Here is a 90,696-nt window from a genome sequence, read left to right as displayed (position 1 = left end):
ATCTCGGCGTCGTTCTCAACCCGGACATCGGCAGCGACGCGGTTCCGCTCGGGCAGGATGCCTGGATCGCGGTGCTGCCCGCCGCTCACCCGCTCGCGCGGCACCGCCAGGTGACGCTCGACCGCCTCGCTTCCGAGCCCTTCGTGCTCGCGACCGGAGGGTGCCACCTCCATGCCGGGGCGCTGATGCGCACGGCCGGCCTCTCGCTCGCCGATATCCGCATCGAGGTCCGGGACTGGGCCAGCGCCGTCGCGCTGGTGCGGGAGGGCACCGGCGTCAGCATCGTCCCGGAATCGACGCTGCCCGAGAACCGGAAGGGTCTGAAGGCCGTCGCATTGGCGCCGGCGATCTCGCGGCGTTTCGGGCTCCTGGCGCCAACCGCCCGGAGCCCGTCGCGCGCCGCGGCGCTGTTTCTCGACCTGGCCCGTCAGGCGTGAGAGACGGCCCCTGAGGCTCCATCCTTCTTCTGCGGCCGGATCCGGTACCAGCCGACATAGAGCGCCGGCAGGAAGAACAGCGTGAGGAAGGTCGCCGCGATGATGCCTCCGATCATCGCATAGGCCATCGGCCCCCAGAACACCTCGCGGGCGATCGGCACCATGCCGAGGCTCGCGGCCGCGGCGGTGAGCAGGATCGGGCGCATGCGGTGGCACGTCGCCTCCACCACCGCGTCCCACGGGCTCATCCCCTCGGCCTCGAACTCGTCGATCTGGGTGACGAGGATCACGGCGTTGCGGATGATGATGCCGATCAGCGCCAGGATGCCGAGGATCGCCACGAAGCCCATCGGTGCGCCCGACGGCAGCAGCGCCGCGACGACGCCGATCAGGCCCAGCGGCGCCACGCTCGACACGAGGAAGAGCTTCTGGATGCTCTGGAGCTGCACCATCAGGAAGAACGCCATCACCAGAAGCATCACCGGCACGACCGCGGCGATCGGGCCCTGGCCCTTGGCGCTCTCCTCCACCGCGCCGCCGGTCGCGAGATCGTAGCCGTCGGGAAGCTCCGAGCGGAACTGCGCCATGGCGGGCGCGAGGGCCGTCACGATGGTCGCCGGCTGGGTCGCGTCGGTGATGGCGGTGCGGACCGTGATGGTCGGCATCCGGTCCCGGCGCCAGACGATCGGCTGCTCGAGGTCGTAGTGGATCTTCGCGAAGGCGAGCAGCGGCACCGTCGCGCCGCCGGCGGTCGGCACCTGCAGGCTCTGGAGCGTGTCGACGGAACGGCGCTCCGGCCCCTGCGCCCGGCCGATCACGTCGACGAGGTAGATCGCGTCGCGGACCTGGGTGATCGTGGTGCCGCCGACCACGCCGTTGAGGATGCCGGCGATGTCCTGCGAGGTCACGCCGAGCTGGCGCGCCTTGTCCTGCAGGATCTCGACCCGCAGCACCTTGCCGGGCTCGTTCCAGTCGAAGGTCGGCAGGCCGACATGCGGGTTCTGCGCCACCACGTTGGCGAGCTTGAGGGCTTGGGCCCGCACCACCTGCAGGTCGGGACCGCTGATCCGGTACTGGATCGGCCGGCCGACCGGGGGGCCGAGATCGAGAGGATGGACGAACACGTCGGTGCCGACGAAGTCGCGGCGCGCGAGCGCATCGAGGCGCGCCATGGTGCGGTCGCGAGCCTCCAGCGACACCGTCTCGATCACGATCTGACCGAAGAACGCGTTCTGGAGCTGCTGGTCGAGGGGCAGGTAGAAGCGGATCGCGCCCTGGCCGACATAGGAGCTCCAGCGCTTGATCTCGGGATCGCCCTTCAGCGCCTCCTCGAACCGGTCCATCTGCGCCTTCGTCTCGGCGATGCTGGCATTCTGCGGCAGCGTCAGGTCGACCAGCACCTCGGGCCGGTCGGAGGACGGGAAGAATTGCTGCTGCACGTGGCCCATGCCGACGATCGCCGCTGCGAGCATGCCGATGCAGACCGCGACCGTGACCCAGCGGAAGCGCATCGCCGGCAGCAGCAGGGCCCGGAAAGCACCGAGCAGGCGGCTGGGCTTGTCGTGATGGCCCCTCATGGTCTTCGGCAGGATCTTCACGCCGATCAGCGGCGCGAACAGCACCGCCACCACCCAGGAGACGAGGAGCGATGCCGCGATCACCACGAACAGCGAGTAGGTGTACTCGCCCGCCGCCGAGCCGTTGAAGCCGATCGGCAGGAAGCCCGCCACGGTGACGAGCGTGCCGGTGAGCATCGGGAAGGCGGTCGACGTATAGGCGAAGGTCGCGGCCTTGTGCAGGCTGTCGCCGGCCTCGAGCCGCGCCACCATCATCTCGACCGTGATCATCGCGTCGTCGACGAGGAGGCCGAGCGCGATGATGAGGGCGCCGAGCGAGATGCGCTGCAGCGTGACTCCCATCACCTCCATGATGACGAACACGATGGCGAGAACGAGCGGGATCGAGAACGAGACGACGAGGCCGGCCCGCACCCCGAGGCTCAGGAACGACACGACGAGGACGATCACCACCGCCTCGACGAGGGCCTTGGTGAAGCCGCCGACCGCCTCCTCGACGATGCGGGGCTGGTCCGAGACGAGATGGATGCCCACCCCCACCGGCAGCTCGGCCTCGACCTGGCGCATCCGCGTCTTCAAGGCCTCGCCGAAGTCCAGCAGGTTGCCGCTCGCCTGCATGGCGATGGCGAGCCCGATCGCCGGCTGGCCGTTGTAGCGGAACAGCGCCTGGGGCGGGTCGGCGTAGCCGCGCTCGATCTCGGCCACGTCCGAGAGACGGAAGAAGCGGTCGTTGACCCGCAGGTTGATCGCCTTCAGGCTGTTCTCGTCGGTGAACTGGCCGCTCACGCGCACCGAGACACGCTCCGGCCCGGCCTGGATCACGCCGGAGGGGGCCACCGCGTTCTGCGCCTGCAGGGTCTTGATCACCGATTGCAGGTCGACGCCGAGGCCGGCAAGCTTGCGGATCGAGAAGTCGAGGGAGATGACCTCATCCTGGGCGCCGATGATCTGCGTCTTGCCGATGCTCGGCACCTTGATGATCCGGGTGCGCACCATCTCGACGTAGTCGCGCAGCTGGCGCATCGAGAGCCCATCGGCCGTGAAGGCGTAGACGTTGCCGAACACGTCGCCGAACTCGTCGTTGAAGAACGGGCCCTGCATCCCTTGCGGGAACGTGCCCTTGATGTCGCCCAGCCGCTTGCGCACCTGGTAGAACAGCCACGGGATCGTCTTCGGCGGGGTCGTGTCGCGCAGGTTGACGAACACCGTCGCCTGGCCGGGCGTGGTGTAGCTCTTGGTGTAGTCCACCGCGTTGATCTGCTGCAGCTCCTTCTCGATTCGGTCGGTGACCTGGTCGAGGGTGTCGGCGATGGTGGCGCCGGGCCAGACCGCCTGCACCACCATGGTCTTGATCGCGAAGGCCGGGTCCTCCTCGCGGCCGAGCTTGCGGTAGGACATCGCGCCGGCGACGATCGCCACCGCCATCAGGAACCAGACGAAGGAGCGGTGCGACAGCGCCCATTCGGAGAGGTTGAACGACTTCATCGGGCGCGGCCTCGCGCTGAGCAAGTTCGGGGTGCGGGCCGTCGGGCCGCGCGCGGAAAAGATCGGGGAGCGGTCAGAAGCCGGAGGCGACGAGGCGCACCGCCTGGCCCTCGGCCAGGCTGTGGACGCCTGCCACCACCACGGTCTCGCCGGCCTTGAGGCCGCCGCTCAGCGTCACGGCGCTCTCGTCGCCCGCGGCGGTGCCGTCGCGCGGGAGGATCGTGACGTCGCGGCGGGAGACCGTCTTGCCGTCGGGCGCCACCACCCAGACGCTGGTGCGGTTCTCCGCCTGCAGCAGGGCCGTCGCCGGCAGGGTGATGCGCGGAGGGGTGGCGCGTTCGAGCGCGACCGTGATCGTGGTGCCGAGGCGGAAGGCCTCGGGCGGATCGACCAGGGTCATGCGCACCCGGCGGGTCCGGGTCGCCGGGTCGGCCAGCGGCCCGATCTCCCGCACCCGGCCCTTCGCCGTGATGGTCGGGGCAGCCTGCAGCGTCACGGTGAACTCGGTGCCGGCCTTGATGCCGGCCATCAGCCCGTCCGGGATGTCGACGACCGCCTCGCGGATGTCGGGGCGGGCGAGCGTCACCACGGCCTGGCCGGCGCTCACCACCTGGCCGATCTCGGCGTTCCAGGCCGTCACCACCCCGTCGACATCGGCCTTCAGGGTGGCGTAGCCGAGCTCGTCGGTCGCCTTCTGGAGGGCGGCCTTTCCTTGAGCGAGGCGCGCCGCCGCCGTGTCGCGGCTCGCCACCGCGGCGTCGAGGGCGGCCTGCGTGACGTTGCCGCCCTCGAACAGGGTGCGCTGGCGCGCCTCGACGGCGCCCGCATTGGCGAGCTGCGCCTCGGCGTCGGTGACGTCGGCCCGGGCCCGGGTGACGGCGAATTGCAGCACGGTGGGGTCGAGGGCGGCGAGCCGCGCGCCCTTCGGCACGAGGTCGCCGACATAGACGTCGCGGGCGACCATCCGGCCCGGCACCCGGAAACCCCCTTGCGTCTGGTAGCGCGGCTCGACCGTGCCGGCGAAGGGGCCGAAGATCTCGGCGGTGCGGACCTCGACGGCCGTGGTGAGAACCGGGCGCACCGGGGGCGGGGCCTCTGCCTCCTTCGCCTGGCAGCCGGCCAGGACGAGGAGGCCGAAGAGCGCAGGCATGCGGGTGGTGGCGAGTCTCATCGGGCGTCCTCCCCGATCACCGCGACCTTCTGGCCCGGACGCAGGAGCTGGATGCCGGCGGTGACCACCCGCTCGCCCGGCGCGATCCCGTTCGACAGCACGATGGCCGAGCCGGCATAGCGCTCGATCGCGACGGTCTTGGGCGCGACGGTGTGGCTCGCCGGATCGACCACCCAGACCGCCGGCTTGTCCTGCCAGCGAAACAGCGCGCTCCACGGCAGGCTCACCGATGGCCGGGCGCGGAAGCGGCCGAGGCCCACCACCGCGGCGCCGAGCGACATTTCCGGCGGCACCTTGGAGAGCCCGATCTTCACCCGCACGCCGCCGGAGGACGGATCCACCGCCGGCGAGATCTCCCGGACCGTGCCGGTGGTGCGCACCCGCGGATCCGACAGGAGGGCGATCTCGACGGTCTTGCCTTCAGGCGGCTCGGCGAGCAGCGTCTCGGAGACGATGAACACCGCGTCCCGGGGCCCGTCCTGGGCCAGGGTGAACACGGTCTGGCCCGACTGCACGACCTGGCCGGCCTCGGCGTTGCGCGCCGTGATGATGCCGTCGACCCCGGTCTTCAGCTCGGTATAGGAGAATTGCTCGCGGGCATTGCCGAGGGCGGCCTTGGCCGATTCGACCGAGGCCTGGGTGGTGCGCAGGGTCTGCTCGGCCTGGTCGTAGGCGGTGCGGGTGGTGTAGCCGCTGCGCATCAGCGATTGCTGGCGCTCGAAGGTCACCTTCGCCTGGGTCAGCAGGGCCTCGGCCGAGGCGAGCGCGGCTTGCGCGGTGTCGACGTTGACCTGCTGCTCCTGCGGCTCGAGCCGGGCCAGCACCTGGTCGGCGGTGACGTGCTCGCCGACCTCGACCAGACGCTCCTGGATCTTGCCGCTGACCCGGAACGCGATGTTGCTCAGGAACTTGGCCTGGATGTCGCCGGTCAGCACGACCTGCTCGGCGACCGGTGCGAGCGCGGCGGTGACCACCCGGACCTCCGCCAGGGAGGTCTTCCGCATCTCGTCCTTGGCCGGGAAGGGCGCCTCGGCGAGCGCCGGGCTCGCGAGAAGCAGGGCGGCCAGGCCGACGGCGGCGCCCCGCGGGATCGGAGTAGGTCTCATGATGGTCGCGCGCACCGATGCAGCCTGACGTACCGGTAACGTACAGGGGAAACGAGTTGGGGCAACGTGAAGGAGCGGCCGCGAGGGGGCGGATGCGGCCGCTCCTTCCAGATGCGGGGCGCTCTCCTTCGGGAGAGTGCTCCGCATCTGTGGCGACGCACCGGCATTGCGCCGGGGCGAACCGGGAAAGGGATGCCGCGTCAGAGCTGATCCGGCGCGGAGAGGCAGGTGGCGCAGGGCACCGCCGGGCGGGTCCAGGCCAGCAGGCCGGCCCAGCCGGCGAGCGCGAAGAGCAGGAGCGCGACCGCTGAGAGCGGCACCCGTCGCGGCAGCAGCGGGCAGGCAGCTTCCACTGGCGGCGCGTGCAGCACGAGGCCGTTCGGCAGCCGGGTGAACCCGGGCCGGCGCGGCGCGGTTGCGGGGGACGGACACATCACCGTGCGGGCCATGGCGCGCTCCTTGAAGGCGATGCCCGCTTCGTACTAATAACTGACCAGACAGTCAATAAGGTGCGCGATGGCGGATGCGGACAAGGATGCGGGCAAGGTAGCGGGTGCGGGACCGCGCCGGCGTCGCAAGGAGGAGCGGCCCGGCGAGATCGTGGAGGCGGCCTTCGAGGAATTTGCGCGCGCGGGCTTCGCCGCGACGAAGCTCGACGACGTGGCAGCCCGCGCCGGGATCACCAAGGGCACGATCTACCTGTACTTCCCGAGCAAGGAGGACCTGTTCCTCGCGACGGTGCGGGAGATGAACCGGCCGGCGGCGGAGAACCTCGCGGCGCTCACCGCGGCCCCGCAGGGCTCCGCAATGGCGATCCTGCGCAGCCATTTTGCTTTCGTGTACAAGCACATGGTCGAGGACCGGCGCGCCCGCGAGATCCTGCGGATGCTCTTGGCCGAGGTGAGCCGCTTTCCCGACCTCGCCGACCGCTGGCGCGCCGAGGTGATCGGCCCGGCCGTGGACAACCTGCGGCAGGTGGTGCGCTACGGGATCGAGCGGGGCGAGTTCCGCCCCTCGGCCGCGGAGGAGTTTCCCCACCTGCTCTTCGCCCCCGTCATCATGGCCTGCACCTGGCGGCTGATGTTCGGTGACGGCCATGCCCTCGACGGCGCACCGTATCTGGAGGGGCACCTCGACCTGATCGAGCGGGGGCTGGCGCGGGGAGAGGGGCGTGGGGGGTCTGACCCCCGCATACACGTGACGGCACAAGGTGCGGGTTCCTCCTCTCCCCGCGGGCGGGGAGAGGGCTGCTGACTCCTTGTCGTGTCAGCAGCGAGCCCGCAGCGAACCGCAGCTTCGCCGCGACGGTGAGGGGTCTTTCCGGAGGAGCCTCACGCGTCGAGACCCTTGCCCTCGCTCCGGCTTCGCCTCCGCGTGCCGTGTCCCCTGGACAGGGGTGGGATCTTCGATCCCCCGGCCCCCTCCCCGCGAGAAGTCGGGCTTGCCCGGCTTTCTCCGTCGCTTGCAGATCCCGCGCTTGCAGATCCCGGGCAAGCCCGGGATCTGTCGGGGGGAGGAGGAGTTCGCCTCTTCTTTCTCCGAACAGCCCTGCGCGGGCAGGGTGACGCGATGACGGCGCAGCCGCGCCTCACTCCGCCGCCGTCGCCATCGCGGCCTCCGGGCTGCGGAACCGCGCGAGCAACGCCGCCTCCTCCGCCTGCACCGCCGCGAGGTTCTTCGCCTTTACCGGACCGTAGCCGCGGATGCGCTGGGGCAGGCCGGCGAGGCCGACCGCGGCGGCGTGGTTCGCCGGCGTGAGATCGCGGGAGATCTCGGCCATCCGGGCCTCGAAGTCCCGCACGAGGCGCCGTTCCTCGCGCCGCTCCTGGGTGTAGCCGAACGGGTCGAAGGCGGTGCCGCGCAAGGGTTTCATGCGGGCCAGCACGCCGAAGGCCTTCATCATCCAGGGCCCGAAGGTCATCTTGCGCGGCCGGCCGGTCGCCGGATCGCGGCGGGCCAGCAGCGGCGGCGCGAGGTGGAACTCGTAGCGAAGATTCTCGCCCTCGAAGGTGCGTGCCACCTGCGCCTGGAAGCTGCCGTCGGTGTAGAGCCGGGCGACCTCGTACTCGTCCTTGTAGGCCATCAGCCGGAAGAGCGAGCGGGCGGCGGCCTCGGTCAGGGCCGACTGGCCGGGCACGATCGCCGCCTCCCGGGCCCGCAGGGCCGCCACGGCACCCGCGTAGCGCGCCGCGTAAGCCGCATCCTGGTAGGCGGTGAGGAAGGCGACGCGCTTGGCGATCACGCCGTCGAGATCCGGCGCCAGGTCCGGGGCGGGCACTTCGACCGACCGCATCGTCTCAGGGGAGGCCGCGGCGCGGCGGCCCCAGGCGAAGGCGGCGAGGTTCATCGCCACCGCCTCGCGGTTGAGTTCGATCGCCTTCAGGAGGGAGGCCTGCGAGAGCGGGACGCGCCCGCGCTGCCAGGCATAGCCCAGCATGAACATGTTGGCGGCGAGCGCATTGCCGAGCACCGAGACCGTGACGCTCGTGGCATCGGTGAAGTCGGCGCTCTCCGCCCCGGCGGCCTCCCGGATCGCCCGCTTGATCCGCTCCGCCGGGAGGGAGAAGTCGGGCCGGCGGGTGAACTCGCCCGGCATCACCTCGGCGGTGTTGACGACGAGATGGGTGCGGCCCTTCGAGATGGCGGACAGCACCTTGCGGTTGCCGCTGACCACGAGGTCGCAGCCGAGGACCAGGTCGGCTGCACCGGCCCCGACCCGGATGGCATGGATGTCCTCCTGGCGATTGGCCAGGCGCACGTGGCTGAACACCGCGCCGCCCTTCTGGGCCAGGCCGGCCATGTCGATCATGCCGAGGCCCTTGCCCTCGAGATGCGCTGCCATGCCGAGGATCGCCCCGATCGTCACCACCCCGGTGCCGCCGACGCCGGTGACGATCAGGTTGTAGGTGCCGGCAATCTCCGGGATCGCGGGCTCGGGCAGGCCGGAATCCGGCGCCTCGTCGCCCGCCGTCGCCGGGATTCCGACCGGCCTGCTGCGGGGCTTGGCGCCGTGCACCGTCACGAAGGACGGGCAAAACCCCTTCACGCAGGAAAAGTCCTTGTTGCAGCCCGACTGGTCGATGCGGCGCTTGCGGCCGAACTCGGTCTCGACCGGCTGCACCGCGACGCAGTTCGACTGCACCGAGCAATCGCCGCAGCCCTCGCAGACCAGCTCGTTGATGATCACCCTTTTGTCCGGATCGGGGTAGGCGTTGCGCTTGCGCCGCCGACGCTTCTCGGAGGCGCAGGTCTGGTCGTAGATCATCACCGAGACGCCCGGCACGGTGGCCAGCTCGCGCTGCACCGCGTCCAGCTCGTCGCGGTGGTGGATCGTGAGGCCGTGCGGCCAGCTCGCGGTCGACGGGTACTTGTTCGGCTCGTCGGTGACGAGGGCGATGCGCTCGACGCCCTCGGCCCGCACCTGCGCGGCGATGCGGTCGACGGTGAGCCCGCCCTCGTGCGGCTGGCCGCCGGTCATCGCGACGGCGTCGTTGAACAGGATCTTGTAGGTGATGGTGGTGCCGGTATCGACCGCCCAGCGGAGCGCCAGCGAGCCCGAATGGTTGTAGGTGCCGTCGCCGAGATTCTGGAAGACGTGGCCGCGCTTCGAGAAGGCGTTTTCGCCGATCCAGTTCGCGCCCTCGCCACCCATCTGGGTGAAGCCGTCGGTGCTGCGATCCATCCACTGCGCCATGTAGTGGCAGCCGATGCCCGCATAGGCCCGCATGCCCTCCGGCACCTTGGTCGAGGAATTGTGCGGGCAGCCGGCGCAGAAATGCGGGATCCGGGCCGCGATGTCGGCGGTCGCGGCGAGGCGCTCCTGCGCGCCTTTCAGCCGGGCGACGCGGCCCGCGAGGTCGTCGTTGCGGTGGTAGCGCAGCAGGCGCTCACCCAGAGCCACCGCGATGTCGTTGGGATCGAGCGCGCCCTTCACGGGGAAGAGCCAGTTCCCCGCCTCGTCGCGCTTGCCGATGCAGACCGGCTGGTGGCTTGAGCCGTACAGCTCCTCGCGCAGCTGCACCTCGATCAGCGAGCGCTTCTCCTCCACCACCATGACGAGGTCGAGGCCGTCGGCGAAGGCGGCCAGCTCGCGCCGCGACAAAGGCCAGGGGCAGGCGACCTTGTAGAGCCGCAGCCCCATGTCGTTGGCCTTGACCTCGTCGAGGCCGAGGTCGTCCATCGCCTGGCGCACGTCGAGATAGGACTTGCCGACGGTGATGATTCCGATCTTCGGCTGGCGCCCGCCCGAGAGAACGAGGCGGTTGAGGTTGTTGGCGCGCACGAAGGCCAGCATCGCGTCGCGCTTGAAGTCCTGGAGGCGGGCCTCCTGCTCCAGGATGCCGTCCGGCGTGCGGATGTTGAGCCCGCCCGGCGGCATGAGAAAATCGTCGGGGAGCACGATCTTCACCCGGTCGAGGCGCGCATCGACGCTCGCGGTCGATTCGATGTTCTCCTTCACGCACTTGAAGGCGACCCAGGTGCCGCAATAGCGGCTCATCGCGTAGCCGTAGAGGCCGTAATCGAGGATCTCCTGCACCCCGGCCGGGTTCAGGATCGGGCTCATCACGTCGACGAAGTGGAACTCCGACTGGTGCGCGACGGTGGAGGATTCCGCCGTGTGGTCGTCGCCCATCAGCGCCAGCACGCCGCCATGGCGCGAGGTGCCGGCCATGTTGGCGTGGCGAAAGACGTCGCCGGAGCGGTCGACGCCCGGCCCCTTGCCGTACCAGAGGCCGAACACGCCGTCGTAGCGGCCCTCGCCCCGCATCTCGGCCTGCTGCGCCCCCCAGATCGCGGTGGCGGCCAATTCCTCGTTGAGGCCGGGCTGGAACACGATGCCGGCCTGATCCAGGACCGTCTTGGCCCGCACCAGGTTCTGGTCGAGCCCGCCGATCGGCGAGCCGCGATAGCCGGAGACGAAGCCCGCGGTGTTGAGCCCCGCCGCCCGGTCGCGGGCCTGCTGCATCAGGAGCATCCGGATCACCGCCTGGGTGCCGGTGACGAAGACCTGGTCGCGGGAGAGGTCGTACTTGTCGTCGAGGCTGACCGACCGAAGGGACGGGGAGGTCTTCTCTGGGCCCATCGCGTGTTCCTCCTCCTCGCGCGGTGGGGGCCGGTTCCTCCGGCCTCTCGGGACCACGCCGATTACGTCAGGAAGGCTGACATTTCCGGCCGGCCCCGTCAACGCGGCCTGGAGGCATTCCAGGCAGCCCCGCCTTGCCGGGTCCCTGGTTTCGCGGCATCACCGCTCACCCAAGCGGGCATCCCGCCCGCCCGCACCGGATGGCCTCGCGATGATCCGCCCCGATATCCTCGCCGCGATCGGCGGCACGCCCTTGATCCGCCTCAAGCGCGCCTCGGAGGAGACCGGCTGCACCATCCTGGGCAAGGCCGAGTTCATGAATCCGGGCCAGTCGGTGAAGGACCGCGCCGCCCTGTTCATGGTCGAGGCCGCGGAGCGCGCCGGCACCCTGCGGCCGGGCGGAACCATCGTGGAGGGCACGGCGGGCAATACCGGCATCGGGCTCGCGATGGTCGGCGCGGCGCGGGGCTACCGCACCGTGATCGTGATCCCGGAGACCCAGTCGGCGGAGAAGAAGCAAGCCCTTCGGCTGGCCGGGGCCGACCTCGTCGAGGTGCCGGCGGTGCCGTTTTCCAACCCGAACAACTACGTGAAGGTGGCGCGCCGCCTCGCCGAGCGCCTGGCCACCACCGAGCCCGGCGGCGCCTTCTTCGCCGATCAGTTCGACAACCCGGCGAACCGCGAGGCCCATATCGCCACGACCGGCCCGGAGATCTGGGAGGCGACCGGGGGAAGGATCGACGGCTTCATCTGCGCCGCCGGCACCGGCGGCACGCTGGCCGGCACGGCCGCCGCGCTCCGCGCCCGCAACCCGGGGGTGACGATCGGGCTCGCCGATCCCGACGGCTCAGGCCTCCACCCCTTCTACGCCACCGGCGAGCTCAAGGCCTCGGGCAACTCGATCACCGAGGGCATCGGCCAGGGCCGGATCACCGGCAACCTCGAAGGCTTCCGGCCGGACATCTCCTACGCCATCCCCGACACGGAGGCGCTGCCGCTGGTCTTCGGGCTCCTGGAGGAGGAGGGCCTGTGCCTCGGCGGCTCGTCGGGCATCAACGTCGCGGGGGCGATCCGGCTCGCCCGCCATCTCGGTCCCGGCCATACCATCGTGACGATCCTGTGCGATTACGGCACCCGCTACGCCTCGAAGCTGTTCGACCCCGGCTTCCTGCGCGCCCGCGACCTGCCGGTGCCGCATTGGCTCGAGAGCCCGCGGGTGATCGATCCGGGGCTGGTCGCGTAGACGCCACGCGAAAATTTTCCTGGCCTTTCACCGCTCAAGATTCCGGGCGGGTGTAACCGAGATGAGACGGCGAGGAGCGGGCGCCGTCGTCATCCCTCGGCGCCGGATCGGTGCCCGCCGCCGCCCTGCATGCCGGTTTCGACGGCCCGTGGGGTGATCAGGCCGGGACTTGAGCCCGACTGATCCTGGGTGCCCGGCCACACAGAATTCCATAACGCGGCCCGGCCGCCGTCGAATGCCGGGCCTGGGCGCCATTCCTCAGGCGACAACTCCGGTTCGTCCATCGGGCCAGGACTGTATTGCCTGCCTATCTCCATGATGTGCCGCAAGCACAGGCCGGCGCGGATCCCTGTCGATCGCCTCATTAACGACTTGTTAACCCTGATTGCTCAGCATTTCCCAGTCGCAAGAACAAATACGCCCGGGGGCCCTCGTCACCAGGAGGAATGCAGCATGGCGCCAGCGACCACCCTCGCGGAGGCCGAGCGCAAGCTCGTCATCGAGACGCTCATCCGTTGCCGCGGCAACCGCACCCACGCCGCCAAGATGCTCGGCATCTCGGTCCGCACGGTGCGCAACCGGATCGCGGAATACAGGAGGATCGGTGTCTGCCTGCCGATCTACCGCGACGTCGTGTGGTCCGACTGGCCGGAAGGGGAATTCTCGCTGGAGGAGGCCGGGATGATGGGCGGGCCGGTGGAGGGGACGGCCTGACGGGCGCGGCCGCGGCCAAGTCGACTTGAACCCCGATCGCATCTCGGCCGCGTCGGTCCAGGCTGCCGCAGTGGCGGCCTGCGACCGACCAGGGCCGTCCGGGGAACCCGCGCCACTTCTTTTCCCCGGACAGCCCTGTGGCGCGAGAGGGAGGAAACCTGAGCCTCACACCGACAGCCAGCGCCGCACCTGGGCCTCGACCATGCCGGAGCGCGGCCCGGCCTCGACCACCTGGCCGCGATCCATCACCGCGTACGTGTCGCACAGGTCGCGGGCCCACTCGAAATACTGCTCGACCAGCACGATCGCCATGTCGCCCTTGCCCCGCAGGTAGTCGATCGCCCGGCCGATATCCTTGATGATCGAGGGCTGGATGCCCTCGGTCGGCTCGTCGAGGACGAGGACGCGGGGGCGGGTCACCAGGGCACGGCCGATGGCGAGCTGCTGCTGTTGGCCGCCCGAGAGGTCGCCGCCGCGCCGGCCCAGCATGTCCTTGAGGACCGGGAAGAGGTCGTAGATCTCGGCTGGCACGTAGCGGTCGGCGCGCTTCAACGGCGCGAAGCCGGTCTCCAGGTTCTCCTTGACGGTCAGCAGCGGGAAGATCTCGCGGCCCTGCGGCACGAAGGCGATGCCCTGGCGGGCGCGGTCGTAGGGGGCGAGGCGGCTGATGTCGCGCCCGTCGAGCTTGACCGCGCCCTTCGACACCGGCTGCTGGCCGACGATGGCGCGCATCAAGGAGGTCTTGCCGACGCCGTTGCGGCCGAGCACCGCGGTCACCTTGCCCGCTTCGGCCTGGAGCGAGACGCCGCGCAGGGCCTGCGCCGCGCCGTAATGGAGATCGATGGTCTCGACGGAGAGCATGTCAGACAAGAATCCTCAGCGGCCGAGATAGACCTCGACCACCCGCGGGTCGGCCGAGACGGAATCGATCGAGCCCTCGGCCAGCACCGCGCCCTCGTGCAGGCAGGTGACGCGGCACTGGAGGGCCCGCACGAAGTGCATGTCGTGCTCGACCACGATCACCGCGTGGTCCCGGGCGATGCGGCGCAGCAGCGTCGCCGTCGCCTCGGTCTCGGCGTCGGTCATGCCGGCGACCGGCTCGTCGACGAGGAGGAGCTTGGGGTCCTGGGCGAGCAGCATGCCGATCTCGAGCCACTGCTTCTGGCCGTGCGAGAGGTCGGCCGCCGGACGCGCCCGGTGGGCGATCAGCCCCACGGTCTCCAGGATGGCGTCGATCTGCGTCCGCTCGACCCGGTTGCGCCAGCCGAACAGCGAGGCGGTCGCGGCGCGCGGGCCCTTCAATGCCAGCAGGATGTTGTCGGCGACGGACTGGCTCTCGAACACCGTCGGCTTCTGGAACTTGCGGCCGATGCCGAGCTCGGCGATCGCCGCCTCGTCCATGCGGGTGAGGTCGTGCACGCCGTCGTAGATCACCTGGCCGGTATCGGGCCGGGTCTTGCCGGTGATGCAATCCATCATCGTGGTCTTGCCGGCGCCGTTCGGACCGATGATCGCCCGCATCTCGCCGGGCATCAGGGTCAGGGACAGGCCGCGCAGGGCCCGGTAGCCGTCGAACGTGACCTTGATGTCGTCGACGTAGAGCAGGGCCTGGGTAAGGCGCTTCTCGTGAACCGGGTCGGAGACGGGCAGGGCGATCGCCGCGCTCATGATCCGCGGCCCTCCTCGGCGAGTGCGGGGGGAATGTCGCCCGGCTTCGGGCCGGGCAGGCGCGCTTTCGCGCGGCGGGAGCCGAGCCGCTCGGTCAGGGTGCCGAGGATGCCCTTGGGCAGGAACAGGGTGATGACGACGAAGAGGGCGCCCAGCGCGAACAGCCAGGCATCCGGCATCGCGCCGGTCAGCAGGGTCTTGGCGTAGTTGACCAGCACCGCGCCGAGCGCCGCGCCGACGAGGGTGCCGCGGCCGCCGACCGCGACCCAGATCACCGCCTCGATCGAGTTGGCGGGGGCGAACTCGGACGGGTTGATGATGCCGACCTGCGGCACGTAGAGGGCGCCGGCGACGCCCGCCATCATGGCGGAGACCGTGAAGGCCAGGACCTTGTAGTGCGCCGTGCGGTAGCCGAGGAAGCGGGTGCGCGATTCCGCGTCGCGGATCGCGATCAGGACCTTGCCGAAGGCCGAGGTCGTCATGAAGCGGGCGACGAGGTAGGCGAGCCCGAGAGCCACGGCCGTCAGGACGAACAGGACCACGCGGGTGCCTTGCGCCTGCACGTTGAAGCCGAGGATGTCCTTGAAGTCGGTGAGCCCGTTATTGCCCCCTAATCCCATGTCGTTGCGGAAGAAGGCGAGCATCAGCGCGAAGGTCATCGCCTGGGTGATGATCGACAGGTAGACGCCGGTCACCCGCGAGCGGAAGGCGAGCCAGCCGAACACGAAGGCGAGGAGGCCGGGCACCAGCAGAACCATCACGGCCGCGACCGGAAAGAGATCGAAGCCGTGCCAGTACCAGGGCAGCGACTTGTAGTTCAGGAACACCATGAAGTCGGGCAGGACGGGATTGCCGTAGACGCCCCGCGGCCCGATCTGGCGCATCAGGTACATGCCCATCGCGTAGCCGCCGAGCGCGAAGAACGCGCCGTGGCCGAGCGAGAGGATGCCGCAATAGCCCCAGACGAGGTCGAGGCTGAGCGCCAGGATCGCGTAGGCGAGGTACTTGCCCATCAGCGAGACGGCGTAGGTCGGCACGTGGAGGCTTGAGCCCGGCGCGGTGAGGAGGTTGAGGGCCGGCACGACGATGCAGGCCGCCGCGATCACCCCGAGGAAGATCCAGCCGGGCTTGTCGATGCGGGAGAGCAGCATGGTCAGGCCTCCACCGCCCGGCCCTTGAGCGCGAACAGGCCGCGCGGCCGCTTCTGGATGAACAGGATGATGAACACGAGGAGCAGGATCTTTCCGAGGACCGCGCCCGCATAGGGCTCGAGGAACTTGTTGGCGACGCCGAGCGTCAGCGCGGCGACCAGCGTGCCCCAGAGATTGCCGACGCCGCCGAAGACCACGACTAGGAACGAGTCGATGATGTAGCCCTGGCCGAGATTGGGCGAGACGTTGTCGATCTGCGACAGCGCCACCCCGGCGACGCCGGCGATGCCCGACCCGAGGCCGAACGTGAAGGCGTCGATCCAGGGCGTGCGGATGCCCATGGCGGCGGCCATGCGGCGGTTCTGGGTGACGGCGCGGGTCTTCAGGCCGAACGAGGTCGCCTTCAGGATCAGGTTGAGGGCGACGAACACCGCCATCGCGAAGACCACGATCCACAGCCGGCCCCAGGTGATCGACAGGCCGAACAGGTCGAAGGCGCCCGACATGTAGGACGGCGCGCCGACCTCGCGGTTGGTCGGCCCGAAGGCCGAGCGCACCGCCTGCTGCAGGATCAGGCTGATGCCCCAGGTGGCCAGCAGCGTCTCGAGCGGCCGTCCGTAGAGGTGGCGGATGACGCTGCGCTCGATCAGGATGCCGACGGCGCCGGCGGTGAGGAAGGCGAGCGGGATCGCGATCGGCAGCGACCAGTCGAACAGGCCGGGGGCCTTCTGGCGGATCAGCTCCTGCACCAGGTAGGTGGTGTAGGCGCCGAGCATCACCATCTCGCCATGGGCCATGTTGATGATGCCCATCACCCCGAAGGTGATGGCAAGGCCGATCGCCGCGAGCAGCAGCACCGAGCCGAGGGAGATTCCGTACCAGGCGTTCTGCACGTTCGCCATCAGGGCCTGACGGGTCTCGATGCCTGAGACGCCGCGGGCGGCGGCGTCGCGCACGCTCTGGGACGCGTCGCCCGACAGGCCGCGCAGGATGGCGAGCGCCTCCGAGTCGCCGCGGGCCTGGATGGTGTCGATGGCCGACAGGCGCTCGATCTCGGGGGCGCCGGATTTCGCCAGCAGTGCCGCGGCGCGGGCCTCCTGGAGGCTGCGCTTCACGCCTGCATCGGTCTCGCGGGCGAGGGCCGCGTCGAGGGCCGGCAGCGCCGCGGCGTCGCGGGCCTTGAACACCGCGTCGGCGGCGATGCGGCGGGTGGCGGGATCGGGCGCCAGCAGGTTCAGGGTGCCGAGCGCCGCGTCGATCGCGCGCCGCACCCGGTTGTTGACCCGCACGGGCTTGAGGCCGTCGGGCGCGATGGCGGCGCCGGTGCGGGCGTCGGCGAGCGTCGCCCCGTCCTTGATCGCCAGCGCCTTGTCGTCCGGGCGGTAGAGCAGGCGGTTGTCCGTGAGCGCCCGGAGCACCGGCCCGGCCTTGGGGTCGCCGCTCGTGGCGAGGCCTGCGATGCCGGCCTCGATGTCGGAATAGCTGTCGCTGGCAAGGCGGGCATAGGCGGCGTCGGGCCCGGCCTGCGCGGCGGCCGGGAGCGACCAGGCGGCGCAGCAGAGCGCGAGGAGAAGGACGAGGCAGCGGCGCATTCAGGCTTGTCCGGGGAAAGGTGCCAACATTCCCCTTCCCCCGTGTGGGAGAGGGGTCAGGGGATCGAAGATCCCGCGTGAGGGTGGAGACGGTGCCGCAGATAAACTGAACCGCTCCGCTGCCAGCACAAATGGTTGAGCTTTACTGCGGAACCGTCGACGCCCTCACGTGCGATCTTCGATCGCCACGGCCCCTCTCCCGCCTGGGAGAGGGGCGATTGTGCTATGCGCTCACGCGCCGCCGCACTTCTTCGTCTTGGTGTTGTAGTTGCCGCAATTGAGCTTGACCCAGTCGGCCTCGAGGTCCTTCGAGCCGTCGAGCTGCTTCGACCAGGCCTCGCCGGGGATCAGGCCGTCGGTCTTCCACACCACGTCGAACTGCCCGTTGTCCTTGATCTCGCCGATGAAGACGGGCTTGGTGATGTGGTGGTTGGCCAGCATTTCCGAGGTGCCGCCGGTCAGGTTGTCTTGCTTGATGCCCGGCAGCGCCGCGATCACCTTGTCGGGATCGGTGGTTCCGGCCTTCTCGACCGCCTTCACCCACATGTTGAAGCCGATATAGTGGGCCTCCATCGGGTCGTTGGTGACGCGCTTCGGGTTCTTGGTGTAGGCGTGCCACTTCTCGATGAACGCCTTGTTCGCCGGCGTGTCGATCGACATGAAGTAGTTCCACGCCGCCAGGTGGCCGAGCAGCGGCTTGGTGTCGATGCCGGCCAGTTCCTCCTCGCCGACCGAGAAGGCGACGACCGGGATGTCGGTCGCCTTGATGCCCTGGTTCGCCAGCTCCTTGTAGAACGGCACGTTGGCGTCGCCGTTGACCGTCGAGACCACCGCGGTCTTCTTGCCGGCCGAGCCGAAGTTCTTGATCGCGGCGACCCGGGTCTGCCAATCGGACTGACCGAACGGGGTGTAGTTGATCGAGATGTCCTCGGGCTTGACGCCCTTGGCCTTCAGGTAGGCCTCGAGGATCTTGTTGGTGGTGCGCGGATAGACGTAGTCCGTGCCCTCGAGCACCCAGCGTTCGACCTTCTCCTCCTTCATCAGGTAGTCGACGGCCGGGATCGCCTGCTGGTTCGGCGCGGCGCCGGTGTAGAACACGTTGCGCTCGCTCTCCTCGCCCTCGTACTGGACGGGGTAGAACAGGATCGAGTTCAGCTCCTTGAACACCGGCAGCACGGACTTGCGCGACACGCTGGTCCAGCAGCCGAACACCGCCGAGACCTTGTCCTTGGCGATCAGCTCGCGCGCCTTCTCGGCGAAGAGCGGCCAGTTCGAGGCCGGATCGACCACCACCGCCTCGAGCTTCTTGCCGAGGATGCCGCCCTTCTTATTCTGCTCCTCGATGAGCATCAGCATGACGTCTTTGAGCGTCGTCTCGGAGATCGCCATCGTGCCCGAGAGCGAGTGCAGGATGCCGACCTTGATGGTCTCCTGCGCCGAGGCGACCGTCGTCGCCAGCGTGCCGAGCGCCAACCCGCCCGCGACCGCGGCGCGCGAGAGCCAACCCTTCCACGTCATGGTGTTCTTCTCCCTGGGCCGATGCGGCCGCCCCCCGTTCCGCAAAGCCCGTGCCAAGGAGGTTTCCGAAAAGGTTCCCGCGGAATCGGGCTCAAATACTGGGCATCGGCGAGCTTCCGGCGCCATTTGCCCGATTTTTGCCGGCGTTGCTGCCCGTCCGGGCGTCATTCTGCCTAAGCCTGCGCCAAGGCTACGCTTGAGATGCGTCTGCCCTAGGTGTTCGTTCCAGCCGGCATCGTCGCCGGCCGGGGAGAGCCGCGGTGATCGAGGACCTGTGGTACAAGAACGCGGTGATCTACTGCCTCTCGGTCGGCTCCTTCATGGATGCCAACGGCGACGGCATCGGCGATTTCGAGGGGCTGGAGCGCCGCCTCGATTATCTCCTCGGCCTCGGCGTCACGGCGATCTGGCTGCACCCGTTCCAGCCCTCGCCCGGGCGCGACCACGGCTACGACGTGGCCGACTATTACGGCGTCGACCCGCGCTACGGCACGCTCGGCGACTTCGTCGCCTTCACGCATGCCGCGAAGCAAAGAGGCATGCGGGTGCTGATCGACCTCGTGGTCAACCACACCTCCGACCAGCATCCCTGGTTCCAGGCCGCCCGGCGGGACCCCGACGCCCGCACCCGCGACTGGTACGTCTGGTCGAAGACCAAGCCGCCGCATGCCGACCAGGGCATGGTCTTTCCGGGCGTGCAGAAGAGCACCTGGAGCTACGACAAGGAAGCGAAGGCCTGGTACTTCCACCGCTTCTACGACTTCCAGCCCGACCTCAACACCGCCAACCCCCACGTCCAGGCCGAGATCCTGAAGATCATGGGGTTCTGGATCCAGCTCGGCGTGTCGGGCTTCCGGATGGACGCGGTGCCGTTCGTGATCGCCGAGAAGGGGCCTGAGGTCTCGGGCGAGCCGCGCGAGCAGTTCGAGCTGCTGCGGCTCTTCCGCGAGTTCCTGCAATGGCGCCAGGGCGACGCGATCATCCTGGCCGAGGCCAACGTGCTGCCGCGCCAGGACCTCGACTATTTCGGCGACGACGCCGACCGCATGCACATGATGTTCAACTTCCAGGTCAACCAGGCTTTGTTCTACGCCTTGGCCTCGGCCGATGCGCGCCCGCTGGTGAAGGCGCTGCAGAAGACCTGGAACCGGCCGCCTTCGAGCCAGTGGGCGATCTTCCTGCGCAACCACGACGAGCTGGATCTCGGCCGCCTGACCGAGAAGCAGCGCCAGACAGTGTTCCAGGCCTTCGGGCCCGAGCCCGAGATGCAGCTCTACGACCGCGGCATCCGCCGGCGCCTCGCGCCCATGCTCGGCGGCGACCGGCGCCGGATCGAGCTCGCCTACAGCCTGATGTTCACCCTGCCGGGCACGCCGGTCCTGCGCTACGGCGACGAGATCGGCATGGGCGACGACCTCTCGCTGCCGGAGCGCGACTGCGCCCGCACGCCGATGCAGTGGTCGCACGAGCCCCATGGCGGCTTCACGCTGAACGACAGCCCGGACTCGCCGCCGATCCACGAGGGCGCTTACGCCTTTTCCCACGTCAACGCGGCGGCGCAGCGCTGCGCGCCGGAATCGCTCCTCAACTGGATGGAGCGGGTCATCCGCATGCGCAAGGAGGTGCCGGAGATCGGCTGGGGCGACTTCACCGCCCTCGAGACCGGCGACGCGAGCGTGCTCGCCCTGCGGTACGACTGGCGCAACAATTCGGTCCTCTGCCTCCACAACCTCGCGGCCGAGCCGAAGGAGGTCACCTTCGCCACCGGCCTCGACGGCGACGGCCGCAACCTGATCGACCTCCTCACCGGCCAGCGCAGCCTCGCCAATGACAACGGGAGCCACTGCGTGCTGATGGAGGGCTACGGCTATCGCTGGTACCGGGTCGGAGGTCTCGATTACCTGCTGCGGCGGAGCGAGATCTGAGGGCGCGCCTCGGCGCGTCGACAGGCCGGGGCCGGGGCCGGGGCCGGGGCCGGGGCCGGATGGTCGAGGCGCCGGTCAGGCGGTTGGCTGTCGGTGCAACGGACGGGCGCTCCTTCGCCGCCCATCCCCTCCGTCACCGCGCGAGGGCGTCGAACCACGCCTTCCACTGGGGCAACGACCGGGCGAAGGTGCCGCGATGGGTCGTGTCGCCGGTCGAGACCGCCTCGACCTGCGTGTTGCCGATCGCCCGCTGGTAGGTCGCTGCCAGCTGTCCCAGGCCGGGGGTGATCGCCTCGTCGGTCTCACCGTAGAAGTTGCGCACCGGGGTGCGGATCACCCAGCGATAGGCCTGCGTCTGCGCCACCAGGCGGCCATAGGCGGAGGCGGCGAAAAAGTGCGGATCGAAATAGTCGGGCCGGATCAGGGCGTGCAGGTCGGTCGGAATCCGGGCGAGGTCCGTGGCCGTCCGCTCGTAGGCGGCCTTGGCGAGGTCGTAGACGTCGTCCTTGATGACCGAGCGGGCGAGGCCCGGGACGCCGTAATAGTTCTCGAAGGCGAAGGCCGAGAGGATGAACAGGCTGTTCACCCAGGCCGCGTCGATCTTGCGCGGGAAGTTCAGGTAGCCGTTGAGCGGCACGAAGACGTCCACCGGCGCGCTCGCGGTGGCCGCCGCGGCGACCGGGATCCCGGTCGCCTCGAGCCGCTCCAGCATCGCCATCGTGACGAAGCCGCCCTGCGACCAGCCGGCCAGGAAAAGCCCGGTCGGGCGCCGCTTCAGGTCGGCGAGCACCGCCTTGCCTGCCGTCAGCATGTCCACCGTGGCCTGCTGATGGCTGGCCTTGACCATGTAGCCCTCTGGCTCGGTGGAGGTGCCGAGGCCGAAATAGTCGGCGCCGATCAAGGCGTAGCCCTGGCCGGCGAACTGGGCGATCATCGCTTGCGTCTCGTGCGACTGTTCGGGGAAGGAGGGCACGTCCTCTTTCCCGTAGACGGTGCCGTGCTGGTAGGAGACCAGCGGCAGGGCGGCCGCGGCGTTGTCGGGCAGGGCGATCAGGCCGCTCGCCACCGTGGGCCTGTTGCCCCGCTCCGGGATCACCGACGGATAGGTCACCCGATAGAGGCGGACCGCGTTGCGGGCGGGGCTGTAGCTTACGGGGAGGCCGCTGAAACCCGGCATCTCCGTGACGAGGATGCGATTCAGGCGGTCGATGTCCCAGCGCGCGAGGAACTCGTATCGGATGCCGGTCGCGACCTCGACGGGCTTCGTTTCCTCCGCCGCGACCTTCCTCTCCCAGAGGATTGTCAGTCCGAGGAAGGCAGCGAGGACCGCAACCATACGATGGAGTTTTGGCATCATTGTTTCCTGCGCAGGCAAGATCGCATCTGACGAGCGGCAGCCGGAGAATGCACCGCTTCCCTTAAGAAAGGCGTAGTAAGGGCGGTCCGTGGCCGGGATCCGAAGCGGGGATCGCCCGTCGGCCCCCCTTCCGCCGTCGGCGGCCGAAGGACGCCGGCGGACCGATTGCCGCCCGCCGCCTTGCGTTCCGGCGCCTGCGGGATTATCTAGCTTCGTAACAGTTCTGTTCGTGGCCGGTGAGGCTGCGGTGCGGGAGTGGGTCCCCCCGGGGCCCGCTCTTTTTTATTGCCGCAAGCCTCCCCGGGCGCGAGCCGAACGCCAAATTGCCTCCCCTCCAAGGGCCCCTCTCGCGGGGACCGCGCCGCGGCACAGACACCCATGACCGACGCCCCAGACCAACACCCGGCCGAGAAGCGCCTCATCACCGAGACCGGCATTGCCGCTCGCGTGGCGCAGATCATCGAGCCCGCGATCGAGGGCCTCGGCTTCCGCCTCGTGCGGGTGAAGGTCTCGAGCCAGAACGGCTGCACGGTGCAGATCATGGCCGAGCGGCCGGACGGCACCATGTCGGTCGACGAGTGCGAGACCGTCAGCCGCACGATCTCGCCGATCCTCGACGTCGACGACCCGATCGGCGGCGCCTACTACCTCGAGATCTCCTCGCCGGGGATCGACCGGCCGCTGGTGCGCGCGGGCGACTTCGCCCGCTGGGCCGGCTACGAGGCCAAGGTCGAGCTGGCGACGCCGCTGGACGGCCGCAAGCGCTTCCGCGGCATCATCCGGGCGCCGGAGGGCGAGACGGTCCGCATCGACCTGCCCGACGCCAAGGAGGGCCTGCCGTCCTCCTACGACTTGGCCCTACGCGACATCGGCGAGGCCCACCTCGTCCTCACCGACGCACTGGTGCGCGAATCCCTGAGGCGCGGCTCGGCCCCACCGCAGGACGACGAGGAGGATGACGAGGACGACGGCGCGAGCCCGTCCGTCACCCGCTGAACGCCCCAGACCCGTAACGAACGAGACAACCAGGAAGGACTGAACCGATGGCCGTCGTCAGCGCCAACAGGCTCGAACTCCTCCAGATCGCCGAGGCGGTCGCCCGCGAGAAGGTGATCGACCGCGCCATCGTGATCGGCGCCATGGAAGAGGCGATCGCCAAGGCCGCCCGCTCGCGCTACGGCGCCGAGACCGACGTGCATGCGGAGATCGATCCCCGCACCGGGGCCCTGCGCCTGTCGCGCCACCTCCTGGTGGTGGACGAGGTCGAGAATGACGCCCGCGAGATCGACCTCCCCTCGGCCCGCCGCCACAACCCGGCCGCCCAGGTCGGCGACGTGATCTCCGACACGCTGCCCCCCTTCGATTTCGGCCGCGTCGCCGCCCAGTCGGCCAAGCAGGTGATCGTCCAGAAGGTCCGCGACGCCGAGCGCGACCGCCAGTACGACGAGTACAAGGACCGCATCGGCGAGGTCGTCAACGGCCTGGTCAAGCGCGTCGAGTACGGCAACGTCATCGTCGATCTCGGCCGCGGCGAGGGCATCGTGCGCCGCGACGAGTCGATCCCGCGCGAGACCTTCCGCCCCGGCGACCGCATCCGCGCCTACCTGTTCGACGTCCGCCGCGAGGTGCGCGGACCGCAGATCTTCCTCTCGCGCTCGCACCCGCAATTCATGGCCAAGCTCTTCGGCCAGGAAGTGCCGGAGATCTACGACGGCATCGTCGAGGTGAAGGCGGTCGCCCGCGATCCGGGCTCGCGCGCCAAGATCGCGGTGATCTCGCGCGATTCCTCGATCGACCCGGTCGGCGCCTGCGTGGGCATGCGCGGCTCCCGCGTCCAGGCGGTGGTCGGCGAGCTGCAGGGCGAGAAGATCGACATCATCCCGTGGTCGCAGGACCAGGCGACCTTCATCGTCAACGCGCTGCAGCCGGCCGAGGTGGTCAAGGTGGTGCTCGACGAGGAGGCCGACCGCATCGAGGTGGTGGTGCCCGACGACCAGCTGTCGCTCGCCATCGGCCGGCGCGGCCAGAACGTGCGGCTCGCCTCCCAGCTCACCGGCTGGGACATCGACATCCTGACCGAGGCCGAGGAATCGGAGCGCCGGCAGAAGGAGTTCGTCGAGCGCACCAACACCTTCATGCAGGCCCTCGACGTCGACGAGACCGTGGGCCAGCTCCTCGCCGCGGAAGGCTTCCGCTCGGTCGAGGAGATCGCCTATGTCGAGCCGGCGGAGCTCGCCAACATCCAGGGCCTCGACGAGGAGACCGGTGCCGAGATCCAGGCCCGCGCCCTCGACTACCTCAACCGCATCGAGGCCGAGAACGACGCCCGCCGCATCGAGCTGGGCGTCGCCGACGAGCTGCGCGAGATCGACGGCATCACCACCCCGATGATGGTGGCGCTGGGCGAGAACGACGTGAAGACCGTCGAGGACCTCGCCGGCTGCGCCACCGACGACCTCGTCGGCTACACCGAAGGCCGCGGCCCCGAGGCGGTGCGCCATGCCGGCTACCTCGACGGGTTCGAGCTCTCCCGCGCCGAGGCCGAGGCGATGATCATGGCCGCCCGCGTCCATGCCGGCTGGGTCGAGGCGCCCCCGCCCGAGGAGGCGCCGGAGGGTGACGAGGCCGAGGGCGAGGAAGGCGAGCATGCCGAGGGCGAGCCGTCGCACGAGGGCGAGGAGCACGAGACCGTGCCGGTCGAGGAGGGCGCCGCCGCGACCGCCGAGGGCCAGCCGACCTGAGGCCGACGGAAAGCCGGATGAGCACGACCATGCAGGATGAGCCCCAGGATGCGGACCCGCTGCCGCCGGACGTCCTCGACGCCGGCGCCGGGCGCGGCCGCGCCCATGCGGAGCGCACCTGCCTGGTCACGCGCGAGGCGGGCAGCCCCGAGCGGATGATCCGCTTCGCGCTGGGTCCCGACAACCAGGTGGTGCCGGACCTGCGCGCCCGGCTCCCCGGCCGCGGCGCCTGGGTCACGGCGACCCGGGCGGCGGTGCAGGAGGCGGTGAGGAAGCGCCTGTTCCAGCGCGCCTTCCGGCAGAAGGACGCCCATGTGGCGCCCGATCTCGCCGATGTGATCGAGGCGGGGTTGCGCGAGGACCTGCGGCAGGGTTTCTCGCTCGCCAACAAGGCCGGCTGCGTCGTCACCGGCTTCACCAAGGTGGAGAGCGCAGTGGACAGCCCGACCGGGGTCAAGGCCCTGGTCCATGCCAGCGACGCGAGCCCGGATGGGCGCCGCAAGCTCGCCCAGGCATTGCGAAGGCGCTACGGCGATGCCATATCGAGGATCCCGGTGATCGACGACCTGTCCGGTGAAGAATTGGACATGGCCTTGGGCCGGGATCATGTGATACACGCTGCCCTCGTCGCGGGAGCCGGCACTGCCGGCTTGCTCGCGCGTTGGCGTCGGCTCCACGTCTTCCGCGGCGGGACGGCGACGTCGGGAAGCGCCGGAACGGAGCCGACAGGCTCCGACGCGGCGCTCCCGGACGCTGTCCAGGATGGTGGACCATCGCTGCGGACCGGCCCCCCGGAGGCCGGTGGTTGAACGAATCGAATGGGATCGGCCCGGTTGGCGGGTGCGCTCCCGGGAACACGATGGGAGGCGGCCACCGGGAGGCCGGGTCCCGGGACGGACGAGAACCCCCAGGGTCTGAACTGAATGAGTGAGACGAAAAATCCGGGCGACAAGACGTTGCATACCGGTCCCTCCAAGACGCTTTCGATGAAGCGTCCGATCGAGCAGGGCACGGTGCGCCAGAGCTTCTCCCATGGCCGCTCGAAGTCGGTCGTGGTCGAGACGGTGAAACGTCGCCCCGGCGGCGCGCCGGCCCCGGCTGCGCCGAAGGAATCCGCGCCGAGCCAGGCGCGCTCCGCTCCCCAGGGGCAGGGCGGCCGCCCAGGCGCAGCGCGCCAGGATCGCCCGGGCGCCGCGCGCTCCGGCGTGGTGCTGCGCACCCTGAGCGATCAGGAGCAGAGCGCCCGCATGGCCGCCCTCGTCGACGCCAAGCGTCGCGAGGAGGAGGAGCGCCGCCGCGCCGCCGAGGAGGCGCAGCGCCGCGCCGAGCGCGAGGCTGCCGAGGTCCGCGAGCGCGAGGCCGCCGAGGCCCGCAAGCGCGAGGAAGAGGAGCGTCGCCGCCAGGAGGACGCGCGCAAGCGCCGTGCCGCCGAGGAGGCCGAGCGCCGCGCCCAGGAGGATGCGGCGGCCCGCGCGGCGCCCGCTCCGGCCGCCCCCGAGGCGCCGGCGGCTGCTCCGGTCGCGGCGGCTCCTGCCGCCCCGCGCCCGGCGACCCCGGCCGCTGCCCGCCCGGCCGCTCCGGCCGGTGCCCGTCCTGCCGCCGCGGGCGCTCGTCCCGCCGCCGCAGGGGCCCGCCCCGCGGCTGCCGGTGCCCGTCCGGGCGCCCCGACCGGTGCACGGCCGGCGGCTCCCGCCGGCACCCGTCCGGCGACCCCGAGCGCCGGGATCACCCGTCCGAGCGCGCCGGCCGAGCCGCGCCGCACGCTGACGGCCGATGCCCGCAAGCCACGCGACCTGAACTTCATGGCCCGCCCGGCGCCGAAGCCGGAGCCCGAACCCGCCAAGCCCGAGCAGCCGACGGCCGCCAAGGCTGCGACGGCGGCCAAGCCCGCGACGGGCGCCGCCGCGACGGCGCGTCCCGCCACCGGCCGTCCGGCCGCGGCGGAGGAGGAGGCCGAGACCAAGCGGGTCATCCGCCGTCCCGGCATGCCGCTCAAGGTCATCACCCCGCCCAAGACGCCGAAATCCCCCGGCGGCGACCGCAACCGCGGCCGCCTGACCATCGCGACGGCGACCTCGGGCGAGGACGAGCGCACGCGGTCTCTGGCCTCGTTCCGCCGCCGCAACCAGCGCCTGACCGGCCACCGCCAGGTGGAGCAGAAGGAGAAGCTGGCCCGCGAGGTGGTCATCCCGGAGACGATCACCATACAGGAGCTCGCCAACCGGATGAGCGAGCGGGCGGTCGACGTCATCCGCATGCTGATGAAGCAGGGCCAGATCCACAAGATCACCGACGTGATCGACTCGGATTCGGCCCAGCTCATCGCCGAGGAACTCGGCCACACCGTGCGCCGCGTCGCGGAGTCGGACGTCGAGGAGGGCCTGTTCGACGAGCCCGATACCGACGAGGACACCCAGCCGCGCCCGCCGGTCGTGACCATCATGGGCCACGTCGACCACGGCAAGACCTCGCTGCTCGACGCGATCCGCAACGCCAACGTCGTCTCTGGCGAGGCGGGCGGCATCACGCAGCATATCGGCGCCTACCAGGTGACCTCGCCGTCCGGCGGCAAGATCACCTTCATCGACACTCCCGGCCACGCCGCCTTCACCTCCATGCGCGCCCGCGGCGCCAAGGTGACGGACATCGTGGTGCTGGTGGTGGCGGCCGATGACGGCGTCATGCCGCAGACGATCGAGGCGATCGCCCACGCCAAGGCGGCCGAGGTGCCGCTGATCGTGGCGATCAACAAGATCGACAAGCCCGACGCGAACCCGCAGCGGGTCCGCACCGAGCTGCTGCAGCACGACATCCAGGTCGAGTCGATGGGCGGCGAGACCCTCGAGTTCGAGGTCTCGGCCAAGACCAAGGAAGGCCTCGACGAGCTGCTGGAGGGCCTCGCCCTCCAGGCCGAGATCCTGGACCTGCGCGCCAATTCGGAGCGCTCGGCCGAGGGCACCGTGATCGAGGCCAAGCTCGACCGCGGCCGCGGCCCGGTGGCGACGGTGCTCGTCGAGCGCGGCACTCTGCATACCGGCGACATCATCGTGGCGGGCGCCGAGTGGGGCCGCGTGCGCGCCCTCGTCGACGATACCGGCCGCAACACCAAGGAGGCGGGTCCGTCGGTCCCCGTCGAGGTTCTGGGCTTCAACGGCACGCCGGAGGCGGGCGACCGCGTCGCGGTGGTCGAGAACGAGGCCCGGGCCCGCGAGGTCACCGAGTACCGTGCCCGCGTGAAGCGCGAGCGCGCGGCGGCCGCCGGCACCGGTGCCGGCCGGACGCTGATGGACATGATGCGCGACCTCAAGGAGGGCGCCGGCCGCAAGGAGTTCCCGCTCGTCATCAAGGGCGACGTGCAGGGCTCGGTCGAGGCCATCGCCGGCTCGCTCGAGAAGCTCGGCAACGACGAGGTGGCGGCCCGCATCCTGCACACGGGTGTCGGCGGCATTACCGAGTCGGACATCACCCTGGCCCAGGCCTCGGGTGCGGTCGTGGTCGGCTTCAACGTCCGCGCCCACAAGGAGGCCCGCGAGGCCGCCGAGCGGGCGGGCGTCGAGATCCGCTACTACAACATCATCTACGACCTCGTGGATGACGTGAAGGCGGCGATGTCGGGCCTGCTCCCGCCGACGCTCCGCGAGGAGCGCCTGGGCGAGGCGCGCATCCTCGAGATCTTCAACGTCTCGAAGGTGGGCAAGATCGCCGGTTGCCGGGTCGAGGACGGTCGCGTCGAGCGCGGCGCCCATGTCCGCCTCATCCGCGACAACGTGGTGGTGCACGAGGGCAAGCTCTCGCAGCTCAAGCGCTTCAAGGACGACGCCAAGGAAGTGGCGGCGGGTCAGGAATGCGGCATGGCCTTCGAGAACTACCAGGACATGCGTCCGCGCGACGTGATCGAGTGCTACATCGTGCACGAAGAGCGTCGCACGCTCTGACGCGAACTCCGCTGCCATCGGCCGTCCGCCGTCATGGCGGCGGTCACTCAGGATACCGCGAGCCCGGGACGCCAGCGTCCCGGGCTCGTCGGTTCATAAGATGACAGCCGCGAGGGCCCTTACGGCCAGTTGGCCGCCCCGCGGCCCGGTCCGAGCCCGGAGAGACGATCGTGCGTAAACCCCAGGAATCCGCAGGCCCCTCGCAGCGCCAGCAGCGCGTGGCCGAACTCGTGCGGCACGCCCTCGCCGAGGTGCTGAGCCGCGGCGACATCCAGGACCCGGTACTGAGCCAGCACGTGATCACCGTGCCGGAGGTCCGGATGTCGCCGGACCTCAAGCTCGCCACCGCCTACGTCATGCCGCTCGGCGGCCAGGACGAGCGCCCGGTGATCGAGGCGCTGGAGCGCAACAAGAAGGTGCTGCGCCAGGAGGTGGCCCGCCGGGTGACGCTGAAATTCGCCCCCGACCTGCGCTTCCGCCGCGACGAGACCTTCGACGAGGCGGCGCGCATCGACGCGCTCCTACGCAGCGACAAGGTCCAGCGCGACCTCGGGTCCGAGGAGCCGGACACCGAGGAGTGAGATCCGCCCGGCGCGCCGAACCCGCGCCCGGCTCAAAGACTTGACACCCTACAGGATCGGCAAGGACCAACGCGGGCGGCACGTCCCGCGGCGACCGCCGTTCGAGAACGGACACAGGATGACGATGCACGAGGATCAGCCCGCAGAGCCCGCGCCGCAGGCGACCCGCCCTGCGCGTGACGGCGCCCCCCGGCAGGATCGGCCCCGCGGCCGCGGCCGCCCGCCGGGCGACCGGCCCAAGCGCCGCGAGATCAGCGGCTGGGTGATCCTCGACAAGGGCGTCGGCATGACCTCGACCCACGCGGTCGCGGCGGTCAAGCGCGCCCTCAACGCCAAGAAGGCCGGCCACGCCGGCACCCTCGACCCGCTCGCCTCCGGCATCCTGCCGATCGCGCTGGGCGAGGCGACCAAGACCGTTCCCTTCGTGATGGACGGGCGCAAGGCCTACGTCTTCTCGGTCACCTGGGGCGTCGAGACGGACACCGACGACGCGGAAGGGCGTCCGGTCGCGACCTCCGACGACCGCCCGACCCAGGAGCAGGTCGAGGCGATGCTGCCGCGCTTCGTCGGCGCGATCGAGCAGGTGCCGCCGCGCTACTCGGCGATCAAGATCCAGGGCGAGCGCGCCTACGACCTCGCCCGCGACGGCGAGGTGGTGGAACTCGTCGCCCGCCCGGTGCAGATCGACCGTCTGGCGATCGTCGCCCACACCCCTGAGCGTACCGTGATCGAGGCCGAGTGCGGCAAGGGCACCTATGTGCGCGCCATCGCCCGCGACCTCGGCCGGGCGCTCGGCTGCTACGGCCACGTCTCGGCCCTGCGCCGCACCCGCGTCGGCCCCTTCGCCGAGGACCAGTCCTGCACCATCGGGGCGCTCGAAGCCGCCGAGGCCGAGGCCAACGCCGCTCTGCTCCGCCCGGTCGAGACGGCGCTCGACGCCGTGCCGCACGTGCCGGTCTCCCGCGACATGGCGATGCGGTTGATGCGCGGCCAGCCGGTGATCCTGCGCGGCCGCGACGCACCGACAGAGGGCAAGGCCTACGCGACCTGCGGCGGCGTGCTCGTGGCGGTCGGCGACGTCGAGCGGGGCGAGCTGGTGCCGCACCGGGTGTTCCATCTCGGCGGCACCGCCCCGCGCAACGGCTGAACCAGGAGGGCAGAGGGCGATGACCGACGGGCCGATGGCGGGCGGACTTATGGCCGATCCGCGGGTGCTGTGGAGCGAGGACGTCCTGCGCTACCGCGACACCGACGCCAACGGCCACGTCAACAACGCGGTCTTCGCCGCCTTCTGCGAGAGCGGCCGGGTGCAGTTTTTCGCCAGTCACCTGACCCCGCTGCTCACCTCCGACACCTTCTTCGTCATCGCCCGCTTCGTCATCGATTACCGGGCCGAGCTGCACTATCCGGGCCGGATCCGCACCGCGACCTGGCTCGCCCGGGCGGGACGCACCTCGCTCGGTTTCCGCCACCGCATCCTCACCGGCGACACGGTGGCGGGCGAGGCGGAATCGGTCTGCGTGCTGCTGTCGAAGGAGACGCGGCGGCCGGTGGCGCTCGGGGCGGCCGGCGCGGTGGCGGAGCGGCTGGTCGTCGAGGCGGGCTGAAGACCCCGCGGGGCGCGCGTAAGGGAGGCGTGGACGCCGGCCCCGCCGCACCGTAATCCCTCCCACGGCAGGCCGCTGCGACGGCCGCGACCGCCAGGATGGTGCGTGCCGTGCAGCTGCGGGCCCTGATCTACTTCAACGAGCTCGCCCGGCACGGGTCGATGCGGCGGGCGGCGGAGAAGCTCGGCATCGCGCCGACCGCGATCAGCCGGCAGATCGAGAACCTCGAATACCATTTCGGCGCGCCGCTGGTGGAGCGCGACCCGACCGGGATCCGGCTCACCGCCGCCGGCGAGCTTTTGGCCGCCCGCTCGGCCCGCTCCTTGCGCGAGCTCGACCACGTCCGCACCCTGATCGACGACCTCAAGGGCCTGCGGGCCGGGCGGGTCACGGTCTATGCCAGCGGGGCGGCGGCCTCCGGCCTGCTGGTGCCGGCGCTGGCGGAGTTTTCCGCGAGCTACCCGGATATCCGCTTCGAGGTCGTGGTGGCGAGCGTCGGGCGCACGGTGCAGGCGCTCGCCGACGGGGAGGCGGACCTCGCCGTCACCCTGTTCACGCCGCCGCGGACCGAGACCTTCGTGCGCTGCCGCGTGCCGGTCGACCACGCCGCCGTGATGGCGCCCGGTCATCCCCTCGCCGACCGCCTGCAGGTCGGCCCGCGCGACCTCCTGGCCCATCCGGTGGCGGTGCCGGATGCGGCCTTCGGGGTGCGCCAGGCCCTCGACGCGCAGATGCGGGAGGCGGGCCTGCCCTCCCTCGATCCGGTCTTCACCACCAGCGCCCTCGAGATCCAGCTCGAGCTCGCCCGAAGCGGCCGGGCCGTTCTGGTCCTGCCGCCCTTCACCGTGCGCCGCGACGAGGCGGCGGGAACGCTGGTGGCACGGCCCTTCCGGGAGCTGCGCATCCGCACCCATCTCGACCTGTCGCACCTGAAGGACCGGCCGCTCTCCTTCGCGGCCGCCAAGCTGGTGGCGGTTCTGGAGCAGCACATGCCGGATTTTCGGGCAGAGGCCGAGGTGTAGCGGTTTCGGCTACGGGGTGCGCACCAGATCGCTGTTGCGGCCACACCGAAAATCCTGATCTCCTAGCGGAACCAACAAGGCCGCGCGGGAGAGGCGGCCGCTCCCAACGCCGATCGAGGGGTTCCATGGTCTCACGCACGCGTTCATCCCGTCGTTGCCTGCTGACGGGCGCCCTTCTCGCGGCGCTCGCGCTGCCGGGATTCGCCGGTGATGCCCTGGCCGCCCCGCGCACCGACCTCGTCCTCGGCATGCCGGTGGAGCCTCCGGGCCTCGACCCGACCAGCGCCGCGCCGACGGTGATCGGCCAGGTGGTGTGGCAGAACGTGTTCGAGGGCCTGACCCGGGTCGACCGCGACGGCAAGGTGCAGCCGCAGCTGGCGAAGAGCTGGACCGTCTCGCCCGACGGCCTGACCTACACCTTCGCGCTCCAGACCGGGGTGACGTTCCACAACGGCGAAGCGTTCAACGCCGAGACGGCGAAGTTCGCCCTCGATGCGATCCGGGCACCGGGCTCGGTCAACCCGCAGAAGGCGCTCTACGCTGTCATCGCCGACGTCAAGGCGCCGGACCCCGCCACCCTGGTCCTGACCCTCTCGAAGCCCTCCGGCAATCTGCTGTTCTGGCTCGGCCTGCCGGCGGCGGTGATGGTCGAGCCGAAGTCGCGCGACGGGCTGAAAAGCAATCCGGTCGGGACCGGACCGTTCCGCTTCGCCACCTGGCGCAAGGGCGACCGGGTCGAGCTGACCCGCAGCCCCGACCATTGGGACGCGGCCCGCAAGGTCCATCTCGACAAGGTGACGTTCCGCTTCATCGGCGATCCGCAAGCCGCCGCCGCGGCGCTCCGCGCCGGCGACGTCGACGCCTTCCCGCTGCTGCCGGCGCCCGAACTCTACGCCGCCTTCCAGAAGGACAAGGCGTTCACGGCGGAGCCGGGCCTGACCGAGATGAAGGTCGTGGCCGGCATGAACAATGCGGGCAAGCCCTTCGCCGACAAGCGCGTGCGCCAGGCGCTGATGATGGCGGTCGACCGCAAGCTCCTGATCGAGGGCGCCTATTCGGGCTACGGCGCGCCGATCGGCAGCCATTACACGCCCAACGACCCGGGCTACAGGGACCTGACGGGGGTCTACGCCTACGACCCGGCGAAGGCGAAGGCGCTCCTGGCGGAAGCCGGCTACGCCAAGGGCCTGACCTTCACCTTCAAGTCGCCGCAGATGGCCTACGCCACCCGCACCGCCGAGATCCTGCAGGCGATGTTCGCCGAGGTCGGCGTCACGATGACTATCGTGCCGACCGAGTTCCCGGCGAAGTGGGTGCAGGAGGTGATGCGCGACCGCAGCTTCGACATGACGGTCATCGCCCATGCCGAGCCGCTGGACATCGCCATCTACTCCAACGACCCGTATTATTTCGGCTACAAGAACCCGGCCTTCAACACGGTGGTGACGCAGGCCGCGCAGGCGACCGACGAGGCGACGCGGCTCAAGCTCTACGGCGACGCGCAACAGATCCTCGCCGACGACGTGCCGGCCCTGTTCCTGTTCGTGCTGCCGAAGCTCAGCGTGTGGAAAGCGAAGCTCACGGGGTTCTGGAAGAACGAGCCGGTGCCCTCGAACGACCTGACGGACGTGCGCTGGACGGAGTGAGGCGGGCAACTCCCCTCTCCCGTATGGGAGAGGGGTCGGGGGATCGAAGATCCCGCGTGAGGGTGGCACGCTTCAGCGTGAAACGCTGAGCGTCCCGCGGCCAGCTCGAATAAAGTACAGCGTAGTAAAAAACAGATTTTCCGATGCTGAGACCCACCCCATGCTGAGGCACCTCGCCCGCCGCGCCGCCGGCTTCGCCGTCACCTTCCTGCTGATCTCGGTCCTGGTCTTCGGCATGATGGAGATCGTGCCGGGCGATCCGGCCTCTGCGATGCTCGGCACCTCGGCGACCCCCGAGACCCTGGCGGCCCTGCGCGCCCAGATGGGGCTCGATGCGCCGGCGGTGATCCGCTACCTGCGCTGGCTCGGCGGGCTCGCGACCGGCGATATGGGCGTGTCCTACACCTACGGCGTGCCGGTGGGCGCGCTGATCCGGGAGCGGCTGGCGGTCACGCTGCCGCTCACCGGGCTCGCGGTGCTGCTCGCCGTCGGCATCGCCCTGCCGCTCGGCGTCACCGCGGCGTCGCGGCCCGGCGGCGTGGCGGACGGCGCCGCCACTCTCTACGCGCAGGCCGGCATCGCGGTGCCGAACTTCTGGATCGGGCTCCTGCTCATCATGGTCGTGGCGCTCGGCCTCGGCTGGCTGCCGGCCGGCGGCTTTCCGGGCTGGGGCGAGCCGGTCTCGGGCTTACGGGCGCTGCTCCTGCCGGCGCTGGCGCTCGCCATCCCGCAATCGGCGGTGCTGACCCGGGTGACGCGGGCTTCGGTGGTCGAGGTGATGAACGAGGATTTCGTCCGCACCGCCCGGGCCAAGGGCGCCTCGGTCTCCCGCGCTTTGTGGCGCCACGCGGTGCCGAACGCGCTGGTGCCGGTCATCACCATGCTGGGCTTGCAGATCTCGTTCCTGATCGGCGGCGCGGTGCTGGTCGAGAACGTGTTCACCCTGCCCGGCATGGGCCGGCTCGCCTGGCAGGCCCTGGCGCAGCGCGACCTGATCGTGATCCAGAACGCCGTGATGGTGTTCGCCACCATCGTCATCGTCGTCAATCTCGGGGTCGACCTGCTCTACACCGTCGTCGATCCCCGCTTGAGGAAGCGCGCATGACCGCCCTCGCGTTGAAGCTCCGGCGCGGCTGGCGCCCCGGCAGCGCCGCGCTCCTCGTCGGAGGCGTCCTGACGGCCCTGCTCGTCGGGATCGCGCTCACCTCCCTGGTCTGGACCCCCGAGGACCCGACCCGGATGCGCATCCTCCAGAAGCTGCGCGGCCCGCTGGTCTCGGGCTGGCTCGGCACCGACCATCTCGGGCGCGACGTCGCCTCGATGCTGATGCGCGGCGCCTTCAACTCGCTCACCACCGCCTTCGCGGCGGTCGCGGTCGGCGCGGTGCTCGGCACGCTGGCCGGCGTCGCCGCCGCGGCGCGGGCCGGTTTCGACGCCGTGCTGATGCGGATCTGCGACGCGCTGTTCGCCCTGCCGCCGATCCTGTCGGCGATCATGCTCGGCGCGCTGCTCGGCCCCGGCGCCACGACCGCCATCATCGCCATCGGGGTGTTCATGATCCCGGTCTTCGCCCGGGTCACCCGCGGCGCGGCGATGCAGATCTGGGCGCGCGAGTACATCATGGCCGCCCGCATGGCCGGCAAGGGCAATGTGCGGATCACCCTGGAGCACGTCCTGCCGAATATCGCCGGGCAGATTATCGTCCAGGTCACGATCCAGCTCGCCATGGCGATCCTGACCGAGGCGGGCCTGAGCTTCCTCGGCCTCGGACTGCCGCCGCCGGCCCCGACCTGGGGGCGGATGCTCGCCGAGTCGCAGACCTACCTGCTCCAGGCGCCCCATCTGGCCCTCGCCCCCGGCCTCGCCATCGCGGCGGCGGTGCTCGGCCTCAACCTCCTGGGGGACGGCCTCGCCGCCCGCCTCGACCCGCGCCGCCGGCAGGCCTCCTGATGCTCGCGATCCGCAACCTCTCCATCGCTTTCCCGGGACCGAACGGTCCGGTCCGCGTCGTCGACGACGTCTCGGTCGCGGTCGGCCGCGGCGAGAGCCTCGGCATCGTCGGCGAATCGGGCTCCGGCAAATCGATGCTGTCGCTCGCGACCATCGGCCTGTTGCCGAAGAGCGCCCGCGCCTCCGGCGAGATCCTGCTCGAGGGCCGCGACATCCTGCGGATGGGCGAGCGCGAGCTGTGCTCCTTACGCGGCCGGCGCATCGGCATGATCTTCCAGGAGCCGATGACCGCGCTCAACCCCGCCATGACCGCCGGCCAGCAGATCGCCGAAGGCATCCGCCTGCATCGCGAGGTCGGCAGGCCTGAGGCGCGGGCGGAGGCGCTGCGCCTGCTGGAGCGGGTGCGGATCCCCGATCCGGCGCGGCGCATCGACAGCTACCCGCACGAGATGTCCGGCGGCCAGCGCCAGCGCGTCGGCATCGCCATCGCGCTGGCGCTCAAGCCCGACCTCTTAATCGCCGACGAGCCGACCACGGCCCTCGACGTGACGGTGCAGAAGGAGATCCTCGACATCCTCGACGAGCTGGTGGCCGATCTCGGCCTCTCCCTGATCCTCATCAGCCACGACCTCGGGGTGATCGCCCGCAGCACCGACCGGACCCTGGTGATGTGCCGCGGCCGGGCGGTGGAGGAGGGGCCGACCGAGGCGGTCCTGCGCCATCCCACGGCGCAGTATACGCGCGACCTGATCGCCGCCCTGCCGCGCCGGGCCCGGGCGGGTCTGGATGAGGCACCGCGCCTCGCCGCGGGAGGCGCCCGGTGACCGCGCTCCTCTCGATCGAGAACCTGACCCGCGACTACGCCCTGCGGGGCAAGGGCGGCGCCACGCGCCATCTGCGGGCAGTCGACGACGTGAGCCTCGCCGTCGAGGCCGGCAGCATCGTCGCGGTGGTGGGCGAATCCGGCTGCGGCAAGTCCACCCTCGCCCGCATCGTCATGGCCCTCGACCGACCGAGCGGCGGCACGGTGCGGCTCGGCGGCGACGACCTGTTCGGACTCTCGGCCAAGGCGCTGGCGCGCAAGCGCCGCGACTTCCAGATGGTGTTCCAGGACCCTTACGGCTCGCTCAACCCGCGCCACTCGGTCGGCCGCATCGTCGCCGAGCCGCTCCACCTCCTCGACGACGCCCCCCGGGGCCGCGACCGCGCCGCCCTGGTCGCCCGGGCGCTGGAGGATGTCGGGCTGCCGGGCAGCGCCGCCGAGCGCTATCCGCATGAATTCTCCGGCGGCCAGCGCCAGCGCATCGCCATCGCGCGGGCGCTCATCACCAACCCGAAGCTGGTCGTCGCCGACGAGGCGGTCTCGGCCCTCGACCTGTCGATCCAGGCCCAGATCCTGCGCCTGATCCTGTCGCTCCGCGACCGGCATGGCCTGACCGTCCTGTTCATCACCCACAATATCGGCGTCGTCGACGAGATCGCCGACCGGGTCGGGGTGATGCAGGCCGGGCGCCTGGTCGAGACCGGGACGGTGCGGGAGGTGCTGGACCATCCGCGCCAGGACTACACCCGCACGCTGCTCGCGGCGGAGCCGACCCTGGCGGCGCTGTGGCAGCGGACGCGGCGGGGGCCGCCGCCCTCCACCGTCGCCGGATGAGAGGCAGCGCTCTCCTCTCCCCGACCGATCCCGGGCAACCCGGCGTCGTGCGGGGAGAGGAGGCGGTGCGGGATCCGCTCGGGCGCTTCCGACCGCCCGAGCGTGCGGAATGACGCTGCGTCATGCGACTGGTGCATGGCCGCCCTTCCGTTGCACCGCTAGCGCGCTGCACCGCAATATGTGAAATCGATTTCACGCACTGCGGCGATGGCGTCGCGGCGGTGCTGCCCTTCTTGGGCGTTTCCTCCCTAGACTTCGGGCCGCCTCGCAAGGGCGGCCTTTTTTCTGTCCGGTGTTCGTCTGCCAGTCTCAGGCCGCGAGGCCGACGCGGTCGCGGCCGTCGCGCTTGGCGGTGTAGAGCGCGGCATCGGCGCGGCGAAAGAGCGATTCGCCGCCTTCCTCGGGCTGTCGCGTGGCGAAGCCGAGGCTGATGGTCGCTGTGATCGCGCGGCCGTCGCCGATCGGCACCGCCATCGCGCCGACGGCGGCGCGGAGCGCGTCGGCCAGTTCCGCCGCCTGGGCGGGATCGATCCGCGGCATGATGATCACGATCTCCTCGCCGCCGATCCGGCAGACCGTGTCGGCGTTGCGCATCCCGGCCATCACCGTGTCGGCGATGTGCTTGAGCACCACGTCCCCGACGGCGTGCCCATAGGTGTCGTTGACCTGCTTGAAATGGTCGATGTCGAGCACGATAAGGGACAGGGGCGCGCCGGTCTCCCGGGCGCGGGCGACCTCCTCGGTCAGGCGCTCCGCGAACAGGCGGCGGTTGCCGAGTCCGGTCAGCCCATCGGTGAAGGCCTGCGCCTCGAACCGCGCGAGCCGGACGACGTCCAGGGCCGTCCTTCGCGCCAGCTGGGCGAACGTCGTCATGATCGAGGCGCCGACGAGATGCACGATGAGCTGCATCGCGGCGTCGGCATCGAGGGGCTTGTGCAGGTCCCTGACGGCCTTGACGGTCAAGAGCAGCATGCAGAGCGCCATCGCCGCCATCAGGGCCTGCCAGCCCCGTTTCGCCACCGGATTGCGCGCCAGGCGCGAGACGTCCCGGAGCGGCGCGACCGCGAGCAAGGCGATACCCACAGCCAGGAGATCGAGGACCGGGCTGACGGAGATCATGAGGTGCGGATCCCGGATGGGGACGAACCGCGGCAGGTCCCGGCTCCGCGCGAGGCTCCGGCCAGGGCACGCTGTCGTGTTCGTCTTTCCCCAGGGACATAGCTCGATGCGACGTTCTGCGCAAGACTAGACATCTTGCGCCGCATAAAAATCTAATTCTTAATGTCGCTTACGTCTGACATCTCTGTAAATTAAAAAATCATGATCGCGAGTTTACAATGGCAGCCAGTGTTTGTTCTTGCAAGCAATCGTGCCGCTGCCAGGCGGAATGACGGAACGAAGGCATGATGGCGAGATGATTTCGGGGGCTCTTGCGGGGCGTGACCATGTCCGGCGAAGGACGCGGCTGGCGCAGCAGGGGACCGGGACCGCACGGGAGGCGCGGTCCCGGGACGCGTCGTCGGGCCGTATCGGGGATCGGGCGGGGCCACCGGTCCCCCCGTCCGCCGTTGCGCGGCTAAGCCCGAACGGGCGCCGGCGCTGATGCGCCGGACGCCTTCGCATCGACACGTCGAGGCGAAGGCGCGATGGTCTCAGCGCATCGTCGGCATCACGAACTCGGCGCCGGCGCGGATGCCGGTGGGCCAGCGGGTCGTGATGGTCTTGAGCCGGGTGTAGAAGCGCACGCCCTCGGGCCCGTGCATGTGGTGGTCGCCGAACAGCGAGGCCTTCCAGCCGCCGAAGGAATGGAACGCCATCGGCACCGGGATCGGCACGTTGATGCCGACCATCCCGACCTGGATCTGATGGGCGAATTCCCGCGCCGCATCGCCGTCGCGGGTGAAGATCGCGGTCCCGTTGCCGAATTCGTGCTCGTTGATCATCCGCGCGGCGGTCTCGTAGTCCGGCGCGCGCGCCACCGCTAGCACCGGCCCGAAAATCTCCTCCTTGTAGATGGTCATCTCGGGCGTCACGCGGTCGAACAGGGTCCCGCCGACGAAGTAGCCGTTCTCGTAGCCCTGGAGCGTCAGGCCGCGGCCGTCGACCACCAGCTCGGCGCCCTCGGCCACGCCGCGGTCGATGTAGCCCGTCACCCTGTCGCGGGCTTGAGCGGTGACGAGCGGCCCCATCTCGGCCTCCGGGTCGGTGCCGGGTCCGACCTTCAGCGCCCGCACCTTCGGCACCAGCTTCGCGATCAGCCGGTCGGCGGTCTCCTCGCCGATCGGCACCGCCACCGAGATCGCCATGCAGCGCTCGCCGGCCGAGCCGTAGGCCGCGCCCATCAGTGCGTCGACCGCCTGGTCCATGTCGGCGTCGGGCATCACCACCATGTGGTTCTTGGCCCCGCCGAGGCATTGCGCCCGCTTCCCGGTCCGCGCCGCGGTCTCGTAGATGTACCGGGCGATCGGCGTCGAGCCGACGAAGGACACGGCGGAGATGTCGGGGTGGTGCAGGAGGGTGTCCACCGCCTCCTTGTCGCCCTGCACCACCGTGAACACGCCGTCAGGCAGCCCGGCTTCCTTCAGCCACTCGGCCATCACCAGGGCGGCGGAGGGGTCGCGCTCCGAGGGCTTCAGCACGAAGCAGTTGCCGCAGGCGAGCGCGACCGGGAACATCCACATCGGCACCATGGCGGGGAAGTTGAACGGCGTGATGCCGGCCACGATCCCGAGCGGCTGGCGCAGGGAGCTGCTGTCGACGCGGGTGCCGACATTCTCGGTGATCTCGCCCTTGAGGAGCTGCGGCGCGCCGGTGGCGAACTCCACCACCTCCATCCCGCGCTGGATCTCGCCCTTGGCGTCGGACAGGACCTTGCCGTGCTCGGCGGTGATCACCGCGGCGAGATCGTCGATGCGCTCTTCGAGGAGACGGAGGAACCTGTTGAGGATGCGGGCGCGGCGGAGCGGCGGGGTTGCGGCCCAGGCCGGGAAGGCGGCGCGGGCCGCGGCCACCGCCGCCCCGACCTCGTCGGCGCTGGCGAGCGCGACGGTGGCTGACTGCTCGCCGGTGGCCGGGTTGAAGACCGGCGCGGTACGGCCCGAGCGGCCCGCGATCCGGCTGCCGCCGACGAAGTGTCCGATGGTGTTCATGGGTCTGGTCAGTTCCACTGGCACAGTGCCTCGGACTCACGTCGAGTCGCGAGCCGGACACAGATCGTCGATCCTTGTCATCCCGGGTCCTCGCCTGCGGCGAGCCCCGGGATGACGGAGAGGGTCAGAGAAAAGGCGGCTATGCCGCCCGCCGCAGCGCTTCGCCCAGCATCGACGCCATCGTGTCGACGTGCTCACGCTCCGCGATCAGCGGCGGCGACAGGGCGATGATGTCGCCGGTGACGCGGATGAGCAGGCCCTTCTCGAAACAGTCGGTGAAGACGTCGTAGGCCCGGGCTCCCGGGGCCCCGTCCCGCGACTTGAGCTCGATGCCGGCGATGAGGCCGATGGTGCGGATGTCGATGACGTTAGGGCAGTCCCGCAGGGCGTGCATCGCCTCGTGCCACTGCGCCTGGATCTGCACCGTGCGGGTGAGGAGGTCCTCCTCGGCGTAGATCTCCAGGGTGGCGAGGCCGGCCGCGCAGGCGACCGGGTGGCCCGAATAGGTGTAGCCGTGGAACAGCTCGATCGCGCCCTCCGGCCCGTGCATCAGCGCGTCGTGCACCGCCCGCGTGGCGAAGACCGCGCCCATCGGGATCGTGCCGTTGGTGAGGCCCTTCGCCGTGGTGACGAGGTCGGGCGTCACGCCGAAATAGTCGGTGGCGAAGGGCGCGCCGAGGCGGCCGAACCCGGTGATGACCTCGTCGAAGATCAGCAGGATGCCGTGGCGGGTCGCGATCTCGCGCAGGCGCTCCAGATAGCCCTTCGGCGGCACCAGCACGCCGGTCGAGCCCGCCACCGGCTCGACGATCACCGCCGCGATGGTCTCGGCGCCGTGGAGCGCCACCAGCCGCTCGAGGTCGTCGGCGAGGTCGGCGCCATGCTCCGGCTGCCCCTGCACGAAGGCGTTGCGGGCGAGATCGTGGGTGTGGCGCAGGTGGTCGACGCCCGGCAGCAGCGGGAACATCCGGCGGTTGTTGACCAGCCCACCGACCGAGATGCCGCCGAAGCCGACGCCGTGATAGCCGCGCTCGCGCCCGATCACCCGGGTCCGCGTACCCTGGCCGATGGCGCGCTGGTAGGCGAGGGCGATCTTGAGGGCGGTGTCGACCGATTCCGAGCCCGAGCCGGTGAAGAACACCCGGTCGAGGGCGCCGCCCGGCGCGATGGCGGCGAGGCGCTCGGCGAACTCGAAGGCGATCGGGTGGCCCATCTGGAACGAGGGGGCGTAGTCGAGGGTGGCGAGCTGGCGCTCGACGGCCTCGGCGATGCGCCGGCGGCCGTGGCCGGCATTGACGCACCACAGGCCGGCGGTGCCGTCGAGCACCGTGCGGCCGTCATCGGCCGTGTAGTGCATGCCCTCGGCGGCGACGAGGAGGCGGGGCGCCGCCTTGAACTGGCGGTTGGCCGTGAACGGCATCCAGTAGGCGTCGAGGCTCGGGCGGTTCAGGCGCGGCGGATGGGCGTTCATCGGTGTGTCCTTCTGGGGCGCGGTGGCCGCCACACAAGACCGTTCCGGCAAGCGCAACAAGTCCTTTTCTGTTCTCCCATAACCCTTTGATAAAGCTGGCGGCCGGGGTAGGATGTTGGCCGATCCGCAACAGCCTCAACAGGGGAGCCGGCGTGACGAACGACGAGGTCGGAGCGCGCCTGCGCCATGTGCGCCTCCTGCACGGCCTGTCGCAGCGGGCGCTCGCCAAGCGCGCAGGGGTGGTCAACTCCACCATCTCGCTGATCGAGTCGGGCCAGACCAACCCGTCGGTCGGCGCCCTCAAGCGCATCCTCGACGCGGTGCCGATCGGGCTCGCCGAGTTCTTCTCGCTCGCCCCGGAGCGGTCCGAGAAGGCGTTCTACGCCAGCGAGGAACTGGTCGAGATCGGCAAGGGCCGGATCTCCTACCGCCAGGTCGGCGACAGCCTGTTCGGCCGCGCCCTGCAACTCCTCAAGGAGCGCTACGAGCCGGGCTCCGACACCGGCCGCGTCCCCCTCGTCCATGACGGCGAGGAGGGCGGCATCGTGCTTTCGGGACGGCTCGAAGTGACGGTGGACGACGAGCGCCGTGTGCTCGGGCCCGGCGACGCCTATTATTTTTCCAGCCGACGGCCGCACCGCTTCCGCTGCATCGGGCCGAATCCGTGCGAGGTTGTTAGCGCCTGCACCCCGCCGACCTTCTGACGGCCTTGCCAACCCTCGGTCGTATACAATATGCATCTGAGTGAATCGGTGGAGTTGAGACCATGGCCGTGACGGCGCGCGCGCGGGGAGCCCGATCCGTCGCCGGGGGCCTCGGCCACCGGACCGTTTCGGCGGCGGTGGCGGAGGCCCTGCGCCAGCGCATCCTCTCGGGCGCCATGGCGCCGGGATTCCAGCTGCGCCAGGACGCGCTGGCGGAGGAGTTCGGCATCAGCCGGATCCCGATCCGGGAGGCGCTGCTGCAACTGGAGGCCTCCGGCCTCGTCAGGATCGCGCCGCATCGCGGCGCGGTGGTCACCGGTCTCTCGGTCGAGGAGATCGAGGACGTCTTCCAGCTCCGCGTCTCGCTCGAGCCGCAATTGCTGATCCTCTCGGCCCGCCACCTGACGCCGGACGATTTTTCGGACTTGCGCGCCCTGCGCGAGGAGTACAGCGCCGCGCTGAAGGCCGGCACGGTCGAGACCTGGGGCGAGCTGAACCGACGCTTCCACCTCGGCCTCCTGCGCCATGCCGGCCGGCCGCGCTCGCTCGCCATCGTCGCCGGCCTGCTCCAGGATTGCGACCGCCCGACCCGCCTGCAACTCTCGGTCTCCGGCGACGTCGCCCGCGCCGACATGGAGCACACCACGATCCTGGACCTCTGCGAGGCGGGGGAGGTCGTGGCGGCGGCCAACCTGCTGCGGATCCATGTCGAGCATGCCGGGCGCTCGCTGGTGGACATCTATCGCCAATCGGCGGAGACGTGACGTAAGGTCGGGGCGCCCGGAGAGCGGGGCCTCCATCGCACCGCCCGCCCCCTCCGGTACCGGCAGCGAGGACGGGATCGGATGCTCAAGACGCTGTTTCTCCCGGGCGCCGGCGGCAGCGCCGCGTTCTGGAAACCCGTCGCCGTCCATGCGGACCTCGACGGCGTGTTCGTCTCGTGGCCAGGCCTGGGTGACGAGACGCCCGATCCGGCGGTGGGTTGCATCGACGATCTCGTCGCCCTGGCCGCCGGGCAGATCCGCGAGCCGATCGCGCTGATCGCCCAATCGATGGGCGGCTACGTGGCGATCAGGCTGGCTCTGGCCTTTCCTGCCCTGGTCAGGAGCCTCGTCCTGGCCGTGACCTCGGGCGGCGTGCCGGTGGCGGATCTGGGCGGATGCGACTGGCGCCCCGGCTACGCCTCGGCGTTCCCGAAGGCGGCCAAGTGGATCGCCGATCCCGTCGAAGACCTGTCGGCGCAGATCCCGTCCATCCAGGTGCCGGCGCTGCTGCTGTGGGGCGATGCCGACCCGGTCAGCCCCGTGGCGGTCGGGCAGCGGCTGGCCTCCCTCCTTCCGCAATCCCGCCTCCGCATCATCCCCGGAGCGGGCCACGATCTCGCGCAGACCCACGCGGAGATCGTCGCCGCCGAGATCCGGCGTCATCTGGCGACGATGCCCTAGGGGCGCTGCGACGGCTCGCGACCCGAGTCCCGCTTCCACGTCCATCGCCGCCGAGCCGACGGCAGGGATCGGATCGCCCGCAGGGCCCGCTTGACCAGATCGAATATTTTATACAATCTACGAATCATGGCGCCGCGAAGGATCGCACCGTGTCCGACACCGCACTCGAGACCAGGGGGCTGACCAAGGCGTTCGGTGGCTTCCGGGCGGTGCGGGGGCTCGACCTGAAGGTCCGGCGGCACGCGATCCACGCGCTGATCGGCCCGAACGGTGCCGGCAAGACCACGGTGTTCAATCTGCTCACCAAGGTCCACGTGCCGACCGAGGGGCAGATCCTCTACGAGGGTCAGGACATCACCCGCGAGAGCTCGGCGGCCATCGCCCGGCGCGGTCTGGTGCGCTCGTTCCAGATCTCGGCGATCTTCCCGAACCTCTCGGTGCGCGACAACGTCCGGGTGGCTTTGCAGCGGCGGCTCGGCACGCAGTACCGGTTCTGGCGCTCCGGCCGCACGCTGCGGGTGCTCGACGAGGAGGCGATGCGGCTCCTTTCCGAGGTCGGCCTCGCCGAGGCCGCCGAGGCCCGGGCCGCCGATCTCTCCTACGGCCGCAAGCGCACCCTCGAGATCGCCACGACGCTCGCCCTCGACCCGCCCTTCCTGCTCCTCGACGAGCCGACGCAGGGCATGGCGATCGAGGATGTCGACCGCATCAAGCGGCTGATCCGGCGCATCGCGACGGGACGCACCATCCTGATGGTGGAGCACAACATGTCGGTGGTGGCCGACCTCTGCGACACGATCACGGTGCTCCAGCGCGGTGAGATCCTGGCCGAGGGGGCTTACGCCGCCGTCTCGAGCGATCCGGCGGTGCGCGCCGCCTATCTGGGGGGCGGGCATGGCTGAGACCGTCCTCGAGACGCGCGGCCTCCAGGCCTGGTACGGCGAGAGCCACGTGCTCCACGGCGTCGACCTCACGGTGCGCGAGGGCGAGTGCGTGACGCTGATCGGCCGCAACGGCGCCGGGCGCACCACGACGCTCCGGGCGATCCTCGGCCTCACCGACCGGCGCGCCGGCTCGGTGCGGGTGCGGGGGCGGGAGGCGATCCGGCTGCCGCCCCACCGCATCGCCCGCCTCGGCCTCGGCTATTGCCCGGAGGAGCGCGGCGTCTACCGCACGCTGACCACCCGCGAGAACCTGACCCTGCTGCCGCGCCTCGGCGAGGGCGGCCTGCCGCTGGACGAGGTGCTGGCGCTCTTTCCCAACCTCGCCGAGCGCGCCGACAGCTATGGCGGCCGGCTCTCGGGCGGCGAGCAGCAGATGCTGGCGCTCGGGCGCATCCTGACGACCGGCGCCCGCATCCTGCTCCTCGACGAGATCACCGAGGGGCTGGCGCCGGTGATCGTCGAGGCATTGGGGCGCGCCGTGGCGCTGCTCAAGAGCCGCGGCTTCACCATCGTGCTGGTCGAGCAGAACTTCCACTTCGCCCGCCACCTCGCCGACCGCCACTACGTGGTCGAGCACGGCCGCATCGCCGCGGAGATCGCGGCGGACGAGGTCGCGGCGCGGGAGGAGGAGGTCGGCCGGCTGCTCGGAATCTGACGGGCCTTTCGCGAAACGAGCTTTCATTCGGCAGGGTCACAGGAGGCGGGAATCATGCGGTCGCGTGTCATCGGGTGCGCCCTCGGGCTGTCGCTCGCCGTTCTGGCCACGGGGGCTCTCGCCGCCGACAAGGTCAGCGACGGGGTGGTGAAGGTCGGCATCCTCAACGACCTGTCGGGGATCTATTCCGACTTCACGGGCCGCGGCTCGGCGGTGGCGGCGCAGATCGCCATCGACGAGATGGGGGCCAAGGTGCTGGGCGCGCCCGTCGAGCTCGTCGCCGCCGACCACCAGAACAAGCCCGACATCGCCGCCAACCTCGCCCGCGAGTGGTTCGACCAGGGCAAGGTCGACATGATCGCCGACTTCCCGACCTCCTCGACGGCGCTCGCCGTGATGGAGATCGCGCGGCAGAAGAACCGGGTGACGATGCTCTCGGCCGGCGTCGCCATGGCGGCCATCACCGACAAGTGCTCGCCCCTGAGCGCGCAATGGATGGTCAACACCTACGCGCTCGCCGCCGGCACCGCCAAGGCGCTGCTGAAGGCCGGACGCAAGAGCTGGTACTTCGTCACCGCCGACTACACCTTCGGCCACTCGCTGGAGAAGGACGCCGCCGCGGTGGTCGAGGCGGAGGGCGGCAAGGTGCTGGGCACGTCGCGCCATCCCTTCCCGGGCGGCGACTTCTCGTCCTACATGCTGAAGGCGCAAGGCACGGGCGCCCAGGTGATCGCGCTGGCCAATGCCGGCAGCGACACCATCAACGCCGTCAAGCAGGCCGCCGAATACGGCATCGGCCGCAGCGACAAGCAGGTGATCGCGCCGCTCCTCACCTACATCACCGACGTGAAGAGCCTCGGCCTCGCCAAGGCCCAGGACATGTATCTGACGGAAGCGTTCTACTGGGATTACGACGACCGCTCGCGTGCCTTCGCGGAAAAGTACTTCGCCAAGATGAAGCGGATGCCGAGCGCCTCGCAGGCCGCGATCTACTCGGCGGTGCTGAGCTACCTGAAGGCGGTTCAAGCGGCCGGCACCGACGAGGCCGGGGCGGTGATGAGCCAGCTGCGCTCCATGACCATCGACGACGCGGTGATCCGCAACGGTCACCTGCGGGCCGACGGCGCGCTGGTGCACGACCTGCTGCTGCTCCAGGTGAAGAAGCCGGCGGAGTCGAAGCGCGACTGGGACTTCTACCACGTCAAGGCGGTGCTCAAGGGCGACGACGTCTACCCGAAGCCGAGCGACGCCTGCCCGCTGAACGTGAAGGGGTAGCGCTGCCGCTTAACCCTCCCCCCTCTGCGGGGGAGGGTGCCCGGCGGAGCCGGGCGGGAGAGGGGTAGCGCGACGCCAATCCGGGTGTCGCCTTCATGAAGCACCCGACCTCTCCAGAAGCGGCGTCCCCTCTCCCGGCTCCCTCCGCTCGCCACCCTCCCCCGCAGAGCGGGGGGATGAACTGAACCGTCCCGCTCAAGTCTCCCCCGGTCCCCCCATGTCGGACATCACCCTCCAGGCCTTCATGGCCCAGCTCACCATCGGGCTCATCGGCGGCTGCTTCTACGCCATGCTGAGCATGGGGCTGGCGATCATCTTCGGACTCCTCAACATCATCAACTTCACCCACGGGGCGCAGTTCATGATGGCGGCGTTCCTGGCCTGGATCGGGCTGACGCAGGTCGGCCCCTGGCTCGGGCAGCCCGACCTCCAGGTGAATTTCTGGCTCGCCCTGGTGCTCGCCCCGGCCCTCGTCGCGGTGTTCGGCATGGCGATCGAGCGCACCCTGCTGCGCCGGCTCTACCACCTCGACCACCTCTACGGCCTGCTCCTCACCTTCGGCGTGGCTTTGGTGATGGAGGGGGGCTTCCGGTACTTTTTCGGTGTCTCCGGCCAGGGCTACGAGCCGCCGGAGATCCTTCAGGGCCCGGTCGATGTCGGCTTCATGCTGCTGCCGAAATACCGGGTGTTCGTGGTCGCGGCCTCGCTGCTGATCTGCCTTTCCACCTGGTACCTGTTCGAGCGCACCAAGCTCGGCGCCTATCTGCGCGCCGGCACCGAGAACCCGCGGCTGCTCCAGGCCTTCGGCATCAACGTGCCGGTGCTGATCACCCTGACCTACGGCTTCGGGGTGGCGCTCGCCGGCATCGCCGGGGTGCTGGCCGCCCCCATCATGCAGATCACTCCGCTGATGGGCGGGAGCCTGCTCAACATCGTGTTCGCCGTGGTGGTGATCGGCGGCCTCGGCTCGATCCTCGGGGCGATGCTGACCGGCCTCGGCCTCGGCCTGATCGAGGGCCTGACCAAGGTGGTCTACCCGGAGGCCTCGACGGTGGTGGTCTTCGTCATCATGGCCCTGGCGCTGCTCATGCGCCCGGCCGGCCTGTTCGGGCGGGAGGCGTGAGATGAGCACCAGGACCCTGTTTTCCGTCCTCGTCGCGCTGCTCGTCCTGGTGCCGCTGGTGCCGGGGCTGATCTACCCGATCTTCGTCATGAAGGTGATGGCCTACGGGCTCTTCGCCTGCGCGTTCAACCTGCTGCTCGGCTTCACCGGCCTCGTCTCCTTCGCCCACGCCGCCTTCCTGGGCACTGCCGGCTACGTGACCGGCGCGCTGATGATCCGGTTCGGCGCCCACCCGCTCGGGGTGCCGGCGGCCTTCGCGGCGGGCGTCGCGGCCGCAGGCCTCGTCGGCGTCGCCATCGGGGGCCTCGCGATCCGCCGGCGCGGCATCTACTTCGCGATGATCACGCTGGCGCTGTCGCAGATCGTCTACTTCCTGGCGGTGCAGGTCGGCTGGACCGGCGGCGAGGACGGCCTCCAGGGCATCCCGCGCGGCACGCTTCTGGGCCTCGTCGACCTCTCCAGCGACACCGCGATGTACTACGTCGCGCTCGCGCTATTCGCCGCCGGCTTCCTGTTCATCGACCGGGTGGTGCACTCGCCCTTCGGCCAGATCCTCCAGGCGGTGCGCGACAACGAGGCGAGGGCGGTGTCGCTCGGCTACGACGCCGCCCGCTTCCAGCTCCTCGCCTTCGTGCTCTCGGCGGCGCTCGCCGGCTATGCGGGCGCCCTCAAGGCCCTGGTCTTCGGCCTCGTCTCGCTCAACGACGTCTCGCTGCACACCTCGACCGAGGTCGTGCTGATGACCTTGCTCGGCGGCGTCGGCACCCTGTTCGGGCCGCTCGTCGGCGCCGCCCTGGTGGTGGGCCTGCAGAACTATCTCGCTACCATCGGCGACCTCGTCACGGTGGTGATCGGCCTGATCTTCATCCTGTGCGTCTCGTTCTTCCGCCGCGGCGTCGTCGGCGAGGGGCTGCACTGGCGCCAGCGCCGCGCCGCCCGGGCGGCGAAGCCCCTGCCCGAGCCGGAGCATCCCCCGGTCGCCGAGGCGGCCTGACCCCTTCGATCCACCGTCACGACAACCTCAGGAGACCGACCCATGTGGACAGGCGTCCTCCCCGCCGTCACCACCAAGTTCACCGCCGACGGCGCCCTCGACCACGCCGAGATGGAGCGCTGCTTCGCCCTCCAGATGGAGGCCGGCTGCGACGGGCTCATCGTCTGCGGCTCGCTGGGCGAGGGCCCGATGCTGTCGCAGGACGAGCGCCTCGACGTGCTCAGGACCGCCCTGTCGGTCGCCGGGCCCCATCCGGTGCTGCTCACCGTCTCGGAGGCCGGCACCCGCGAGGCCTGCACGCTCGCGGCCAGGGCCGCCAAGGCCGGCGCCGCCGGCCTGATGGTGGTGCCGAGCCCGATCTACCACACCGACGAGGACGAGACCGTCGCAACCCTGCGTGCCGTCGCGGCGGCGGGCGACCTGCCGGTGATGATCTATTCGAACCGCATCGCCTACCGGGTCGACGTGACGCCCCGGATCATGGAGCGGCTGGCCGGCGACGCGCGCTTCGTCGCCATCAAGGAATCCTCCGACGACATCCGCCGCACCACCGAGATCATCAACCATTTCGGCGACCGCTTCGCGGTGCTGACCGGCGTCGACAACCTCGCCTTCGAGGCGCTGAGCGTCGGCGCCGTCGGCTGGGTCGCGGGTCTCGTCTGCGCCTTCCCGGAGGAGACCGTGGCGATCTACCGGCTGATGAAGGCCGGGCGGACCGCCGAGGCCCTCGAGATCTATCGCTGGTTCCGCCCGCTCCTCGACCTCGACGTCTCCACCTTCCTCGTCCAGAACATCAAGCTCGCGGAGGCCTACGCCCTCGGCTCGACCGAGCATGTCCGGGCGCCGCGCAAGCCCCTCGTCGGCCAGCGCCGGGCCGAGGTCGAGACGATCGTGCGCAGGGCCCTGGAGCGCCGCCCCGCCCTGAAGCTCGCGGCGTAACGCCGACCTTCGCCGACGGTCTGCTCCTCTCGGCGGGACTTCGTCCCGCTGCGCTCGCCACCCTCCCCCGCAGTGGGGGGAGGGGCCGGGCGCGAGGCGTCCGTCACGCCCCCCGCATCGCGTTCATCGTCAGCAGCTCGTAGGTCGCCGCCGTCTCGCCCGCCGCGGTCTGGATCTCCACGTCCCAGCGCACCTCGCCGTACTGCGCGTTGCGCGGGGACTTCTCCTTGGCGGTGAGCCGCACCCGGATCGCCTCGCCGGGCTGGATCGGCTTGAGGAAGCGCAGGGAATCCAGGCCGTAATTGGCCAGCACGGGGCCCGGATCCGGATCGACGAACAGGCCGGCGGCGAAGGACAGGAGCAGGTAGCCGTGCGCCACCCGGCCGGGGAAGAACGGGTGGCCCTTCGTCGCCTCCTCGCTCATATGGGCGTAGAAGGTGTCGCCGGTGAAGTGGGCGAAGTGCTCGATGTCGTCCAGCGTGATCACCCGCTCGGCCGAGTGGAAGCTGCGGCCGATCTCCAGGTCCTCGAAATGGCAGCGGAACGGATGCTCCGGCAGGACCGTCTCCGGCGCGCCCTTGATCCAGTTGCCCGTGATCCGGCTCAGCATCGCGGGCGAGCCCTGGAGGGCCGTGCGCTGCATGTAGTGGTGCAAGGCGCGCACGCCGCCGAGCTCCTCGCCGCCGCCGGCCCGGCCGGGGCCGCCATGCATCATGTGCGGCATCGGCGAGCCGTGGCCGGTCTGCTCCTTGGCGCAGTCGCGGTCGATGACGACGAGGCGGCCGTGATAGGCCCCGACCCCGAAGACCAGGTCCGCCGCCGCCGCCGGGTCGTGGGTGTAGAGCGAGGCGACGAGGCTCCCTTCGCCGCGATTGGCAAGCAGCGCCGCCTCCTCCAGCCCGTCATAGCCCATCACGGTGCAGACCGGGCCGAAGGCCTCGAGCTCGTGAACCTGCCGGGCCCGGATGGGATCGGCGCAGTGGAGCAGCAGCGGCGGCAGGAAGGCGCCGGTCTCCGGATCCGCCCCCTCGACGGTGACGCGCGCCGGATCGCCGAAGATCAGCTCGGCCTCCGCCCGCAACGCCTCGACCCGGGCCAGCACGTCGCGGCGCTGCGCGAGGCCCACCACCGGCCCCATCCGCACGCCCTCGCGGGCGGGATCGCCGATCCGCACCGCAGCCAGGCGCTGCTGCAAGGCCTCGATCACCGCCGGGATGTGGGCCCGCGGCGCCAGCGCCCGGCGGATCGCCGTGCATTTCTGCCCGGCCTTGACGGTCATCTCCTTCGCGACCTCGCGGATGTAGAGGTCGAATTCCGGCGTGCCCGGGCGGGCATCCGGGCCCAAGATCGCGGCGTTGAGCGAGTCGCGCTCGGCGATGAAATGCACCGCCTCGCGGGCGATCACCGGATGGCGCTGGAGCGTCTGCGCCGTCTCGGCCGAGCCGGTGAACGACACCACGTCCTGGCCGGTGAGATGATCGAACAGGTCGCCGGTCGGCCCGACCACGCATTGCAGCGCGCCCTCGGGCAGGATGCCGGATTCGGCGATCAGCCGCACCAGGGCGTGGGCGAGGTAGGCCGTGATCGTGGCGGGCTTCGTCACCACCGGCACGCCGGCGAGGATCGCGGGCGCGAGCTTTTCCAAGAGGCCCCAGCATGGGAAGTTGAACGCGTTGATGTGCACGGCGCAGCCGGTCCGCGACGTCATCACGTGGCGCCCGACGAAGCTGCCGCCCCGCGACAGCGGCTCCACCGCGCCGTCGATCAGGAACGTGGTGTTCGGCAATTCGCGCCGCCCCTTCGAGGCGTAGACGAACAGGGTCCCGATGCCGCCGTCGATGTCGATCAGGTTGTCGGCTCGGGTCGCGCCGGTCTGGTGGGAGAGGGCGTAGAGCCCGTCCCGGCGCTCGTTGAGGTAGGTCGCCAGGCGCTTCAGCATCTCGGCGCGCTGGTGGAAGGTGAGGCGCCGCAGGGCCGGGCCGCCGACCCGGCGCGCATGGTCCAGCACCTCGCCCATCGCGATCCCGCCGCCCGCGACCTCTGCCACCACCGCACCGGTGACGGCGCTGTGGATGCCGGTCCAGTCTCCCCCCGGCGCGATCCAGCGTCCCTGGACGTAGCTCTCCAGCCGCATGGCGTCCCTCCCGTTCTTGTGCGCCCATTATTGACCGACCGGCCGGTTGGTCAAGCGTGGCTCGACAGGGCCGGGCCTGTGCCGCTAACGGGACCTGCTCTTGCCGCAGGACCCGGCGAAGGACTGGAATGCCCGACCTCCTCGCGCCGCTCATCGACCATTTCCACGCCCGCACGCCGATCCGCGCCGGCTCCTTGGTGGTCACACTCTTCGGCGACGCGGTGGTACCCCGGGGCGGGGTGCTGTCGCTGGAATCGCTGCTGGCGATCACCCGGGCCTTCCGCATCGGCGACGGGGTGGTGCGCACCGCCCTGTCGCGGCTCGTCGCCGACAATTGGTTCGAGCGCTGGAAGCTCGGCCGCAACAGCTTCTACCGCCTGACCGATTCCGGCGCCGCCGCCTTCGCGCGGGCGACCGCCCGGATCTACGGCCCGCCGGCCCCGGCCTGGTCCGGCACCTTCGACCTCCTGGTCCTCGACGGTGCGGGCGACCTGAGGGCCGAACTCGCGGGTGCCGGCTATGGCAGCCTCGGGCCCGACCTGATGATCGCGGCGATGCCCGCGGCGGGGGCCGGGGAGGGGATGCTGCGCCTTGCCGCCCGGCCCGACGACGCCGTCACCGCCCGGCGCCTCGCCGCCCGGGCCTGGCCGGTGGCGGAGGTGGCCGAGCGCTATGTCCGGTTCGACGCCACCTTCGCGGCGGCAGGAGCGGCCGTGGCGGCGCATCCGCCGTCCGGGCTCGACGCGTTGGTGCTGCGCATCCTCCTGATCCACGAATATCGCCGCGCCGTCCTCAAGGACCCGCTGCTGCCGGCCGACCTGCTGCCGGAGGACTGGCCGGGCGCCGCGGCGCGGGATCTCTGCGCCACGATCTACCGCGCCGTCGCACCGGCGGCGGAAGCATGGCTCGACGCGAACGCCACCACCGATTCCGGGCCGCTCCCGCCGCCGGGACCGGACTTCGCGACGCGGTTCGCCGCCTGACCGCGCCGCCCTCCCGCGGCGGTGCTGCACCGCAACGTGTTACGAAAAATCTTGCAAACCAAAAATTTCGTGACATATTGAGATCCAGAACATGGAGGGAGGCGCGGCCATGTACACGCAGGCCCTGAACGCCAAGGACAACACGGCCCCGCTCGGCGGCCCCGAGGACGCGCAAGCCGCGGCCCGGTTCCAGGCGCGGATCGACGCCGAGGAGCGGATCGAGCCGAACGACTGGATGCCCGAGGCCTACCGCCGCACGCTGACCCGGCAGATCTCGCAGCACGCCCATTCCGAGATCGTCGGCATGCTGCCCGAGGGCAACTGGATCACCCGGGCCCCCACGCTCAAGCGCAAGGCCGCCTTGCTGGCCAAGGTGCAGGACGAGGCCGGCCACGGGCTCTACCTCTATTCGGCGGCCGAGACCCTCGGCACCAGCCGCGAGGAGATGTTCGACCAGCTCCTCGCCGGCCGCGCGAAATATTCCTCGATCTTCAACTACCCGACCCTGACCTGGGCCGATATCGGGGCGATCGGCTGGCTGGTCGACGGCGCGGCGATCATGAACCAGATCCCGCTCTGCCGCTGCTCCTATGGCCCCTATGCCCGCGCGATGATCCGCGTCTGCAAGGAGGAGAGCTTCCACCAGCGCCAGGGCTACGAGATCATGCTGACCCTCTGCCGCGGCACGCCCGAGCAGAAGGCGATGGCGCAGGACGCCCTGAACCGCTGGTGGTGGCCCTGCCTGATGATGTTCGGCCCTCCCGACGCCGAGAGCCAGCATTCCGACCTTTCGACCAAGTGGAAGATCAAGCGCTTCTCGAACGACGAGCTGCGCCAGAAATTCGTCGACGCGACGGTGCCGCAGGGCCAGTATCTCGGCCTGACCTTCCCGGATCCGGACCTCGCCTACGACGAGGCGGCCGGCCACTGGCGCTACGGTGCGATCGACTGGGAGGAGTTCAAGCAGGTTCTGGCCGGCAACGGCCCCTGCAACCGCCAGCGGATGAAGCAGCGCCGCGATGCCCACGCCGCCGGTGCCTGGGTGCGCGAGGCGGCGATGGCGCATGCCGCGAAGCGCGCCCGCCGGGCGGCGCAAGCCGATGCCGTGCCGCAGGCGGCGTGAGGGAGAGGACGATGCCTGAGCAGAAGATCCCGCTCTGGGAGGTGTTCATCCGCTCCCGCAACGGCCTGGCGCACAAGCATGTCGGCTCGCTCCACGCGGCCGACGCCGCGATGGCGCTCCAGGCCGCCCGGGACGTCTATACGAGGCGCGGCGAGGGGCTGTCGCTCTGGGTCGTGCCGTCCGCCGCGATCGTCGCCTCGGACCCGGCCGACAAGGACGTGATGTTCGAGCCCACCGCCTCGAAGATCTACCGCCACCCGACCTTCTACGAGGTGCCGGACGAGGTCGGGCATATGTGAGGCTTCGCCCGCCCGCGCCAAGTGTAGCGCGGGATCCCCTCTCCCGTGTGGGAGAGGGGTAGGGGTGAGGGTGGAGACGGTGCAGGATTAGGCGCTGAACGTTCGGCTGCCAGCGACACAGTCCGAGCTTTACATGGAACCGTAGCACCCTCACGCGGGATCTCCGATCCCCCGACCCCTCTCCCGCACGGGAGAGGAGAATGCCCGTGCCTCATCCGTCATCGGTGTGATCGTCAAGCCGAGGCCCCCATGCCCACCACCTCCCTCAGCCTCACCGAGACCCCGCTCCTCGCCGGAATCCTGCGACGCGCCGACGACGCGCTGATCCTCGGGCACCGGCTCTCCGAGTGGTGCGGCCACGCGCCGATGCTCGAGGAGGACATCGCGCTCGCCAACATCGCCCTCGACTGCGTCGGCCAGGCCCGCTCCTTCTACGCCTACGCCGCCGAGGTCGCGGGGGAGGGGCTGTCGGAGGACGACTTCGCCTATCGCCGCGAGGTCGGGCAGTACCGCAACTGCCTGCTGGTCGAGCAGCCGAACGGCGACTTCGCCGCCACCATCATGCGCCAGGTTCTGTTCTCGGCCTTCATCGACCCGTACCATCGCGCGCTCACGGCCTCCCGCGACGCGGCGCTCGCCGCCATCGCGGCCAAGGCCGAGAAGGAGACCGCCTACCACCTGCGCCATTCCGGCGAGTGGCTGATCCGGCTCGGCGACGGCACCGACGAGAGCCACGCCCGCGCCCGCGCCGCTCTCGACGAGCTATGGCCCTATACGGGCGAATTGTTCGAGGTCGATGCCGCCGAGGCGGCGTTGATCGAGGCCGGCACGCTGCCCGACCCGCGGGCGCTGCGGACGGAGTTCGACGCCACCCTCGACCACATCCTGAGCGAGGCGACGCTGACCCGCCCCACCGGCGGCTGGATGCAGAGCGGCGGCCGGGCCGGGCGCCACAGCGAGCATCTCGGCTTCATCCTCTCCGACCTGCAATATTTGCAGCGGGCCCATCCCGGGGCGACCTGGTGACCCCCGCCGAGGCGGATCTGGCCCGGCGCGCGCATGAGGCCGCCGCGACGGTCTGCGACCCCGAGATCCCCGTCCTCACCATCGCGGATCTCGGCGTCCTGCGCGACGTGACGGTCGAAGGCGGCCGGGTCGAGGTCGCGATCACGCCGACCTATTCCGGCTGCCCGGCGATGGACGTGATCGGGATCGAGGTGCAGACGGCTTTGGCGCAGGCCGGCATCCCGGATGCCCGGGTGCGCCTGGTCCTGTCGCCGGCCTGGACCACCGACTGGATGACGGAGGCCGGCAAGGCCAAGCTCGCCGCCTACGGCATCGCCCCGCCGGCGGGCAAGGCGTCGCGCCGGGCGCTGTTCGGCGAGGAGCGGGTGGCCTGCCCGCATTGCGGCTCGGCCGCGACGGAAAAAGTCTCGGAATTCGGCTCCACCGCCTGCAAGTCGCTGTGGCGCTGCACGGCCTGCCGCGAGCCGTTCGATTACTTCAAGTGCATCTGAGGCGCCGATGACCCCTCGCTTCCATCGCCTGCGCGTCGCCGACCTCCGCCGCGAGACCCCGGACGCCGTCTCGATCGCCTTCGCGGTGCCGGAGGAGGCGCGCGAGGCCTTCGGCTTCACCTGCGGCCAGTATCTGACGCTCAAGGCGATCGTGGACGGCGAGGAGGTGCGCCGCTCCTACTCGATCTGCTCCGGCGTCGGCGAGCCGGAGCTGCGCGTCGCCATCAAGCGCGTCGAGGGCGGGTTGTTCTCCGGTTTCGCCAACGAGGCGATCGCGCCCGGCGACGAGATCGAGGTGATGCCGCCGATGGGCCGCTTCGGGGTCGAGATCAGACCCGACGAGGGCCGCACCTTCGTGGGCTTCGCGGCGGGGTCGGGCATCACCCCGATCCTGTCGATCATCCGCACCGTGCTCTCCGCCGAGCCGAAGAGCCGCTTCTTCCTGTTCTACGGCAACCGCGCCACCGGCTCGATCCTGTTCCGCGAGGCGCTGGAGACTCTGAAGGACCGCTTCCTCGACCGGCTGTCGGTCTTCCACGTCCTCTCGCGCGAGACGCAGGATCTCTCGGTCCTCAACGGCCGCCTCGACGGCGAGAAAGCGGCGCTGTTCCTGCGCACCATCGTGCCGGCTGCCATCGTCGACCACGCCTTCGTGTGCGGCCCGGGCGAGATGATCGACGCGGTGGAAAACGCGCTGCTCGGGCTCGGCCTGCCGCGCGAGCGCGTCCATGTCGAGCGCTTCACGCCGGCCGAGCCGGGACGGGCCCGCTCCGCCCGTCCGGTCTCCGCCGCGGCGGCGCCGGCGGCGCTCGCCACGGTGATCACCGACGGCATCGCCACCGAGGTGCCGGTCGCCGAGGGCGAGGCGGTGCTCGACGCCGCGATCCGCGCCGGCCTCGACCTGCCCTATTCCTGCCGGGGCGGCATGTGCTGCACCTGCCGCGCCAAGGTGGTGGAGGGCAGCGTCGCCATGGAGGTGAACTACTCGCTGGAGCCCTGGGAGGTCGAGGCCGGCTTCGTCCTCACCTGCCAGGCCCGGCCGACCTCCGGGCGGGTGACGGTGGATTTCGACCAGGTGTAGGGGGGCGGCGGGCCGCCCCCGGGACCCGTCTCAGGCCGCGCGGATCCGGGTCAGGAACCGCGTGACCTCCGTGCTGAGATGCTCCGCCTCCTGCGAGACCGACGAGGCGACGTTCAGCACCCGTCCGGCCGCTTGGCCGGCCTGTCCCGCCGCCTCGGCCACGCCGTTGATCGTCACCGTGACCGCGCCGGTGCCGGTCGCGGCCTGGCTGATGGTGCGGACGATCTCCCGGGTCGCAACCCCCTGCTCCTCGACGGCGGCGGCGATCGCCGTCGAGATGCCGCTGAGGTCCCCGATCCGCGACGCGATCCCGCCGATCGCGTCGACGGCCTGGCGCGTCGCGCCCTGGATGCCGCCGATCTGGCTCGCGATCTCCTCGGTGGCCTTGGCGGTCTGGTTGGCGAGCTGCTTCACCTCGGCGGCGACGACCGCGAAGCCGCGGCCGGCCTCGCCGGCCCGGGCCGCCTCGATCGTGGCGTTGAGCGCCAGTAGGTTGGTCTGGCCGGCGATGCCGTTGATCATCGCCACCACGTCCCCGACCCGGGTTGCCGCCTGGCTCAGGGTCTGCACCAGCTCGGCGGTCTTCGCGGCCTCCGTCACGCTGGCCTGGGCGAGGACGGCGGAATCCGAGACCTGGCGGGCGATCTCGCCCACGGAGGCGCTCAGCTCCTCGGCCGCCGCCGCCACCGTGGCGACGTTGGCCGAGGCGTCCTGCGCCGCCTGGGTCACGGTGGCGGAGCGCTCGGCCGTGCCCCCGGCGAGATGCGACATCCCCTGCGCCGTCGCCTGCAGCTCGGTCGCCGAGGCGGCCACGGTGCGGGCGATGCCGCCCACCGCCTCCTCGAACGCGTCGGCCAGGGCCGCCGTCTGCGCCCGGCGGGCGACCCGGCGCTCCTCGCTCTCCCGGGCATGGCGGGCCTCCAGGTCGGCGGCGAGGTTGGTCTTGAAGGATTCCAGGCTCCGGGCCATATCGCCGACCTCGTCGCGCCGCGCGGTCCCGGGCACCTCGGCGGCGTAGTCGCCGGCGGCGATCCGGCCCATCGCGCCGCCGACCGATGCGTAGCCGCGGACCAGGGCCTCGTAGGCGAACCAGGCCAGGGCGACCATCGAGGCGAGCGTGACGGCGAGCATCCCGAGGACGACCGCGAAGGCGAGCGCCGCCCGCCCCTGGCCGTCGGCCACCGCCTGCTTCGTCCGCGCATCCAGCATGACGTAGAAGTCGTCGATCGGCCTCATGATCCGCGCCTTGGCGGCGTGGTACTCGTCGCTGTGGACGAGCCGGATCGCCTCGTCCCGGGAGCCCGGCTCGCCGCTCTCGGCGAGCGTCATCGCCGCGTTGGCCACCTTGACGAGGTCGTTGGAGTTGCGGACCGACTCGGCCAGCTTGTCCTTCTCCGCCGCCGTGACGCCGATGCGCTCCATCAGCGTATCCACCGACACGGTCTCGCCGTCCGGGCGCGGCTTGGCCTCGCCGGCGGCGACGTAGTCCCAGTAGATGCGGTGGTAATCGACCGGGCGCGGCTTCCGGCCGGCGCGGATGTCGATGATGTCCTTGTATTGCTGCTTGTAGGTGGGCTTGCCGGTGGCGATGGAGGTCCGGCTGAGCCGGGTCAGGTCGTCGGAAACCTGCCGGAGCTCGTCGGCGAGCAGCATCGAGGCGAGGCGGTTCTCGTTGGCGGCCTTCACCTGCCCGTCCGAATGCCGGTACAGCATGACCGCCCCAGCCAGCAACGCGCTCGACGCCAGGCTGACGGCACACAGACCAACGAATTTGCGGGCAAGGCTCATGATGCTCCCCTGGAGGTAGAGCGTCATGCTTCGCCCGTGACCGTTAAGATTTCTTGATCGACGACCGGATTTGACCTCGCAGACCGTGATGAACACTAGGTCATGCCCTACGAGAAAAATTATAGAAAAGAATATTTTCCAGGAACTCTAGGGCGCATGACGTGTTCTACACTCTTGCCTCGACGGGCCCGTGCCCTGGGGGCCGGCCGCCGGATCGCCCGGCGGCCGGTGACCGGGTCAGCCCGCCTTCGCCGACGCCGCCACCGCGGTCACGGCCGTCATGTTGACGATGCCGCGCACGGTGGTGGTGTGGGTGAGGATGTGGACCGGGGCTGCCGCGCCGAGCAGGATCGGCCCGACGCTGATGCCCTGGCCGGCCACGACCTTGAGCGCGTTGAGGGTGATGTTGGCCGCGTCGAGGTTCGGCATCACCAGGAGGTTCGCCTCCGCGGTGAGGCGCGAGTCCGGAAACACCCGCTCCATCAGCGGCCTGCTCAGGGCCGCGTCGGCCTGCATCTCGCCCTCGACCTCGAGGTCCGGCGCCCGCTCGGTGATGAGCGAGAGCGCCGCGCGCATCTTCTCGGCCGAGGGATTGCGGGCGGTGCCGAAGCTCGAATGCGAGACCAGGGCGACCCGCGGAATCTGGCCGAAGCGGCGCATCTCGGCCGCGGCCAAGAGCGTCATGTCGGCCAGCTCCTCCGCGCCCGGATCGAGGTGGATGTAGGGGTCGCAGATGAACAGGGTGTGGCGCGGCAGCTGCAACAGGCTCATGGCCGTGAGCGCCTTCACCCCCGGCGCCATGCCGATCACCTCGCGCACGTGGCGCAGGTGGCTGTGATAGGAACCGGTGCCGCCGCAGAGCAGGCCGTCGACCTGGCCGAGCGTCAGCAGCATCGCGCCGACGAGCGTCGGGTTGCGCCGCGCTTCCGCCAAGGCCACCTCGCGCGACAGGCCGTGGCGCTTGCGCGCCGCGTAATATCCTTCAGCGGCCTGCGCCTGGAACGCCTCGTCGTCGAGATCCTGCACGTCGACGTCGCGGCCGACCTCGATGCGAAGCCCGAGCGCCTTCATCTTGTCGGCGATCACCTCGCGGCGGCCGACCAGCACCGGCCGGGCCAGGCCCTCGTCGACCACCACCTGGGCGGCACGCAGCACCCGGTCGTCCTCGCCCTCCGCATAGGCGACGCGGGCGCGGGCCGCCTCGCTCGCCGCGGCGAAGACCGGCTGCATCACCGTGCCGGAGGTGTAGACGCGGCTCTCCAGCGAGCGGCGATAGGCCTCGACGTCGAGCATCGGCTTCGTCGCGACGCCGCTCTCGGTGGCGGCGAGCGCCACGGCCGGGGCGACCTTGGTGATGAGCCGCGGATCGAACGGGCGCGGGATCAGGTAGTCGGGCCCGAAGGCGATGTCCTGCGTGCCGTAGGCCGCCGTCACCACGTCCGATTGCTCGGCCCGGGCCAGCTCGGCGATGGCCCGCACCGCGGCGAGCTTCATCTCCTCGTTGATCGTGGTCGCGCCGACATCGAGGGCACCCCGGAAGATGAACGGGAAGCACAGGACGTTGTTGACCTGGTTCGGATAGTCCGAACGGCCGGTGGCGATGATCGCGTCGGGGCGCACGGCCTTCGCCGCCTCCGGCCGGATCTCCGGCTCGGGGTTGGCCAGCGCCAGGATCAGGGGCTTGTCGGCCATGCCCTTGACCATCTCGGGCGTCAGCGCGCCGGCAGCCGAGAGGCCGAGGAAGATGTCGGCGCCCGGCACCGCGTCGGCCAGCGTGCGCGCCTCGGTGACCTGCGCGTATTGCGCCTTCTGGGCATCGAGGTTGTTGCGGCCCTGGTAGATCACGCCGCGGCTGTCGGTGACGAGGACGTTCTTCTTGTCGAGGCCGAGGCTCACCAGCAGGTTGAGGCAGGCGATGGCCGCCGCGCCGGCGCCCGAGCAGACGACGCGGACCTCGCCGATGCGCTTGCCGACCACTTCCAGGCCGTTGAGGATCGCGGCGGCGGCGATGATCGCGGTGCCGTGCTGGTCGTCATGGAAGACCGGGATCTTCATCCGCTCGCGCAGGCGGGTCTCGATCTCGAAGCATTCCGGCGCCTTGATGTCCTCGAGGTTGATGCCCCCGAAGGTCGGCTCCAGGCTCGCGATGATGTCGACGAGCTTGTCCGGATCGGTCTCGTCGATCTCGATGTCGAACACGTCGATGCCGGCGAACTTGCGGAACAGGCAGCCCTTGCCCTCCATCACCGGCTTGCCGGCGAGCGCGCCGATATTGCCGAGGCCCAGCACCGCCGTGCCGTTCGAGATCACCGCCACGAGGTTGCCGCGGGAGGTGAGCTCGGCGGCCTGGGCCGGGTCCTTCTCGATGGCGAGGCAGGCGGCGGCGACGCCCGGCGAGTAGGCGAGCGCGAGGTCGCGCTGCGTGCTCATGTCCTTGGTCGGCAGCACGGCGATTTTGCCGGGCGTCGGAAAGCGGTGGTAGTCGAGGGCGGCCTTCTCGAGTTGCTCGTCCACGGGCGTGTCCTCCTGATGTGGTTGCGGGATGGCGGGTGCGCTAAGGCGCGCAAGGTCGTCTCCCGACCGGCGCCTTCGCGGGCACCGATCGGGAAGGGAACGCTCAAGGTTTGGGTCGCGATCCCGCCGGTTGGCGGCAGGTTTGGCGTGTTTTCAAGCGTGAAAGGTCAATGCCGGGACGCGGCGTCTCAAACCGATCACCCGGTGCGCGGGCTCTGATGCTTGTGTCTCAAGATCGCTGGCAAGATGAAGCGCGGAATCTCCCCTCTCCCGAGGGGGAGAGGAGTCGGGGGTGAGGGTGGCGACGGTGCCGGACAAATCTCGGTCGTCCCGCTGTCAGCACGACGCTTCGTGATCAAAACTGAAGCGTGCCACCCTCACCCTTACCCCTCTCCCACTCGGGAGAGGGGGTCCCGCGCTCTATTCGTTAAAGACAGTGTAGGGCGGCGGGAATGTAGCCGCCCCACACCAAAGTTGCCGCCTCAATGCGCCTTCTTCTTCGGCATGTAGAGGTCGGTGATCGTGCCCTCGAAGGCTTCCGCCGCCATGCCGACCGTCTCCGACAGGGTCGGATGCGGGTGGATGGTGAGCCCGATATCCTCGGCATCCGCCCCCATCTCGATGGCGAGCGCCGCTTCGGCGATCAGGTCGCCGGCGGACGGGCCGACGATGCCGCAGCCGACGATGCGGTTCGAGTCCTCGTCGAACAGCACCTTGGTCAGGCCCTCGTCGCGCCCGAGCGACAGCGAGCGCCCGCTCGCCGCCCACGGGAAGACGCCCTTGCCGACCTTGATGCCCTTGGCCTTGGCCTCATTCTCCGAGAGGCCGACCCAGGCCACCTCCGGATCGGTGTAGGCCACCGACGGGATCACCTTGGCGTCGAAGAACGAGTTCTTGCCCGCAGCCGCTTCCGCCGCGACCTTGCCCTCGTGCACCGCCTTGTGGGCGAGCATCGGCTGGCCGACCACGTCGCCGATGGCGAAGATGTGCGGCGCGGTCGTGCGCATCTGCTTGTCGACCGGGATGAAGCCCCGCTCGTCCACCGCGACGCCGGCGGCCTCGGCGTTGATCAGCTTGCCGTTGGGGCGGCGGCCGACCGAGACCAGGATCTTGTCGAAGGTGTCGGTCGCCGGCGCCGAGCCGCCCTCGAACGTCACCTTGAGGCCCTCGGGGGTCGCCTCGACCGCCGTGACCTTGGCCTTGAGGTGGATCGCCTCGTACTGCTTCGAGATCCGCTTGAAGAGCGGCGTGACGATGTCCTTGTCGGCACCGGGGATGATCTGGTCCATCAGCTCGACGATGGTCACCTTCGACCCGAGGGCGTGGTAGACCGTCGCCATCTCGAGGCCGATGATGCCGCCGCCGATGACGAGGAGGCGCTTCGGCACCCCGTCGAGTTCGAGGGCACCGGTCGAGTCGATCACCCGCTTGTCGTCATGCGGGATGAACGGCATCTTGATCGGCTCGGAGCCGGCCGCGATGATCGCGTTGTCGAAGCCGACGACCGTCGTCTTGCCCTCGTGCTCGACCTCGATCTGGTGCGGGCTGACGAAGCGGGCGGTGCCCGTCACCACCGTCACCTTGCGCTGCTTGGCCAGCCCCCCGAGGCCGCCGGTCAGGCGCTTGACCACGCCCTCCTTCCAGTTGCGGAGCTGGTCGATGTCGATTTGCGGCGCGGCGAAGCTGATGCCGTGCGAGGCCATCGCCTGGCTCTCGTCGATCACCTTGGCGGCGTGGAGCAGCGCCTTCGAGGGGATGCAGCCGACATTGAGGCACACCCCGCCGAGGCTCGCCCAGCGCTCGACCAGGATCACCTTCTTGCCGAGATCGGCAGCGCGGAACGCCGCCGTGTAGCCGCCGGGGCCGGCGCCGAGCACCAGCACCTCGGCCCGCATCGCCTCGCCGGAGACCGGAGCCGCGCCCTTCGGGGCCGGGGCGGGCGAGGCCCCCGACCCGCCGGCGATGGCCGGCGAGCCGTAGCCGGCCTGGCCCGCACCCGCTGCGAGCGGCGAGCCGCCGGCCGCGGAGCCTTGCGCCGGGGCCGCCTTCTCGGCGACCTCGGGCTTTGCGGCGCCGGTCGCCGCCGCACCCTCCAGCACCAGGAGCAGGTCGCCTTCCGTGACCGTGTCGCCGGGCTTGACCTTCACCTCCACGACCTTGCCGGCCACGGAGGAGGGCACGTCCATGGTCGCCTTGTCGGATTCCAGGACGACGATGGTCTCGTCGACCGCGATCGTGTCGCCGGCCTTGACCAGCACCTCGATCACCGGAACGTTCTTGAAGTCGCCGATGTCCGGCAGACGGACTTCGTTGCTCATCGGATCACCTCGTTACTCTGGTCTCGGCGTCAGACGACGAGGCGCCGGACGTCCTCGAGGACGTGGGCGAGGTGGCGGGTGAAGCGCGCCGCGAGCGCGCCGTCGATCACGCGGTGGTCGTAGGAGACCGAGAGCGGCAGCATCAGCCGCGGCTTGAACTCGCTGCCGTTCCAGACCGGCGCCATCTTGGAGCGGACGACGCCCAGGATCGCGACCTCGGGGGCGTTGACGAGGGGCGTGAAGCCGGTGCCGCCGATGCCGCCCAGCGACGAGATCGTGAAGGTGGCGCCCTGCATGTCGCCGCTGCCGAGCTTGCCGTCACGGGCCTTCTTCGACAGCGAGCCCAGCTCCTGGCTGATCTCGACGATGCCCTTGCGGTCGGCATCCTTGACCACCGGGACGACGAGGCCGTCCGGCGTGTCGACGGCGACGCCGATGTTGTAATATTTCTTCAGGATCAGCGCGTCCTTCTCGGGGTTCAGCGACGCGTTGAACTCCGGGAACTGGCGCAGGGCCGAGACCGAGGCCTTGATCAGGAACGACAGCAGGGTAACGCGGTAGCCCTTGTCCTTGCCGGCGGTGTCGAGCTCCTTGCGGTAGGCGTCGGTGTCGGTGATGTCCGACTCGTCCGAATGGGTGACGAGCGGAACGTTGAGCCAGGCGCGGTGCAGGTGCGGGCCGGAGATCTTCTTGATCCGGGGCAGCGGCCTGACCTCGGTCGGGCCGAACTTCGAGAAGTCGACCGCCGGGATCTCCGGGATGCCCATGCCGCCGGTCGGCGCGACGGCGCCGGCCGAGGCCGCGGGGGCGGCGGAGCGCACCAGCGAGCCCTTCACGTCCTCCTTGGTGATCCGGCCCTTCTCGCCGGTGCCCTTGATCCCGGTCAGGTCGACGCCGAGCTCGCGGGCGAGGCGCCGCACGGCGGGGCTGGCATGGACGTTCGAGAAGTCCGGCGCGGAGGAGGCCGGGGCGGCCGGCACCGGCGGGGCGGCGGGCTTGGCCGGGTCCGGCTCCTGCTTCGGCATCAGGGCGGCGGTGTCGGCGGCGGGGGCCGCGCCGGCGGCGGGCGTCGCGGCCGCGGCGGCGGCGGGCGCCTTCTCCTCGCTCTCGCCCTTCAGCAGCAGGACCGCGCTGCCCTCGCTCACCGTGTCGCCGACCTTGACCAGGATCTTCTCGACCACGCCGGCCGACGGGGAGGGCACCTCCATCGTCGCCTTGTCGGATTCGAGCGACACGATCGGGTCCTCGGCCCCGATCGTGTCGCCTTCCTTCACCAGGATCTCGATGATCGGGATGTCCTTGAAATCACCGATATCGGGGATCTTGACCTCGATCGACACTGCGCACTCTCCCGAATTCTTTGCTTACGACTTCACGCAGATGGAATGATGGGCGCGCGAGGCCGTCCCCTCCCGCCCTGCGGGAGAGGGGCCTCGCGGCGCGAGGGGCGTCAGACCGTCCAGGGGGCCGGCTTCTCCGGGTTCAGCCCGTACTTGGCGATCGCCTCGGCGACCTTGGCGGCCGGCACGGCGCCTTCCTCGGCCAGGCTCTTGAGCGCCGCGACGGCGACCCAGTAGCGGTTGACCTCGAAGAACTCGCGCAGGCGCACCCGGTAGTCCGAGCGGCCGAAGCCGTCGGTGCCGAGGACCTTGTAGCGCCCCGGCACGTAGGGGCGGATCTGGTCGGCGAAGAGCCGCATGTAGTCGGTCGCCGCGATCACCGGGCCCTGGCGGCCGGTCAGGCAGGTCTCGACATAGGACGTCTTCTGCGTCTCGGTCGGGTGGAGCATGTTCCACCGCTCCACCGCCATCGCTTCGCGGCGCAGTTCGGTGAAGCTCGGGCAGGACCAGATGTCGGCGGCAACGCCGAAATCCTGCTCCAACAGTTCGGCTCCGGCGATGACCTCGCGCAGGATCGTGCCCGAGCCCATCAGCTGGACGCGGTTCTTCGCACCGGCCTTGCCCTCGCGGAACAGGTACATCCCCTTGAGGATCCCGGGCGCCGCCCCTTCGGGCATGCCGGGATGCTCGTAGTTCTCGTTCATCACCGTGAGGTAGTAGAACACGTCCTCCTGCTCGGCATACATCCGGCGCAGGCCGTCCTGGACGATCACCGCCACCTCGTAGGAGAAGGTCGGGTCGTAGGAGACGCAGTTCGGGATCGTGGCCGAGATCAGGTGGCTGTGGCCGTCCTCGTGCTGCAGGCCCTCGCCGTTGAGGGTGGTGCGGCCGGCGGTGCCGCCGATCATGAAGCCGCGGGCGCGCATGTCGCCGGCGGCCCAGGCCAGGTCGCCGATGCGCTGGAACCCGAACATCGAGTAGTAGATGTAGAACGGGATCGTCGGCGCATCGGAATGCGAGTACGAGGTCGCGGCCGCGATCCAGGACGACATCGCCCCGGCCTCGTTGATGCCCTCCTGGAGCATCTGGCCCTTCTCGTCCTCGCGGTAATACATCAGCTGGTTGGCGTCTTCGGGCCGGTAGAGCTGGCCGACCTGGCTGAAGATGCCGAATTGCCGGAACATGCCCTCCATGCCGAAGGTCCGGCTCTCGTCGGGCACGATCGGCACGATGCGGTTGCCGATGTTCTTGTCGCGCAGGAGCGTGTTGAGCACCCGCACGAACGCCATGGTGGTGGAGATCTCGCGGCCCGCGGTTTCCTTCAGCTGGGCCGAGAAGGCGTCGAGCGGCGGGATCTGGAGGCTCTCGGAGCGCTGGCGCCGCGCCGGCAGCGGGCCGCCGAGGGCCTTGCGCCGGGCCATGAGGTAGTCGTGCTCCGGCGACCCCTCGGGGAAGCGGATGAACGGGATCTCGGCGATCTGGTCGTCGGAGAGGTCGATCCCGAAGCGGTCGCGGAACTGCTTGAGGACCGCCTCGCCCATCTTCTTCTGCTGATGGGTGATGTTCTGCGCCTCACCGGCCTCGCCCATGCCGTAGCCCTTGACGGTCTTGGCAAGGATGAGGGTCGGCTGGCCCTTGTGCTTCACGGCCAGATCGCCGAACGCCTGGAGCGGTTGCAGCGCCAGGACGGCGACCTCGCCGGCAAGGTCGCGTCCCTGGCCGAGCGCCTGACCACCCTGGCCGAACGGCAGGACCATGCCGACCGCGAGCAGTCGGCCCGCCTCGCCGCGCTGGTCGATAAGCTGGACAAGCGCCAGGGCGCGACACCGGTCGCGGCCGCTCCGCTCGCTCCCGCCCCGGCGCCGGTTGCCGCCGCGGCGCCCGTGGCGGCCCCGAAGCATGTCGCGGCGGAGCCTGCCTTGACCGGCAGCCTTCCCGACAAGCCGCCGGCGGCCAAGCCAGGCACCATCGAGGGTTGGGTGCTGCGCGACGTCTATGACGGGATGGCGATGATCGAGAACCGCAACCGCCGCCTCGTCGAAGTCGGCCCGGGCGATACGCTGCCGGGGGCCGGTCGGGTCGAGGCGATCGAGCGCCGCGGCAGGACCTGGGTCGTGGTCACCAGCAAAGGGGTGATCACCCCGCAGGCCTGGTAGGCGCCGCGCTCAGGCGTCCTGCAGGTCCGGGACCGTCTGCCCGGTGGGGGCGGGGCCCTGCGCCGGCAGGAAGCCGGCCGCCGCGCGCCGGCGACCGCGGGCCTTGGCCTCGGTCCGCGCGGCCTTGGTGGGATGAAGAAGCTCGGCGAGGCGAGCGAGGCTCTCGGCGTCGTCGAGGTTCCGTGACTCGAAATCGGGCATGATTGTCCCCCGGGCGCGCGGCCCGTGGCTGGTGGGGGGTACGCATACTCACGCTTGAGAACCAGTAACGGTGAAGAACTTGTACAGTTCCGTACCGCGCGGCACCGTGCAAGAAAAAGTTTCGGCCTACCGCCGAAAGACGGTGGCCGACTCCTGCGACAGTGCCTGAGGTTCTAAGCGCGCGCCCGCACGGTCGCCGTGCGCCAACGCACGTCGGGGCTCATGCAGCGCAAGATGGTCTTGTGTGCATTGCAGCGAATCGGCGAGACGCGACGACCCGGCCGATCGCGAATACCGGCTCATCAGTAGGGCGATAAGGGCGAAACCGCAGGCGATCGCGCCCCTGCCCGCGGCCGATGCAACCTCGATCGCGCGCGGATTTCTGTGGTGGTGAGCGGAACGAGCGTCGCCACAGCGTCGTCTCGCCACCCAACCGCGATCCCGCCCGATCGGTTCCATCGATGCGGGCAAGGCCGTTTGAGAAGAGGAAAGACGCAGGACCTTTCTCTGCCAGCTGAGAGAAAAATCCCGCGGTCGTTATTTGGCATTGATGTCTTCAGATAGTGCTGGAGATAGTGCTGGAATCCGCCGGAAGACGAGATCATGCGCTATGCTGTGATCTCTGGAGTCTGTCCGGGCGGCTCGCCAGCCTGCCGCCGGCCGGAATCCGTATCGGGCGTCAGCCCCGCGATTCGGTCGCGGCACGGGCCGACTGGGCCATGCGGATGAGTTCCCGCACGGTGAGTTCGTGGTGCTCGGGCGGCTCCGCCTCGACCATCCGCAGAGTGGCCTCGCGGGCCGAGGCTGCGCGTTGCGTGCGCCGGGTGAGCCCGGCCCGCCATGCCTGCGCCAACGCTATCATGGGTGCCCTCCCGTGACCGTTGAATAAAGGCTAACAAACCTTCACCAGGGGATAAAGTCTTGACAGGACGATTGTCCGCTCGGCCGGGTTCGCCGGGAATCCCGCCCGGCCCGCCAAGCGCTTGATGCTGCCTTGTTATTTGCCCAGGAGCGAGACGTCGCGAATCGGCGGATTCCTGTCCTGTTCTATGCTGGTCCCCGCACGGCCGGCGAATCGGCGGGCGAATCAGCCCGTATCCTCGCGCAGGAGCTCGGTGTTGAGGGCGAAGGCCGCCATCGCCCCCTCGGCGGCGGCCACGATGGCGAGCTGGACCCGCCGCGACGCATCGCCCGCCACGTAGAGGCCTGGTACGTTCGTCTCCTCGTAGTCGCCGGTCGGTACCGTGCCCTTGCGCGACAGGTCGCAGCCGAGCCGCTCGACGAGCGGGGAGGGGATGCAGGGTCCGGTGGTGAAGAACAGGGCGGCGCAGTCCAGCGCCGTGCCGTCGCGCAGGCGGACCCGCGAGAGCCGTCCGTCCTCGCCCTCGAGCCGAGCGACCGCACGCTCCTCGATCTGGATGCCGTTGCGGGCGAGGCGGTCGCGCTCCGGGTCTTCGAGGCCGCACGGCCCGTCGGTGCACAAGGTCAGGTCGCGGCTCCAGGCGGTGAGTTCGAGGGCCAGACCCTTGCCGGTCTCGCCCGGGCCGTAGACCGCGAGCGGCCGGCCGCGGTTCTCGTAGCCGTCGCAATAGGGGCAGTGATGGACGCCGTGGCCCCAATACTCCGAGAAGCCCTCGATGGCGGGCAGGTCGGTGCGCAGGCCGGTGGCGAGGATCATCCGACGGGCATCGGCCCGGCGCTGGTCGTCCATCACCACCCGGAAGCCGTCCGGCGCCCGCACCGCGTCGATGACGCGCCCGTCCCAGATCTCGACCGTGTCGTAGGCGGCGAGTTCCCGCCTCGCCTCGTCGCGTAAGGAGCCGGGGGCGCGGCCGTCGCGGCCGAGGAAGCCATGCATGCTCGGCGTCACCGCGTTGCGCGGGTGGCCGGCATCGATCAGCAGCACCCGGCGCCGGCAGCGCCCGAGGATGAGCGCCGCCGACAGGCCCGCCGGCCCGCCGCCCACGATGATCACGTCCCGCATGTCGCATCACTCCGCGCCGCATGAAGGGGAGACGCGCCGGCGCGTGGCGGGGTTCGCGGGTGCAACAAAAAAGGGCACTCGCGCGCCCTTCTTCAGCCGTATTGCGGGCCGCGCGCCTCAGGCGGCAGCGGTGTTGGTGGCGATGCCCTTCTCGGTGAGCAGCTGCTGCAGCTCGCCGGACTGGAACATCTCCCGGGTGATGTCGCAGCCGCCGACGAACTCGCCCTTGACGTAGACCTGCGGGATCGTCGGCCACTGCGAGTAGGCCTTGATGCCTTCGCGGATCTCCATGTCCTCGAGCACGTTCACGCCCTTGAACGGCACCCCGAGGTAGTTGAGGATCTGGGCCACCTGGCCCGAGAAGCCGCACATCGGGAATTGCGGCGTGCCCTTCATGAACACGACCACGTCCTGGGACTTGATCTCGGTCTCGATGCGGCTGTTGACGTCGGTCATGGGCTCTACCTTCCGTGTGTGCCGTAGCTAGTGATGGTCGCGCGGGTTTTGCAAGAGCGCGGCGCAGGGGCGCCCGATCGGGAGGGAAGCCCTCGGCCGCGGCGACTCTCTGCGCGCCGTCCCGATCGATCCGCTGCCGCATCGATCGCGTGTCGCGCCGACTTGCCGTCGCGGGGATCGCGAGGATCTCAGCGCGTCACCCGCGTCCCGAGGGCGCGGAGGGCCGCCTGCTGCTCCGCCCGGGCGACGTCGCCGTCGGAGAGGCTCGGCTGATCCATGCGGCCCTCCCCGGGCGTCAATCCTGCGGCACGCCCGTGGTCAGGGCAAGGGCGTGTAGCACGCCGCCCATGCGCCCCTGGAGCGCGCCGTAGACCATCTGGTGCTGCTGCACCCGCGACTTGCCCTTGAACGCCGCCGACACGACGGTAGCGGCGTAGTGGTCGCCGTCGCCGGCGAGGTCGCGGATCTCGACCGTGGCGTCGGGCAGGGCCTCCCGGATCATCGTCTCGATCTCGCGGGCATCCATCGGCATCGGATCGTCTCCTGTTCAGGCCGCATCGGCGGCCGGGCCCGCCATATAGGTCGGCAGCCAGCCCTCATGCGCCTGGCGCAAGGTCTCGAGGGCGATGATCTCGTCGCCCGGCAGGGTTAGCGAATCGGCGCCGGTGACGCCGATCACCGCCGCGTCGATCCCCTGCGCGCTGGCGCTGTAGAGGAGGTCGGCGACCGCGTCGGGCTCCACCGCCAGGAGATAGCGGCCCTGGTCCTCGCCGAACAGGTAGGCGTGGCAGGGAACCGGCAGCGGGCATTCGGGCAGCACCGCGCCGATCTTGCCGGCCATTGCCATCTCGGCGACCGCGACCGCGAGGCCGCCGTCGGAGAGGTCGTGGACGGTATCGACGATCCCCGAGGTGATCAGCCCGCGCACGAAGTCGCCGTTGCGCTTCTCGGCAGCGAGGTCCACCGGGGGCGGCGCCCCCTCCTCGCGGCCACAGATCGTGGCGAGATAGGCCGACTGCCCGAGCCAGCCCTTGGTCGTGCCGATCAGCACCAGGGCGTCGCCGTCGCGCTTGAAGGCGATGGTGGCGATCCTCGTCACGTCGTCGATCACCCCGACACCGCCGATCGTCGGGGTCGGCAGGATGCCGACGCCCTCGGTCTCGTTGTAGAGCGAGACGTTGCCGGACACGACCGGGAAGTCGAGGGCGCGGCAGGCCTCGCCGATGCCCTGGATGCAGCCGACGAACTGGCCCATCACCTCCGGCTTCTCCGGGTTGCCGAAGTTGAGGTTGTCGGTGATCGCCAGCGGACGGCCGCCCACAGCCGTGATGTTGCGCCAAGCCTCGGCCACCGCCTGCTTGCCGCCCTCGACCGGATCGGCCTCGCAGTAGCGCGGGGTCACGTCGGTGGTGAGCGCCAGGCCCTTCGGCCCGTCCTCGACCCGCACCACCGCGGCGTCGCCGCCGGGCTTCTGCACGGTGTTGCCGAGGATGAAGTGGTCGTACTGCTCGTAGACCCAGCGCTTCGAGCACAGGTCGGGCGAGCCGACGAGTTTTTGCAGCGCGTCGACGTTGCGCATCGGCGCCGCGACGTCCTCGGCCTTCAGCTCGGGCTGATAAGCGTTCTGGCGGTGCGGCCGGTCGTAGAGCGGCGCCTCGTCGCCGAGCTCCTTGATCGGCAGGTCGGCCACCGTCTCGCCGCCATGCTTGATGACAAAGCGGAGCGTGTCGGTGGTGTGGCCGATGATCGCGAAGTCGAGGCCCCACTTCACGAAGATGGCCTGCGCCTCCTTCTCCATGCCGGGCTTGAGCACCATGAGCATGCGCTCCTGGCTCTCCGACAGCATCATCTCGTAAGCCGTCATGCCGGGCTCGCGGGTCGGCACCGCGTCGAGGTTGAGTTCGACGCCGAGATTGCCCTTGGCGCCCATCTCGACCGCCGAGCAGGTCAGGCCCGCCGCGCCCATGTCCTGGATCGCGATCACGGCACCCGAGGCCATCAGCTCCAGGCAGGCCTCGAGCAGCAGCTTCTCCGCGAAGGGGTCGCCGACCTGCACGGTCGGGCGCTTCTCCTCCGAGGAGGCGTCGAAGGCGGCGGACGCCATGGTGGCGCCGTGGATGCCGTCGCGGCCGGTCTTCGAGCCGAGATAGACGATCGGGTTACCGACGCCCGTGGCGGCGGCGTAGAAGATCGCGTCGGCCTTCGCGAGGCCGACCGCCATGGCGTTGACCAGGATGTTGCCGTCGTAGCGGTTGTGGAAGCCGACCGCCCCGCCGACCGTCGGCACGCCGAAGGAATTGCCGTAGCCGCCGATGCCCGCGACCACGCCCGAGACGAGGTGGGGCGTGCGCGGATGGTCCGGCGCGCCGAAGCGCAGCGCGTTCAGGGCCGCGATCGGCCGGGCGCCCATGGTGAAGACGTCGCGCAGGATGCCGCCGACCCCGGTCGCCGCGCCCTGGTAGGGCTCGATGAAGCTCGGGTGGTTGTGGCTCTCCATCTTGAACACGCAGGCGAGCCCGTCGCCGATGTCGATGACGCCGGCATTCTCGCCCGGGCCCTGGATCACCCACGGCGCCTTGGTCGGCAGCGTCTTCAGGTGGAGGCGCGAGGACTTGTACGAGCAATGCTCGTTCCACATCGCCGAGACGATGCCGAGCTCGGTGATGGTCGGCTCGCGCCCGATCAGCCCGACGAAGCGCTGGTACTCGTCCTCGGTCAGGCCGTGCTGGCGCACGAGCTCGGGCGTGATGGAGACGTCGTTGCGGATCATGCGGCATCCTCTCGCCGGTCGGGCGGCCCTGCTGCCCGTGCGCTTACTGCCTGATGGGACCGGAAGGCAACTCGCGAGGACGCTTCGGGCCGCTTCGGTCAGGCGGCCTGCACCGTCGCGGCCGCGTGGCGCCGCCGGCTGCGGCGGCGGCCGAGATAGAGCAGGAGCCCCGTCACCCCGAAGAGCGGCATGGCGAGCGCCGCCAGCAGGAAGGCGATCCGGCCGGCGGACCCGAAGAACCGCCCCTCGTGCAGGGCCAGCATGCTGCCGGTCAGCCGGGCGCCGAGCGGCCGCTCGGCGTAGAGGTCGCGGGAGCCGAGGCTGCCGTCGGGACGGAAGCGCCACTCGTCGCGGGCCTGGGCGTGCGCGGCGTCGGGCGCCACCGCGCGGATGCGGATCGCCTCGCCCTCGCGGGCGGGCGCGAAGGAAGCGGTGGCGTAGCGGCCGTTCGTGGCCGTCGTGAAGGCTGCGAAGGCGGGATCGAGGGGCGCGGGCGCGCCCTCCCGTTTGCCCCCGCCCCGGGCGGGGGCGGATGCGGCCGGGCGTCCGGTGAGCAGCATCGTGACCCCGTCGCGGTACCAGCCGTAGGACCACCACAGGCCGGTCAGCGCCATGACGAGGTAGAGCACCAGCATCCACGTGCCGAAAACCGCGTGCAGCGACCAGTAGAGCGCCCGGCCGCGGCGGTTGAGCGCCGGCTTCAGCCAGATCCGCCAGTCGCGCCGTCCCTTCGGCCAGCGCAGGTAGAGGCCCGACAGCGCCAGATAGACGAGCGCCAGGGCCGAGGCGCCGGTGATCGTGCGACCCCAGCCGTCGCCGTTGCCGGGGAGCAGCAGCCAGCGGTGCAGCCGCCGCACGAAGGCGAAGAATTCCTCGCCCCGGGCCGGCCCGAGGATCCGGCCGTCATAGGGGTCGACATAGGTCTCGGTGCCCCGGCCGGGCCCCTCGGCGAGGCGCACCTGCGCCGCCCCGTCCGGCGCACCGCTCACGATCAGCAGCGTGACCCGCCGCCCCGGCGCCTCGTCCTTGAGGCGGGCGACCAGCGCGTCCGGCGTCAGGCGCGGCGTCTCCCGCACCGGGACGGTGACGATGCCGGGGCTCAGGAGGCCCGTGACCTCGTCCTCAAGGCTGAGGATTCCCCCGGTGACCCCGACCAGCATCAGCACGAGGCCGGCGGTCAGGCCGAGGAACCAGTGGATCTGGAACAGGGCGTTCCTCACCGGCGGGCCCCCGTGCTGGCCGCGCCGGCTGTCGTCGCGGGCGCGGGGCCTGCATCGGGGTGAGTCATGGTCCGTCTTCCCGCGTCGCGCGCCGGGCCGCAGATCGTCGTCGCAAGATCGCCGGCCGATATCCCGTTGATCCTGACGCTTATGCCTCGGGCAAAGAGAGTGTCAACGATGTCGGCGTCGATCGCAGCCGGAATATCATTATAATGATTCCAGCCTGGGCGCGATCACAAGGTCATGGGCGCCTGTTTACTTCGCCGGCGAGTGCATCTCACATGTAAGCCGCGGATGTGGGCGGCTGAGCGCAGTTTTGGCTTGACGAATCTCGCTCCCGCGCCGGACTCTTCCATCCGGCAACGCGACGCCGGCCCGCCAGGCCTTGAGACGATCGCGGCTGAGAGGAGAGGAAGCATGACGTCCATCCGCGAGGCGCTGCGTGGCGCCGTCGTCGCCGTGTCCCTGTGCGGTCCGTCCGCGCGTCTGGCGCTCGGGGGAGCCGCTGCGAGCTTGGTCGCCGCGACGCTGGCTCTCGCCGGCCCGGCCATCGCGCAGGAGACCGTGAAGATCGCCTTCATCGATCCGCTCTCGGGCGGGGGCGCGCCGACCGGCGAGGCGGGCCTGCGCCACTTCCAGTACATGGCCGAGGTGCTGAACGCCCGCCAGAAGCAGTTCCGTTTCGAGGTGCTGGCCTACGACAACAAGGTCAACCCGCAGGAGACCGTGATCGCCGCCCAGAAGGGCATCGATGCCGGCGCCCGCGTGCTGGTGCAGGGCAACGGCTCCTCGGCCGCCGCGGCGCTCACCGAGTTCGTCGCCAAGCACAACGAGCGCAACCCCGACCGCCAGGTCATCTACATCAATTACTCCGCCGTCGATCCGTCGCTGACCAACGAGAAGTGCAACTACTGGCACTTCCGCTTCGATGCCAACTCGGACATCAAGATGGAGGCGCTGACGAGCTTCATGAAGACGCGGCCGGAGATCAAGAAGGTCTATCTGATCAACCAGGATTACTCGTTCGGCCAGTCGGTGCGGCGGGAGGCCCGGGCGATGCTGAAGGCCAAGCGGCCCGACATCGAGATCGTCGGCGACGAGGTGACGCCGCTGCAGAAGGTCAACGATTTCGCGCCCTACATCGCCAAGATCAAGGCGTCGGGAGCGGATTCCGTCATCACCGGCAACTGGGCGCAGGACTTCAACCTGCTGCTCAAGGCCGCTGCCGAGGCCGGGCTGCAGGCGGGCTTCTACACCTACTATGCCGGCGGCACCGGCGGGCCCTCGGTCGTGCGCCAGACCGGGCTCGCGAACCGGGTGTTCGAGGTGTCGCAAGGGAGCGCCAACGAGGGCGAGGCCGCCACGCAGGACTTCGAGGCCGCGTTCCGGGCCCGCACCGGCATCGGCTCCACCTATCCGCGCGTCTTCAACGCGATGAACGCGCTCGTGACGGCGATGCAGGAGGCCGGCTCCTCCGAGGCGCGCAAGGTGGCGCCGAAGCTCGAACAGGCCCGGCTCAAGCCGTATACCGGCAGCGAAGGTTTCGTGCGCCCCGACGACCATCAGTATTTCCAGACGATGTTCGTCTCGTCCTTCGGCCCGATGGAGCCCGGCATGCGCTTCGACGAGGAGGGCACCGGCTGGGGCTGGAAGATGGTCGGCCGGGTCGAGACCAAGGACACGCTGGTGCCGACCACCTGCCGGATGAACCGGCCGAGCTGACGCCAGGGGCTCGGGGGACGGGCTCCTTACGAAGCGCGGTCCGCCTCCGCGAGCGCATCCAGGAACGCGTCGAGCATGGCGGCCGCGAAGGCCTCCATGTTGGCGGCCCGGTCGCCGTTGCGGGTCTCGAGGGTCAGGCGGCGCGTCATGGGGCCGGACACCGACAGGCAGGTATGGCCAGCGGCATTGCCGTAGCGGTTGCCGCCCGGGCCGGCGGCGCCGGTCTCGCACAGGCCCCAGACGGCGCCGTGGCGCTCGCGTACGAGGACGGCCACGCGCTCGGCATAGGGTTCGCTGGCGCTGCGCAGGCCGGCCATCCCGGCCTCGTCGAGCCCGATCAGGGCGCGCCGCGCCTGTGCGGTATAGACCACCGCGCCGCCGAGGTAATAGGCGGAGGCGCCCGGCACCGCCAGGAGGGCCGCCGAGACCAGGCCCCCCGCGGAGGATTCGGCCACCGCGACGGTTTCCCGCCGGGCCGTCAGCCGGGCGGCGATGCGGTCGGCCCTCTCGATCAACGCGTGCAAGCGGCATCCTCCTGCTGGAGGGAGAAGCCTATCCGGTCGGGTCCTACTCCGCCAGGGCGCCCTCGTCGTCGGCGCCGGTCGGCGCCAGCCGCACCCATGCGTCGAGAGCCCGGCCGATGCCGAGGCCGACGAGGCCCACGAAGCTCAGCGACAGGCCGATATGGAGGAAGAGGGACGCGTCAGACATTGTACTCACCCGACTTGAAGGATCAGAGGTGAACCGCGGAGGCTACGCGCCCCGTGGTTCCGGTTCATGGGCTCCCTGTGGCTTGGGGCGGTGCCGGAGGGCACCACCTTCGAGGACCGGCGGCGCCGGCTTTGAGGGATGCGGGCATCCCGGTCAGGAGAGGTGTCGCACCGCCTTTGGGCGGAACGATGGTCCTGATGTGGCATCAGGCTAGCCCCGGCCGGACCGGGCGGGCGGTGTGCTCGCGCACCTCGACGGTCATCCGGAGCATCACGCCGCTGCCGCGAGCACCCGCTCGGCGAGGGCGCTGTCCGCCGCGAACGGACCGGGCTCTCCCGGTGATCGCGATGGTCCCGTCCTGCCCCAATCCCGCCGCTCCCGCGCTGCGACCGCATCCTGAGCGATCCCGGCGTCAACGCACGACAATCCGCTGCGGTGCCAATCAATCGCGCAAAATCTCTCGCCCCGGGGACCGGAACCACGGGGCTTCGCGCTTGAGGCCTCGAACTTGCACCGATAAGGCCACGCTTGTCGTCCTGTCAGGGATCCTCGTTCCGTGCCGAACCTCGAAACCGTCGTGAGCGAGATCGTCGACGAGATGCGGAAGCGTCCCGATCGCGGCGAGGTGGCGCGCTACATCCCTGAGCTCGCCCGGGTCGATCCCGGCCATTTTGGGCTCGCGGTGATCGCCGCCGACGGCACGGCGGCGGCGGCGGGCGATTGCGACGTGCCGTTCTCGATCCAGAGCATCTCGAAGGTCTTCACCCTGACGCTGGCGCTGGGCATGGTCGGCGACCGGCTGTGGCAGCGGGTCGGGCGCGAGCCCTCGGGCAGCCCGTTCAACTCCGTCGTGCAGCTCGAATACGAGCGCGGCATCCCCCGCAACCCGTTCATCAATGCCGGGGCGATCGCCGTCACCGACCTGATCCTGTCGCGCCACCAGCCGCGCGAGGCGATCGGCGAGATCCTGCGCTTCATGCAGTTCCTGGCCCAGGACACGAGCATCACCATCGACGAGGCGGTGGCCGCCTCCGAGCAGCGCACCGGATTTCGCAACGTCGCGCTCGCCAACTACATGAAGTCGTTCGGGGTGATCGACAATCCGGTCGAGTACACGCTCGGCGTCTATTTCCACCACTGCGCCATCAGCATGACCTGCCGGCAGCTCGCGGTGGCGGGGCGGTTCCTCGCCCATTCGGGGCGCGATCCCAGCACCGGCCTGTCGGTGGTGCAGGCCGAGCGGGCGAAGCGCATCAACGCCGTGATGCTGACCTGCGGCCATTACGACGGCTCGGGCGAGTTCGCCTACCGGGTCGGCCTGCCGGGCAAGAGCGGCGTCGGCGGCGGCATCCTGGCGGTGGCGCCGGGCAAGGCCTCGATCGCCGTATGGGCGCCGGGGCTGGATGCCGCCGGCAATTCCCATCTCGGGCGCATCGCCCTGGAGCGGCTGACGAAGCGCCTCGGCTGGTCGATCTTCGGCGAGTAGGCGCGGCCCCGGCAGGGGCCTCATGCGAGGAGCGGCCTCGCGCCGAAGCCTCACGGCTTGCGCGAGCGCTCCTCGCGAATCGCCTCGTCGTGGTAGCCGCCGCTCGCCGGCATGATCTCCGGGCCGCGCTCCCGCGCCACGGGGGTCGGGACCGTCCAGTCGTTGCGGCCGCCGCGGCTGCGGCCGCCGGCCGGGAACGCGTAGATCTTCGCGGTGGTACGCGGGCCGGTGGTGCTCATCGAGTGGCCTCCCGTGAGGGCCGCGCGGGCTCGCGACGGCCTCTGAGATCGTAACGAAGTGTGCCTGGGGAATGCGCGGTTTGACCACGGAAAAATCAGTGGTTGGCTATAATTCGTGCATGCCTGCGCTTGCGTCGCCGGCTGAATTCGCGGGTGTGGCGCTTGGCTGGGCGTCCTGGCGCCCTGGCGCGCAACGAGGCAAGGGTCTGAGGCAAGGGGGCCTCCCGCCCGGTGGGACGACGCGTCCCTTCGGGCGCCGGTCACCGGGAGAGTCGTCGAGAACGCGCCGCTCCCGCGATCGTTCCGGTCTTCGTCCGGGCTTGGCACGGGACGTGCAAGCGAGGGGAAGCCGCTGGCGGGTGATGGGCGCCGACGAGGAAGCCGGGCTCCATCGGAACCTGAAGAGAGACGCGAGATGACCAAATACAAGCTCGAGTATATTTGGCTTGACGGCTATGCGCCGACCCCGAACCTTCGCGGCAAGACCCAGATCAAGGCCTTCGACAGCTTCCCGACCCTCGAGCAGCTCCCGCTGTGGGGCTTCGACGGCAGCTCGACCCAGCAGGCCGAGGGCAGCTCCTCGGATTGCGTGCTGAAGCCCGTCCGCCACTTCCCCGACCCGGCCCGCACCAACGGCGTCCTGGTCCTGTGCGAGGTCATGATGCCGGACGGCACGACCCCGCACCCGTCGAACAAGCGCGCCACCATCCTGGATGACGAAGGCGCCTGGTTCGGCTTCGAGCAGGAATACTTCTTCTACAAGAACGGCCGCCCGCTCGGCTTCCCCGAGACCGGCTACCCGGCGCCGCAGGGCCCGTACTACACCGGCGTCGGCTTCTCCAACGTCGGCTCGGTCGCCCGCCAGATCGTCGAGGAGCATCTCGACCTCTGCCTCGCCGCCGGCATCAACCACGAGGGCATCAACGCCGAGGTGGCGAAGGGCCAGTGGGAGTTCCAGATCTTCGGCAAGGGCTCCAAGAAGGCCGCCGACGAGATGTGGATGGCGCGTTACCTGATGCAGCGCCTCTGCGAGAAGTACGAGATCGACATCGAGTACCACTGCAAGCCGCTCGGCGACACCGACTGGAACGGCTCGGGCATGCACGCCAACTTCTCGACCGCGTTCATGCGCGAGGTCGGCGGCAAGGCGTATTTCGAGGCGCTGATGAAGGCCTTCGGCGATGCCCGTGAGGACCACATCGCCGTCTACGGCCCGGACAACCACATGCGGCTGACCGGCAAGCACGAGACCGCCTCGATCCACACCTTCAGCTGGGGCGTGGCCGACCGCGGCGCCTCGATCCGGGTGCCCCACAGCTTCGTCAACAACGGCTACAAGGGCTACCTCGAGGATCGCCGTCCGAACTCGATGGGCGACCCCTACCAGATCGCCTCGCAGATCCTGAAGACGATCTCGACCGTTCCGACCGAGGTCTCGGCCGCGGCCTGAGCCTCTTCGGAAGCGGTGAAGGATTGAGCGGCGCGGGCCCAGAGGGCCCGCGCCGTTTTTCGTCGCGATCAGGGCGTGCAGGGTCGGACGAGAGCCCGCGACTCTGATGACGCGGAGATGTATTGAGGCCTGGCCTCGTCAGACTTGGCGTCCGCGGACAGCACACCGTTACGGACTGAAGATCAACGTCAGGTAGGTCAGGAACACCACCAGGTGCACCGCGCCCTCCAGCACCGTGGTGCCTTGGCGCGAGAAGGTGATGACGCTGAGCAGCAGCGTCATGGCGAGGACCGCCATCTCGGCCGGGGCGAGGCCCAGAACCACCCGCTGGCCCGAGATGAGGCCGATGCCGAGCACCGCCGGCACGGTGAGGCCGACCGTCGAGGTCACGGCGCCGAGGCAGAGATTGATCGCCCGCTGGAGCTGGTCGCGCCGGATCGCCTTGAGGGCGCTGATCCCCTCCGGGGTGAACACGATCGCCGCGATGATGACGCCGCCCAGCGCCGAGGGCGCGCCGAGCGCCTTGATGCCGTGGTCGAGGATCGCCGCGAGGCTCTTCGACAGCAGCACGATCGGCAGGAGGCTGGCGAGGAGCAGGCCGGAATGGCGCAGGATCGCGCCGCCTCCCGCATCCGGATGGACTTTCGCTGCCTCCGGCGCGGCGGCGCCCGGGGCGATGAAGTCGGTGAAGAAGTCGCTGTGCCGCCCGGTCTGGAGCAGCAGGAAGATGCCGTAGAGCACCACCGTCAGCACCGAGAACGCCACCGCCTGGAGGGTCGTGAGCGAGCCGTCCGGGGTCGAGGTGGTGAAGTTCGGGATGATGAGCGCGATGGTGGTGAGCGGGATGATCGCCGCCAGGTAGGCGCCGGCGCCGTCGAGGTTGTAGTTCTGGCGGTGGTGGCGCAGGCCGCCGAGGATCAGCCCGACGCCGACGAGGCCGTTCATCACGATCATGATGACGGCGAACATCGTGTCGCGCCCGAGGGTCGGGGCGGCCTTGGCCCCGAGCATCACGGCGGCGACGAGCGCCACCTCGATGATGACGATCGACAGCGTCAGGATCAGGGTGCCGTAGGGCTCGCCGAGCCGGTCGGCGAGTTCTTCGGCCTCGTGCACCACCCCGAAGGCCGACCACAGGATGACGGAGAACAGCCAGGCGAACAGACCCGCCGCCACCAGCGGCGCGTCGAGCCCGCCGAGCCAGCCCCCGCCGAACACCGCGAAGGCCGCCACCGTCGCCCACGCCACCCCGAGCCGCACGATCATCATCTGCCCAAAAGCCCCCGAACTGCCCCGCTGACTCAAGGGTAGGGCAGGGGGCGGGGGCGTCCAGGCGTCGGCCCCGGCACGGGACGGCGTCAGCCCCGGCGGGCGGAGGCGTCAGCCGCCATGCGCGAAGGCCCAGTACAGCTCGCGGGCCTTGCGGAACAGCGGCCCGGGCGCGAACGTCCGGCCGTCGAGGGCTGTCACCGGCACGACCTTGGCGAAGTTGCCGACGGAGAAGACCTCGTCGGCGCTCATCAGGTCGTCGACCGTCAGCGTCTTCTCGACCACGGGGACACCGGCCTCGCGCAGGAGCGCGATCACCCGGCCGCGGGTGATGCCGGCCAGGAACGTGCCGTTCGGCACCGGCGTGGAGACCACGCCGTCGCGGGCCATCAGCACGTTGGCGGTGGCGAACTCGGCGACGTTGCCGAGCGCGTCGCGCATCAGCGCGTTGCCGAAGCCGCGGGAGGCGGCCTCCGCGATCGCCCGGGCGCTGTTCGGGTAGAGGCAGCCGGCCTTGGCGTCGAGGGGCGCGGTGTCGGGCGTCGGGCGCCGGAACGGCGACAGGGTGGCGGTGAAGCCGGTCGGCGGCGGCATCGGCGCCTCGTAGAGGCACAGGCACCAGTTGGTCGAGGCCGGGTCGAACCGCACCGCGCCGCCCAAGCCCCCTTCCGCCCAGTACATCGGGCGGATGTAGAGCGCGGCGTCGGGCGCGAAGCGCTTGAGCCCGTCCTGCACCAGCTCGGCCCAGGTGCCCTCCGCCACCACCGGCTCGAGGCCGAAGGCGGCGGCCGAGCGGTTGACCCGGGCGAGGTGGAGGTCCAGGTCCGGCGTCACCCCCTCGAAGGCGCGGGCGCCGTCGAACACCATCGAGGCGAGCCAGGCGGCATGGGTGCGCGGCCCCATCATCCGCACGTTGCCCGGGTGCCAGGCGCCCTCGAAGTAGGTCCAGGTCTCCTCGGTCTCAGCCCCTCGGGTCTCGCTGTCTCGGGTTCGTTTCGAATCGGCCATCACGCGCTCCCAACACCCGTTTCCGCATGATCGCGCGGGCCGGTCGCGGCTGTCCATGCCGGAGATCGTCGGCGGGACGATCGTCCGCGCGAGAGCGGGGCGAGGGGGAGGGGCGTGAGGGAGCGGATTGCGCCGGCCGCACGTCAGGCGACGTCGAAATCGCCGGAGCGCCGGGCCAGCAATTCGAGGGTGCGGATCACCGCCATGCCGACCCGGTCGGCGTCGAACATGCCGTCGTCTGTCGCAGGCTCGACGCCGACCGGGCCGACCTGGCCGGCGGGCGTGTCGATCACGACCTGGTAGACGTCGCCGCGCAGGCCCGAGCGGGTGCGCACCAGCGACACGGCGTGGGTGCCGACCTCGCCGTAGGTCTTGATGTACTGCATGGGAGTCTGTGCGCGGGGTTTTCTCGCATCGCCGTTACGGGCCTTGGCCGCACGCTGGAAATCCGGACGGATGACGTTGTCCATCTGCCTCTCCCGCTGGTTGCCGCTCAGTCTGCCATGGCTGCTCGTCGGTTGGGTCGGTCGCGCCGCCGGGCCCGTCATGGGACCGATCGGCGGCGATCGGACCGCCGCCGCGCGCTTCGGGGCGAAGTCCCGGCTGGGTCTGGCGTCCTGCCGAGCTTCGCCTTGCCGTCTGGTATCGCATGGCCGGGTTGCGTGCGGATTGCGCGAAATGTTGCGAGCGCCTCACGCCGCAACGCCGCCCGCGGCGGGGGCCGGGGCGGCGAGAAGCCTTAGGGGCGAGGAGCCGGAGAGGGAAGGGGAAGGTGGGGCGTCCGCCCGTTGGTCACCCGGGCCCGGCCGCCGCGAGATCGGTCGGCGTCGGGTTCAGTCGTCGCGGTGGTGCCGGTGCGGGCCCGGATGGTGGCGCGGTCCCATCGGCCGGGTCAGCATCGCGGCGCGCTGCTTCTGTGCCTGGTCGAGGGTGGCATAGAGTGGCTGCGAGGCGTCGGCGAGCTTGCGCAGGGCGTCCGAGCGCGCCGCCAGGGCGTCGGCCCGGGCCCGGATCGCGTCCGGCGCGGTCTCGGCGACAGGATCGCGGTCGCGCCCACGCCGGGCCTCGCGCTGGTCGCGCCGGACCTTGGCGAGGTTGCGCATCGCGTCCTCGACCGGCGGCCATAGTTTCTCCTGGTCGGGGGTGAGCTTCAGCCCGGCATGCAGGGCCGCGACGCGGGCGTCGGTGAAGGCCTGGACATCCTCGGCGCTGAGGTGGTGCCGGCCACCGGGTCCGCCCGGCCGATCGCCACCCATGTCGTCCGCGTGGGCGACCTGCGTCGGCCGCGGCGCCTGCGCCAGGGCACAGCCGAGCATCCCCACGCTCAAGATTCCTGCCAAAGCCCCGGTGGTGAGACTGCGTCGCATGACTCGAGGTCCTCGTGCGGCCACCCGTCGGGCCGCCGAGATGGCAGAGTGCGCGCGGCCGGATGGCCCGGACCTCGCCGCCAGATTACGGTTTGGTCACCCGCCTCCGGTCGACGATGTGGCACACGATGATCGCCGAGCAGCACACGAACGCGACCGGCTTGACGCTCCCTGGCTTGACGTTCTCTTGCCTGGCGTCCGCGGCCGTGCGGAGCGGTCCGAAGAAGATCGTGGTCATCCCCAGCCTCCGTAGTCTCGCGGCCGTTCCGCGGATCAAGGGCGTCGACCCTGGGCCTTGCCGATCATGAGCCCTGTCATCGGCAGACGACACGTTAGCGACGATCGGCGTAACCTCACCGATGGGTGTAGCCCGCAGGCGCGAACGGAGCAGGGCCGTGGCCATTCCTCCTTCGCCGCGGCGGCGACCGGCAAGACCGGCGCCCGGATGGGCGAGGCCGAGGCCCGCTACGTCGCCGACATCCTCGCGGCCGGGTCTGCCTCCCTGGCGACGAGCCGCGTCGCGCTCAGCAAGGCCTCCGGGGGCGACGTGAAGCGATTCGCGCGCTGCGAGGTCGCCGAGCAGGAGACCATCGCCGACGTGCTCAAGGCGATGCGCGGCCCCGCCCAGACCGCATCCGGCCAGGCGAAGCCGCCGTTCGAGCCCGAGGTGACCGGACAGCTCGACCCGAAGGGCAAGGCGATGCTGGACAAGCTCGAACAGGCCGAGTCCGGCAAGGCCTTCGACATGGATACGTCCGCGGCCAGATCGATGGCCGTCAGGCGCTCCGGAAGATCCAGGAGCCCTCCCTCGCCAGCGGCTCGGATCGCGAGACGATCGGCGTCGCCAAGCTCGCCCGCGGCCAGATCCGCGAGCACCGGGCGCTGCTCGCCGACATCGAGAAGGATCTGAAGGACTAACGACGAACAACGCCCCCGGCCTATGCCTCGGGGCGCTTCTCCGACGGGCCTTCCGCGAATCGGGCGACGCCCTGGCTTGCCAACGCGTCGCCCGCTTCTTGTGGAACCTGCCGAGGCTCCGGCCGGACCCTCACCCTTCGGCGGCGGCGCCCATCATCCGCTGCATCTGAGAGAGCTGCGAGATGTGCAGCCGGATCAGCGGCAGGGCGCCGCGGGCGATGCGGCGCAGGGCCGGATCCTCGCCGCTCCGGGCGTAGGTGCCGTGAATCATCATCGCCTCCTGGTGGCCCTGGAGCGACGCGCTGACGAAGGCGGCGTCGTATTGGGGACCGCCCTGCATGCCGGAGAGCTGCGCCTGGATCTGCGCCTTCTGCTCGTCCGACGTCATGCCGCCGGGAGCGCCGCCGCCGCCCGGAACCCCGAGCACGCCGCCGACGGTGCCGACCGCCGCGCCGGCCACGCCGCCCGCGACCGCCAGCGGGGCCGCCACCAGGCCGCCGACGAGCCCGCCGGGGCCCGGCTGGCCGCCGACCGGCAACGCGGCGGCGCCGCCGGTCACCCCGTCGATCATGTTGGCGAGGTTGACCTGCTCGTTGACCTCAGCCCGCGCGAACCGCTTCACCCGCGGGTTGCCGGTCTTGGCGAAGGCGTCGCGCGCGGTGTTCTCGAGGAAGAGACCGCCCTTGGTGGCCATCGCCAGGTAGACGGGCGTCGGCATGGCGCCGGCCGGTGTCGGTTGCGCCACGGCAGTACGGGTGACCGCGAGAGCGGCCGTGGCGGAGAGCATGCTGACCAGGACGTCGCGACGATGCATGGATGTGGCTCCCAACGAAGGCCCGCATCCCGGCGCTCGCGGGCCTGGATGCTCGGGGGGAGTAAATTTCTCGCCCGGCCGACGTTCCGTCCCACCACTTCCCGGATCGCGACCGCGGCGATATCGCGCAGTCCCGGCTTTGGCTTCAGGCCCGCCGCGGCCAGGGCTCGGCCGTCCTGCGACGGGTCCAGCGCCGCCACGGCCGGCTCATCAGCACGAAGGCCAGCACCACGCCGACGGCGTACCAGGCGTGCATGCTCTCGTAGCCGCCCTCCGGCGTCCAGGCGAAGCCGCCCAGGAACACGTAGGAGACGGCGGCCGCCAGGGTGCGGAAGGCGAGCAGCCAGGGATGCTGCAGGATCGGGTCGCCGTTGACGACGGCGATCCCGAGCCCCGTCAGGGCGAAGAGCAGGCCGCCCAGTGGCAGGCCGAGGAACAGCGAGAGCACGGCGCGCAGGAACAGCCCCGGCCAGTCGCGGCGGGTACGGGCGGGCGGAGGGGCGTCGGTCACGGGCGTGTTCGGCATGCGGCTTTCGGCGCTGGCGGGCCGCGCGAGGGCGCGGCCGCGACGGGACAAGCGTCCAGCGTGTAGCGCAATCCGCGCCGGTCGCTCCAGGGCGTCGCGCGGTCAGCCGGTCAGGTTCGTCGCGTCCGGACCCCGCGCGGCGGCCAGTGCGTGTCCCGGTCGAGGTCCCCGACCCGGCAGGTCAGGCCCGGCGAGGGAATCGCGAGGTCGTCGTCGAGGCCGGCCAAGGCCGTGGTCGTCCAGCCCGCGGCCTCGCGGGCGTGCACGCGCTCTCCTGCCCCAAGACGAGGATGGCCCGGCAGGGGCCGTGCTCCCGGTAGAGCCTGACCGTCATGTCGATCCAGCGCGCGCTGCCGGCCGGCGTCAGGCTCTCGCCGGTGGTCGAGACCACCTCGGCGAGGGGCATGCGCGGCCAGGGAACCCGATGCCCGGCGGTTGGACGGCGTAGGGGCTCTCGTCGTGACCCCGCAGCGCGGCCTTGAGCAGCGTCCGGAGGTCGGTGGCGATGACGTTGTGCTCCATGAAGGGCGGCGTCATCATGACCGGAATCTCCTCGATCCGTTCCCAGCGCTCATTGTCCGGCCGTTCCGCCTGGAAGGCGCGGAACCCGGCCCCGACATCCGGGATGGGTACGCGACCGCCGCGAGAGACATGGCTCCGCTCCTCCTCTGTCGGGCCCAGGATGTCATCCCAGGCCCGCGGGTCACCCCGGGATCTGGTCGCGGCCCCGCTCAGGTCTCCAGCTCGCTGTCCCAGTACAGGTAGTCGACCCAGGTGTGGTGGTACTGGCGGTGGTCGAATTCCGGCTGGCGGCGATGCAGCTCGTGGCGACTCGGCCGGCGCGGCTCGTTGAGGAGGGGCATCTCGGCCTCCTCGGGCGTGCGGTTGGCCTTGCGCAGGTTGCACGGGCTGCAGGCCGCGACGACGTTCTCCCAGCTCGACTGGCCGCCGCGGGAGCGCGGCACCACGTGGTCGAAGGTCAGGCCGCCGGAGGGCAGGCGCAGGCCGCAATACTGGCACGAGAACGTGTCGCGCAGGTAGATGTTGTAGCGCGTGAAGGCGGGGCTGCGCGCCATGGCGACGTAGCTCTTGAGCGCCACCACGCTCGGCACCCGCAGGGAGCGGCTCGGGGAGCGGGCCTCGACGTCGTAGCTCGCCACCAGGGTGACGCGGTCGAGGAACAGGGCCGTGAACGCATCCTTCCACGACCACAGCGAGAGCGGATTGTACGAGAGCGGCCGGTAATCCGCGTTGAGCACGAGGGTTTGAAGGTCCAGCATCATCCTGCCCTGGCGACGGGCCGACCGCAGAGAGGGGAGCCGGCATGATGCCGGTCCTCGCATCGCTCGCCAGGAGAGGGGATGGGGACCATCGCCTATCCTCCGAGCCGGTCGGGGAGAGTGGGGGGACACGGCGGATGCCCGCCACGGCCGCTCGGGGAGCGGACGCCGGGGGGCGCGGCCGGGATGCGATCCGGGCGCCGTCTGGGCTGCTGATGAGGGGCGATCACCGACATCCTCCCGCAGCAGAACGAAAAGGCCGAGTCCATTGGGGCTTAGTCTAATAGCAGCATGACAGGGTTGTGAAGGTTTCGAGCCGGGGCGTCTCGTCACGCCTCACACGATTCTGCCGCCCCCGGGATTCGGGCCCGAATCCCTGTCCCGATCCGCGTCCCGAGCCCCTGCGGCGGAGGCCGCCGGGGCTCGGCACCGATTTTCGCCCCATTGATCCGCGATGCCGCGGCCCGCCTCCGGGTCCCCCGTCCGGTTTCCTCGTCCGGGCGGATGACCTAGGTAGACGGCTCGAACCGACCCATCGCGAGGGAAGCCGGCCGTTCAAGCCGGGCCGCCTCGTCATGGCCAGGCCGGGCTGCCGGGAGACGAGCCTGAGACGCGGGTGAGAAGGATTGCGCATGAGACAGCTTCGCCGATGGACGATCGCCCTGGCGGCCGCGCTGCTGAGCCCCGGGCTCGCGGCGGCGCAGGGACATGTGGCGAAGCCGGAGCGGGCCACGGTCGCGCAGGCTCAGGCACCGGCCGGCAAAGGTGACACCAAGCCTGCCCAGCCCGCCGCCGGCCAGCCTCCCGCCGCGCCCGCTGCCGCGCCGGCGGAGCCGCCGAAACCCCCGCCGCAGACCCCGATCTCCGAGCAGATCAAGCAGATCCGCGCCCAGCTCGACGCCGAGAAGGCCGACCTCGACCAGCGCGAGCAGGCCCTGACCCACCGCGAGCTGAACAAGGACGATCTCGTCCTCCTGCGCGAGGGCATCCCGCCGGTGGCCGACCGGCTGCGCCAGGTGGTCGACCATCTCGGGCCGCGGCTGGACGCGGCCAAGGAGCGGCTGAACCAGCTCGGGCCGAAGCCGAAGGAGCCGGAGGGCGCCGACGTGGCGCAGGAGCGGGCCCAGCGCGAGGCCGGGGTCGCCGAGATCGACGACACCCTGCGGCTTGCCCGCTCGCTCCTGGTCCAGAGCGAGCAGATCACCGACCAGATCAGCAACCGCCGCCGCGCCGCCTTCACCCGCGCCCTGTTCGAGCGCACCGACGGCCTGGTGAGCCCGAACCTGTGGATGCGCGCCACCAGCGACTATTCCCGCGACCTGCGGGCGCTGAAATCCTCCCTCGACGACTCGGTCACCCAGGTCCAGCGCCGGGGCACGGCGCTCAACCTGTTCCTGCTCGCGCTCGCGATCGGCGTCTCGGTGGCGCTCTATGTCGGGCGCCGGCACATCGCCCCGCGGATCGGCCACCGCTCGTCCAAGACCGCGCAGCCGACCCGCTACGCCCGGGTGATGGCGGCCTGGCGGGTCTTCCTCGTCGGCGCGGTGCCGGCGGTGCTCGGCAGCTTCCTCGTCGGCTACACCCTCGACGTGACCGAGCTCCTGCCGGTGCGCCTGCTGCCGGCAGCCCACCGGATCGTCGCCTCGCTGGCCTTCGTGGCGGTCGTCGAGGCGATGGCCGACGCCCTGCTCTCGCCCGACCGCCCGGCCTGGCGCCTCGTCGCGATGACCGACGCCACCGCCGAGCGGCTGAACCGCCTGATCATCGCCATCGCCTCGGTGATCGCGGTCGGCCGCACCATCGAGGGGCTGAACGAGGGCTTCTCGCTCAGCCTGCCGGTCACCATCGTCACCAAGGGGGTCTTCGCCGCGGTGGTCGCCGTGGTGCTGGCCGAGGGCCTGCGCCGGTTCGCGGCCCGCGCCGACACCGACGAGGCCTGCCTCGGGCCCTACATCGCCGCCGAATCGACCGCCGGCATCGGCGGTCCCCTGCGCATCCTCGGCTGGATCGTCGTGGCGGCGATCGGCGTGTCGGCGCTGGTCGGCTACATCGCCCTGTCGTCGTTCCTGATCGACCAGCTGATGTGGACCGCGATCGCCGCGGCCATCCTCTACCTGGCGATCGCGAGCATCGACGCCGTGGTGAGCTCGGCCCTCCAGGACGATTCGCGCATCGCTACGGCCCTCCAGGCCAATACGGGCCTGCGCAAGCGCTCGCTGAACCAGATCGCGGTGCTGATCTCGGGCTTCGTCCGGGTGCTGCTGCTCACCGCCGCCGGGGTGCTGCTGCTCGCCTCCTGGGGCGTCGATTCGACCGACATCTTCACCTGGGCGCAGGCCGCGTTCTTCGGCTTCACCGTCGGCGGGGTGACGATCTCGCTCTCGACCATCGCCATCGCGATCGGGCTGTTCACGCTGGGCCTCGTCATCACCAGGGCGGTGCAGCGCTGGCTCGAGAACACCTACCTGCCGGCCACCGACCTCGATCCGGGCCTGCGCAACTCGATCTCGACGGTGAGCGGCTATGTCGGCTTCCTGCTCACCCTGGCGCTGGCCTTCTCCTATCTGGGCCTCAGCCTGGAGAAGCTCACCATCGTGGCCGGCGCCCTGTCGGTCGGTATCGGTTTCGGCCTGCAATCGATCGTCAACAACTTCGTCTCCGGCCTGCTGCTGCTCTGGGAGCGGCCGATCCGGGTCGGCGACCTCGTGGTGATCGGCGACAACGAGGGCTATGTCCGCCGCATCAGCGTGCGCTCGACCGAGATCCAGACCTTCGACCGCTCGGCCGTGATCGTGCCGAACTCGAACCTGATCTCCGGCGTGGTGAAGAACCGGGTCCGCGGCGACCGCACCGGCCGGGTCACGATCACCGTCAGCGTCCTGCGTAACCAGGACCCGGTCCACGCCGCCGAGCTGATCGTCGGCTGCGCGAAGGCCCATCCGGAGGTGCTGAAGGAGCCGCCGCCGCGGGTGGTCTTCCGCAAGATCGGCGATCCCTTCCTCGAATTCGAGCTGATCGCGATGATCAGCGACGTCGGCTCCCAAGCGAAGGTGCAGAGCGACCTCAACTTCGCGGTGTTCAAGACCTTGTCGGACGGGGGTCTCATCCCCAATCTCGGACCCGGTGCGAGCATCGTCACGGTTCAGGGGCTGGACGCGATGCAGGATGCCATGGGGCAGATCGCCCGCATGACGAATCCTGCCGCCTTCCGTCCCGAGGCCCGCAACGAGCCCGAGGCCGAGCGTCGCCGAACCCCCGAGACCGTGCCGTGAACCTCCGTCCCGCCGCGTCGAAGCGCCTCGCCCTCAAGCGAGTGGTCTTCCTGGCCCTGCCGCTCGCCCTCGCAGCCTGCTCGGCGACCGAGGCGACGCGGGTGTCGACCGGGGCGGCGGGACCGAGCCTGTACTGGCCGATGTCGGCAGCCGGTGCGCAGATCGACGCAGGCGCGGCCCGCGACATGATCGCCGCCTACCGCCGCAACAAGGGTTTGCCGCCGCTCGCCCTCGATCCCGGTCTCCAGCGCCTCGCCGAGACCGAGACCGCCGCGATGGCCGCCGCCGGCCGGCCGAGCCAGGCCGACATCGTCAAGACGGTGGCGGCCCGGATGGGCTACCCGGAGCCGGCCGCCAACCTCTCGGCCGGCTACCACACCCTGGCCGAGGCGTTCTCGGGCTGGCGCGACAGCCCGTCCCACAACGCCGTGATGCTCGATCCCGCGGCGACCCGGATGGGGATCGCGACGGCCTATGCGCCAGGGTCGAAGTACAAGGTGTACTGGGCGCTGCTGGTGGCGAAGTAGGCCGCCGGGCGGGCAGGCCGATCGTGCGGTCGGCCGGAGCCTGTCCCGAAGCAGGGACGATTGTCTTGGCCAAGTGTCTTGGGTCTTGGCCAAGTGTGTTGGTCATGTATCTTGGTCATATGGTCTGGCCAGCTGTTCTGGAGCCCAGGATTGCGGCGGTGATGACCGAGGGGCGCGGCGCGCGCTCATGCGTCGCACGGGCCGGGATGCGGGACTTTAAGGATCTGTTCGCCTTGCGGAAAGGACGGAGTTTATCGGGCGACCTCTCTTGCCTTACGTCATGTCGCTGAATGGAGAGATGACGCATGGCGACGCAGCCCCATTTCCGCGACGCGATCTGGGACGACTACGAGACCGC

Annotated in this window: 79 protein-coding genes and 1 pseudogene (2 of these 80 running past the window's edge); 41 read left to right on the top strand and 39 right to left on the bottom strand. The window is 70.4% G+C overall.

Annotation, left to right across the window (positions count from 1 at the left end; translation table 11 throughout):
* Positions 1-437 carry the end of a LysR family transcriptional regulator gene (locus DA075_RS15900; RefSeq protein ID WP_210206985.1) on the top strand. The gene continues 487 nt to the left of window position 1, outside the view, so the window shows 437 of its 924 coding nt (coding positions 488-924); the start codon falls outside the window, past its left edge; it ends in the stop codon at positions 435-437.
* On the opposite strand, the gene DA075_RS15895 is transcribed toward DA075_RS15900, so the two are convergent.
* The 4 genes from DA075_RS15895 to DA075_RS15880 all read right to left on the bottom strand — a co-directional run bounded on the left by DA075_RS15895 (position 428) and on the right by DA075_RS15880 (position 6,225).
* Entirely contained in the window at positions 428-3,499 is a 3,072-nt protein-coding gene (locus DA075_RS15895; RefSeq protein ID WP_099954059.1) for an efflux RND transporter permease subunit, read from the bottom strand. The two genes, DA075_RS15900 and DA075_RS15895, sit on opposite strands and share 10 nt — an antisense overlap.
* Before the next feature lie 73 nt (positions 3,500-3,572).
* Complete coding sequence (locus DA075_RS15890) at positions 3,573-4,670, bottom strand: efflux RND transporter periplasmic adaptor subunit (RefSeq protein WP_099954058.1); 1,098 nt, start codon at positions 4,668-4,670, stop codon at positions 3,573-3,575.
* On the bottom strand, positions 4,667-5,776 hold the full coding sequence (locus DA075_RS15885) for an efflux RND transporter periplasmic adaptor subunit (protein ID WP_099954057.1): 1,110 nt from the start codon (positions 5,774-5,776) through the stop codon (positions 4,667-4,669). Before DA075_RS15885 ends, DA075_RS15890 begins: the two co-directional genes overlap by 4 nt.
* 200 nt (positions 5,777-5,976) lie before the next feature.
* Positions 5,977-6,225 carry a hypothetical protein gene (locus tag DA075_RS15880; protein ID WP_099954056.1) on the bottom strand — a complete coding sequence of 83 codons (249 nt, stop codon included), beginning with the start codon at positions 6,223-6,225 and terminating at the stop codon, positions 5,977-5,979.
* Between the two features lie 67 nt (positions 6,226-6,292).
* On the opposite strand from DA075_RS15880, the gene DA075_RS15875 reads away from it, so the two are divergent.
* Entirely contained in the window at positions 6,293-7,030 is a 738-nt protein-coding gene (locus tag DA075_RS15875; RefSeq protein ID WP_099954055.1) for a TetR/AcrR family transcriptional regulator, read from the top strand.
* A 334-nt stretch (positions 7,031-7,364) separates the two neighbouring features.
* Here the strand turns inward: DA075_RS15875 and DA075_RS15870 are convergent, their stop codons facing one another.
* A complete protein-coding gene (locus DA075_RS15870; protein ID WP_099954054.1) occupies positions 7,365-10,859 on the bottom strand; it encodes an indolepyruvate ferredoxin oxidoreductase family protein in 3,495 nt (1,164 codons plus the stop codon).
* A 211-nt stretch (positions 10,860-11,070) separates the two neighbouring features.
* On the opposite strand from DA075_RS15870, the gene DA075_RS15865 reads away from it, so the two are divergent.
* The gene (locus tag DA075_RS15865) at positions 11,071-12,102 is read left to right on the top strand and encodes a cysteine synthase A (protein WP_099954053.1); all 1,032 of its coding nucleotides are present in this window, start codon (positions 11,071-11,073) and stop codon (positions 12,100-12,102) included.
* 453 nt (positions 12,103-12,555) lie between these two features.
* On the top strand, positions 12,556-12,816 hold the full coding sequence (locus tag DA075_RS15860; RefSeq protein ID WP_099954052.1) for a helix-turn-helix domain-containing protein: 261 nt from the start codon (positions 12,556-12,558) through the stop codon (positions 12,814-12,816).
* 165 nt (positions 12,817-12,981) lie between these two features.
* Here DA075_RS15860 and urtE read toward each other — a convergent pair whose 3' ends face one another.
* From urtE to urtA, 5 genes are all read right to left on the bottom strand, one after another.
* Positions 12,982-13,677, bottom strand: coding sequence for an urea ABC transporter ATP-binding subunit UrtE (gene urtE / locus DA075_RS15855; RefSeq protein WP_099954051.1), 696 nt, complete (start codon positions 13,675-13,677; stop codon positions 12,982-12,984).
* Positions 13,678-13,692: 15 nt separating this feature from the next.
* A complete protein-coding gene (gene urtD / locus DA075_RS15850) occupies positions 13,693-14,484 on the bottom strand; it encodes an urea ABC transporter ATP-binding protein UrtD (protein ID WP_099954050.1) in 792 nt (263 codons plus the stop codon).
* Positions 14,481-15,635, bottom strand: a complete 1,155-nt coding sequence (urtC, locus tag DA075_RS15845) for an urea ABC transporter permease subunit UrtC (protein WP_099954049.1) — start codon at positions 15,633-15,635, stop codon at positions 14,481-14,483. Before urtC ends, urtD begins: the two co-directional genes overlap by 4 nt.
* Before the next feature lie 2 nt (positions 15,636-15,637).
* Positions 15,638-17,227, bottom strand: coding sequence for an urea ABC transporter permease subunit UrtB (urtB, locus tag DA075_RS15840; protein ID WP_099954048.1), 1,590 nt, complete (start codon positions 17,225-17,227; stop codon positions 15,638-15,640).
* 231 nt (positions 17,228-17,458) lie between these two features.
* Positions 17,459-18,745, bottom strand: coding sequence for an urea ABC transporter substrate-binding protein (gene urtA, locus DA075_RS15835; RefSeq protein WP_099954047.1), 1,287 nt, complete (start codon positions 18,743-18,745; stop codon positions 17,459-17,461).
* A gap of 260 nt (positions 18,746-19,005) precedes the next feature.
* Between urtA and DA075_RS15830 the strand changes: the two genes are divergently transcribed.
* A complete protein-coding gene (locus DA075_RS15830; protein ID WP_099954046.1) occupies positions 19,006-20,670 on the top strand; it encodes an alpha-amylase family protein in 1,665 nt (554 codons plus the stop codon).
* Positions 20,671-20,803: 133 nt separating this feature from the next.
* Here DA075_RS15830 and DA075_RS15825 read toward each other — a convergent pair whose 3' ends face one another.
* Positions 20,804-22,006, bottom strand: coding sequence for an alpha/beta hydrolase family protein (locus tag DA075_RS15825; RefSeq protein ID WP_099954045.1), 1,203 nt, complete (start codon positions 22,004-22,006; stop codon positions 20,804-20,806).
* A 399-nt stretch (positions 22,007-22,405) separates the two neighbouring features.
* Here DA075_RS15825 and rimP point away from each other — a divergent pair.
* The 13 genes and pseudogenes from rimP to DA075_RS15760 form a co-directional block, all read left to right on the top strand.
* Positions 22,406-23,002, top strand: a pseudogene (gene rimP, locus DA075_RS15820) (ribosome maturation factor RimP); the annotation flags it as partial.
* 68 nt (positions 23,003-23,070) lie between these two features.
* Positions 23,071-24,768 (top strand): transcription termination factor NusA, encoded by a 1,698-nt coding sequence (gene nusA / locus DA075_RS15815; protein ID WP_099954043.1) that lies wholly within the window; start codon positions 23,071-23,073, stop codon positions 24,766-24,768.
* Between the two features lie 17 nt (positions 24,769-24,785).
* Positions 24,786-25,577: an RNA-binding protein gene (locus DA075_RS15810; protein WP_244936143.1), complete on the top strand. Its 792-nt coding sequence runs from the start codon at positions 24,786-24,788 to the stop codon at positions 25,575-25,577.
* Between the two features lie 114 nt (positions 25,578-25,691).
* On the top strand, positions 25,692-28,703 hold the full coding sequence (infB, locus tag DA075_RS15805; RefSeq protein WP_099954042.1) for a translation initiation factor IF-2: 3,012 nt from the start codon (positions 25,692-25,694) through the stop codon (positions 28,701-28,703).
* Positions 28,704-28,873: 170 nt separating this feature from the next.
* Positions 28,874-29,284 (top strand): 30S ribosome-binding factor RbfA, encoded by a 411-nt coding sequence (gene rbfA / locus DA075_RS15800; RefSeq protein ID WP_099954041.1) that lies wholly within the window; start codon positions 28,874-28,876, stop codon positions 29,282-29,284.
* 124 nt (positions 29,285-29,408) lie between these two features.
* Positions 29,409-30,431 (top strand): tRNA pseudouridine(55) synthase TruB, encoded by a 1,023-nt coding sequence (gene truB / locus DA075_RS15795; RefSeq protein ID WP_099956621.1) that lies wholly within the window; start codon positions 29,409-29,411, stop codon positions 30,429-30,431.
* A 19-nt stretch (positions 30,432-30,450) separates the two neighbouring features.
* Positions 30,451-30,891, top strand: a complete 441-nt coding sequence (locus DA075_RS15790) for an acyl-CoA thioesterase (protein ID WP_232388117.1) — start codon at positions 30,451-30,453, stop codon at positions 30,889-30,891.
* A gap of 110 nt (positions 30,892-31,001) precedes the next feature.
* Positions 31,002-31,913, top strand: coding sequence for a LysR family transcriptional regulator (locus DA075_RS15785; RefSeq protein ID WP_099956619.1), 912 nt, complete (start codon positions 31,002-31,004; stop codon positions 31,911-31,913).
* Between the two features lie 125 nt (positions 31,914-32,038).
* Positions 32,039-33,559, top strand: coding sequence for an ABC transporter substrate-binding protein (locus tag DA075_RS15780; RefSeq protein ID WP_099954040.1), 1,521 nt, complete (start codon positions 32,039-32,041; stop codon positions 33,557-33,559).
* Positions 33,560-33,719: 160 nt separating this feature from the next.
* Complete coding sequence (locus DA075_RS15775; protein WP_099954039.1) at positions 33,720-34,664, top strand: ABC transporter permease; 945 nt, start codon at positions 33,720-33,722, stop codon at positions 34,662-34,664.
* Complete coding sequence (locus DA075_RS15770) at positions 34,661-35,509, top strand: ABC transporter permease (RefSeq protein WP_099954038.1); 849 nt, start codon at positions 34,661-34,663, stop codon at positions 35,507-35,509. Before DA075_RS15775 ends, DA075_RS15770 begins: the two co-directional genes overlap by 4 nt.
* Complete coding sequence (locus DA075_RS15765; RefSeq protein WP_174800094.1) at positions 35,509-36,333, top strand: ABC transporter ATP-binding protein; 825 nt, start codon at positions 35,509-35,511, stop codon at positions 36,331-36,333. Before DA075_RS15770 ends, DA075_RS15765 begins: the two co-directional genes overlap by 1 nt.
* Positions 36,330-37,166, top strand: a complete 837-nt coding sequence (locus tag DA075_RS15760; protein ID WP_099954036.1) for an ATP-binding cassette domain-containing protein — start codon at positions 36,330-36,332, stop codon at positions 37,164-37,166. Before DA075_RS15765 ends, DA075_RS15760 begins: the two co-directional genes overlap by 4 nt.
* A 309-nt stretch (positions 37,167-37,475) precedes the next feature.
* Here DA075_RS15760 and DA075_RS15755 read toward each other — a convergent pair whose 3' ends face one another.
* The 3 genes from DA075_RS15755 to aptA form a co-directional block, all read right to left on the bottom strand.
* On the bottom strand, positions 37,476-38,285 hold the full coding sequence (locus tag DA075_RS15755; RefSeq protein WP_099954035.1) for a GGDEF domain-containing protein: 810 nt from the start codon (positions 38,283-38,285) through the stop codon (positions 37,476-37,478).
* A 533-nt stretch (positions 38,286-38,818) separates the two neighbouring features.
* Entirely contained in the window at positions 38,819-40,315 is a 1,497-nt protein-coding gene (locus DA075_RS15750; RefSeq protein ID WP_099954034.1) for a CoA-acylating methylmalonate-semialdehyde dehydrogenase, read from the bottom strand.
* A 139-nt stretch (positions 40,316-40,454) separates the two neighbouring features.
* The gene (gene aptA / locus DA075_RS15745) at positions 40,455-41,786 is read right to left on the bottom strand and encodes an omega-aminotransferase AptA (RefSeq protein WP_099954033.1); all 1,332 of its coding nucleotides are present in this window, start codon (positions 41,784-41,786) and stop codon (positions 40,455-40,457) included.
* A gap of 152 nt (positions 41,787-41,938) precedes the next feature.
* Between aptA and DA075_RS15740 the strand changes: the two genes are divergently transcribed.
* The 9 genes from DA075_RS15740 to DA075_RS15700 all read left to right on the top strand — a co-directional run bounded on the left by DA075_RS15740 (position 41,939) and on the right by DA075_RS15700 (position 49,865).
* Positions 41,939-42,490, top strand: coding sequence for a cupin domain-containing protein (locus DA075_RS15740; protein WP_099954032.1), 552 nt, complete (start codon positions 41,939-41,941; stop codon positions 42,488-42,490).
* Between the two features lie 62 nt (positions 42,491-42,552).
* The gene (locus DA075_RS15735; protein ID WP_099954031.1) at positions 42,553-43,254 is read left to right on the top strand and encodes a GntR family transcriptional regulator; all 702 of its coding nucleotides are present in this window, start codon (positions 42,553-42,555) and stop codon (positions 43,252-43,254) included.
* A gap of 81 nt (positions 43,255-43,335) precedes the next feature.
* Complete coding sequence (locus tag DA075_RS15730) at positions 43,336-43,935, top strand: alpha/beta fold hydrolase (RefSeq protein WP_099954030.1); 600 nt, start codon at positions 43,336-43,338, stop codon at positions 43,933-43,935.
* A gap of 149 nt (positions 43,936-44,084) precedes the next feature.
* The gene (locus tag DA075_RS15725; protein WP_099954029.1) at positions 44,085-44,837 is read left to right on the top strand and encodes an ABC transporter ATP-binding protein; all 753 of its coding nucleotides are present in this window, start codon (positions 44,085-44,087) and stop codon (positions 44,835-44,837) included.
* Positions 44,830-45,534, top strand: coding sequence for an ABC transporter ATP-binding protein (locus DA075_RS15720; RefSeq protein ID WP_099954028.1), 705 nt, complete (start codon positions 44,830-44,832; stop codon positions 45,532-45,534). Before DA075_RS15725 ends, DA075_RS15720 begins: the two co-directional genes overlap by 8 nt.
* Before the next feature lie 54 nt (positions 45,535-45,588).
* Entirely contained in the window at positions 45,589-46,809 is a 1,221-nt protein-coding gene (locus DA075_RS15715) for an ABC transporter substrate-binding protein (RefSeq protein ID WP_099954027.1), read from the top strand.
* A gap of 217 nt (positions 46,810-47,026) precedes the next feature.
* Positions 47,027-47,932, top strand: coding sequence for a branched-chain amino acid ABC transporter permease (locus DA075_RS15710; RefSeq protein ID WP_099954026.1), 906 nt, complete (start codon positions 47,027-47,029; stop codon positions 47,930-47,932).
* Between the two features lies 1 nt (position 47,933).
* The gene (locus DA075_RS15705) at positions 47,934-48,926 is read left to right on the top strand and encodes a branched-chain amino acid ABC transporter permease (RefSeq protein WP_099954025.1); all 993 of its coding nucleotides are present in this window, start codon (positions 47,934-47,936) and stop codon (positions 48,924-48,926) included.
* Positions 48,927-48,968: 42 nt separating this feature from the next.
* Positions 48,969-49,865: a dihydrodipicolinate synthase family protein gene (locus tag DA075_RS15700; protein ID WP_099954024.1), complete on the top strand. Its 897-nt coding sequence runs from the start codon at positions 48,969-48,971 to the stop codon at positions 49,863-49,865.
* A 103-nt stretch (positions 49,866-49,968) separates the two neighbouring features.
* Here the strand turns inward: DA075_RS15700 and paaZ are convergent, their stop codons facing one another.
* On the bottom strand, positions 49,969-51,999 hold the full coding sequence (gene paaZ, locus DA075_RS15695) for a phenylacetic acid degradation bifunctional protein PaaZ (RefSeq protein WP_099954023.1): 2,031 nt from the start codon (positions 51,997-51,999) through the stop codon (positions 49,969-49,971).
* A 128-nt stretch (positions 52,000-52,127) separates the two neighbouring features.
* Between paaZ and DA075_RS15690 the strand changes: the two genes are divergently transcribed.
* From DA075_RS15690 to paaE, 6 genes are all read left to right on the top strand, one after another.
* Positions 52,128-52,982 (top strand): PaaX family transcriptional regulator C-terminal domain-containing protein, encoded by an 855-nt coding sequence (locus DA075_RS15690; protein ID WP_099954022.1) that lies wholly within the window; start codon positions 52,128-52,130, stop codon positions 52,980-52,982.
* 109 nt (positions 52,983-53,091) lie between these two features.
* Entirely contained in the window at positions 53,092-54,105 is a 1,014-nt protein-coding gene (gene paaA / locus DA075_RS15685; protein WP_099954021.1) for a 1,2-phenylacetyl-CoA epoxidase subunit PaaA, read from the top strand.
* An 11-nt stretch (positions 54,106-54,116) separates the two neighbouring features.
* Positions 54,117-54,404, top strand: coding sequence for a 1,2-phenylacetyl-CoA epoxidase subunit PaaB (gene paaB / locus DA075_RS15680; RefSeq protein WP_048444267.1), 288 nt, complete (start codon positions 54,117-54,119; stop codon positions 54,402-54,404).
* A gap of 249 nt (positions 54,405-54,653) precedes the next feature.
* Positions 54,654-55,430: a 1,2-phenylacetyl-CoA epoxidase subunit PaaC gene (paaC, locus tag DA075_RS37490; protein ID WP_099954020.1), complete on the top strand. Its 777-nt coding sequence runs from the start codon at positions 54,654-54,656 to the stop codon at positions 55,428-55,430.
* Entirely contained in the window at positions 55,424-55,921 is a 498-nt protein-coding gene (gene paaD / locus DA075_RS15670; protein WP_099956618.1) for a 1,2-phenylacetyl-CoA epoxidase subunit PaaD, read from the top strand. Before paaC ends, paaD begins: the two co-directional genes overlap by 7 nt.
* A 7-nt stretch (positions 55,922-55,928) precedes the next feature.
* Positions 55,929-57,002, top strand: coding sequence for a 1,2-phenylacetyl-CoA epoxidase subunit PaaE (gene paaE / locus DA075_RS15665; protein ID WP_099954019.1), 1,074 nt, complete (start codon positions 55,929-55,931; stop codon positions 57,000-57,002).
* 30 nt (positions 57,003-57,032) lie between these two features.
* On the opposite strand, the gene DA075_RS15660 is transcribed toward paaE, so the two are convergent.
* The 5 genes from DA075_RS15660 to DA075_RS15640 all read right to left on the bottom strand — a co-directional run bounded on the left by DA075_RS15660 (position 57,033) and on the right by DA075_RS15640 (position 66,608).
* The gene (locus DA075_RS15660) at positions 57,033-58,817 is read right to left on the bottom strand and encodes a methyl-accepting chemotaxis protein (RefSeq protein ID WP_232388138.1); all 1,785 of its coding nucleotides are present in this window, start codon (positions 58,815-58,817) and stop codon (positions 57,033-57,035) included.
* Between the two features lie 210 nt (positions 58,818-59,027).
* Positions 59,028-61,304 (bottom strand): NADP-dependent malic enzyme, encoded by a 2,277-nt coding sequence (locus DA075_RS15655; RefSeq protein ID WP_099954018.1) that lies wholly within the window; start codon positions 61,302-61,304, stop codon positions 59,028-59,030.
* Positions 61,305-61,786: 482 nt separating this feature from the next.
* Positions 61,787-63,622, bottom strand: a complete 1,836-nt coding sequence (gene lpdA, locus DA075_RS15650) for a dihydrolipoyl dehydrogenase (protein ID WP_099954017.1) — start codon at positions 63,620-63,622, stop codon at positions 61,787-61,789.
* 29 nt (positions 63,623-63,651) lie between these two features.
* Positions 63,652-64,962, bottom strand: coding sequence for a dihydrolipoyllysine-residue acetyltransferase (gene aceF, locus DA075_RS15645; RefSeq protein WP_099954016.1), 1,311 nt, complete (start codon positions 64,960-64,962; stop codon positions 63,652-63,654).
* A gap of 110 nt (positions 64,963-65,072) precedes the next feature.
* Positions 65,073-66,608 (bottom strand): transketolase-like TK C-terminal-containing protein, encoded by a 1,536-nt coding sequence (locus DA075_RS15640; RefSeq protein ID WP_244936142.1) that lies wholly within the window; start codon positions 66,606-66,608, stop codon positions 65,073-65,075.
* On the opposite strand from DA075_RS15640, the gene DA075_RS37485 reads away from it, so the two are divergent.
* Positions 66,600-67,118, top strand: coding sequence for a hypothetical protein (locus DA075_RS37485; protein WP_244936140.1), 519 nt, complete (start codon positions 66,600-66,602; stop codon positions 67,116-67,118). The genes DA075_RS15640 and DA075_RS37485 overlap by 9 nt on opposite strands.
* A gap of 9 nt (positions 67,119-67,127) precedes the next feature.
* Here DA075_RS37485 and DA075_RS15630 read toward each other — a convergent pair whose 3' ends face one another.
* From DA075_RS15630 to DA075_RS15600, 7 genes are all read right to left on the bottom strand, one after another.
* Positions 67,128-67,319 carry a hypothetical protein gene (locus DA075_RS15630; protein ID WP_099954015.1) on the bottom strand — a complete coding sequence of 64 codons (192 nt, stop codon included), beginning with the start codon at positions 67,317-67,319 and terminating at the stop codon, positions 67,128-67,130.
* Positions 67,320-67,998: 679 nt separating this feature from the next.
* On the bottom strand, positions 67,999-68,181 hold the full coding sequence (locus tag DA075_RS15625; protein ID WP_099954014.1) for a hypothetical protein: 183 nt from the start codon (positions 68,179-68,181) through the stop codon (positions 67,999-68,001).
* Between the two features lie 225 nt (positions 68,182-68,406).
* Positions 68,407-69,303, bottom strand: coding sequence for an NAD(P)/FAD-dependent oxidoreductase (locus DA075_RS15620; RefSeq protein WP_099954013.1), 897 nt, complete (start codon positions 69,301-69,303; stop codon positions 68,407-68,409).
* A gap of 117 nt (positions 69,304-69,420) precedes the next feature.
* Positions 69,421-69,759 carry a Grx4 family monothiol glutaredoxin gene (grxD, locus tag DA075_RS15615; RefSeq protein WP_099954012.1) on the bottom strand — a complete coding sequence of 113 codons (339 nt, stop codon included), beginning with the start codon at positions 69,757-69,759 and terminating at the stop codon, positions 69,421-69,423.
* A gap of 295 nt (positions 69,760-70,054) precedes the next feature.
* Positions 70,055-70,291 carry a BolA family protein gene (locus DA075_RS15610; RefSeq protein ID WP_012330012.1) on the bottom strand — a complete coding sequence of 79 codons (237 nt, stop codon included), beginning with the start codon at positions 70,289-70,291 and terminating at the stop codon, positions 70,055-70,057.
* Positions 70,292-70,306: 15 nt separating this feature from the next.
* Entirely contained in the window at positions 70,307-72,529 is a 2,223-nt protein-coding gene (gene purL / locus DA075_RS15605; RefSeq protein WP_099954011.1) for a phosphoribosylformylglycinamidine synthase subunit PurL, read from the bottom strand.
* A 98-nt stretch (positions 72,530-72,627) separates the two neighbouring features.
* Positions 72,628-73,749, bottom strand: coding sequence for a PepSY-associated TM helix domain-containing protein (locus tag DA075_RS15600; protein WP_244936138.1), 1,122 nt, complete (start codon positions 73,747-73,749; stop codon positions 72,628-72,630).
* Positions 73,750-74,166: 417 nt separating this feature from the next.
* Between DA075_RS15600 and DA075_RS15595 the strand changes: the two genes are divergently transcribed.
* Positions 74,167-75,471, top strand: a complete 1,305-nt coding sequence (locus tag DA075_RS15595; protein ID WP_099954010.1) for a branched-chain amino acid ABC transporter substrate-binding protein — start codon at positions 74,167-74,169, stop codon at positions 75,469-75,471.
* 26 nt (positions 75,472-75,497) lie between these two features.
* Here the strand turns inward: DA075_RS15595 and DA075_RS15590 are convergent, their stop codons facing one another.
* Both DA075_RS15590 and DA075_RS36615 read right to left on the bottom strand, forming a co-directional pair.
* The gene (locus DA075_RS15590; RefSeq protein WP_099954009.1) at positions 75,498-75,995 is read right to left on the bottom strand and encodes a CinA family protein; all 498 of its coding nucleotides are present in this window, start codon (positions 75,993-75,995) and stop codon (positions 75,498-75,500) included.
* A gap of 43 nt (positions 75,996-76,038) precedes the next feature.
* Positions 76,039-76,182 carry a hypothetical protein gene (locus DA075_RS36615; protein WP_164712349.1) on the bottom strand — a complete coding sequence of 48 codons (144 nt, stop codon included), beginning with the start codon at positions 76,180-76,182 and terminating at the stop codon, positions 76,039-76,041.
* Between the two features lie 556 nt (positions 76,183-76,738).
* On the opposite strand from DA075_RS36615, the gene DA075_RS15585 reads away from it, so the two are divergent.
* Positions 76,739-77,668, top strand: coding sequence for a glutaminase (locus DA075_RS15585; RefSeq protein ID WP_099954008.1), 930 nt, complete (start codon positions 76,739-76,741; stop codon positions 77,666-77,668).
* Between the two features lie 50 nt (positions 77,669-77,718).
* Here DA075_RS15585 and DA075_RS15580 read toward each other — a convergent pair whose 3' ends face one another.
* On the bottom strand, positions 77,719-77,907 hold the full coding sequence (locus DA075_RS15580; protein ID WP_099954007.1) for a DUF2735 domain-containing protein: 189 nt from the start codon (positions 77,905-77,907) through the stop codon (positions 77,719-77,721).
* 415 nt (positions 77,908-78,322) lie between these two features.
* On the opposite strand from DA075_RS15580, the gene DA075_RS15575 reads away from it, so the two are divergent.
* The gene (locus DA075_RS15575; protein WP_099954006.1) at positions 78,323-79,357 is read left to right on the top strand and encodes a glutamine synthetase beta-grasp domain-containing protein; all 1,035 of its coding nucleotides are present in this window, start codon (positions 78,323-78,325) and stop codon (positions 79,355-79,357) included.
* A 168-nt stretch (positions 79,358-79,525) separates the two neighbouring features.
* On the opposite strand, the gene DA075_RS15570 is transcribed toward DA075_RS15575, so the two are convergent.
* The 5 genes from DA075_RS15570 to DA075_RS36610 form a co-directional block, all read right to left on the bottom strand.
* The gene (locus DA075_RS15570; RefSeq protein WP_099954005.1) at positions 79,526-80,626 is read right to left on the bottom strand and encodes a calcium:cation antiporter; all 1,101 of its coding nucleotides are present in this window, start codon (positions 80,624-80,626) and stop codon (positions 79,526-79,528) included.
* A gap of 111 nt (positions 80,627-80,737) precedes the next feature.
* Entirely contained in the window at positions 80,738-81,634 is an 897-nt protein-coding gene (locus DA075_RS15565) for a branched-chain amino acid aminotransferase (protein ID WP_099954004.1), read from the bottom strand.
* A gap of 143 nt (positions 81,635-81,777) precedes the next feature.
* On the bottom strand, positions 81,778-82,104 hold the full coding sequence (locus DA075_RS15560) for a hypothetical protein (RefSeq protein ID WP_123834295.1): 327 nt from the start codon (positions 82,102-82,104) through the stop codon (positions 81,778-81,780).
* 363 nt (positions 82,105-82,467) lie between these two features.
* Positions 82,468-83,001 carry a Spy/CpxP family protein refolding chaperone gene (locus DA075_RS15555; RefSeq protein ID WP_099954002.1) on the bottom strand — a complete coding sequence of 178 codons (534 nt, stop codon included), beginning with the start codon at positions 82,999-83,001 and terminating at the stop codon, positions 82,468-82,470.
* An 85-nt stretch (positions 83,002-83,086) separates the two neighbouring features.
* Positions 83,087-83,239, bottom strand: coding sequence for a hypothetical protein (locus DA075_RS36610; protein WP_164712347.1), 153 nt, complete (start codon positions 83,237-83,239; stop codon positions 83,087-83,089).
* A 66-nt stretch (positions 83,240-83,305) separates the two neighbouring features.
* Here DA075_RS36610 and DA075_RS15550 point away from each other — a divergent pair, with 66 nt between their 5' ends.
* A complete protein-coding gene (locus DA075_RS15550; RefSeq protein ID WP_244936615.1) occupies positions 83,306-83,911 on the top strand; it encodes a DUF4142 domain-containing protein in 606 nt (201 codons plus the stop codon).
* Positions 83,912-84,049: 138 nt separating this feature from the next.
* On the opposite strand, the gene DA075_RS15545 is transcribed toward DA075_RS15550, so the two are convergent.
* The 4 genes from DA075_RS15545 to DA075_RS15535 all read right to left on the bottom strand — a co-directional run bounded on the left by DA075_RS15545 (position 84,050) and on the right by DA075_RS15535 (position 86,539).
* Positions 84,050-84,733, bottom strand: a complete 684-nt coding sequence (locus tag DA075_RS15545; RefSeq protein ID WP_099954001.1) for a DUF4142 domain-containing protein — start codon at positions 84,731-84,733, stop codon at positions 84,050-84,052.
* Between the two features lie 145 nt (positions 84,734-84,878).
* Positions 84,879-85,259: a hypothetical protein gene (locus DA075_RS15540; RefSeq protein WP_099954000.1), complete on the bottom strand. Its 381-nt coding sequence runs from the start codon at positions 85,257-85,259 to the stop codon at positions 84,879-84,881.
* 110 nt (positions 85,260-85,369) lie between these two features.
* Positions 85,370-85,525: a hypothetical protein gene (locus DA075_RS36605; RefSeq protein WP_164712345.1), complete on the bottom strand. Its 156-nt coding sequence runs from the start codon at positions 85,523-85,525 to the stop codon at positions 85,370-85,372.
* A 465-nt stretch (positions 85,526-85,990) separates the two neighbouring features.
* Positions 85,991-86,539, bottom strand: a complete 549-nt coding sequence (locus DA075_RS15535; protein ID WP_099953999.1) for an HNH endonuclease — start codon at positions 86,537-86,539, stop codon at positions 85,991-85,993.
* A gap of 632 nt (positions 86,540-87,171) precedes the next feature.
* Here DA075_RS15535 and DA075_RS15530 point away from each other — a divergent pair.
* From DA075_RS15530 to DA075_RS36600, 3 genes are all read left to right on the top strand, one after another.
* A complete protein-coding gene (locus DA075_RS15530; RefSeq protein ID WP_099953998.1) occupies positions 87,172-89,811 on the top strand; it encodes a DUF3772 domain-containing protein in 2,640 nt (879 codons plus the stop codon).
* Positions 89,808-90,338: a CAP domain-containing protein gene (locus DA075_RS15525; RefSeq protein WP_414468123.1), complete on the top strand. Its 531-nt coding sequence runs from the start codon at positions 89,808-89,810 to the stop codon at positions 90,336-90,338. Before DA075_RS15530 ends, DA075_RS15525 begins: the two co-directional genes overlap by 4 nt.
* Before the next feature lie 305 nt (positions 90,339-90,643).
* A protein-coding gene (locus DA075_RS36600; protein WP_164712343.1) for a hypothetical protein crosses the window boundary here: on the top strand, positions 90,644-90,696 show its 5' end (the start). It continues 100 nt past the right edge of the window; the window shows 53 of its 153 coding nt (coding positions 1-53); it begins with the start codon at positions 90,644-90,646; its stop codon lies off the right edge, out of view.

Source organism: Methylobacterium currus, assembly GCF_003058325.1.
GTDB classification, from domain to species: domain Bacteria; phylum Pseudomonadota; class Alphaproteobacteria; order Rhizobiales; family Beijerinckiaceae; genus Methylobacterium; species Methylobacterium currus.
Note: the sequence above shows the minus strand (reverse complement) of the source record. Positions and strands in the feature narration are given on the sequence as shown.

What these genes read in the sequence shown, in the direction of transcription:
- DA075_RS15895 (WP_099954059.1), bottom strand. Translation starts at nt 3,499, where the DNA reads ATGAAGTCGTTCAACCTCTCCGAATGGGCGCTGTCGCACCGCTCCTTC.
- DA075_RS15890 (WP_099954058.1), bottom strand. Translation starts at nt 4,670, where the DNA reads ATGAGACTCGCCACCACCCGCATGCCTGCGCTCTTCGGCCTCCTCGTC.
- DA075_RS15885 (WP_099954057.1), bottom strand. Translation starts at nt 5,776, where the DNA reads ATGAGACCTACTCCGATCCCGCGGGGCGCCGCCGTCGGCCTGGCCGCC.
- DA075_RS15880 (WP_099954056.1), bottom strand. Translation starts at nt 6,225, where the DNA reads ATGGCCCGCACGGTGATGTGTCCGTCCCCCGCAACCGCGCCGCGCCGG.
- DA075_RS15875 (WP_099954055.1), top strand. Translation starts at nt 6,293, where the DNA reads ATGGCGGATGCGGACAAGGATGCGGGCAAGGTAGCGGGTGCGGGACCG.
- DA075_RS15870 (WP_099954054.1), bottom strand. Translation starts at nt 10,859, where the DNA reads ATGGGCCCAGAGAAGACCTCCCCGTCCCTTCGGTCGGTCAGCCTCGAC.
- DA075_RS15865 (WP_099954053.1), top strand. Translation starts at nt 11,071, where the DNA reads ATGATCCGCCCCGATATCCTCGCCGCGATCGGCGGCACGCCCTTGATC.
- DA075_RS15860 (WP_099954052.1), top strand. Translation starts at nt 12,556, where the DNA reads ATGGCGCCAGCGACCACCCTCGCGGAGGCCGAGCGCAAGCTCGTCATC.
- urtE (WP_099954051.1), bottom strand. Translation starts at nt 13,677, where the DNA reads ATGCTCTCCGTCGAGACCATCGATCTCCATTACGGCGCGGCGCAGGCC.
- urtD (WP_099954050.1), bottom strand. Translation starts at nt 14,484, where the DNA reads ATGAGCGCGGCGATCGCCCTGCCCGTCTCCGACCCGGTTCACGAGAAG.
- urtC (WP_099954049.1), bottom strand. Translation starts at nt 15,635, where the DNA reads ATGCTGCTCTCCCGCATCGACAAGCCCGGCTGGATCTTCCTCGGGGTG.
- urtB (WP_099954048.1), bottom strand. Translation starts at nt 17,227, where the DNA reads ATGCGCCGCTGCCTCGTCCTTCTCCTCGCGCTCTGCTGCGCCGCCTGG.
- urtA (WP_099954047.1), bottom strand. Translation starts at nt 18,745, where the DNA reads ATGACGTGGAAGGGTTGGCTCTCGCGCGCCGCGGTCGCGGGCGGGTTG.
- DA075_RS15825 (WP_099954045.1), bottom strand. Translation starts at nt 22,006, where the DNA reads ATGGTTGCGGTCCTCGCTGCCTTCCTCGGACTGACAATCCTCTGGGAG.
- nusA (WP_099954043.1), top strand. Translation starts at nt 23,071, where the DNA reads ATGGCCGTCGTCAGCGCCAACAGGCTCGAACTCCTCCAGATCGCCGAG.
- DA075_RS15810 (WP_244936143.1), top strand. Translation starts at nt 24,786, where the DNA reads ATGAGCACGACCATGCAGGATGAGCCCCAGGATGCGGACCCGCTGCCG.
- infB (WP_099954042.1), top strand. Translation starts at nt 25,692, where the DNA reads ATGAGTGAGACGAAAAATCCGGGCGACAAGACGTTGCATACCGGTCCC.
- truB (WP_099956621.1), top strand. Translation starts at nt 29,409, where the DNA reads ATGCACGAGGATCAGCCCGCAGAGCCCGCGCCGCAGGCGACCCGCCCT.
- DA075_RS15790 (WP_232388117.1), top strand. Translation starts at nt 30,451, where the DNA reads ATGACCGACGGGCCGATGGCGGGCGGACTTATGGCCGATCCGCGGGTG.
- DA075_RS15780 (WP_099954040.1), top strand. Translation starts at nt 32,039, where the DNA reads ATGGTCTCACGCACGCGTTCATCCCGTCGTTGCCTGCTGACGGGCGCC.
- DA075_RS15775 (WP_099954039.1), top strand. Translation starts at nt 33,720, where the DNA reads ATGCTGAGGCACCTCGCCCGCCGCGCCGCCGGCTTCGCCGTCACCTTC.
- DA075_RS15770 (WP_099954038.1), top strand. Translation starts at nt 34,661, where the DNA reads ATGACCGCCCTCGCGTTGAAGCTCCGGCGCGGCTGGCGCCCCGGCAGC.
- DA075_RS15765 (WP_174800094.1), top strand. Translation starts at nt 35,509, where the DNA reads ATGCTCGCGATCCGCAACCTCTCCATCGCTTTCCCGGGACCGAACGGT.
- DA075_RS15755 (WP_099954035.1), bottom strand. Translation starts at nt 38,285, where the DNA reads ATGATCTCCGTCAGCCCGGTCCTCGATCTCCTGGCTGTGGGTATCGCC.
- DA075_RS15750 (WP_099954034.1), bottom strand. Translation starts at nt 40,315, where the DNA reads ATGAACACCATCGGACACTTCGTCGGCGGCAGCCGGATCGCGGGCCGC.
- aptA (WP_099954033.1), bottom strand. Translation starts at nt 41,786, where the DNA reads ATGAACGCCCATCCGCCGCGCCTGAACCGCCCGAGCCTCGACGCCTAC.
- DA075_RS15735 (WP_099954031.1), top strand. Translation starts at nt 42,553, where the DNA reads ATGGCCGTGACGGCGCGCGCGCGGGGAGCCCGATCCGTCGCCGGGGGC.
- DA075_RS15730 (WP_099954030.1), top strand. Translation starts at nt 43,336, where the DNA reads ATGCTCAAGACGCTGTTTCTCCCGGGCGCCGGCGGCAGCGCCGCGTTC.
- DA075_RS15720 (WP_099954028.1), top strand. Translation starts at nt 44,830, where the DNA reads ATGGCTGAGACCGTCCTCGAGACGCGCGGCCTCCAGGCCTGGTACGGC.
- DA075_RS15715 (WP_099954027.1), top strand. Translation starts at nt 45,589, where the DNA reads ATGCGGTCGCGTGTCATCGGGTGCGCCCTCGGGCTGTCGCTCGCCGTT.
- DA075_RS15710 (WP_099954026.1), top strand. Translation starts at nt 47,027, where the DNA reads ATGTCGGACATCACCCTCCAGGCCTTCATGGCCCAGCTCACCATCGGG.
- DA075_RS15705 (WP_099954025.1), top strand. Translation starts at nt 47,934, where the DNA reads ATGAGCACCAGGACCCTGTTTTCCGTCCTCGTCGCGCTGCTCGTCCTG.
- DA075_RS15700 (WP_099954024.1), top strand. Translation starts at nt 48,969, where the DNA reads ATGTGGACAGGCGTCCTCCCCGCCGTCACCACCAAGTTCACCGCCGAC.
- paaZ (WP_099954023.1), bottom strand. Translation starts at nt 51,999, where the DNA reads ATGCGGCTGGAGAGCTACGTCCAGGGACGCTGGATCGCGCCGGGGGGA.
- DA075_RS15690 (WP_099954022.1), top strand. Translation starts at nt 52,128, where the DNA reads ATGCCCGACCTCCTCGCGCCGCTCATCGACCATTTCCACGCCCGCACG.
- paaA (WP_099954021.1), top strand. Translation starts at nt 53,092, where the DNA reads ATGTACACGCAGGCCCTGAACGCCAAGGACAACACGGCCCCGCTCGGC.
- paaB (WP_048444267.1), top strand. Translation starts at nt 54,117, where the DNA reads ATGCCTGAGCAGAAGATCCCGCTCTGGGAGGTGTTCATCCGCTCCCGC.
- paaC (WP_099954020.1), top strand. Translation starts at nt 54,654, where the DNA reads ATGCCCACCACCTCCCTCAGCCTCACCGAGACCCCGCTCCTCGCCGGA.
- paaE (WP_099954019.1), top strand. Translation starts at nt 55,929, where the DNA reads ATGACCCCTCGCTTCCATCGCCTGCGCGTCGCCGACCTCCGCCGCGAG.
- DA075_RS15660 (WP_232388138.1), bottom strand. Translation starts at nt 58,817, where the DNA reads ATGACGCTCTACCTCCAGGGGAGCATCATGAGCCTTGCCCGCAAATTC.
- lpdA (WP_099954017.1), bottom strand. Translation starts at nt 63,622, where the DNA reads ATGAGCAACGAAGTCCGTCTGCCGGACATCGGCGACTTCAAGAACGTT.
- DA075_RS15630 (WP_099954015.1), bottom strand. Translation starts at nt 67,319, where the DNA reads ATGCCCGATTTCGAGTCACGGAACCTCGACGACGCCGAGAGCCTCGCT.
- DA075_RS15625 (WP_099954014.1), bottom strand. Translation starts at nt 68,181, where the DNA reads ATGATAGCGTTGGCGCAGGCATGGCGGGCCGGGCTCACCCGGCGCACG.
- DA075_RS15620 (WP_099954013.1), bottom strand. Translation starts at nt 69,303, where the DNA reads ATGCGGGACGTGATCATCGTGGGCGGCGGGCCGGCGGGCCTGTCGGCG.
- grxD (WP_099954012.1), bottom strand. Translation starts at nt 69,759, where the DNA reads ATGACCGACGTCAACAGCCGCATCGAGACCGAGATCAAGTCCCAGGAC.
- DA075_RS15610 (WP_012330012.1), bottom strand. Translation starts at nt 70,291, where the DNA reads ATGCCGATGGATGCCCGCGAGATCGAGACGATGATCCGGGAGGCCCTG.
- purL (WP_099954011.1), bottom strand. Translation starts at nt 72,529, where the DNA reads ATGATCCGCAACGACGTCTCCATCACGCCCGAGCTCGTGCGCCAGCAC.
- DA075_RS15595 (WP_099954010.1), top strand. Translation starts at nt 74,167, where the DNA reads ATGACGTCCATCCGCGAGGCGCTGCGTGGCGCCGTCGTCGCCGTGTCC.
- DA075_RS36615 (WP_164712349.1), bottom strand. Translation starts at nt 76,182, where the DNA reads ATGTCTGACGCGTCCCTCTTCCTCCATATCGGCCTGTCGCTGAGCTTC.
- DA075_RS15580 (WP_099954007.1), bottom strand. Translation starts at nt 77,907, where the DNA reads ATGAGCACCACCGGCCCGCGTACCACCGCGAAGATCTACGCGTTCCCG.
- DA075_RS15575 (WP_099954006.1), top strand. Translation starts at nt 78,323, where the DNA reads ATGACCAAATACAAGCTCGAGTATATTTGGCTTGACGGCTATGCGCCG.
- DA075_RS15570 (WP_099954005.1), bottom strand. Translation starts at nt 80,626, where the DNA reads ATGATGATCGTGCGGCTCGGGGTGGCGTGGGCGACGGTGGCGGCCTTC.
- DA075_RS15565 (WP_099954004.1), bottom strand. Translation starts at nt 81,634, where the DNA reads ATGGCCGATTCGAAACGAACCCGAGACAGCGAGACCCGAGGGGCTGAG.
- DA075_RS15560 (WP_123834295.1), bottom strand. Translation starts at nt 82,104, where the DNA reads ATGGACAACGTCATCCGTCCGGATTTCCAGCGTGCGGCCAAGGCCCGT.
- DA075_RS15555 (WP_099954002.1), bottom strand. Translation starts at nt 83,001, where the DNA reads ATGCGACGCAGTCTCACCACCGGGGCTTTGGCAGGAATCTTGAGCGTG.
- DA075_RS36610 (WP_164712347.1), bottom strand. Translation starts at nt 83,239, where the DNA reads ATGACCACGATCTTCTTCGGACCGCTCCGCACGGCCGCGGACGCCAGG.
- DA075_RS15550 (WP_244936615.1), top strand. Translation starts at nt 83,306, where the DNA reads ATGAGCCCTGTCATCGGCAGACGACACGTTAGCGACGATCGGCGTAAC.
- DA075_RS15545 (WP_099954001.1), bottom strand. Translation starts at nt 84,733, where the DNA reads ATGCATCGTCGCGACGTCCTGGTCAGCATGCTCTCCGCCACGGCCGCT.
- DA075_RS15540 (WP_099954000.1), bottom strand. Translation starts at nt 85,259, where the DNA reads ATGCCGAACACGCCCGTGACCGACGCCCCTCCGCCCGCCCGTACCCGC.
- DA075_RS15535 (WP_099953999.1), bottom strand. Translation starts at nt 86,539, where the DNA reads ATGCTGGACCTTCAAACCCTCGTGCTCAACGCGGATTACCGGCCGCTC.
- DA075_RS15530 (WP_099953998.1), top strand. Translation starts at nt 87,172, where the DNA reads ATGAGACAGCTTCGCCGATGGACGATCGCCCTGGCGGCCGCGCTGCTG.